Below are 115,343 nucleotides of genomic sequence, written 5' to 3'. Positions count from 1 at the left end.
TTCACCGAGCCCAGCGTGGCCTTGATGGTGCCTTGGGCGAAGACCGCCCTGGACCAGACGGGGAAGTTCATCTCCTTCAGGTCGCGCACGTCGCGCACGCCTGCGTCGATCACCAGCCCCCGGCAGCCCCGCGCCTGGGCCGAGGTGGCCAGAAGGTCGCCGAAATAGCCGTCCTCGCAGGGCGAGGTCGGGGCCAGCACCAGGATATCGCCGGCCCGCAGCTGCTCGATGGCGACGTGCAGCATCCAGTTGTCGCCGGGCGGCGAGGAGATGGTCACCGCCGATCCCGCGATCCGCGCCCCGGCATAGATGGGACGCATGTGGGGAGCCAGCAGCCCGATCCGCCCTTGCGCCTCGTGCACCGTGGCAACGCCCAGGGCGGCGAGGCCGTCGATGACGCCGGCCTCTGCCCGTTCGATATTGCGAACCACCCGACCGGCCATGCGCGTCTCCTTCTGTCAATTTGCGGTGATGGAGAGGGGGTGGGGAGGGGGCAATTCGCATTTGCCCCCGCGCGATAAGTTTTTACGATAGATGGGAATGGCCCTGTCCCCCTTCGATCTCAATCTGCGTCACCTGCGGGCGCTCGGCGTGGTCATCGCGCGCGGCGGAATGAGCGCGGCCGCCGATACAGTCGGCCTGTCCCAGCCCGCCCTGACCCAGGGGCTGGCCAAGCTGGAAAGTCGGCTGGGCGCGCGGCTGCTGATGCGCCAGCCGGACGGGGTGCGCGCCACCGAGGCGGGTCGGATCCTGGCCGAGCGGACGGATCGCGCCTTCGTCCAGCTGGCCGAGGCGGCGCGGCAGGCGGGCCGCAGCGGTTTCGCGCGGCCGGAACAGCTGGTCACGGCGACCCAGCTCCGGGCCTTCCTCGCCCTCGCGGACGCCGGCAGCTTCGTGGCAGCGTCCAGGGCGACCGGCCTTTCGCAGCCGGGACTGCACGCGTCGGTCCGCGATCTGGAGCAGATTTGCGCGGTGCCGATCGTGGAGCGGCAGGGGCGGGGGGTGGTCCTGACCCGGGCAGGCCGTCGTCTGGCGCGAGGCGCGCGGCTGGCGCGGGCCGAATTGGCCGCGGCGCTTGTCGAGATCCTGCCCGGCGGGGGCGGGGACGCCAACCGCATCAGCGTCGGGGCCATGCCGCTGTCGCGGGCGGTGCTGCTGCCGGCCGCCGTGGCCGGGATGGTCGCGTCCGAGCCGGAATTCCAGATCGACGTCGTCGACGGGGCCTGGCGCGAGCTGGTCGATCCGCTGCGCGACGGGGTCATCGACGTCATGGTCGGGGCGCTGCGGGACGAGCCGCCACCGGATCTGGAGCAGCGCCCCCTGTTGCACGATCGCCTGATGGTCGTGGGTCGGGCCGGGCATCCGCTGGCGTCCGATCCGGCCCCGGATCGGGATGCCCTGGCGGCCTATCCCTGGGTGATCGGCCGTCCGGGATCGCCGCTTCGTCTGCTCTGGCAGGCCATGTTCGCGGGGGGACCCGTCCCTGCGGCCCCGGTGGAGTGCGGTTCGGTCACGGCCATCCGGGGTATCCTGCGCCAGAGCGATCTGCTGACCCTGCTGTCGCACGACCAGGTGGCGCTGGAGATCGAGGTCGGCGTGCTGGCCCCCATCGGCCCGCCGAGACCCGAGACGGTGCGCACCATCGGCGTGACCACGCGGGCCGACTGGCGGCCGACCCCGTCGCAGGCGCGCTTCCTGTCCCTGCTGGAGCAGGCAGCGGGCACCGCATTTCAGGAAATTGAATAGGCAGCGACCTCTATTGAGTTGCCCGCGCCGGCGTCGGCACCGATAGCTGCCGCTCCATGACCTCCTCTGTCTCCACCATCGGGTTCGGCGAGGCCGCCTCGGCCTTCGCGGAAGGCTGGGTCGCCGCGGGACTGGCGGTCCACGCCTACGACCGCAAGACCGACAGCGCCCAAACCGTCTTTGCCAAGCGCGCCGATTTCGACCGCGTCGGCGTCCAGGGGTGCGAGAGCACCGCCGACTGTATCGCAACGTCCGGCCTGGTGCTGTGTCTGGTCACCGCCGATCAGGCGACGGCCGCCGCACGCGAGGCGGCGATGTCCCTGGCCCCCGGAACGCTCTGGCTGGACATGAACAGCGTCGCGCCGGACACGAAGCGAACCGCCGCCCGGGTGATCGAGGCCGTGGGCGGTCGTTACGTCGACGTCGCCGTCCTGTCGCCGGTCCTTCCGAAGCGTCTGAACGCTCCGCTCATGGTCAGCGGCCCTCATGCGGCCGAGGCTGCCCGGCGGCTGGCCGATATCGGGTTCACGGACATCACGATCGTCGAGGGCGGCGTCGGGGCGGCGGCGGCGGTCAAGATGATTCGCTCCGTCATGATCAAGGGCATCGAGGCCCTGTCGGCCGAATGCGCCATCGCCGCCGACCGGGCGGGCGTCATGGAGACCGTCATCGCGTCCCTCGACGCCAGCTGGCCCGGCGCCGACTGGGGCAACAGGCTCGACTACAATCTCGATCGCATGATGGTCCACGGCCTGCGCCGCGCCGCCGAGATGGAAGAGTCGGTCGCGACCCTTGATTCCCTGGGCGTCGGTTCGACCATGACACGGGGCACGGTCGCCCTGCAGCACAGTCTCGGCGCTCTCGGCATCGACCCGCCAGACGGACTGGCAGCCAAGCTCGCGGCGCTCGCGCCCCGGGCAGAGGAGGCGGCGGAATGAGCCTGGTCATCGACTGCCACGGTCACTACACGACCGCCCCGCCCCAGCACGACGCCTGGCGCGACGCCCAGAAGGCCGCGTTCAAGGCCGGCGAGGCCGCGCCGCCCTATCCGCAGATCACCGACGACGAGATCCGCGAGACCATCGAGCAGAACCAGCTGAAGCTGCTGAAGGAGCGCGGGGCCGACCTGACCATCTTCAGCCCCCGCGCCTCGACCATGGCTCACCATGTCGGGGACGAGGCGGTGTCGCTGGAATGGGCGCGGGTGTCGAACGACCTCATCGCCCGCGTCTGCGACCTGTATCCCGAGACTTTCGCCGGGGTCTGTATGCTGCCGCAGAGCCCCAAGGCGGACCTGACGGGCTCCATCGCCGAGCTGCGTCGGTGCGTGACCGAACTCGGCTTCATCGGCTGCAACCTGAACCCTGATCCCGGCGGCGGGCATTTCACTGCGCCGCCGCTGACCGACCGGTTCTGGTACCCGTTCTACGAGGCGATGGTCGAGCTGGACGTCCCGGCGATGATCCACGTGTCCGGGTCGTGCAATCCGGGCCTGCATGCGACGGGGGCCTTCTACATCGCCGCCGACACCATCGCCTTCATGCAGCTGATCCAGGGCGACCTGTTCAGGGACTTCCCGACCCTGCGGCTGATCATCCCCCACGGCGGCGGGGCCGTGCCCTATCACTGGGGGCGGTACCGGGGTCTGGCCGACATGCTGAAACAACCGTCGCTGGACACGCACCTGATGAACAACGTCTTCTTCGACACCTGCGTCTATCACCAGCCGGGCGTGGACCTGCTGGCCCAGGTGATCGAGACCAAGAACATCCTGTTCGGGTCCGAGATGGTCGGGGCCGTGCGCGGCATCGATCCGCAGACCGGCCAGTATTTCGACGACACCAAACGCTACATCGACGCTGCGCCGATCTCGGCCGAGCAGCGGCACGCCATCTTCGAGGGGAATGCGCGCCGCGTCTTCCCGCGCCTCGACGCCAAGCTGAAGGAGAGAGGGCTATGACCACCGCCCCGACCGACATCCACGCCTATCTGGCGGAAATGGACGACATCCCCGGCACCCGGGTCTTCACCGCGGCCCGCGCGCGCCAGGGCTACAATCTGAACCAGTTCGCCATGAGCCTGATGAAGGCCGACAACCGCGAGCGCTTCAAGGCGGACGAGCGGGCCTATCTGGACGAATGGCCGATGACCGAGGACCAGAAGCAGGCGGTGCTGGACCGCGACTTCAACCGCTGCCTGGAACTGGGCGGCAACATCTACTTCCTGGCCAAGCTGTTCTCGACCGACGGCAAGAGCTTCGCCCAGGCGGTCTCCACCATGACCGACATGAGTTTCGAGGATTACACGGCGATGATGATCGCCGGCGGCCGCTCGCCCGAGGGCCTGCGCTCGATCAAGGAGAAGTACTGATGGCCCGTATCACCGCAGGCGTGGCGTGCAGCCACATTCCGGCGCTCGGCGTCGCGGTCGATTTCGACAAGACCGAGGAAGCCTACTGGAAGCCCGCCTTCGCCGGCTTCGACTGGACCCGCGCGTGGGAAAAGGAAGAGAAGCCGGACGTCATCATCCTGGTCTTCAACGACCATGCGACCGCCTTCGACATGAAGTTCATCCCGACCTTCGCGATCGGGTGCGCCGAGAGCTTCACCCCCGCCGACGAGGGCTGGGGACCGCGTCAGGTCCCGGTCGTCCAGGGCCATCCGGACCTCGCTTGGCACATCGCCCAGAGCTGCATCCTCGACGAGTTCGACATGACCATCATCAACGAGATGGAGGTCGACCACGGCCTGACCGTCCCGCTGTCGATGATGTTCGGCAAGGTCGACGCCTGGCCGGTGCGGGTCATTCCCCTGGCCGTCAACGTCGTCACCTATCCGCCCCCCTCGGGCAACCGCTGCTGGGCCCTGGGCGAGGCCATCGCCAAGGCCGTCGCCAGCTTCCCCGAGGACCTCAACGTCCAGGTCTGGGGCACCGGCGGCATGAGCCACCAGCTGCAGGGGCCGCGCGCCGGCCTGATCAACAAGGAATGGGACAACCGCTTCCTCGATCAGCTGGTCGGCTCGACCGACGCCCTGCGCCATATCCCGCACATCGAATACCTGCGTGAGACCGGCTCGGAAGGCATCGAGATGGTCATGTGGCTGATCATGCGCGGGGCCATGGGCAAGACGACCGAGATGCTGCATCGCCACTACCACGTGCCGGCCTCGAACACGGCCGTCGGCCATATCGTGCTGCGTCCGGTCGCCGAGAGTGACGCGGTTCCGGCCAACGACGCACAGGGTGTCGCCGCATGAAGATCGCACTGGCAGGAGCCGGGGCCTTTGGCGAAAAGCATCTGGATGCCCTGAAGCTGATCGACGGCGTCGAGGTCGTCAGCGTCGTGGGCCGCACGCTGGAGGCCACGCAGAAGGTCGCCTACAAATACGGCATCGGTCACGCGACGACCGAACTGGATCAGGCCCTGGCGATCCCCGGGCTGGACGCCGTCATCCTGGCCACGCCGACGCAGCTGCATGCGGCCCAGGCCCTGGCCTGCCTGAACGCCGGCAAGCACGTGCAGGTCGAGATTCCGCTGGCCGACAGTCTGGCCGATGCCGAGGCCGTCGCCGCCCGGGCCGCCGAGACCGGTCTGGTCGCCATGGTCGGCCATACCCGGCGCTTCAATCCCAGCCACCAGTGGGTCCACAACCGGATCCGGGCGGGCGAGCTGAACATCCAGCAGATGGACGTCCAGACCTATTTCTTCCGGCGCAGGAACATCAACGCCAAGGGCGAACCGCGGTCGTGGACCGACCACCTGCTGTGGCACCATGCGGCGCACACGGTCGATCTGTTCGCCTATCAGGCCGGGCCGATCGTGGAGGCCCACGCGATGCAGGGGCCGATCCATCCCGAGCTGGGCATCGCCATGGACATGTCGATCCAGTTGAAGGCCGAGAGCGGGGCGATCTGCACCCTGTCGCTCAGCTTCAACAACGACGGGCCGCTGGGGACCTTCTTCCGCTACATCGGCGACACCGGCACCTGGCTGGCCCGCTACGACGACCTGTTCAACGGCAAGGACGAGCCCGTCGACCTGACCGGCGTGGCGGTGTCGTCGAACGGCATCGAGCTGCAGGATCGCGAGTTCATCGCCGCCATCCGCGAGGGTCGCGAGCCCAACGCCAGCGTCGCCCAGGTGCTGCCCTGCTACCGCGTTCTGGGTGCCCTCGAACGCCAGCTGGCGGGGCGATGAGCGAACAGCTCGTCCAGCTCGATCTGACCGATCGGGCCGCGGTCAGGACGATCAGGCTGAGTTCGATCAGCGTCCGCGACATCGTCGTGGATGCCGACATCGGCGTCCATGCTCATGAGATCGGCCAGCCCCAACCCCTGGTCATCTCCGTGACGCTGGAGATCGACGCCCCGCGCGCCGACCGAATCGACGAGACGATCGACTATAACGGCATCGTAGCTCTGGCCGAGGCGCTCGGGATGGAACGCATCGGCCTGATCGAGACCTTCGCCCAGCGACTGGCCTCCGAATGTCTTGATGTCGTCGGTGTTCATTCCGCCGATGTGACCGTCGACAAGCCCCAGGCGCTGGGCAACGGCGTGGCCTCGACGCGGCTCGTCATGACCGCCGGTTCGAGCCCCTTCCGCGCCTGATGGCGGCGGGCACCGACGGCTCGCCACGACTGGGCCGGGGCCTGCTCCTCCTGATGTCGGTCGCGATCTGCGCGACAGCCTCGAACCTCTACTACAACCAGCCGCTGCTGCCGCTGATCCGCCAGGCGTTCGATCTGCACGAGGGGGTCGTGGGACTGGTGCCGGCCGCGTCGCAGTTCGGCTACGCGCTGGCCATCCTGTTGATCTCGCCGCTGGGCGACACCATCCCCCGGCGCACCCTGATCGGCGTCTTGTCCGTGGTCCTGTCGCTGGCGCTGGTCGCCATCGTTCTGGCCCCGAGCTTCCCCGTTCTGATCCTGGCCTGTTTCGTGGTCGGACTGGGCGGCAACATCACCCAGCAACTGATCCCGTTCGGAGCCTCGCTGGCCACGCCGGAGACGCGCGGACAGGTGATCGCCACCCTGATGACGGGCCTGTCGATCGGCCTGCTTCTGTCGCGCACCATCAGCGGCACGGTCGCCGAATACTTTGGCTGGCGTGGCGTCTTCCTGGGGGCGGCGATCGTGGCGATCGTGTTCGGGGTCCTGTTCCAGATCGTCCTGCCGCGCAACGTCCCGAGCGTGACGCTCGGCTATCGGGCGCTCCTCGGCTCGATGGTCCAGCTGGTCCGGCGTCACCGGCTGCTGCGCCAGACGGCCCTGACCGGGGCCCTGTGGTTCGCGGCCTTCAACGCGCTGTGGGCGACGCTGGCCATCCATCTGAATACCGGACCCTTCTTCTACAGCGCCCAGCAGGCCGGGCTGTTCGGTCTGGTCGGACTGGCCGGCATTCTGGGGGCAAGGGTATCGGGCCGCCTCGTCGGCGTCGTCGGGGCCCGCGCCCTGATCACGGGGGCGCTGGTGCTGATCATCGCCGCCTTCGGCGTGATGGCCATCTGGGGCGACACCCTGGGCGGCATGATCCTCGGCGTCGTCCTGCTCGACCTCGGCGTCTTCGGGGCCCAGATCCCCAATCAGGTCCGCGTCTTCTCGATCGATCCGGACGCCCAGAGCCGGATCTATGCGGTCTATATGCTCTGCTACTATTCGGCGGCGGCGCTGGGTTCGGCGGCCGGCGTGAAGATCATGAGCCTGGCCGGATGGCACGGCCTGACGACCTTCGGGATCGGCCTCGGCGTCGCCGCCGGCCTGTACCACCTCTCGACCCGACGAACGGAAGACCCTGCGTGACGAGAGAGCGGCCGGCCGCGCCGTCCGGCCGTCAGGCCCGGGGGCTCCGTACCGTCTGATCGATGGCCCCGAACAGGGTGCGCCCGTCCGGCAGGGTGCACTCCATCCGCACCCGGTCACCGAACTGCATGTAGGCGGTCCGGGCCGATCCCTCGTCCAGCATCTCGATGCCCCGCCGCTCGGCGATGCAGGTCGAGCCGACGTCGCGATAGTCGGGATTGGACACGGTGCCCGAGCCGATGATGGTCCCCGCGCACAGGTCGCGCGTCGACGCGGCATGGGCGATCAGGTCGTGAAAGCCGAACTCCATCACACCGCCCTGCGGCGCGCCGAACCGCTGCCCGTTCCAGTCGACGGTCAGGGGCAGGTGCACACGGCCGTCACGCCAGGCCTCCCCCAGCGAGTCGGGCGTCACGGCGAAGGGCGCGGCCGAACAGGCGGGCTTGGCCTGGACCCAGCCGAAGCCGGTCTTCATCTCGACCGGAGCCAGCACCCGCAGCGACCAGTCGTTGATCTGCACGATCAGCCGGATGTGTCCCAGCGCCTCTTCGGGCGCCACCCCCATGGGGACGGCATCGGTGATGACGCCGAACTCGCCCTCGAAGTCGATGCCGTCCTCGGTGCGCGGCAGGACGACGTCCTCGGTCGCGGACAGGAAGCGATGGGACAGGCCCTGATACATCAGCGGACGTCCGGGCGGCGGCGGGGGACTGCCGAACAGCTGCTCCATAAGCTGGCCGTGGCTGCGGAAGGCCGAGCCGTCGAGCCACTGCCACGCGCGGGGCAGGGGGGCGAGCAGGTCCCCCGTCGCCAGGGGCTCGCCTTCACCCGCGGCCAGTTGCCGGTCGAGCCCCGCCAGCCGGGGTGCGGCCCCGGTCCAGTCGTCCAGCGCGGCCTGCAGGGTGGGGAAACCGGGGACGTCCAGACAACGCAGGCCGTCGGCGGAGACCACGACCAGCCTTCCGTCGGGCGAGGCGGTCCTGAGGGTGGCCAGCCTCATGCCGCGTCATCCTCGAAGATGGCGACGGCCCGGGTCCATCCGGCCGAGCCGCCCCGCACCTTGTGGGGGAAGCAGGACACGGTGAACCCGGTCGGCGGCAGCGCATCGAGGTTCGCCAGCTTCTCCATGTGGCAATAGCCGATGTCGCGGCCCGCCTTGTGCCCCTCCCAGATCAGGGAGGTGTCGCCGGTTTCGCTGACGCGCCGCGCCGTATGGCTGAAGGGCGCGTCCCAGGACCAGGCGTCGGTCCCGGTGACCCTCACGCCGCGCTCCAGCAGATACATGGTGGCCTCATAGCCCATGCCGATCCCGCTTCCGAGAAAGGCCGGTGTGCCCAGGGCAGCCCCCGCGGCCGTGTTGACCAGTACGATTTCGAGCGGACTCAGGGTGTGGCCGATGCGGGCCAGTTCGGCCTCGACCTGGGCGGCGGTGACGACATGGCCGTCGGGCAGATGGCGGAAGTCCAGCTTCACGCCCGGCTGGAAGCACCACTCCAGCGGCACTTCATCGATGGTGATGGCGCGCTCGCCGCCGTTCATCGTGGGGTGATAGTGCCACGGCGCGTCCATATGGGTGCCGTTGTGGGTCGTGATCGTCATCGTCTCGGACGCCGCGAACCCCTGACCGCCCGGGAAGTCTTCGGCCGCCACGCCGGGGAAGAAGGTCTGGGCCTCCGCCACCGTCTCGGCATGCGTCTGGAAGGTGATCTTGGGCCGCATGAAGGGCGGGTCGGCGACGGTATCGTTGTCCAGGAAGATCGACAGATCGACGAAGCGACGGGGCATGGTCAGTCCTCAGGTCCGGACGAGGGGCGTGGACGGGGCCTGGGCTAGCGCGACCCGGATCGCCGGCGGAATGACGATCCACGGCACGATCAGGCCGGGCAGGGCCTTGAGCGCGAAGCCCGCCCAGAACGGCAGGCTCTGGACCCCGGTCGCGGCCGCCAGTCCGGCGGCGATCGCCACAAGCCCGACCATGGTGGCCAGGGCGACGACGACACCCCGTGCGAACACGTTCCGCGGCAGCCAGCCGCCCGGCATGTCCGTCGGGATGTGAAGGCCCGCGTTGACGCGCTTCCGGGTGATCAGCATGGCCGGGATGATGCTCATCAGACCGACCATGAAGCCCTGCGGCAGGCAGTCGACGATCAGCCCCTTGGCCCCCCAGACGGCCGGGTCGGTCTGGCCCCGGAACACGGCCAGATAGAAGGCCGATCCGATCGCGAGGTTGATGATCGAGCCGATGGTGGATTCGCGGGCGATGTAGCTCTTCAGATCGGTCATGGTCAGGCCTTTGTCCGTCCGCCGAGGGTGTCGGCGAACCAGTCGGCGATGAAGTCGCGTCCGAATGACATGTTGTCGGCCCCCACATGTTCGACGCCGCCTTCGCGCGCGGTGAAGATCCTCAGCTGGCGGTTCGGGCTGTTGGTCAGCTGGTCGAAGCTCTGATGGGCGTAGTCCAGACCGATCTGGCGGTCCTTCTCGCCGTGGGTCACCAGGAAGGGCACGGCGATCTTCTCCATCACCCCGTCCAGCGTCATGTCCTTCGTCTTCTCGTGGAAGTCGTCCATGTCGGAGGCCCCGAAGACCCACATGACGTGGCTCCAGTAGTGGGGGACGGGGTTTTCGCCCTCGCGACGCAGCCGCTTCTGCTGCACCTCGGCCCAGTTGTGATTGGCCCCCCAGACGGCGCCGGCGGCGAAGCGCGGCTCGAAGGCCACGGCGCGCGGCGCATAGTGGCCGCCCAGCGAGATACCCGTCATGCCGATACGCCTGGCATCGACGTCGGGCTGGCTCGACAGCCATTCCAGCGCCGGCGTCGCCCAGCGTTCCGAATGGGGCGTGGCCGCCAGGTTCTTCAGCCGCAGCGCCTCGCCGGTTCCGGGCTGATCGACCAGCAGGGTCGAGATGCCCCGCCGCGCCAGGGCGGTGTGCAGGTGCGACCAGTAGAGCAGCTCCTTGGAGCTATCCAGGCCGTTGCAATAGACGACGACGGGTTTGGGCCCATCCCCCGGCGCGCGGCAGAACAGGGCCGGGAAGGTCGTGCCCTCGTAGGCGATCTCGACCCGCTCGACGCCGGTGTCGCCCAGCGCCATCGCCCGCTTGAAGGCATCCTGCGCCTTGGCGAAGGTCTCGGCCCGGCCCGGATGGCCGTGGCCCTGCATGCGTTCGCCGACCAGCAGATACAGCGCCGCCCGCTCCAGCTTGGTCCCGGCCGAAAACTCGCGGCCCAGCGCCGCGTCCTCGGCCGCCAGCCCGATCAGGACGTCGGCTTTCTTCGTCCATTCCTCGGCGAACCGGAGCGTGCCCGCATCCTCGCCCTTGGCGGCGGCGTCCAGCAGCGGCTGGCACATGTCGACGATCTCGCCGATCTGGCCACCGCTCTCCAGCGCGATGGCGACCGACAGATTCCAGACGTAGTTCGGGAAGTATTCAAACAGCGCCACGCGTCAGACCCCGACCGGCTGGAACAGACCGGCGTCCGGTTCCGGATGCGGCATGGTCTGCGGACCGCCGATGCCGATGCCCCACTGATCCATCGTCGTGGGGGTGGGGACGTGGACCTGGGCGACCCAGGTGTCGTCGTCGACCTTCTCCAGTTCGGACGTGTATTCCACCGCGAATCCGCCCGGCGTCACGAAATAGCTGAAGGTGTTATTGCCCGCCGTATGGCGACCGGGACCCCATTTGATGTCGATGTCGTGCTGCTTCAGGCGCGCGATGCCCCGCATCATGTCGTCCACGCTGGCGACGTCATAGGCGACGTGGTTCAGGCAGGGCGGGCCGGGCAGGACGGCCAGCCGATGGTGCCACTCGTTGCACCGCAGAAAGCCCATGAAGTCGCCGAGCCAGTCCGAGACCCGGAAGCCCAGCACGTCGGTGAAGAAGTCGGCGGCCTCCTTGTGCTTGGGCGAATGCAGGACGATGTGGCTGATCTTCTGCGGAATGCCTTCCCAGCGGGCCAGGGTCCGCTGCTCGCCCGTGGCGACGTCGCTGGAGATCTCGAACGGCAGCCCGTCGGGGCTGAAGAAGCGGAACCCGTAGCCCCCGCCCAGGGTGTCGAGATCGCGCGGGGCGAACACGACCTTGCAGCCCGCCTCGACCACATTGCGATGCAGTTGATCCACGTCCTCGCGGGTGTCGGCGGCGAAGGCGATGATGTCGACCTGCTTGCGATCCGCAGCCCTCAAGCGGACGACATAGAGCTCGTCGTCGCCCTGGGCCGCGAAATGGATCAGGCCGTCCTTTTCCCCGACCTCGCGCAGGCCCCAGGTGTCGGCATAGAACCGCCGCTCCGCCTCCAGGTCGGTGACGCCGTAGCCGACGTATCGAATATCGCTGACTCTCGCCATCGGGTTGGTTTCCTTGAACTCGGGTAATCAGATGGGCTGGGCCACGACGCGGAACATCTCCTGCGTGGCCCTGGCGTTCTCGACGATCGGACCGGTACCGATCTGGCCCTCGCAGATCGCGCGCGAGGCCTCGACGATGTATTTGCAGCGGTCGTACCGGCGCGTGCGATAGGCGGTGAAGGCGTCTTCCAGGCTGTCCGCGCGCGCCAGTTCCTGGGCCAGGACGATCGAGTCCTCGATCGCCATCCCGGCCCCCTGTCCGAGGTGAGGCGTGGTGGCGTGGACCGCGTCGCCCAGCAGGACGACCCGGCCCCTGTGCCAGTCACCTTCGAGGAAGATCCATTCCAGCGGCTTGTAGACGACGTCGTCGTCGACCGTGATCTGCTCCTTCAGCGCCAGGATCTCGGGCGAGATCGCGCGATCCAGCTTGGAGCGGAAGGTGCTGGCGAGAGCGTCGTGCGGATAGCGCGGATTGTCCGGCTCCGGCGAGGTGACGAAGATGTACATCAGGCTGTCGGACAGAGGCACCAGACCGATGCCGATCGGGCCTTCGTAGGCGCACAGGTCGGTCACGCCGGGCGTGCGCTCCAGATTGTAGCGCCACACGCCCTGACCCGTGAACTTCGGCCCGGGGGCGTCGGGCAGGATCTGGGCCCGTGTGGTCGAGTACAGCCCGTCGGCGCCGATCACGACGTCATAGCGGCCGGACGTCCCGTCGCTGAAGACGACGTCCACGCCCGCGCCGTCATCGGTCAGGTCGGCGATCGTGACGCCCAGCCGGATGTCCGCGCCGGATGCCTTGGCCCGGTCGCCCAGCACCTTGTGCAGCGCCTTGCGACCGATGCCGACGTTGGAGGGATAGCCCTCGACCAGCTTGGGCGTCGGGATATGCGCCACACGCTGTCCGGTCGGGATGTGGACATCGACGTGATCGAAGCCGAAGCCGGCCCCGATATAGTCATCGAGGATGCCCAGATCCTTCATCGCGCGGATGACGTTGCCCTGCTGGATGATGCCGACGCCGTAGACCGACCAGGTCGGGTCCCGTTCGATGACATCGACGGCGAAGCCTTCGCGCCGCAGGGCGATGGCCGATGTCAGGCCGCCGATGCCGCCGCCGACCACCAGGATTTTCAGAGCTTTCACAGACCGTCCCTCGCGTCGCTCTTCTGGCGAGAGCGTGTGTGGGGTGACGATAGGTGCGAGGCGTCATCTGTAAATGTGATTGTTTGGATAGAAATCCATCCACCAAACCGATCCGACCGGTCTCGACGCTCAGGCGGAGATCTCGCGCAGCTGGCTTCGCAGCCAGGCCAGCCCGACATCGGTGCGGCGGGTGGTGTGGAACTGCATCATCTGGCGCATCGCCGGCACCTCGAAGGGCAGGGGAGCATAGGCGATGGGGAAATAGGCGCTCATGGCCCGGGCCAGCCGCTCGTGCATGACGGCGAGCCGCATCGTGTCCTTGAGCAGCCACGGGACCGTGGTGAAGGACGCCGTCGTGACCTGCACCCGGCGGTCCTTGCCCAGCAGGGCGAAATGCTTGTCACTGAACACCGACAGGCGCGCGTTGCCCATGGCGACAGCGACATGTCCGGCCCCCAGAAGGTCGTCCTCGGTCAGGGGACGCTGGAACAGGGGGTTCTCGCTCCATCCCGCCACCACGTGGGTCTCCTCGAACAGCAGTTCGCTGGCCAGCTCGGGCGAGGCGAAGTCCTCCGGCGTGATGAGCAGGTCGGCCTTGCCCTGCAGCACCTGTTCGACGCTCAGCTCATTGGGCAGGACCATCTCCAGGCGGATGTCGGGCGCGATGTCGACCAGCCGGGCCACCAGGGGCACGATGGCGGCCACGATGACGAAGTCCGAGGCGACGAGCCGGAACACCCGATGACTGGTCGCCGGATCGAAGACGGTTGACGAGGAGATCATCAGTTCGACCCCGCGCAGACACTCCCGGACCTGGGGCATAAGCGCTTCGGCATAGGGCGTCGGGTACATCCGCTTGCCGTGGGTGGTCAGGATGTCGTCGCCGAAGAAAACCCGCAGGCGACCCAGGGCCGCGCTGACGGCCGGCTGGCTGAGGTTCAGGATGTCCGCTGCCCGGGAAACGCTCCGGCACTCCAGCAGCACATCCAGCGCCGCGAGCAGGTTCAGGTCGAGGCCCTTGAAACGCATCTAACCATCCATCGAATTGGTTCATTCCAATCGAAACAAATGATTTCACAAATAGATGAGGCCTGTCCACGGTAAGGTTCGATCTGCCGCAGAGCAGCGATACATAAATCCGGGGAGGATGCCGTGAAGAAATTCCTGCTGACGGGGGCAGCGATCCTGTGCGCCTGCGTGCCGTTTTCTGTCCAGGCCCAGACTGCCGGCTCGGCCGCCGATCCGATCGATGATCAGGAGTATACCGGCCTCGACGACATCGTCGTCACCGCCCAGCGCCGCGAGGAAAACCTGCAGCGCGCGGCCATCGCCGTCAGCGCCGTCGACGGCGAGACGCTGACCGAACAGAGCATCACCCAGGCGACCGACCTGACCCGCCTGGTGCCTGCGCTTCAGATCGCGCCGGCCTCCTCGTTCACCCAGATCTATCTGCGCGGCGTCGGCACCTTCGGGGCCAACGCCTTCGCCGAACAGGGCGTCGCGTTCAACCTCGACGGCATCTATCTGTCCCGGCCCGCCGCGCCCGCCGGGCTGTTCTATGACCTCGAGCGCCTGGAAGTCCTCAAGGGTCCGCAAGGAACGCTCTACGGCCGCAACGCCACGGGCGGCGCGGTCAACGTCATCACCGCCAAGCCGCGTCTGAACGAGACCAGCGGCAATCTGACGACGGAGTACGGCAACTATGATGCCTTCAAGACGTCCGGGGCCGTGAACCTGCCGCTGGGCGACCGGTTCGCGCTTCGTCTGGCCGGGCAGATGGCCCAGCACGACGGCTACTTCAGCGACGGCTACGACGACGAGGACACCTGGGCGGTCCGCGGTCAGTTGCGCGGCGAGTTCAGCGACCGGCTCAGCGCCATCCTGTCGATCGATTATGCCGATGTCGGCGGCATGGGCTCGGGCGGGACGATCCTTCCGCTGGTCGATGGCGACAACCGTCTGGGACCCAGCGATCCGCGCGTCATCGCCGCCTATGTGGGTCGGCCCCCGACCGCGCCCGTGCCCCAGATCATCGCCAGGAATGACGGCTATCAGGACAACACCTTCTTCGGCATTTCCACGACCATCAATGCCGACCTCGGCTTCGCCCAGCTGACCGTCATCCCGGCCTACCGCAAGACCGATCTCGACTTCCGCGGCTACGCCTCCAGCTTCCTGATCGACATCGAGGAGCAGTCGGAACAGAGCTCCCTCGAGGCGCGGCTGTCCGGCACGGTGGGTCAGCTGACCTGGGTCGCGGGGGCCTATGTTTTCTCCGAGACCGTCGATGCCAATCAGCGCTTCGATCAGGGCAGCAACGGCACGCGCATCCTGTCCGATCTGGGCACCGACAGCACGGCCGTCTTCGGTCAGGCGACCTGGAGCCTGACAGATCGCTTCAGGGTCACCGGCGGCCTGCGCTACACCAAGGACGAGAAGAGCCAGGTGACCGAGGCCCACACCCTGCCGTTCGTCGGCTTCGTTCCGGGTGTCTTCCCGCTCGTGCCGATCATCCTCGACCTCCGCTCGGACGTCGCGGCCGACATCGACTTCGACAAGGTGACCTACAAGGCGGGCGTGGAATACGATGCCGGCGACGCGTCGCTGCTCTATGCGACCATCGCCACCGGCTTCAAATCGGGCGTCCTGTTCCCGGCCCAGGTCAACGGCTTCTCGGCCCCCGAAAGCATGGTCGCCTATACGCTGGGCTCCAAGAACCGCTTCTTCGACAACACGCTTCAGCTGAACGGCGAGGCCTTCCTCTGGGACTACACCGACCAGCAGGTCTCGCACCTGGGTCCCGTCCAGGTCGCCTCGACGCCCGGCGGGCCGATCTTCGGCCCCATCTATCTGACCGAGAACGCCGGGGCGGCGACGATCGCCGGCCTGGAACTTGAGCTGGTCTATCAGCCCACCGCCTCGGACCAGTTCTCGGCCAACCTCCAGTATCTGGACGCCACCTACGACGAGCTGAAGTACCAGGCCTATTCGACCACAGGTGCCGCGCCCGCCATCGGTTGTCCGATCACGCCGACCACCCTCACCGGGGCCAGCGCCACGGCGCGGATCTATGACGTCGACTGTTCGGGCCAGCCCCTGGTCAACGCCCCGGACTGGTCGCTGCAGCTGGGCTATGTGAAGACGCTGGAGCTCGAGGATCGCGGCCGCCTGATCCTCGCGGCCGATACCCGGCTGGAATCCTCGCGCTATCTGTCGCTCGACTACCTCGAGCAGGGGCGTCAGGACGGCTACATGATGTCGAACGCCCGGGTGACGTGGGAAACCCCGTCCGGCAACCTCGCGATCACGGGCTTCATCAACAACATCGAGGACGAACTGGTCTTCGCCAACTCGTCCCAGAGCCCGGCCAAGCCCGGCGTGATCTACAACCAGATCCGCCCGCCCCGGACCTACGGCCTGCGTCTGTCGCTTCGGATGTAGGCCCGGACCTCGGTCCACGCCTGATCTATCCCTGCCTTTGGGCGGTGGGCCGGCTCCTCGGCCTGCCGCCCTTTTCTTTCAGGTCGGCGGATCCCGGGGCGGGACCTCTCCGGGCAGGCGCGGCGGGAGCGGGGCCGGCTCGTCGATCAGGATGCGTGCGGCGGCACCCTGGACGTCGTCGTACTGGCCCGCGCGCAGCGTCCAGACGAACGCACCCACAGCCAGAAGGCCCAGCAGGACGGAGAACGGCGCGAGCAGAAGCAGGATGTTCATCGCGCGCCCCGGAGCCTGAGCGCGTTCAGGGTGACGACCAGCGAAGACCCCGACATGGCGAGCGCCGCGATGAAGGGGTTCACCAGGCCGAGCATGGCGGCCGGGGCGGCGACCAGATTGTAGAGCGCCGCGAAGCCGAAATTCTCCAGCGCCCTGCGGCGGGCGGACCGGGCCACGGTGATGGCTTCCACGACGGCCATGAGACTGTCCTGGGTGAGGACCAGGTCCGCGGCGTTCTGGCTGGCCTCGATCGCGGATCCCGGCGCGATCGCCGCGTGGGCGCGCGCCAGGGCCGCGGCGTCGTTCAGTCCGTCTCCGACCATCAGGACCTTCCGTCCGCCCGCGGCGAGACGATCGATCGCCTCCGCCTTGTCGTCGGGCAGCAGGCCGGATCGCCAGGCCGATATGCCCACGCTGTGCGCCACGGTTTCGACGACGCTCGCCTGGTCGCCGGACAGGATCTCGACGCTGAGTCCCAGGGCTCGCAGGGCGGCGACCGTCTTCGCGGCGTCGGGTCTGGGTGAATCGGAGAAGCGCAAACGGACCTTCGGCCCGTCCTCGAAGCCGAACCAGAGTTCCGTCTCCGCCGCCCGCAGGGTCGAAACGCCGACGAAGGCTGCGCGGCCCAGGCGCGCCCGCTGGCCGTCGATCAGCCCCTCGACGCCGAGCCCTGCGTGCTCGACGACGTCCGTCGCCACGGGTCCGTCGCCCGCGGCGCGGGCCACGGCCCGGGCCATCGGGTGGTTCGTGGCCCGGGCCAGCGGCGCGGCCATGCTGACGACGACGGGGGAGGTCTCGATGAGCACCGGCCGCCCCTCGGTCAGCACCCCGGTCTTGTCGAAGACGACGTGATCGACCTCGGCCAGGCGCTCCAGCGCGGCCCCCGACTTGACCAGAACCCCCCGTCGGAACAGGCGGGCGGACGCCACGATCTGAACCGCCGGCACGGCCAGTCCGAGGGCGCAGGGACAGGTGACGATCAGGACGGCGACGGCGCGGATCAGGGCCTCGCGCGGGTCCAGCCCCAGCGCCCAGCCGCCCCCGAAGGTCAGCAGGGCCGCGGCATGCACCACGGGCACATAGAGCGCCGCCGCGCGGTCCGCGAGGCGCACGTAGCGCGACCGGGACTGGGCCCCGGCGTCGATCAGGCGGGCGATTTCGGCCAGGGTGGAGTCCTCGGATCCCGCCTCGGCCCTGAGGGTGAGCAGGCCCGACAGGTTCACCGCCCCGGCCCGGCACAGCTGGCCCCGGGCGATGCGCTCCGGCGCGCTTTCCCCGGTCAGGAGGCTGTTGTCGAGCACGGCGATCCCGTCCTCGAGGATGGCGTCGACAGGGATCCGGTCGCCGGGCCGGACCCGGATCCGGTCGCCCGATGCGACGTCACCGAGCGGCACCGACCGGGCACGGCCGGCGCTGTCGATGACGCAGACGGTGGGCGCCTGGAGGGCCAGAAGGTCGCCTGCGGCGCTTCGCGCGCTCGCCTTCAGCCGATGGTCGAGCCAGCGACCGATAAGCAGCAGAAACAGCAGGGAGACCGCCGCATCGAAATAGGCGTCGCGGCCGTTCAGGATCGTCTCCGAGAAGCTGATGGCCAGGGTCAGGATCACGCCGACCGAGATGGGCACGTCCATGTTGGCGCGTCCGGCGCGCAGAGATCGCCAGGCCGACTCGAAGAACGTCATCCCGGCGAAGATGGCGCAGGGCGCGCCCACGGCCGCCGACATCCACATCATCATCGTCCGGGTCGCCGGCCCGAGTTCCTGGTCGAACAACCCGGCCCAGAGGGGGACCGAGAACATCATGGCGTTCATCGCCCCGAAACCGGCGACGGCGAGGGCGAGGATCAGCTTTCGCCCCTCGCGGTCGCGCTGTTGCAGGGCCGCGCCCGGATCGTAGGCCGTCGCCGGGTAGCCGAGCCCCGCCAGGGTCCGGATCACGGTGTCGGGGTCGATGGCCCGGTCGGACACCTCGATCGCGAGACGGCCGGTCGAGAGATTGAGGCGGGCCGAGCCGACGCCGGGCAGGGCCGACACCGCGCGTTCGATCTTCGACATACAGCCCGCGCACCGCGCCCCCGTGACCAGAAGGTCGAGGCTGGCGCGACCGTCGTCCCGCCGCCGGACGAAGGCCGACATGTCGCGCCCGATCGCTGAATCGAGGGTCATCGCCACGTCAGCCTCCTTTCGGCGATGAACGGATGTCCGGTGCCGTCCCTCGCCTCGATGCGCACGTCCCAGGTGCCCTTGAGCGTCAGGGGGGCCTCGTACTGGCCCGGCGCGACTTCGGTCAGCCGGACCTCGGCGCGGCCCTGTTCGGTGGCCGGCCGCTGGAGCAGGGCCGAGACGCCGAGGCCCTCCAGGGCAGCGCCGGCCCTGTCCTCCAGCACGACCTCGAGCCCGACCGGCGTGGCGCGGGCCCCCGCCCGCCAGCCCAGGGCGTCCTGCGCCCGCATCCGTTCCAGTTCGGCGTTGTAGATCAGGCCGGTCTCATAGGGCTTGGCCTCCACCTGGCCGGGATGCGTCCGGTAGGCGATCACCAGGAACGAGATGTCGACGCCGATCACGATGGCGAAGAAGCCCACCACCCCGGCAGCGACATGCCAGCCCTTGACCGTGAACGGGGGGCGGCCCGGTGCAGCAGGGGCGGTCATCGGTCGGAACTCCCGTAGTCGAAGGCGGTATCGACCACCCTGGTGCGGTCGCCGGAGACGATCTCGAAGCGGGCGTCCTGCCGGGCCAGGTCGTCGTCTCCTCCGGTCTCATCGTCATCCTCGGCGGCGGCGTCCGCATAGGCGGTCGGAACGGTCACGAACAGGCGCATCGAGGTCACGACATTGGGGGCCAGATCCACGATCAGGGGCCCCGCGCCCGGATGCCCGGGGTCGGTCAGGACCGCGCCAGGCACACCGGCATAGCGGATCTCCACGGCGGCGGTCTCGAAGCCGTGGTTGGCCAGCTTGAGCGTGTAGCCGTTACGGACGGAGCCATCCTGCAGCTGGACATAGGCGGGGTTGCGGTCGCGCAGGGCATGGACGCCGATGGCCTCGCGGGTGCGGAAGCCCTGGATCATCAGCCCGCTGACCACCACCAGAGCCCCGGCGTAGTACAGGGTCCGGGGGCGGATCAGGTTGTGCTTCGGCTTCTGACCGCCGCAGCGGGCCGCCACGGCCGCGTCGGTGTCATAGGCGATCAGCCCGCGCGGCCGCTCGACCTTGTCCATGATCTCGTCGCAGGCGTCGATGCACAGGCCGCAGTTGATGCATTCCAGCTGGGCCCCGTTGCGGATGTCGATGCCCATGGGGCAGGCGACCACGCACTGGTTGCAGTCGATGCAGTCGCCGCGGCCGGTCCAGCTCTCGGTCTTCTTGTGCGGCCCGCGCGGCTCGCCGCGGTCGGCGCGATAGGTGACCTGGAACGACTGGTCGTCCAGCATCGCCCCCTGAATGCGGGGCCACGGGCACATATAGGTGCAGACCTGCTCGCGCATGTGGCCGGCGAAGACATAGGTGGTGAAGGTCAGGATGGCGCACGACACATAGGCCGTCATCGGGGCGGTCCCGACCCAGAAGTTGCGGATCAGCTGCGGCGCGTCGTGGAAATAGAAGATCCAGGCCCCGCCGGTGCCGAAGGCGATGCCGATCCAGACCGCGTGCTTGCCGACCTTGCGCCACAGCTTGTTGAACGAGGTGGGGGCGGCGTCCAGCCGCATGCGGGCGTTCCGGTCGCCCTCGAACAGCCGTTCGACGTGGATGTAGAGGTCGGTCCACACCGTCTGCGGACAGGCGTAGCCGCACCACAGCCGGCCGAACAACGCGGTCACCAGAAACAGCGCCAGCGCCGCCATCACCAGCAGACCGGTGATGAAATAGACCTCCTGCGGCCACAGCTGGATCATGAAGAAGTAGAACCGGCCGCCCTCGAAATCGACCAGCACCGCCTGGTCCGGGAGGGCCCCCGGCCGCTCCCAGCGGATCCACGGCGTGATATAGTAGATCGCCAGCATGACGATCAGCAGGACCCATTTCAGCCAGCGCCAGGGGCCGTGCACCAGCTTGGGGTAGATGGGCACCCGCGCCTGATACAGGCCCTTCGGCCTGGCCTTCTCGCGTTGACGCTCGGCGACCGAAACCGGACCCACGGACGCCGGCTTCTCGCGGGTCCGGTCGATGATGATGGTCATGGCGCGGGGGCTTCAACCCTGGTCACGGAGGGCTCGCCGCCGCCGGCGTTGACGTGGACATAGACCGCGAGCGCCTTGATAACCGCAGGCGAGAAGCGGCCCTCCCAGGTCGGCATGACGCCGTTCCGTCCGTTCTGGAGCTGGCCCGCGATCGCGGCCCGGTCCGAACCGTTCAGCCATTCGCGATCCGTCAGGTTCGGGGCCCCGAACTCGCGGGATCCCACGCCGGTCGGCATGTGACAGGCGGCGCAGTTGTCCGCGAACAGGGGCGTGGCGCGGGCGACGGCCGCGGCGTCGGCGGGTCGCCCCGAGAGCGCCACGACATACTCCGTCAGATCCGCGATCTGATCGCCCTTCAGCAGACCGTCCCGGCCGAAGGCCGGCATCTGGGAGAAGCGGGTGTCGGCGTGGCCGGAACGAATGCCGACCTTCAACGTGTGCTCGATCTCCTCAAGCGAGCCGCCCCAGAGCCAGACGTCGTCGCGCAGGTTCGGATAGCCTTTGGCCCCGCCGCCGCCCGCGCCGTGACAGCTGGCGCAGTTGTCGCCGAAGACCGAAGTTCCGACGGCGAGGGCATGGGCCTGCAGGGCGGGATCGGCTTCGATCTGCTGCAGGCTGGCCGACATCAGCATGGCCTCGTCCTGGCCGCGCCGGGTCTGAAGCGCGTTCAGTTCCTGGACCACGTCCGCTCGGTCTGACTGCTTCAGCAAACCCGGCGTATAGCCGCTGAGACCCGGCCAGGCCGGCATCAGGACCCAGTAGCCGATCGAGAAGGCGATGCAGCCGTAGAAGATCCACAGCCACCAGCGGGGCAACGGATTGTCCAGCTCCTTGATGCCGTCCCATTCGTGACCGGTCGTCTCGACGCCGGAGTGATCATCGTGCTCGCGTTCAGACATGGTCGTCCTCGTCCTTCTCGAGCGGGAGTTGGGCGAGGCGGCGGAAGGCCTCGCCATTGCGGGGCCAGAGCGCGTAGGCGATCCCGGCGAAGAAGATGGTGCCGAAGTAGATCAGCCCGCCCTGCTGGGCGAAGCGCGCCACGGTCTCGTAGTCCACGCCGCTCATCGCATGTTGTCCGGGTCTTCGGCCTGGAAGGTGCGGAAATCGACCATCGTGCCGAGTTGCTGAAGGTAGGCGATCAGGGCGTCCATCTTGGTCAGACGCGCGGGATCACCGTCGAAATCGCCCTGGACGATCCTGGGCCCGTAGCGACCGCGCAGGGCCGAGGTCTCGCTGGCATAGACGTCGACCTGGGCCCGGGCGTCGGCATCGGCGTTCTCGATCTGATCGTCGGTGTAGGGCACGCCGACCGTCCGCATGGCGACCAGCTTGGCGCGGATGGCATGCAGGTCCAGGTCCTGGTCGGCCAGGAAGCGGTACGGAGGCATGTTGGACTCCGGCACCACGGCCCGGGGATCGCCCAGGTGCTCCCGGTGCCATTCGTTCGAGTATTTGCCCCCGACCCGCGCCAGGTCCGGCCCGGTGCGTTTGGAGCCCCACTGGAAGGGGTGGTCGTACATGCTCTCCGCCGCCAGGCTGTAGTGGCCGTAGCGTTCGACCTCATCGCGCAGTGGGCGGATCATCTGCGAGTGGCAGCTGTAGCAGCCCTCCGAGATGTAGATGTCGCGCCCGGCCAGTTCGAGGGGCGTGTAGGGGCGAACCCCTTCGACCTCCTCGATCGTGCTCTCGACCCAGAACAGGGGGGCGATCTCGACGATCCCGCCGATCGAAACGACGATGACGATGCCGAGAACCAGCAGCAGGGAGTGCCGCTCGAGCGGTCCGTGTTTCTTCCACATGGTCTGATCCTCACTCGGCCGGCAGCAGGTGCGGCGCGATCGTCGTCGTCGGCACGTTCGCGGAGCTTTCCGCGGACGGCATGCGGACGGTGCGCCACAGATTGTAGGACATGATCAGGGTTCCGCTCAGGTACATCAGTCCTCCGACAGCACGGATGACGTTCTCGATGTGTTTGGCGGACACCGTCTCGATGAAGCTGTTCGCCAGGAAGCCGTCGGGCGTGTATTCGCGCCACATCAGACCTTCCATGATACCGGAGACCCACATCGCGGTGATGTAGAGAACGATCCCGGTCGTCGCGATCCAGAAATGCCACTCGACCAGGGCGTTCGAATACAGCCGGTCCTTCTTCCACAACCACGGAACGAGGCAGTAGATCGCCCCGAAGCTGATGAAACCGACCCAACCCAAAGCGCCGGAGTGGACGTGGCCGATGGTCCAGTCGGTGTAGTGAGACAGCGCGTTGACCGTCCGGATCGCCATCAGCGGTCCCTCGAAGGTCGACATGCCGTAGAAGGCGATGGCCACGACCATCATGCGGACCACGGGGTCGGTGCGCAGCTTGTCCCAGGCCCCGGACAGGGTCATCAGGCCGTTGATCATCCCGCCCCAGGACGGCATCCACAGCATGATCGAGAAGGTCATGCCGAGGGTCTGGGCCCACTGCGGCAGGGCCGTGTAGTGCAGGTGGTGCGGTCCGGCCCAGATGTAGATGAAGATCAGCGACCAGAAGTGCACGATCGACAGCCGGTAGGAGTAGATCGGCCGCTCGACCCGCTTGGGCACGAAATAGTACATCATGGCCAGGAAGCCGGCGGTCAGGAAGAAGCCGACCGCGTTGTGGCCGTACCACCACTGGACCAGCGCATCCTGGACCCCGGCGAAGGCCGAGTAGCTGCGGGCTTCCAGCAGGCCGACGGGCACGGCGGCGTTGTTGACCAGGTGCAGCAGGGCGACGGTGACGATGAAGGCCAGGTAGAACCAGTTGGCCACATAGATGTGCGGCTCCTTGCGCTTCCAGATCGTGCCCAGGAACACCAGCAGATAGGCGACCCAGACGATGGTCAGCCACAGGTCGACGTACCATTCCGGCTCGGCGTACTCGCGCGACTGGGTGATGCCCGCCAGGTAGCCGGTCGCCGCCAGGACGATGAACAGCTGGTAGCCCCAGAAGACGAACCACGGCCACATGCCCCCCGCCAGACGCGCCCGGCACGTCCGCTGAACGACCCAGAAGGACGTGCAGATCAGGGCGTTACCGCCGAAGGCGAAGATCACGCCGGAGGTGTGGAGGGGGCGAAGCCGGCCGAAGTTCAGCCAGCCGGCCTCGGGGAAATAGAAGATGTTCGGCCAGGACAGCTGGGACGCGATGAAGACGCCGACCAGCATGCCCACGACGCCCCAGAACATCGTCGCGATGACCCCGGCGCGGATGACGCCGTCCGAGTAGCGCAGAGGGTCGGCCCGGAACCGTCCGTTGTTGATGCCCAGGGTCATGGCTGCGAGCGACAGCACGCCGGCGATCAGCAGGATCGTCCCGTGAAAGCGGAAGGCCGGGTCGTCGGTAAAGGCCGTCGCCAGAAGGGCGACGATCGTCAGTAGCCCCAGCGTCACGAACAGCGTGATGGCGCCGAACGCGAGTTCGTCAGTCTGTGGTCGATTCGGCATGCACGCCCCCTTGTCTCCGGGGTCTTTGCCGCACCGCAGCAGAACCAGCTTTGATCTAGCGCAAAGCACGTCCGCTTCATTTGGGGTGTGATGGCGGACGGAGGGCCGAAATGCCGATCACTGACGACCAAGAGCGCAAGATCCTTGCCGGCGGCCTGCTGGTCCTGGCCTGTTCGCTGGGGCTTCTGGCCTCGGCCCTGGCCGTGGCGGCGCTGGATCATATGGCGATATCCGCCGGCCTGTGCGGGCCGATGAGCGGGCACTGCGCGGCCTGTTTCGGGGCGATCGCCTGTCTGGCGGCAGCGCTCGGAACGGCGGCCGCGGGCCTCTCGATGCTTCGCGCCCGTCCTGTGTGCGGTGCCGCAGCGTGACGTGCGGCGTCATCGGCCGGTTCGACTACACCTCAGCCTTCCAGTCCGCCGTCGACCAGGTCCGGGACGAGGGCCGCTACCGGGTCTTCGCCGATCTGAAGCGGGTGCGCGGACAGTTCCCCAAGGCCGTGCGCCGGCGCGAGGACGGGTCCGAGCAGGACTGCGTGATCTGGTGCTCCAACGACTATCTGGGCATGGGCCAGCATCCCGAGGTGCTGGAGGCCATGTCGGCCGAGCTGGACGCCGTGGGCGCCGGGGCCGGCGGTACGCGCAACATCTCGGGCACGACGCGCTCGGCGGTGGACCTGGAGGCCGAGCTGGCGTCCTGGCACCAGAAGGAAGCCGCGCTCCTGTTCACCTCGGGCTATGTGGCAAATGAGGCGACGCTGACGACGCTGCAGAGCATCCTGCCCGGTCTGATCATCTTCTCCGACAGCCTGAACCACGCCTCGATGATCGCGGGCATCCGCAACGGCGGCTGCGAGCGGCATGTGTTCCTGCACAACGACCTGGCGCATCTGGAGACCCTGCTGGCGGCGGCTCCGGCCGATGCGCCCAAGCTGGTGGCGTTCGAGAGCGTCTATTCGATGGACGGCGACATCGCCGACCTGGCCGGCACCATCGCCCTGGCGCGCAAATACGGCGCCCTGACCTATCTCGACGAGGTCCATGCGGTCGGCCTGTACGGGGCGACGGGCGCGGGCGTGGCCGAGCGGGACGGGGTTCTGGACGGCATCGACATCGTCGAATGCACCCTCGGCAAGGCCATCGGCGTCATGGGCGGCTATATCGCCGCCGACGCGGTGATCGTGGACGCGGTGCGCAGCTGGGCCTCGGGCTTCATCTTCACCACCAGCCTGCCGCCGGCCCTGACCGCCGGGGCCCTGGCCTCGGTCCGCCACCTCAAGACGCACCCCGAGCTGCGCGACGCGCATCAGGAGCGGGCCGAGACGCTGAAGCGCCGCTTCGCCGAGGCCGGCATTCCGGTCATGCCCAGCGAGAGCCACATCGTGCCCGTGTTCGTGGGCAATCCGGTCCACGCCAAGATGATCTCGGACATGCTGCTGGAAGACCACGGCATCTACGTCCAGCCGATCAACTATCCGACCGTGCCCAAGGGCACCGAGCGGCTGCGCTTCACCCCGTCGCCGAACCACGACGACGGCATGATGGACAGGCTGGTCACCGCCATGGACGCCCTGTGGACCCACTGCAACGTCGCCCGGATGCCGGTCGCGGCGTAGCGATCCGGGGGACGGCCGCCCTTCAGGGCACCCCCGGCCGGCCGTCCCTGGACAGGCTGTAGGTCTGAGCAGTGCTCCGGCCGGCCGTGACGCCGACGGGGGAGAGGATCTCCGGCCGGACGCGGACGACGGCGACCGAATCCGCGCCGGGACCAAAGACGTTCAGGTCCGCATAGCGTTCCGCGACCATCCGGTTGAGCCGCTCGACCATCAGCGTATCGATGACCTCCTCGGCGCGGCCGGCCAGCGAAACGCCGACGGCGTCCCCGTGCCGGGCCTCGCTGAACACCGTGACCGACACCCGGGGATCGGCCCGGATATTGGCCATCTTCTGGCTGTTGCGGGCCGTCACGAAATACAGGTTCAGGCCTTCGTTCACATAGCCGACCATCGTGACCTGCGGCCAGCCGTCCGGCCGGTTGACGGCGAGCGCCATCAACCGGCACGAATCCAGCAGCGCGACGACCGCCGCCACGGCACCGCCGGGCATCGGAGGCGTCTCCGGGACCGTCGTCGCGTTCACGGTCAGAACTTCCGGCCGATGCCGAGGGAGAGGACCCAGGGATCGAGGTTCACGTCGCTTTTCAGCGCGCCGGCGTTGATGCTGGCGTCTGTGTTGAACCAGACCTTCTTGACGTCGACATTGACGGTCCAGGGGCCCGACACCGCGATGTCCGCGCCCGCCTGAAGCGCATAGCCCAGGCCGTCGTCCAGCTTCACGTCATAGCCGTTCCGGTTCTCGCCGCTGAAGAACAGCATGTAGTTCAGTCCGGCCCCGACATAGGGACTGACGCGCGCTTCGGGGGCCAGGCGATACTGCAGCGTAACCACAGGCGGCAGCACCCAGGTCTCGTGCACCGCGACATCGGTCGTGCCGCCCTGGGCCCGGATCTCGTGCTGGGTGGCCCCCAGGATCGCCTCGACCGAGATGTGGTCGGTCACGAAGTAGGTGAATCCGAGCGTGGGCATGACGTCATAGCCGACATCGACGTGCAGGCCCGTCGTGGCACCCGCCGCCGTCGTGATCGCATCGTCGGCGCTCGAGGCGACATCGGTGATCCGGCCAGTGACGATCCAGTCGCCTTTCCGGGCGACCTGCCAGTCCTGGGCGGAGGCGGGGGCGGCGAGGGCAGCGAGGGCCAGGCCGGCTCCTAGAGCGGCGATCCGGAGAGAGGTGTGCGAGCGCATCTTGAGGTCCACGACGCGGTCCGGTCGCGGAATGCGGCCGGTTGGAGGCGTCGCGGACGGTGTGAGCCGAAGGTCCGCCAGACGCCTTGATCCATCGCAAACCTCAGATCATCCGGCCGTGTCTGCCGGCCGAAGGCGCGAGCGAGGTGTCGAAGGCGCCGCAGACGAGACGGACGAAAGGCCGGCCCAGATCCGTCACCGAGACCAGTCCGTCCGCGCAGACGACAAGGCCGTCCTCGACCAGCGGCGCGAGCCTGGCCAGGGCGGCTGCGAACCGGTCCGGTGCCGGACCATGCGCCTGTTCGATCTCCGGAAGACGAACGGAGAAGTCGCACATCAGCCGCTCGATGACCTCGGCGCGGCGGCGGTCGTCCGGCGTCAGGGCCAGCCCCCGCGCGACCGGCAGACGGCCCCCGGCCACGGCGGCGCGCCAGTCCCGCTCGACCGCATGGTTCTGCACATAGCCCTGAGGCGTTCGTCCCACCGAGGAGGCGCCCAGGCCGATGAGCGTCGCTGCGTCGTCCGTCGTGTACCCCTGAAAATTGCGGTGGAGGCAGCCCGTCCGCGCGGCGATCGCCAGACTGTCTTCGGGCAGGGCGAAGTGATCCAGACCGATGGCCTGATAGCCTGCGTCGGTCAGATAGGCGGCTGCGGCCTGACTCTGGGCGAACCGCTCGTCGGGCCCCGGCAGGTCGGCTTCGTTGATGAGCCTCTGGTGTGGCTTCAGCCAGGGCACGTGGGCGTAGCCGAACAGGGCGATGCGCGCCGGTCTCAGGGTCGTGACCTGGTCCAGGGTGGTCAGCAGGTCGTCACGCGTCTGCAGGGGCAGCCCGTACATCAGATCCAGATTGAGCGATCCGACGCCGGCGTCCCACAGCCAGTCGGCCGCCCGCGCGACCGTCGCGAACGGCTCGAAGCGATTGATGGCGTGCTGGACGCGCGGAGACAGATCCTGCACGCCCAGACTGGCCCGGTTCAGGCCGTTGCGGGCGGCGGCCCGGACCCAGGTTCGGGTCAGACTCGAAGGGTCGAGTTCGGCCGCGATCTCGGCCTCCGGGCCGAACGCGAAGGCCTGCCTCAGGCCTGCAAAGAGGCGGTCCAGATCGTCCACGGCCACCATATTGGGCGTGCCGCCGCCCAGATGCAGCCGGGACACGCGCTGGCGTCGGCCCAGCGCCGCCTGCGCCAGCCGGGCCTCGTCGATCAGAAGATCGACATAGCTCTTGATCGTCTCCGCACGGTTCACCGCTCGCGTGTTGCAGGCGCAGTACCAGCACAGCGTCCTGCAGAAGGGGATGTGAACATACAGCGAGGCCGCCTCGGCGGCCGGGACCATGGCCAGCCAGGCCGCCCAGTCTTCCGACCCCACATCAGGCGTGAACTGCGCCGCCGTCGGATAGCTGGTGTAGCGCGGCAGGTTGGCGTCATAGCGCCCGATCAGCGAGGCGACCCGCAGGCTACGTTGGGTCTGCGCGCAGACGGCATGGGCCAGGCTCATGATCGGGCTCCGGATCGCCGGTCCCCGCGACCGACACCGAACCCCGCCTAGAGCCGCCGGCGCGGGCGGTCTTTGACTTCGGTCAAACCGTCGGGTTCAGGCCTCGCCGTCGGCCACGGCGCGCAGCGCTTCCGGCCGCTCGATGCGGATTTCCGTCAGCGACACCAGCCGGATCAGGCCCTGGGTCTTCAACCGGGTGAGGACCCGGCTGACGGTCTCGATGGTCAGGCCCAGATAGTCGGCGATCTCGGCGCGCGTCATGGGCAGGTGAACCCGGCCCTGTGGGCCCGGCCGCGCCGGATCATGGGACGGCATCTCCAGCAGGAAGGTCGCGACGCGTTCGAGCGCCGTCTTGCGCCCCAGCAGCAGCATCTGGTTCTGCGCAGCCGCCAACTCGTGGGTCGCCCGCTCCAGAAGGGCGGTCTCCAGCGCTGGCGTCTCGCGGATCAGCGCCCGGTACTCGCTCTTGCGGAAGCGGCAAGCGGTGACGGGCTCGATCGCCTCGGCCGAGAACGCATAGGTCTCGCCGGTCGCCAGGCCGAGGAAGTCGCCCGCGAACAGAAAGCCCGTGATCTGGCGACGGCCATCCGACAGCAGCCGGTAGACCCGCACGGACCCCGATGTGATGTTGAAGACATGACGGGCCGGATCGTCCGCGCGTATCAGGGTGTCGCCGACGTTCAAGGTCAGGTGTTCGGCCAGCGCGTCGAGACGGGCGAGATCGGCATCGTCCATGCTGGCGCAGACGCTCAGGGGCCGCGCACCGCAGGCCGCGCACGCATTGTCCCGCCGACGATCCGCGCACCCCGCGGGAAGCGCCTTCAACTCCAGCACGCTCCGGTCCTCCTTGCCTTCAAGCCGATGCCGCAGGTCCTCGATCTCCGGTTTGAGCGAGATCAATGCGGCGCCGGGAGTCTGGGCCATAAATGGTCGAATGGCCATGGTCGTGTGCGCCGGCAACCGGCTGACTCCGGCCGTGGGCCCGGTCTCGCCCGCCGTTCCGATGGGATCTGCCATAGCGGTCCGACGTAACGGGGCGTCGGTCAGCGCGCCAAAGCGTTCGAATCACGGATGGGGCAGGGGGCGAACCGACCGATTGGGACGCGAACGGGCGCGCGTCCCGTCCCGGGCATCAATGGCTGTCCCGGGGCAGGCCGAAGCGATCCACAATGCGGTGATACTTTACGGCGGGCTCCAGCACGGCACCGGTTTCCAGCTGGCCGACCATGCCCCGCTGGATTTCCTGCCAGGGCGTCTGGGACGCGGGGTAGCGATAGCCGCCCGCGGCCTCGAGCGCGGCGCGCCGCCCGGCCAGGTCTTCGTCGGAGATCAGGATGTCGGCCCGGCCGGTATTGAGGTCGATCCGGACCCGGTCGCCGGTCCGGAGGAGGGCGATATTGCCGCCCGCCGCCGCCTCTGGAGACGCGTTGAGGATCGAGGCGGAGCCCGAGGTGCCCGACTGTCGACCGTCGCCGATACAGGCCAGGGCGGTCACGCCCTGGCGGATCAGATGGGCCGGCGGCTGCATGTTCACGACTTCGGCCGCGCCCGGATAGCCGATGGGCCCGGCTCCGCGCATGAACAGCAGGGTCCGCTCGGTGATGCCCAGGTCGGGATCGTCGATGCGGTGGTGATAGTCTTCCGGACCGTCGAACACGACCGCAGGACCTTCGAACGCATTGGGGTCGGCGGGGTCGGACAGATAGCGTTCGCGGAACTCGGGACTGATCACGCTCAGCTTCATGATCGCCGAGTTGAACAGATTGCCGGTGAAGACGACGAACCCGGCATCGGCCTTCATCGGCGCGTCGAAGGGCTTGATGACGTCGGGCAGGTCCGTTGCCTTGCCGCGGCAGTTCTCGCCGATGGTCCGGCCCGTGACGGTCAGGGCGTCCTCGTGGATCAGGCCCTTCTGCATCAGCTCGTGCACGACGGCGGGTACCCCACCGGCGTGGAAATAATCCTCGCCGAGGTACTGCCCGGCCGGCTGCAGATTGACGAGCAGGGGCACATGCAGGCCGTGCGTCTGCCAGTCCTGCAGCGGCACATCGACGTGGGCATGGCGCGCCAGGGCCGTCAGATGGATAGGGGCGTTGGTCGACCCCCCGATCGCGGAGTTCACGACAATCGCGTTGTGGAAGGCCTCGCGCGTCAGGATGTCGGACGGCTTCAGGTCCTCGTGCACCATCTCCACGATCCGGCGACCGGTCTCGTAGGCGACCTGCGCGCGTTCGCGATACGGGGCCGGGATCGCGGCCGAGCCGGGCAGGGACATGCCCAGGGCCTCGGCCAGCGAGTTCATCGTCGTCGCCGTACCCATGGTGTTACAGTAGCCGACGGACGGTGCCGACGACGCAACCAGTTCGACGAAGCCTTCGTAGTCGATCTCGCCGGCCGCCATCATCTGGCGTGCCTTCCAGATGATGGTCCCCGAACCGGTCCGCTCGCCCTTGTGCCAGCCGTTCAGCATGGGGCCCACGGACAGGGCGATGGCCGGCATGTCGACGGTCGCAGCGGCCATCAGGCAGGCGGGCGTGGTCTTGTCACAGCCGATGGTCAGAACCACGCCATCGAGGGGATAGCCGTAAAGGCTCTCGACCAGGCCCAGATAGGCGAGGTTTCGGTCAAGTCCCGCCGTCGGCCGCTTGCCGGTCTCCTGGATCGGATGGACCGGGAACTCCATGGCGATGCCGCCGGCTTCGCGGATGCCTTCGCGGACCCGTTCGGCCAGGACGAGGTGATGCCGGTTGCACGGGCTCAGGTCCGAACCGGTCTGGGCGATCCCGATGATCGGCTTGTCCGACTGCAGCTCCCGGCGGGTCAGGCCGTAGTTCAGATACCGCTCCAGATAGAGGGCGGTCATGTCGGGATTGTCGGGATTGTTGAACCAGGCCCGGCTGCGCAGTGGTTTGTTCATGGTCGATTTCAGGTCCAGCCGCCGTCGACGACGTAGTGCTGGTTGGTGATGGCCGAGGCCTCGTCGGAGGTCAGGAAGACGGCGACGCGCGCGATGTCGTCAGGAAGCAGCCGCCGCTTCAGGCACTGGTTCTTGTAGATGTCCTTCTCGGTCTCCGGCGTGACCCAGTGTTCCAGCTGTCGCTCGGTCATGATCCAGCCGGGGGCGAGGGCGTTGACCCGCACGCCGTGCTCTCCGAAGTCGCGGGCCAGAGACCGTGTCAGTCCGAGCACCGCGGACTTGGAGGCCGTATAGGCGGCCATGCCGCCCTGACCGATCATCCACGATGTCGAGCCGAGGTTCAGGATCGAACCGCGCCCGCGCGCGATCATGTCCGGCAGCACGCTCTGGGCGGCAAAGAACTGGTGTTTCAGGTTCACCGCGATCCGCCCGTCCCAGTAGTCTTCGGTCACCTCGAGGGTCTGGTGGCGTTCATCGTGCGCAGCGTTGTTGATCAGGGCGTCGATCGGACCGAAGCGGTCGCGGACCTGTCCGATCGCCGCGCGCAGATCCTCGATTCGCGTCAGGTCGCAGGCCACGAACAGCGCTTCGCCGCGGCCCTTGCGGGCGATCCCGGCCTCCAGCGCGGGGCCCCGGACAGCATCGACATCCAGAAAGCCGACCCGGCACCCCTGGGCCGCGAAGGCCTCGACAACGGCCGCGCCGATCCCGCCTGCGCCGCCGGTGACGATGACGACCTGACCCTGCAGATCAGGATAGATGGCTCCCATGGCGTCCTCATGGTCGGCTGAGCGAGCGCCCGCGAACCTCGTTCGGGCTTTCATCAGTGAAAGCGATTGCTACTTGCGAAAGTAGCGACGGGCGGTCGGCGAAGTCAATGGAGGGATGGCGCGGCGCCGTCATTTCACCGTCCTAGACGACGGAGGCGACGCCCATTTCGCCCGAGATGGCCTGGGCCGCATCGCCCAGCAACGACACGGCCCGCTCGATCGGGCAGGTCGGCGGCATGCGCTCGATATAGGGGGTGATCAGGGTGGCGATGATGCCGTCGGCCCCGTGGATCGGCGCGACCAGATCGGTCACGCCCTTCACGAAATCGCTGGGTCGCTCGACGTGGCCGGCAGCCGCCGCGGTCGCGGCCGCCGCGGCGAAGGCCTTGACCTTCCTCGCCCCGTGGCGCGCCACCAGGACTTCCGCCAGCGCCGCCTGATCGCGCGCATTGGCGCGGCCGTACAGCATCAGGCCGGACGTGGCCTCCAGAATGCTGCGCCGATAGCCGATGCGGACCGAATACCCCAGGTCGCCCGGTCCCTCGACGCGGGCGATGACGACGATCTGGTCGCCCGATGGCACCACCAGATGGCAGGACTGCATGGTCTCGGCGGCCAGGTCCCGCATGACCGGCAGAGCCACGTCGACGAGGGATTTGATCGGGGCCCGGGACAGCCCCAGGGTGAACAGCCTGTTGGTCAGCTGATAGCCGTCCGACGACTGCTCGATATAGCCCCGGAACTCCAGCACCTGGATCATGCGGAACAGTTCGCTGACCGATCGCCCGAGCGTGGCCGACATCTGCGACGGGGTCAGGGGCTGGCCGTGGGCGGACAGCAGCTCCAGCACGTCCAGTCCCTTTTCCAGCGCGGGCGCGCGGTATTTGCGGTCGTCGGCGTCGTCGGCAGCCGTCATGGAAATCGTCCTTGAGCTCGCTGCCACGCTAGCGGGCGAATTGTCCGGGCGAAAGAGGCCCAACCACAACCATTGCCGCTAGTAAAAGCATAACGCAAATATGAAAAACGATTGCGGGCGGCTCCGGGCTCTTCTACCCTGACCGGAGAGCCCCTTGGAAGGGGACGCGCCCGGGAGGCCCGCCATGTCGCTCGCGACCATCGATCTCGTCATTCTGGGCGTGTACGCCGTCTTCATCTTCGGGCTGGCCCAGTGGGTCTCGCGCGACAAGGGCGGTGAGAAGAAGACCTCCACCGACTACTTCCTGGCGTCCAAGAACCTGCCCTGGTGGGCCATCGGGGCCTCGCTGATCGCGGCCAACATCTCGGCCGAGCAGATCATCGGCATGTCCGGTTCGGGCTATGTGATCGGCCTCGGCATCGCGTCCTACGAATGGATGGCGGCACTGACCCTGCTGATCGTGGGCAAGTTCTTTCTGCCGATCTTCCTGCGGAACGACATCGTCACCATGCCGCAGTTCCTGCAGCAGCGGTACGGCCCGACGATCCGCAATGTCATGGCCGTGTTCTGGCTGCTGCTCTACGTCTTCGTGAACGTGACCTCGATCCTCTGGCTGGGGTCCATCGCGGTGAACACCGTCACCGGTCTGGACCAGATGTACGCCATCGTGGCGATCGGCGTCTTCGCCCTGGCCTATCAGCTGTGGGGCGGGCTCAAGGCCGTGGCCCTGACCGACATCGTCCAGGTGGCGCTTCTGGTCGCCGGCGGACTGATCATCGGCTTCATCGCCCTCAGCGAGATCGGCGGCGCGTCGGGGGCCGTGGGCGGCTTCACGACCCTGCTGACCGACTTCCCCGAGAAGTTCGACATGATCCTGTCGCCCGACAATCCCAACTTCAAGGAGCTGCCCGGCATCGCCGTGCTGCTGGGAGGGCTGTGGATCATGAACATCAGCTACTGGGGCTTCAACCAGTACATCATCCAGCGCGCCCTGGCCGCCAAGTCGCTGGGCGAGGCGCAGAAGGGCATTGCCTTCGCCGCCTATCTGAAACTGCTGATGCCGGTCATCGTCGTCCTCCCCGGCATGGCCGCCCTGATCATCGCCCCGAACCTGTCCGCACCGGACCAGGCCTATCCCACGATGATGAACCTGCTGCCCGCAGGACTGAAGGGTCTGGTCTTCGCCGCCCTGATCGCCGCGATCATCGCCTCGCTGGCGTCCAAGGTGAACTCGATCTCGACCATCTTCACGCTGGATCTCTACGCCAAGGCCAACAAGGGAGCGTCGGAATCCCATCTGGTGCTGGTCGGCCGGATCGCCGCCGTGGCCGCCATGGCCATCGGCATCCTGGTGGCTCGCCCGCTGCTGGGCGGCTTCTCCCAGGCCTTCCAGTTCATCCAGGACTTCACCGGCTTCTTCACGCCCTCAATCGTCGTAATCTTCATCCTCGGCCTGTTCTGGAAGCGGGCGTCCGAGGCGGGAGCCCTGACGGCCGCCATCGGCGGCGTGGCGCTGTCAGGCTTCATGTGGTGGCTCGACCGCGAAGGGATCTTCACCCTGCCGTTCATGAACCGGGTCGGGGTTGTCTTCCTTGTCTCTCTTGTCGCCGCGATCGCTGTCTCGCTTTTCTCCCCTCCGAAAGAGGGCACGATGCAGATCAAGCTGGACGGCGTCAGCTACAAGACGTCGCTCGGGTTCAACATCGCCGGCGCGGGCGTCATCGCCTTCCTGATCGCCGTCTATGCCATCTGGTGGTGAGGTGGACGGGGCCGTCCTGATCGGCGTCGACTGGGGTACCAGCAATCTGCGAGTGCTGCGCATCGGCGAGGGCGGCGCGATCCTGGACGCCCGCTCCGACCCGCGCGGCGCGGGTGGCCTGGTGCCCGAAGCCTTCCCGGCCGTGCTGGCCGAGGTCGCCGACGGCTGGCTGGATAGCGCTCCGCCCATTCTGGTGTGCGGCATGGCGGGGGCCCGGGGCCGGTGGCGCGAGGTCGCCTATCTGCCCACGCCCGCGACGCTGGTCGATCTGGCCGACGCGCTGGCGTCGCCCGCCGACCGGCCCGAGCTGAAGATCGTGCCCGGCCTGAAAGCCATGGCGGGCGGGCGGATGATCGACGTCATGCGCGGCGAGGAAACCCAGGTGATGGGGCTGGACCTCGAGCCGGGCAACCATCGGATCGTCGCACCGGGAACCCATTCCAAATGGATCGCCGCCCGTCCGGGTCAGGTCGTCGGCTATCGCACCTTCATGACGGGCGAACTGTTCGCCGCCATCCGCAAGGGCACGATCCTGGGCACGGGCATGGGCGAGCCGGGCGTCGACGAAAGCGCCTTCGCCGACGGTGTCGATCGCGCCCTGACCGACCCGGCCCTCACCAGCGCCCTGTTCTCCGTGCGGGTCGAAACCCTCGCGGACCGGCTGCACCCGGACGGGGCGGCCGACTATCTCTCGGGCCTGCTGATCGGGGCCGAGATCGCCGCCCACAGCCACGACACGCACGGACCCGTCACCCTCGTCGGGGCGGACGCCCTGAACGCCCGCTATGCGACGGCGTTGAAGATCGCGGGCTTCTCCGACGTGCGCCTGGCGGACGGCGCGGCCGCCGTCGCCTGCGGCCTGTGGCGCATTCACCAAGCGAGCCTGCGATGATCCATATCCTCGACACCCTGCCTCTGATCGCCATCCTGCGCGGGCTGGAACCCGACGAAGCCGTCGCGGTCGGCGAGGCGATCGTCGCCGCCGGCTTCGTCTGTCTGGAGGTACCGTTGAACTCGCCCCGCCCGCTGGAGAGCATCCGGCGGCTGCGCGACGCTCTCGACGGCCGGGCCCTGGTCGGCGCGGGCACGGTGCTGAACGTCGAGGCGGCGCGCGGCGTGGCCGAGGCGGGCGGGCAGATGATCATCTCGCCGAACACCAACCCGGACGTGATCCGCGCCGCCAAGGCCATGGGCCTGATGTCGGTGCCGGGATTCTTCACCCCGTCGGAGGCGTTCGCGGCGCTCGACGCGGGAGCCGACGTGCTGAAGCTGTTCCCCGCCGAGGTGGCGGGACCGCAGGGGCTGAAGGCGGTGCGGGCGGTGCTCCCGGCGCATACGCGCGTCTATGCGGTGGGCGGCGTCGCGCCCGACAGCGTCGCGACCTGGCGCTCCGCCGGGGCGTCCGGCTTCGGCATCGGCTCGGCCGTGTTCAAACCGGGCAAGACGCCCGCCGAGGTGGGCGAGGCCGCGCGGGCCTTCGTCACGGCCTGGGGCGCATCGGCATAGGCCGAGCCCCCGGGCCGCAAACGCCTACTCCGCCATCGCGGTCGGCGCCGTCGCGCCGGCATCCCCCGGCCAACGGTACGACGCCGCCGGCCAGTGACCGGCCATGGTCAGGTCGTTTCCCTCGCGCCAGTCGAAAAAGGTCGCGTTTTCCCAGTTCGAGCCCCGGCCCCAGCGGGTGGAACAGCGCGTCGAGACCCAGGCCGGCTCCCAGTAGACCACCCCCGTGCCGCCGTTCGCGATCACCGTCTGGGTGATGTCGGTCATGTATTTCAGCTGACCCTCCTGCGTGGCCGGATACTGCGGCAGCAGGGTGTCAGGGCCGAGCAGGTTGGGCGACGTGTCCGCGCCCTCGTTGGTGAAGGGATAGGAGGTCTCGACCACCACCACGTCCTTGTCATAGGCGACGTTCAGCCGCTGGATCGTGGCCCCCAGCCCCGCCAGGTCGTTGGTGGACCATTTGCGGTAATAGCTGACGCCGATCAGGTCATAGTCGGTGACGCCGTGTTCCTGGGCCGCGGCGAACCAGGGCTCGGTGTTCTCGGGCTGGGCGATGTGCAGCATGATGCGGGGCTTGATGGCGCTGCCGGCGGCCGCCTCGCGCACCGCCCGGATGCCCGCGTTCAGCAGGGCCGCGTTGCGGGGCCAGTTGATGCCGTCGCGGGTCTCCTTCCAGTCCAGCTCGCCCATCATCTCGGGATTGGTCTCGTTGCCGACCTGGACCATCTCGGGCATCAGCCCCTCGGCATCGAGCGCCCGCAGGGTCTCGAGCGTATAGTCGTACAGGGCTTGCGACAGGGCCGGAACGTCGTCCCGGATCGGCCGCCAGGCCTTGGGCACGATCTGCTTGTCCCCGTCGGCCCAGTCGTCGGAATAGTGGAAGTCCAGCAGCACCTGCATCCCCTCCGCCTTCGCCCGGCGAATGGTCTCCCGGACGTCGTCCAGGTCGCTGTAGTCGGTCCATTCCGCGTCATTCCAGATGCGGACGCGGACCAGATTGTGACCGGTCTCGGCGAAGATCGCATAGGGATCATAGGCTTGCCCGCCGACGCGATAGACCGCACCGCAGTCCTCCATCTCGTTCACATAGGACAGGTCGGCCCCGAAATAGAACCGGGGCACGGTCTGGGCCTCGATCGGGGTGGCGGCCAGGAGTGCGGCGCCGGACACGGCGGCGAGGGATCGGATCAGCATTACTCTACTCCATCGGCCGGCCGACGCGCTCGCGCCGGCCGGTTCGGTTCAGGGTCTTCAGCCGCCGAAGCGGTAGGTGGCACCGAGGAAGAAGCGCCGTCCGAAGGTCTCGTAACGGCCCTGGCGGGCGGTATCGCCGTAGTAGGTCTCGAACGGCTCGTCGGTCAGGTTGTTGGCTTGAAACAGCAGTTCGACGCCCGACAGCGAGGAGTTGTCGGGGAAGGTGTAGGAGGTCTGGAAGTCGACCACCGTCTCCGCCTCGTTGAACAGGATGCGGTCGGTGTCGCCCAGTTCGGTGGCGAACTCGCTGCGATAGCGGCCGGCGATCCGGGCCTCGAAGCCGTTCTTGTAGTAGTAGAACGACAGGTTGCCGACGTGCTCGGACAGGCCGGGCAGGGGGATATTGCCGATCGCATTGTCGTTCTCGGCCACCGAGATGTCGCTGTCTGTATACGAGTAGTTCGCATACACCCCCAGCCCGTCGAACGGGGCGGGCAGGAAGGTGAAGGCCTGCTGGTACAGGACCTCGAAGCCCTGGATATAGCCGCCCGTGCCGTTGACCGGCTGGCGGAACGTTCCCGCAGTGGGCGTGCCGTTCACGTCGACGATGATCTCGGTGATCTGCGGGACGATGTAGGTCTCAAGATCCTTGTAGAAGCCCGAGATGGTGAAGGCGGTGTCCGGGCCGAAATAGCGCTCGTAGGTCAGGTCGAACTGGTTGGCGCGGAAGGGCTCCAGTTCGGGATTGCCGCCGAAGGCCTGGGGTGCGCCGAACACGAACACACCGAAGCCCGCGTTCAGGTCATCCAGCGGCGGTCGCGAGATGCCCTTGGAGGCGGCCAGTCGGATCTGCTGACCCTCGGCGATCTGCCAGTTCAGATTCAGGGTCGGCAGGGTGTCGGTGAACTCATTGGTGAAGCTGACGGGCGTCAGAACAACGGCCCCGCCGGTCTGGGCCCCCTGGTCGACGCGGGTGCTGGATGAGGTCGTCTCGGTCTTGATCACCCGGACGCCCAGATTGCCGGTCAGGGCGCGACCGAACAGGGCCGTGTCGAAATCGACGTTGGCGTAGCCGGCGGTGGTCTTCTCATCGACCACCCAGCTGGACCGCCGGTCGAAGTCCGAGGTCGTGGGATTGATGTCGCCGAAGAAGGCGTCGATCACGCCCAGGATGTCGAACGACAGGGTGCTGGGCACATTGGAGAAATCGCCCGGGAAGCGGACCGGGGCGTTCAACAGGTTGGTGGGGATCGCCCGGCGCGCGGCCGGATCGACGAAGCCGAACTGGGTCCGCTGGGTATAGTCCTTGGACCGGTCCGTGACCCGGGCCCCGACCTGGACTGCCGTGAAGAAGCCGTCCAACTCGTGCTCGAAATCGACGTTGCCGCTGACCAGTTCGTCGTTGATCAGGGGCGCGCCGCCACCGTTCTCCGGAATCTGGAACTCGCTGACCAGGTTGATCGCCGGATTGGTCAGATCGACGTTGAAGGCGTAGTCGGCCGCGCTGCCGGGCGTCGTGTTGAAGGTGCCCGTGACGCCGCTCTGGCGCTCGACCGGCACCCCGCCGACGATGTCGTGGACCTCGGTCCGCACGGTGATGAAGCGCTGGTCACGTTCCGTGGTGGAATAGGCGACGTCCCCTTTCAGGGTCCAGCGATCGCCCCGATATTCGCCGTTCACGCCGCCGGCCCACAGTTCGTCGGTGAATTCGAACAGCTCGTTGACGTTGCGCAGCTGCAGGCCGAAGTCCGCCGCCTTGGTGGCCGTCAGCCCGGTGACGCCGCCGTTCTGGACGGTCGCGTTGGAGAAGGTGTTGCCGAACGGCAGGTCCTCCAGCCGGAAGCCGCGCTGGGTCTCGTCATACGAGACCTTCGAATAGAAGAGGTCGGCATTGATCGAGATATTCTCGGTCGGCTCGTACTGGACGGTGGCCAGGCCGCCGTCGCGGATGTCGTCGCCGCCGCGCACGAGGGCTTCATAGCCGAACGGAATCTCGTCGTTGCCCGTGCCGTCGCCGTTCAGGTCGGCGAAGCTGTTGGTATAGCGGAACACATTGGTGCGCGCCGTGGCGACCGCCTGGCGACGGCCGGAATAGCCGATCGCCACCCCCAGCTTTCCGTCCATGAACTGGTCGATGTAGGAGAATGAGGCGATGTATCCATACGGATCGGCATCCTCGATGTCGGCCGCCAGATCGCTGTAAGTGCCGCGCACATTGGCGACGATGCGGCGATCAGAATAGTCGAGCGGGCGGATGGTCCGCAGATCGACCTGGCCCGCGATCGCGCCCTCGACCTGGCTCGCCGTCGGGGACTTGAACACATAGGCTCCGTTGATCAGCTCGGCCGGGAACTGCTCGTAGCGGATGTTGCGGCTGGCCTCGGCCGAGACCAGTTCGCGACCGTTCAGCAGGGTGTTGACCAGGTTTGGTCCCATGCCCCGGATCGAGATCTGGGTCCCGTTGCCGCGATCGCGGTTGGAGGTCAGCCCCGGCAGTCGGGCCAGACTTTCGGCAATGGAGATTTCCGGCAGGGCCCCGATGTCGTCGGCCGACAGGACCTCCACGACATTGTCGGCCGCCCGCTTGTCCGCCAGCGCATTGCGAAGGCTGGCGCGGATTCCGGTCACGACGACTTCGTCGACGGTGGTGGCGTCCTGATCCGGCTGGGGCGCAGTCTGCGCCAAAGCGGGCTGGCCCAGGGCGAGCGCGGCGGTAAAGGCCGAGGCACCGAGCAGGGCGGCTTTGAAACGTCTCATGGTAGTCTCCCCTGGATGCCGCCTGTTTCGGCGGCATTCCTGATTGAACGAGTGCCTGTACTCACGCGGCGCGAAGCTGGAGGGTGGAGGGTCGCAGGCCCGGCGCACGTGCCGTCACCGTGATCGACCCGCCGGTTCGGTCGGTCTGGAGGATTGCCTGGGCCAGACCGTTGAAGGTCAGGCGGGTCGTCGCCCGGTCGGCCTCGTGGCTGACCGGATTGCCGTTGCCGACGCCGATGATCCGGGCGGGCCCCGAAACATCGAAGGTCACGGGTTCCGCGGCCGCAGGGACCGGACGGCCCTGCGCGTCGAGGATCTCGACCTTCAGCATGGACACGTCCTGGCCGTCGGCACGAAGCCGGGTCCGGTCGCCTGTCAGAGCGATGCGCGACGCCACTCCGGCCGTTTCACGCCGTACCGGGGCCAGGGCGCGCCCATCCTTGAACCCGCGCGCCTCGATCACGCCCGGCGCATAGGGCACCGACCACTCCAGATGCCGGTTCGCAACCACGTCCTTGGACCCCAGGGAGCGGCCATTCAGGAACAGCTCCACCCGGTCGACGTTGGCGTGGACCCAGACGGGGATGGCTTCGCCCTCGCGCCCTGCCCAGTTCCAGTGTGGAAACAGATGAACCAGCGGCTCCGGCCGCCACCAGGCGCGGTAGTACCAGTAATTGTCCTTGGGGAATCCGCAGCTGTCCATCGCCCCGAAATAGGAGGCGACGCTGGGCCAGCGGTTGAACGGCGTCGGCTCGCCACGATAGTCGAACCCGGTCCAGATGAAGCCGCCGGCGATATAGGGGCGCTCGGCCGCGAGGGTCCACCACGCCTCCGCCGTCGACGCCCACCAGGGATGTTCGGTGTCGTAGGCCGGCACGATGTGTCGGGCGTCATCGCGGACGTATTCGCCGCGTGTCTGGACCGTCGAACCCGTCTCTGAGCCGAGGATCGGCTGGGTGGGGACGCGGGCGTGATAGCCCTCCATCAGCGGGGTCCGATAGTTGAAGCCTAGGATGTCGACCGCCGGCGAGACGCCCTCGCCGAAATCCTGGTCCAGCGCTGCCGTCGTGGGACGGGTCGGGTCCAGCTGGTTGATCAACCGGACCATGGTGGTGGCGATCCGGGCCCCTCGCTCCGTGCCCTGGATCGCCTGCTCCTCGTTGCCGATCGACCAGGCGATGACCGAGGGCCGGTTGCGATCGCGCCGGACGAGGGCTTCCAGCTCGGCCAGGGCCGCGTCGTCGGACGCCATCCGGCGGGTCTCGGTGATGACCAGGATGCCCATCGCATCGCAGGCATCCATGAGTTCGGGTGTTGGCGGGTTGTGCGACGCGCGATAGGCGTTGCAGCCCATCGCCTTCAGCTGTTCCAGTCGCCAGACCTGCAGGCGGTCCGGGATCGCGGCACCGACGCCTGCATGATCCTGGTGGCAGCAGGCCCCCAGAAGCTTCAGAGGCTGGCCGTTCAGGAAGAAGCCGCGCGCAGCGTCGAACACAGCGGTCCGCACCCCGAACGGCTGCTCGTAGCGGTCGACCAGCCGCCCATCGACACGGACCTCGGCGATCAGGCGATACAGGTGCGGCGTCCCGGTGGACCAGAGCCTGACGCGGTGCCAGGTCAGCGTCCTCTCGACCTGAGCCTCGTTCCAGCCCGCCAGGGTCGTCGTCGCCGTATCTTCGGCGACCTGGACGCCATCAGAATCGACCACGCGCATGTCGACCTGACACACGGCCTCGGGATCAGCCTCGTTTTTCAGGTCGATCACGACAGCGGCCCTGGCGTCCGTACCGACGGGCTCGGCGCGGACCATCACGCCCCACTGCGGCACGTGCACCGGGTCGGTGGCGACCAGCCAGACATGACGATACAGGCCCGCACCCTCGTAGAACCAGCCTTCACCGAGGCTGGCGTCCACGCGGACGGTCAGCACATTCAGCTCGCCCGGCGCCGCGATGTCGGTGATGTCCACACGGAACGGTGAGTAGCCGCCTTCGTGCTCGTGGACGATGAAACCGTTCAGCAGGACGACGACGTCGCGGAAGGCGCCGTCGAACTCGAGCGACAGCCTCTTGCCCGCCAGATCAGCGGGCAGGTCCAGTGTGTGTCGATACCAGCCCACGCTGGTCTCGGGGTGCTCGCGACCCAGGGGTTTGAAACCGTGCGCGGCCTTTGGATCGTCCTCGCCCACGGGCGGCGGGTTCGGGTTGGCCACGAAAGGCAGATCGATGGCCCAGTCGTGCGGGAGTCGTACGGATCGCCAGCCACTGTCGTCGAACCCGGCGGCTGCCGCCGATGCGACCTTCCGGCCTGCCTTGGCATAGGTCGCCTGATCGAGACCGAAGTCAAAATCGCGAGCCGGGTCCTGGGCATGGCCGAGCGCGAAACGCCAGTCGTGGTCCAGTCTTGTCCGGCGGGACGATGAAGCCTGGACGGCCTGCGCCGCTTCTGCCGGCGCGAACGCGCCGAGCGACAGGGCGGCGACCGCCCCGGCGGATCCCTGAAGGATGACGCGACGGCTCGGCCTCATGCGACAGCCATGGACGCCGTGGCGTCACCGCTGCGATCCGCAATGTCTTCGAACTCGATCATGGAGCCTTCGACGTTCCCGCACGCCAGTACCCGACGCTTGGGCGCCAAGAGGCTCCACCGGTGGCAGATCGTCAACCATTTTCATCACAACAGGTGAATATATTTTTATGGATGAACGTTCATAACTGGCGTCACGCGAGCGGTTGGGGGCTCCATGACGGGCCGGCCCTGAGGCCTCCCCGCCTCGTGATGCCACTGAAAGCCGCGCGTCGTCGGGAGGCGCTGCCCGCGCTGCCTGGGCCCGTGCTGATCCCTTGCACAGGCCGGTGATTTGCCGGACGCTGGCGGCACAATCCCGGCGGAGCGTCCATGATCGTTGAGGGGACCGATCTACACGAGGCCATTCGAGCCGCCCTGGGGTGCTCGCCGGATGTGGCGCGGGCCGTTGCCGTCCATGCGAACGCACGCCACTACACCGCACAGGCGCAGATCCTGCGTGCCGACGACCGCGCCGAGGCCGCCTGGCTCGTGATGGTGGGCCGCGCACAGGCGCTGGCCTACACCGTCGACGGTCAGATGGTTCTGATCCATGAGTATCGCGTCGGTGATCTCTTCGGGGCCGTCGGGCCCGCAGAGGTCTGGCCCGTCGAGGCCGCAGTGATCGCCGCCGAACCGACCAGCGCCGCCTGCGTGCCTGCCGCGGATTTCGTCCTGCTGGTGGATCGGCATGGATCGCTCGGCCTGCTTCTCGTCGGTTCGCTTCTCAGACAGCTGCGCGCGACCAGCATGCGAATGATTAACCGCACCACGCTGTCGGCGCCCGGCCGGGTGTATGCCGAACTTCTGCGACTCGCCCGGCTCGGGGACGGGAAGACGATCCGGCCAGCCCCGGTGCATGCCGCCCTTGCGGTCACCGTCCAGAGCACGAGGGAAACCGTGTCCCGGGCCGTCAACGCACTCGAACGGCGCGGCATCGTGCGCCGTGAGAACGATACGCTGCTCATCGTCGCGGCACAGCGGCTCGAAGAGATGGTGATCTAGGAGCCGGCCCTGGCCAGGGCGTACAGGGCGATCACCTGTTCTCCGTTCGAGAGCTCGCCGACGTAGGCGCATTCGCCGCTCGCGAGTTGAGTCCAGCCATGCAGGGCGGTGGCGAAGCTCTCCGTCACATGAACGGCCCCGGGAGGGGTCGAGGCCAGCAGGTCCGCCGCCCGACCGGCATTCGGTCCAAACAGGACGGGCGGACCTTCGAAGGGGTTCTCGGCCAGCTCCACCACGCCGTAATGGCCGGCAATACGGGGGCCGTCCGGCCAGAACGCGCGTTCGATCCGATCCGCGGCACCCGCCGCGCCCGCCGGGTCTTCGAAGGCGAGATGAAGCACGCCGCCGGCAAACATGGGCGTCGTCAACGGTCGAACGGCACCGGCCAGCGCCTCGACGGCGCGTCGCAGGGAATGGACGGGACGTCCGCTTCCGTCCGGATCCTCGAAAGCGACCGCAAGCATGGCCGCCAGGACCCCGTCGCCCGGCCCCTCGGGAAGCGGCCGGCCCCGCCGCGCCCCCCGGGACGGCGCGGGCGGGTCCAGCCGGGTCTGCCGGCGTCCGCTGCGGCGCCAGTGCGCGCCGATCATGTTCGTTGCGCTGGCCGCATTGTCCGGATCCGTCAGCAGCAGCTGGATGGCCTCGCTGGCCAGGGAGGCGGCCTTCATCACCGCCTGGCCCATGGCGATCTCGGCCGCCAGCCGGATGTGAAGCATGGTCGTGGCGGTCAGCGTGGGGTCAACCACCGAGACACTGGTGGCCCGTGCCAGAACCGTATCGAACCGCGCGGGCCAGTCGCCTCCCAGAGGGGCGGCCGACTCGGCCCTGAACACGGCTGCCGGCGCGGGCAGGACCAGATGAAGCTCGGCGTCGCGGGCCAGAACGGCCTCGGCCACGATCACGTCTGCCCCGCCCGCGAGGGCACCCCAGGCGAATCCAACGTTTTCCTGATCCAGCAAGGCGTCGATGCGGGCCCGCAGGGCGGCGTCGTCGTCGACGCCCAGATGGCCCGCGAAATGCAGGCTGCGGGGCGGGCGCAGCGCGGCCATCCATCCGGCATCCCCGCCCACGGCGTCCAGGATCAGGCCGAACTGCCGCAGGGTCGAGGCGTGGTCTTCCCAGGCCTCGGGAGCCAGTCGGCACGCCGCCACCAGCGCAGCCCGCGCCTCTTCCAGTTGTCCCAGAAGCAACAACGCCTCCGCGCGTGTCGCCCCGAGATAGTATGAGGTTTCGGGCCCGGTATCCCCGGCGTCCAGCTTGGCGAGCACCTGCCGTGCCCGCTCCTCGGCCTCTGCGCGCTCTCCGGCGAGCAGGGAGAGGGTGGCAGCGTTGATCAGGTGATAGGTCGTCCCGCTGAGGGCCGCAGCCCGGGCATAGGCGTCGCCCGCCGCCTGCCACAGACGGGCACGCTCGGCCGGACCCGCCCGCCGCGCCTCGTCCTTGAGCAGACGGCCGTGCACGCTGAGCGTGGCCGCGTCGTCGGTGACCGCCCCCAGGCCCGCCTCATCGAACAGCCGTTTCGCCCGATCCAGGGCTCCGGACCGGGCGAGGGCGATGATGGCGGGGAGGGAAGGGGGAGGGGTACGAGCCAATACGCGATCCTCACGCATCCTCGAGGGACGGATCGCGGTCCAGGGGAAACGGAAACCGCCCCCCGTCGTTCGGGATGTCCGGGTCGACCAGAAGATCCGTCAGCCCCACCCCGGACAGGTCGATGTTGCAGATGAACCTCTGGTGCTCGTTCGTGCGGCGCGCGTTCACCCCGAAATAGATCAGCCGACAGCCGTCGCGCGTCGGGCCCTTGCCATCGGCGATCGTCCCATCGGACATGACGTGCATCAGACCCCAGTTGGCAGCCTTGTGGTCGGTCGAGGTGGTGATCCCGGGCGCGCCGGGGGTGAACTGCCACTTCTCCGACGGGTCGAGTTCGATGACGAGCCAGCACTGCTCGCTCACAAAGATATTGATCGGGCGCTCCTGGGCGGGATCGTCGCCGGCTTGCCGATAAACTGCGTCGGCCGGAGGCAGCGGCCGACCCTTCACCCGTGCAGCGATGAACGCGTCGATGTCCGCACCGTGCATGACATGACTGCCCGGATTCGGGACCACGCGCTCCCCCTCGGGTCGGGTCCGGTCGTAGGTGTAGCAGGTGTAGACGATCTCTGAGGGAGTGAACTCGAAGGGCCTGTCCTTCGGCAGTTCGACGCCCGGCACGATCTTCGGGGCTTCCGGTTCGTTGCTCATTGCAGTCTCTCCCTCTCCATCCGTTCCAGTACGACGAGATTGTCGACTGTCTTGCCGCGTAGCGTCGCCCATTCCGCGTTGTCGGGGTCGTGGGCGACCATCGCGTCCGCTCTCGCCAGCGCCTGATGGAACCGCTGGCGCGCCAGGTCGGGGCGGCCGGCGGTGTACTCCAGCGAGGCGAGGGCCCGGTTCAGGGCGACCTCGTGCCATCGCGCCTTCATGTCTTTCGGGTCTCGGGCCAGCAGACGGCGAACGATGACTTCCTGGGCGAGCCGGAGCTCCCGCGCCTTCGCGTCGTCGCCGTTCTCGCGCCAGGCGTCGGCCAGCCAGGCGTGCCGGTTGGCGAGTTCCAGATCGTAGGCGTCGGGATCGCCGGCCGCCGCCGCGGCGGCTTCCATCCGGGCCAGAGCGATACGGCAATCCGCCAGCGCCGCCGCCGGCCGTATCGGCGCGGTCAGGGCGAGACTGCACAGGTTGCCCCGGGCGAAGCCGGCCTCCTGAAGGTATCGAGCGTTCCGGGGTTCGCGGACCACCAGCCGCTCGGCCAAATCGCTGTAGGCCTCAAGGGCGGTTCGCGCGTCGTCCTTGTCCGCCTGCAGCAATGCCAATTCGCCGACCGCCTGTTCGCTCTGGGCATGGCCCCACATCCGGTCGGGATTGGCAGGATCGGCGGCAAGCAGGGCGGCGGTGGTGCGCCGGGCCTGCACAAACCGCCGCATCGCCGCTTCGCGCTGGCCCAGCTCCTGAAGGTCCGCGCCGCTCATCAGCAGCACCCGTGCGCATCGTTCGAGGGACCCGGGCGGCAGGCGCCGCAGGTCCTGCGCCTCGCAGTATTCCAGCGCGCGGGTGTTGACCGCGTCCATCGCGTCGAGCCGGCCGACCCTCTCAAGCGTCTCTCGCAGATCGGTGAGCATGAACTCGACCATTCCCTCGGCTTCGGCGCGCTGGCGCTCGGCTTCGCGCCGGGCCCCGATGGCCGTGGCGGTTAGCAGGGCCATGACTAGCATTCCCGACAGCGCCATGGCCGTGACGGCCGTCACGGCTCGCAGCCGGCGCTGGGCGTCGCGCTGGACCAGTTCATCAAGACCGACCCCGACGACGCCGGCGACCAGTTTGAGGAAGCCGAGGCGGGGCCCGTCTCCCGCCGGCTGAAGGTCTGCCGCCAGGGGCTCGCGCACGCCATGGTCGCCGTCGCCCTGCAACAGAGAGGTGGGGAAGGACTCCGCCGGCGTTCCCGCGATCAGCGCGGCCAGCACGGGCCGGTCCGGGTGCAGCGACCGGAACAGCGCGACCTCGCGCGACACCCACAGTGACTGGCGGGCGGCCGGCGTGCAGACCACGATCAGACAGGCCGAGCCGGCCAGCGCCGCGCGCACCTCGTCGGTCAGACTGTCGGCGGCGGGCAGATCCTCTCGATCCCGAAAGATGGGGCCGAGCCGGCGGGGAACGACACCGCGTGGCGTCGTGCGGCCCACCAGCCGCTGCGGCACCTTATAGCGCTCCAGACGCCGGTGAAGCCGGCGGCCGACCGTCGCATCGCGATGGCTGTAGCTGATGAAGGCCCGATACCGCGCAGGCTCGCCACCCCCATCGTCCATCGTCGCCCTCCCGCACCGGCACGCTGCCAGAGACCGGCGTTACGCACAACCGGGCCGTGATGGCGGTCACGGACGAGGATGGCGGTGGGTGATCAGTTGCCGTGTCGGCGTTCCGCCGCTTCATTCCAAAGGAGACAACCATGCGTGACACCCTAAAGAGCGCGCCCGCGATCACCGCTGCCGTCGGCGATATCGTCATCAACGATCTTCTCGATCAGCTACCGTATCCGTTCACGGTGCAGCTTCCATCCAGCCGCGACGGTGCGCCGTCGGAGGGCGACTTCCCTTCCGAATATGCCTGGGCTCTCGACGATGGCCGTACTGACGCCGTAGAGGACGAAGCGGACATCGGCAGGGCCATCCTCGTCGCGGCCATTAAGGGTTATCTGGAGGCTGACCAAGTCGGAGCTCCGGACCCGTCGGACCGCGAACTCTACGACCTAATCGCCGCGCGGGTCGGACAGTCTCCAGGCCGAACCGAGAGTTCGGTTATGTCGGCGCTCGAGGCGGATAGCGCGGCTTTCGCCCGCGCTTTTGCCGACGCCTTGGCGAGGGTCGCCTCTGTCAGCATTCAGTGGGTGAAGGTGACGGTTGTGCGTCGGCCGTTGGCCACGCTGGGCAATCCGCTTCGTATCGGCAACCTGAATCTCAAGGTGCAGGCCAAGGTTCGAGCCTGCATCCGTATCTTCGGCCGCAGAATCTGTACGGATGTCACGTCGCCGAACGTAGAGTTTCAGGCGCAAGAGGTCCGCATCGACCTCCAAACGCGTGGGCTCCAGATCTGGGCGGTGCCCTCGATCAAGAACATCGATCTGGTGATCCGCGTCCGGATTCTGGGCGTATCCTTCACCTTCACGATAGGCGTGACAGGCGTGGTCAACGGTCTGCTCAAGGACAGAAGCGTGATGGTCTTCGACGCCACGACGCTGCGCTTCCCCTTGCCGACACTGAACCGCGCCTTCGCCGTAACGGCTGTGGAAGTCCCCGCAACGACCGGGGCCACCACCGTCAACCTTTCCGGCACCTATACGCCGCTATGACGGCGGCCCAGACGTAACGGCCGTAACGGCCACTGCCCGCCGAGAGTAAGGAACTGGCGGCAACGCATTTCTTGCTTCCGGACGGGGAGGGACGCCTGCGGGGAGGCCTGAGATTTCGCTGGAGATCGGCCGACTATGATCCGGCGATGATCGCTTCACCGTAGGCGCCTTCGTCGGCGTGCCATTCTCCCTGTATGCCCCGGCGGGAAAGCTTTAGCCCGCGTCAGTAGCAACGCTTTACCGAGCGGCGGCGAGGACGGTTGTCGATGCGAAATCGGTCCGTGGCGATGCCAGTAATCCGTAACTTTCCTAGACGCCATCATCGCCACGATCGAGTGCCGGTTGGCGGCGGCGGCGGCGGCGGCCCACAAGTCGCTGCAGATAGAGACGGTTTCCGGGCGAATGTGCGGTGCTTTCAGTCAGATGCGAACTCGTCTGCAACTGACGTGCAATGATCCTCCGAACCGGCACCAGCGGACCCGCTTTGGCTGCCGGCCGGCATCGAACGCGCGCGGCAGTCTGGAAGCTTCTTTGCCGGTAGAACAAAACCGTCGCGGCACAACGACTTCAGCGATCTCAAAATCTCCCTCAACGTCAACTGCTGTCGCTTCGATCGAGGGGGCATGCCTGGCCCCTCATGTCGAGCGGCGCCGGTTCTGGTTCTTACCGGCCGGCATGAGAGCCCGCTTCGGGGCGAGAGCGTCCAAGCCCTCCCACTTGCGCGGCGTAGGGAAGCCCCCCGACGTCTCGTCGGGGGGCGCACCCGATCGGGTGAACCATTCGGCCAACCAGGGGTTCGGTCTGGAGCGCCGCGGGCGGAACTAGGAGAAATCGATGCGTTTCACACCGGCCTCAGGCGCGGGTCCCAATCCTTTGCACGCGATCTTGCTCGCCTTCCCGGTGGCACTTTTCCCAGCTGCCCTGCTCACAGACATCACCTATCTCAGGACCGAGGAGATGCAGTGGACGAACTTCTCAGCCTGGCTGATCGCCGGCGCTCTGGTGTTCAACGGTCTGGTGCTGGCCTGGGCCCTGGTCTCCTTGGTGCTCAGGTTTCGCACGGGTGAGAAACTGCGCAGCGCGATCTACGCCGGGCTGCTGGCGGTGCTGTTCCTGGTCGGTCTGATCAATGCGTTTCAACACAGCCGTGACGCCTGGAGCTCGGTCGGTGGTCTTGGGCTGACGCTCTCGATCTTCAGCACGCTCCTCGTCCTGGCCGCCGCCATCGTCGCCCATACCCACGTCTTCAGCCGGGAGGTTGCCCGATGACCCGTCTCATGGTCAGCGCCACCGCCCTCCTGATGGCCCTGTCGGCCTGCAGCCGGAGCGATCCGGACCTGCAGGAAACGGGGGCCCGTCCGGATATCCCGCCCCTGCGCGAGACCCTCGTTCCGGCCATGAAGATCTCCCAGCCGACCGGCTGGGGCGACCAGGTCCCGACCGTGCCCGATGGCTTCGTCATCACGGCGATGGCCACCGACCTGCAGATCCCCCGGCAGATGATCGTACTGCCGAACGGCGACATTCTCGTCGCCGAAGGACGTGGCGGCAACGCGCCGCCGCTGCGGCCCAAGGACGTGATCGCTGGCGTCATCAAGAAGACGGGCAATACCACGGTCGAGAGCGGCAATCGCATCTCGCTGCTGCGCGACGCAGACGGCGACGGTCGCGCCGAACTGAAGACCGTCTTCATCGACAATCTGAACGCGCCCTACGGCCTCGCCTTCGTGAACGGGACCCTCTACGTCGCCAACCAGGACGCGCTGGTCAGCTTTACGTACCAGGAGGGACAGACCCGCATCACCGCCGCGCCGCAAGAGCTGACCAAGCTCCCGTCGGCCATCAATCACCACTGGACCAAGTCCCTTACGGCCAGTGCCGACGGCCAAACGCTCTATGTCGGCATCGGCTCGAACAGCAATGCCGGCGAGCGCGGCATGGCGGTCGAGGAGGAACGCGCCGTCGTTTGGGCCATCGATCGCCAGACCGGGGCCCACCGGACCGTCGCGCGCGGCATCCGCAATCCCACCGATCTGGCCATCGAACCCGCCACCGGTGCCCTGTGGGCGGTGGTCAACGAGCGCGACGAAATCGGACCACAGGCGGTGCCGGACTATCTGACCTCCGTGCGGGAAGGGGGCTTCTACGGCTGGCCCTACAGCTATTGGGGCCAGAACATCGACCCGCGTCCGCGGCCGCTCAAGCCCGAGCTCGTCGCACAGGCGATCGCCCCGGACTATGCGCTGGGCGCCCATGTCGCCGCCCTCGGCCTGTCCTTCGTGACCAACGGCGGCTTCGGCGGCGCGTACAGTCAGGGAGCCTTCATAGGCGAACACGGCAGCTGGAACCGGCCCGATCCGTCGGGGTACAAGGTCAGCTGGGTGGCGTTCGTGAACGGCCGGCCCACGGGTCAGCCCATCGACTTTGCCACCGGGTTTCTGGGCGCTGACGGCAAGGCGCGCGGACGGCCCGTCGGCGTGACCTTCGATCCGGCGCGGCGCGTGCTGTTCATCGCCGACGACCTGTCCAACACGGTCTGGCGGGTCGCACCTCGGGGAACGCCGTGAGGTCAAGGGCGTTGGTCGACAAACTCGGACGATAGCGGCGGGCGATGAACGTGACCTATTGCGGACCCCCGCCCTTGCCGGGTGGGCTCGCGTCCAGCTTCAACCTGGATCCGGTCCTGCTGGTGGCGCTTCTGGCCACGGCCGTCGCGCTCCGGCACCAGAAGGCGGGTCTGGTCGCCGTCGGGGTGCTCGCCATCGCTCTGGTGTCGCCCCTGTGTGCCCTGTCGTCGGCCCTGTTCTCCGCGCGCGTGGTTCATCACATCCTGCTCGTCGCCGTTGCGGCTCCGCTTCTCGCGGTTGCGATACCGGCGCGGAGAACGCCCGGGATCGCGCTTCCTTTCGGGGTCTCCACCGCCGTGTTGTGGGCATGGCACCTGCCCATGGCCTATGACGCCGCCCTGGCGAACGTTGCCCTGTACTGGGTCATGCAGCTGTCTCTGCTGGGCAGCGCGGTGCTGTTCTGGCGCGCGGTGCTGGCCGAGGGTCGCTCGCCCGTGGACCGGCTGGCCTTGGTGGTCGCCGCCTTCGCCCAGATGGGGCTGCTCGGCGCCCTGCTGACCTTCGCGCCCGCGCCGCTTTACGCGGCCCACGCTTTCGCGCCCCTGGCCTGGGGGCTGACCCCGCTGCAGGATCAGGCCCTCGGCGGAGTCATCATGTGGGTCCCGGCCGGCATTCCCTATGCGGTGGCAGCCATCTGGATCGCGCGGCGGAGCTGGGTTCAGCTCAGGGCGGCCAGTGCATGAACGACTGGCTGGTGCCCGCCGTCCCCCTGTTCAAGGCGGCCCACATCATCGGTCTGGTGATCTGGTGCGGCGGCCTGCTGACGCTGCCATTGATGCTGACGCGCCACGACCCGGCGATCTCGGTTCAGGACTACCGGACCATCCGCACCGCCTCGCATCTGACCTACACGATGATCGTGACCCCGGCCGCCGTGATCGCGGTCATCGCCGGGACCTGGCTGATCTTCATGCGCGAGGTCTATGTGCCGTGGATGTTCGCCAAACTGGCCTTCGTGGCCGCCCTGGTCATGGCTCACGGCTGGATCGGCCACATCGTGGCGAAGATCGGCGAGGAGCCCAGCGAGCATACGCCGCCCCCGGCCTGGCGGCCCATCGCCCTGGTGCTGGTGCCCATGTTTGTCATCCTGACGCTGGTGCTGGCCAAGCCGGTTCTGGACTGGGTCGCCTTCCCGGACTGGCTGTCCGAGCCCAGGGGCGGTCAGCTCTTGTTCGACACGCCCAGACGATAATCGAAGACCAGTTTGCCGCCATGCCAGCCCGTCACCGCCACCACGCCGACACACAAGGCCGACAGCAGAATGCCGTACGGCAGCACCGCGGCCTCATAGCCGTAAAGGCGGTGACCCCAGTTGGCCCCGAGCAGGGCCAGCAGGGTCACGGCGATGATGAAATGCGTCCAGGCCGGGGCGCGGGCCCGGATGCCCGACACCATCAGCAGCTCGGCCGTGCCGGAGAAGCCGGCCAGCATGCCGAACAGAAAGCCGGTCCCCGCGGACCACAGGGCGGCGCGGGCCCAGAAGGCGTCGCCGGTCCACCAGTAGAGGGCGTCCGCCCCGAAGGTGCAGAAGGTCAGGGCCACCGGAAAGGCGACGCTCATCGCATGGATCGGGTGCCCGAAGACGGCGACGCGCGACTCGGTGGCCGAAAATCCCGCGGTGGCGGCGATCGGATCGATCAGGGCGTCGGATTCTTTTTCGATGTTGTCGGTCACGGGTCGTCCCTACGGCCTTCGATACTCGTCCTGACAACGGCACTGATGCTGGCGGGTTGCGAGGGGGCCCTGTCCACGGTCGACCCTGCCGGGCCGGCGGCGCGCACCATCGCCCGGATCTGGTGGGTCATGTTGGCCGGGGGCGTGGCTATTTTTGTCCTCGTCATGGCGCTGGTCGCCCTGGCCTTCGTGCGCAGGAGCCGGCCCGTCGACGAGGCCCGGCATGAGCGATTGTGGGTGATCAAGCTGGGCATCGCCTTTCCGGCGGTCGTGCTGCTGGCGCTGCTGGCCTACGGGCTGATCGCGGGGGAGTCCCTGCTGCCACGCCAGGGCCCGGACGTTGTCAGCGTCAGCGCCGAGGCGCGACGGTCGCAGTGGACCTTCGGCTATGCCGATGCGGCGGGACGCAGGACCGAGCACGTCCTGCACATTCCCGCCGGCCGGCCTGTCGATGTCGCAATCACCTCGACCGACGTGATCCACAGCTTCTGGGTGCCGCGTCTCGCCGGCAAGATCGACGCCATCCCGGGTCATTTGAACGTCCTGCGCATCGAGGCGGATGCGCCGGGCACCTATGCCGGTCGCAGCGCCGAGTTCAGCGGCGTCGGCTACGACCAGTTCGCCTTTACGGTGGTCGCCCATGACCCCGCTGCCTGGGAGCGCTTCACCGGAGGCGGCACGCCATGAACACGCTTCAGCGTCACCGCAAACTGTCCGAGATCTGGGCGTCCGAGCCCGGCCCGCGCGGCCTGATCTCGACCGTCAACCATACGGACCTGGGCCGGATGTTCCTGGCCGTGTCCTTCTTCTTCTTCCTGGTCGGCGGCGTGCTGGCCATGCTGATCCGGGCCCAGCTGGCGACACCCCAGTCGGCCTTCGCCGGGCCCGAAATCTACAACCAGATCTTCACCATGCACGGGACCATCATGATGTTCCTGTTCGCCATCCCGACCTTTGAGGGGCTGGCGATGTACCTGCTGCCCAAGCTGCTGGGCACCCGCGATCTCGCCTTCCCGCGGCTCTCGGCCTACGGCTTCTGGTGCTATGTCTTCGGCGGCACGATGATGCTGGTGTCGATGGTGCTGGGCATCGCGCCGGACGGCGGCTGGTTCATGTATCCGCCCCTGACCAGCGCCATCTATTCGCCCGGCATCAACACCGATTTCTGGCTGATCGGGATCACCTTCGTGGAGATCTCGGCCATCGCGGCGGCGGTTGAGCTCACCGTCTCGATCCTGAAATACCGGGCCCCCGGCATGTCGCTGGACAAGATGCCGATCTTCGCCTGGTACGCCCTGGTCACGGCCCTGATGATCCTGACCGGGTTCCCACCGCTGATCCTGGGATCGATCCTGCTGGAACTGGAGCGGGCCTTCGGACTGCCCTTCTTTCAGGCGGAGTTCGGCGGCGACAGCCTGTTGTGGCAGCACCTGTTCTGGCTGTTCGGCCACCCCGAGGTCTACATCATCTTCCTGCCGGCGGCGGGGGTGATCTCGACCATCCTGCCCGTCATGTGTCGAACGACCCTGCTGGGCTACGGCTGGATCGTGGCCTCGGCGACGGGGCTGGCCTTCCTGTCGTTCGGCATCTGGGTCCACCACATGTTCACGACCGGAATCCCGCACATGGGGCTGGCCTTCTTCTCGGCCGCCTCGACCCTGGTGGCGGTGCCAACCGGGGTCCAGCTGTTCGCCTGGATCGGGACCATGTGGAAGGGCAGGCCCAGCCTGCGCATGCCGATGCTGCACCTGCTCGGCTTCTTCTTCACCTTCGTCATCGGCGGACTGACCGGGGTGATGGTCGCGGTCGTGCCGTTCGACTGGCAGGCGCACGACACCGCCTTCGTCACGGCCCACCTGCACTACGTCCTGTTCGGCGGCTTCGTCTTTCCGATCATGGCCGGGCTCTATTACTGGATGCCGCACGTCAGCGGCCGCAAGCGGTTCTTCCGGCTCGGCGAGCTGGCCTTCGCCCTGGTCTTCATCGGCTTCCACGTGACCTTCCTGGCCATGCACTGGGTCGGGCTGCTGGGTCAGCGGCGACGCATCTCGACCTATTTGCCGGAGGACGGCTGGACGACGGTCAACCTGATCTCCTCGATCGGCAGTTTCGTGCTGGCCATCGGCATCGCCATGGTAATCGTCGACCTGGTCCTGCACGCCTTCACCGCGCGCCGCAGCCGCCGCGATCCGTGGAAGGCCGGGACGCTGGAATGGGCGATGATGACGCCGCCCCCGGCCTATAATTTCGCCAGTCTGCCGCACGTGAACAGTCGCCAGCCGCTGGCCGACGATCCCGACCTGCCGATCCGTCTGGCGCGCGGGGAGGGCTATCTGTCCGAACCCGAACGGGGCTGGCGCGAAAGCCTGACGGTCGAGATCGCGAGCGGCAAGCCGGACTTCCACATCATCTATCCGACGAATACCCGCCTGCCGATCGTGATGGCGGCGGTCACCGGAGTGTTCTTCGTCTCCCTGCTGCTCAAGTTCTACTGGACGGTTCCGCTGGCGGTCGTGGGGGTGACGATCCTCGCCTGGCGCTGGGCCTGGTCGCTGGGGCGAAAGACCGATCTGCCGCTGCGCGCCATCGGCCAGGGTCTGGACCTGCCCAACGCCACCCAGGTCGGACGCTCGCCCAGCTGGTGGGGCTCGGTCTTCCTGCTGACGGCCAATGCGACCTTCTTCGGCTCCCTGCTGTTCGGGTTCGCCTTCCTCTGGACCGTGGCCCCGGCGTGGCCGCCGCCCGCCTGGTTCGGCACCTCGCTGCTGGAGTGGGCGCTCGGTATCCTCGGCGCGGGCCTGGCTGGGGTGTCGATCCGCCGGGCTGCGCGGGCCAATGCCCGGGGCGATGACGTCCGGGTGTGGCTGGGTGTCGCCTTCCTCGGCGCGCTGTTCGTGGCCGCGGCGGCGCTCGGGATCGTGGTCCGCGCGCCCACCCCCGCCGACCATGCCTATGGGGCGACGCTGCTGGTGCTGGGCGGCTATGCGCTGTTCCACGCCGCGCTCGTCGCCCTGATGGTGGCCTTCCTGGCCGCGCGGGTGGTCCGGGGCTTCACCTCGCCAAGTCGTCATGCCGAGTTCCCGGTCGTGACCCTGTGGGTCGACTACCTCGCCGCCACGGCCCTCCTGATCCTTGCGGTCGCCCATGCGCCGGGGCTGCTGGCGTGAAGGACATCCTTCGGATCCTGATCGCGCCGCTGGTCTGGCTGGCCAGTTTCAGCGCGGTCTATGGCCTGCACGGGCTGATCTGCGGGCACGGGATCGACGGCACGGTATTCGGCGTGATCCCCGTGCCACGCCTTCTGCTGGTGGGGGCCTACGGCCTCGCCATCGTGGTCCAGCTGGGCCTGGTCTGGGCCCTGCATAGTTCGCGCTTCGGCTCGCCGTCGCCCTTTGTGCGCTTCGTCAGCCGTGCCACGGCCTGGGTTGGCCTCGTCTCCGCCGTCTGGGCCCTGCTGCCGACGGTCACGACGACCTACTGCCTCTGAGGCGAGAAAGAGCGCCCGGGTAACCTCTGATACGCTGGCGCATTGAGCAACCTCTCAGCACGCCCCCACACCGGAACGCCATGCCCGATCCCTATATCCTCATCCTGTTCGTCGTCGGATCGCTGATCGCGCTGGTGGCCTGGCTGCCCCTCGTGTTCCGGCGCGCGCCCCTGTCTCTGCCGATCGTCTGCGTCGCCCTGGGGGCGGGCATCTTCAGCCTGCCGCAGGTGGGGTTCGATCCCATGCCCCAGGCCTATCCGGACATCACGGAGCGTCTGACCGAGTTCGTGGTCATCATCGCCCTGATGGGAGCCGGCCTGAAGATCGACCGCGTCTTCAATCTGAAACGCTGGGGTGTCACCTGGCGCCTCCTCGGCATCACCATGATGGTCTCGATCGCCGCCATCGCGGGGCTGGGTTACGGGCTGCTGGGCCTGGGACTGGCCGGGGCCATCCTGCTGGCCGGCAGCCTGGCCCCGACCGACCCGGTGCTCGCCTCCGACATCCAGGTCGGGGCGCCGCAGGAGGGCAAGGAGGACGAGGTCCGCTTCGGCCTGACCTCTGAGGCCGGGCTCAACGACGGCCTCGCTTTCCCGTTCGTGCATCTCGCCATCGCCCTGGCCCTGGTCGCGGCCGGCCAGAAGACGGACTGGTTCGTCGAATGGTTCACTGTCAATGTGCTGTGGGAGACCGGCGCGGGGCTGGTGATCGGCTGGGCCGTGGGCTGGCTGTTCGGCTGGCTGACCTTCATGATCCCGATCAGCACGCGGCTGGCGGCGACGCGGGACGGGTTCATCGTCCTTGCCGCGACCTTCATCTCGTATTCCGTGACCGAGATGCTGCACTGCTACGGCTTCCTGGCCGTCTTCATTACGGCCCTGGCTTTCCGGCATGCGGACCGGGACCACGACTTTCACGTCCAGATGCACGACTTCATCGAACAGATCGAACGCATGGCCATGATGGTCGTCCTGGTGCTGTTCGGCGGGGCCCTGGTCTCCGGTCTGCTGGCCCCGCTGCGGCCGATCGACATGCTGGCGGCGGTTCTGATCGTGCTGGTCGTGCGGCCGGCCGCCGGCATGCTCGGCTTCATCGGCTGGGATGCGCCGATGCGCGAGAAGCTGATCCTGGCCTTCTTCGGTATCCGCGGCGTCGGGTCCTTCTACTACCTCGCCTATGGGCTGAACGCCGCGCCGTTCGCGGGCGGTGACCGCCTGTGGGCTCTGGTCGGCCTGATCTGCCTGATGTCGATCCTGCTGCACGGCATCACCGTCACGCCGGTGATGCGGTGGTTCGACCGCAGCCAGGGCCGTGATCCGGACGCAGACGAGGATGCGGACCAGGCCACGACCTCGGGTCGAGGGGCCTCGGCCTGAGGCGGGCTCAGGATTGGGTCTTGTCGACCGGCGCGCTAGAGACGGAGTCGAACCGTGCGTCCGCGCCGACGAAGGTCGCCCAGTCCGAATCGCCGGGCGGGGACGGCAGGCCGTCCATGATGTGGTCACTCGGATTGGGGTCGATGCCGCGGCCCTGGCGATGGATATGGGCCTTGGCGATCATGTTGGCCGAGACGGGCGCAGTCAGGAACAGGAACAGGGCGATCAGCAATTCGTGGGCCGAAAAGTCGCCTCCCCGGGCGGGGAAATAGATCATGGAGGCGATCAGGCAGGCCCCGACCCCCAGGGTGGTGGCCTTGGTCGGTCCATGCAGCCGGGTCATGACCGAGGGCAGCTTGGCCAGGCCCCAGGACCCGACCAGGGTGAACGCCCCGCCGACCACCAGCAGCAGCGAGATTGCGATTTCGGCGAACAGGCTCATTCGACGATGTCCCCGCGCAGCAGGAATTTACAGTAGGCGACCGTGCCCACGAAACCGACCATGGCCAGCAGCAGCGCCGCCTCGAAATAGGCCGAGGTCGTATAGGCGATGCCGAACAGCACGATCAGGGCGATGGCGTTGATGGTCAGGGTGTCGACCGCCAGGATCCGGTCCGCCGACAGCGGCCCCCGCCACAGCCGGAACAGGTTCAGCAGGATCGACAGGCTGACGCACACGAAGGCGAAGCCCAGCGCCACGGGCAGGAGGGTTCCGGTCATATGAACACCTTCAACAGACGACCCTCGTAGCGGCGTTTCATGCGGATGACCTCCGCCTCCGGGTCGGACACGTCCAGGGCATGAACCAGCAGAAATCGGCCGCAGCCGGAGATGTCGCTGGAGACGGTGCCGGGGGTCAGGCTGATGGTCGCCGCCAGGGTCGTGATCGCCTCGGGGGAGCGGAGCTCCAGCGGGATCACCAGCCATCGGGCGCGCAGGTCGCGATTGCGTCGCGTCAGGATGACCGAGGCGACGTGGAAATTGGCGATGACGATGTCGAACAGGACGATGCCGACATAACCGATCAGGGCGCGGCCGAAGCGGATCCGGGGCTGATCGGGCCAGAAGCGATTGATGTACAGCGGCACCAGCACCCCGAACACCAGGGCCAGGAACAGGGCACCGAAGGTGAAGGCGTTGACCAGCAGCATCCAGACCGCGACCAGCATCGCGCTCAGAGCCGGATGGGGGAAGAGGCGGCGGATCATCGGCGACCTCCGGACTGCGGACCCAGGACGGCTGCGATATACTGTTCCGGGGCGAACAGCTGCGTCGCCGCCGCTGCCGTATAGCGGGTCACAGGCCCCGCCAGCACCGTCAGACCGGCGAGCGTCAACAACAGGGCGGCGGCCGCCCCCACCCCCCCGCGCGTGCCGCGCAGGGCGCGCAGCTCGATCTCGCCCTCGACCGCCGCGCTCTTCCAGAAGATCATGCTGCCGGCCCGGGCGAGGGCCAGCACGCCGAGGACGGTGGTGGTCAGGATCACGCCCCAGATCCAGACGGCGTGTGGCGCAGCCCGCACCCCATCCAGCACCAGCAGCTTGCCGACGAAACCCGACAGGGGCGGCAGGCCGACGGCAGCGATGGCGGCGAGGAAGAACAGGGCCGACAGGATCTCGCTCTGGCGGAAGCGGGGGGCCAGGGTGAGGGAGTCGCCATGCTGGGCGCGTCGCTGTGCGATCAGGTCGACGATCAGGAACAGAGCGGCCCCGGCCAGGGTCGAATGCAGGATGTAATACAGCGCCGGCCCCATGGCCTGGACGGTGAAGACCGAGACGGCGCACAGCACCGTCCCCATCGAGCCGACCACGGCCCAGGCGGCGAGATCGCGCAGGCCGCGGGCCGCGAACATCCCGATAAAGCCGATGACGATGGTCACCAGCGCGGCGGGCAGCAGCCAGGGGCCGACCAGGAACGCCAGTCCGCCCGCGTCCTCGCCGAAGATCAGCGTGCTGGTGCGGATGATGGAATAGGCTCCGACCTTGGTCATGATGGCGAACAGGGCCGCCACCGCCCCTGTCGTGGCCGCATAGGTGCCGGGCAGCCAGAAATGCAGCGGCACCAGCGCGGCCTTCAGCGCGAAGACCGTGGTCAGCAGCAGGCCGGCGGCGGCGAGCAGTGCCTGATCCCCCGCCGGTGCCGCGGCCACGCGCACCGCCAGATCGGCCATGTTGAGCGTGCCCGTGACCCCGTAGAGCAGGCCGACGGCGACGAGGAACAGGGTCGATCCGACCAGGTTGATGATCACATACTGCACCCCCGCCTTCAGCCTCTGACCGCCCTGGCCGTGCAGCATCAGACCGTAGGAGGCGATCAGCAGGACCTCGAAGAAGACGAAAAGGTTGAACAGGTCGCCGGTCAGGAAGGCTCCGTTCAGGCCGAGAAGCTGGAACTGGAACAGGGGGTGGAAATGCCATCCCTTGCGGTCCGTCCCGGTGCTGATGGCATAGACCATGACGATCAGGCCGAGGATCGCGGTCAGCAGCAGCATCATGGCCGACAGGCGGTCCAGCACCAGGACGATGCCGAAGGGCGCGCGCCAGTTGCCCAGGGCATAGCTCTGGATTGTGCCGCCACCCGCCTCGTTCACCAGCACGGCGGCGACCAGGATCAGGATCAGGCAGGATCCGATGGAGGCCAGTCGCGACAGGGTCAGGCGATGGCGCAGCAGCAGAACCATCGCGGCGCCCATGACGGCGGGCAGGAGGAGGCTGGTGACCACCCACCAGGAAACGATCAGGTTCATTGGTCGGCCTCCGGATCCGGGCGGCCATCGACGCGGTCGACGCCCGTCTCCAGGAAGCTGCGCAGGGCCAGAACGACGACGAAGGCGGTCATGCCGAAGGCGATGACGATGGCGGTCAGGACCAGGGCCTGGGGCAGGGGATCGGTGTAGCTGTCCGCCGCCTTGTCGTAGAGCGGCGGTCGGTCGATCACCAGCCGCCCCATGGCGAACAGGAAGACGTTGATCGCATAGGACAGGAAGGCCAGGCCCAGCACGACGGGGAAGGTCCGTCGTCGCAGGACCAGATAGACGCCGGCCGCCGTCAGGACGGCGATGGCCGAGGCGATCAGGAACTCCAGGCTGATCATCGGTCCGCCTCCGTCGAGGCAGGGCGCGGGGGCGCGCGGGACGGGTCGATGTCCATCGCCGCATCGGCCGGCAGGGGCTCCTGCTTCTCCGCGCTCTGCGCGACCTGGGACAGCTGGGCCAGGGCCAGGATCACCGCGCCGATGACCGTCAGCGCCACGCCGACGTCGAACAGCATGGCGGTGGCGAGCTCGAACGCGCCGATCACGGGCAGGCTGAAATAGTCGAAGGCCGTGGTCATGAACGGGGCACCGAACAGCAGCGAGCCCAGGCCGGTGGCGGCCGCGATCAGCACGCCCAGACCGATCAGGGTGTGGTGGTCCGCGCGCAGTCGCTGGGCCGCGAACTGATAGCCGGAGGCCATGTACTGCATCAGGATGGCGATGGAGATGACCAGACCCGCGATGAAGCCGCCGCCGGGCTGGTTGTGGCCGCGCAGGAAGATGTACAGGCCCACCATCACGGCCAGCGGCAGCAGCAGGCGGGTGGCGACCACCAGCATCATCGGGTGGTGCTCGGGCGAGCGCGGGGTATCCGGTGCCCAGGCCAGGATCCGGCGTCCGCTGGCCCCCGTTCCGACGGTTTCCAGCAGGGCGACGATGGCCAGGGCGGCGATGCCCAGAACGATGATCTCGCCGAAGGTGTCGAAGCCCCGGAAATCGACCAGGATGACGTTGACGACATTGGTGCCGCCCCCGCCCGAGTACGCGTTCTCCCAGAAATAGGCGGAGATGCTGTCCAGCGGCCGGGTCATGACGGCCCAGGCCGCGCCGCCGACCCCCAGACCCGACAGCACGGCCAGCCCGCCGTCGCGCAGGCGGCGGGGCAGGCCGCTCTCGCGTGGGCTGGTCTTGGGCAGCAGGTTGAGCGCCAGCAGCATCAGCAGGATGGTGACCACCTCGACCGAGATCTGCGTCAGGGCCAGGTCCGGCGCGGACAGGTGGATGAAGCCCAGCGAGATCACCAGCCCGACGATGCCGATATAGATCAGCGACAGGTAGCGCGCGCGGTGATGGAGCAGCACCAGAACCGTCGCCGTGATCAGCGCGGCCCAGGCCACGATCGCCATCGGCGAGGCCGGGGTCGTCGGCCGGTCGCCGGCGACGAATCCGAAGCCGAAGAAGCCGGCGAAACCGACCACCACGGCGGTGCCGATGAACATGGCGATGTAGCGCTCTAGCGAGCCGTTCTGGGTTCGGTCGGTGAAGGCCACCGTCGCCCGGGTCGCCGCCTCGAGCCCCCGATCGAACAGGGTCTTGGCATCGGGCAGCACCAGACGGTGCCAGACGGCGGCGATGGGCCGATGCGCGCCCAGGATCACCGCCCCGATGCCGATGGCGGCGAGGCTCATGAACAGGGCGGGGGTCACCCCATGCCACAGCGACAGGGAATAATAGGGGGTCTCGCCCCCGATCACGGCCCGCGACACCGCTTCGACCAGGGGCCCCGCGACGACGGCGGGGAACAGGCCGATGGCGACGACCAGGCCGACCAGCACCGCCGGTGGGCCCCACAGGCCGATGCCCGGATCATGCGGCGTCTTCGGATAGTCGGTGCGTGTCGTCCCGAAATAGACATGGACGATGTAGCGGAACGAATAGGCCACCGAGAAGGTCGCGCCGAGCGTGGCCAGGGCCGGCACCAGCCAGGGCTGGCTCCACCAGACGGTATGGGACGCCTCCTCCAGCATCATTTCCTTGGAGATGAAGCCGTTCAGCGGCGGGATGCCCGCCATCGACAGGCCGGCGACGACCGCCAGGGTCGCGGCGATCGGCATTAGGGTCGCCAGGCCGCCCAGCCGCTTGATGTCGCGCGTCCCCGCCTCGTGATCGACGATGCCCGCGTTCATGAACAGGGCGGCCTTGAAGGTCGCGTGGTTGAGGATGTGGAAGACTCCGACCACCGCCGCCATCGGGGTGCCGAACCCGAACAGCATGGTCAGGAAGCCCAGATGGCTGATGGTCGAATAGGCCAGCAGCCCCTTCAGGTCATCCTTGAACAGGGCCACGACGGCGGCGAAGACCATGGTCACCAGGCCGGTCGTGGCCACGAGGTAGAACCATTCGCCCGTGCCCGACAGGACGGGCCACAGCCGCGCCAGCATGAAGATGCCGGCCTTCACCATGGTGGCGGAATGCAGATAGGCGCTGACCGGCGTCGGAGCGGCCATGGCGTGGGGCAGCCAGAAATGGAACGGGAACTGGGCCGACTTGGTGAAACAGCCGCCCAGGATCAGCAGCAGGGCCGGCAGATACAGCGGTGACGCCTGGATCGCCTCGCGGTTCTGCAGGATCACGGTCAGATCGTAGGAGCCGGCGATATTGCCCAGGATCAGCAGCCCGCCGATCAACGACAGCCCGCCCGCGCCCGTGACCGCCAGCGCCATCCGCGCGCCCTGCCGGCCCTCGGGCAGGTGCCGCCAAAAGCCGATCAGCAGGAAGGACGACAGGCTGGTCAGCTCCCAGAAGATCAGCAGCAGCAGGACGTTGTCCGACAGCACGATGCCCGTCATCGCCCCCTGGAACAGCAGCAGATAGACGAAGAACCGCCCCATCGGATCCGCCTTGGCCAGGTAGAACCGGGCATAGACGATGACCAGCAGGCCGATGCCCAGGATCATGCCCGCGAACATCAGGCCGAGCGCGTCGAGAAACAGATTGAGGTTCAGCCCCAGCAGCGGGATCCAGTCGATCCGGGCCTGCACGACCTCGCCCGCCAGCACGGCGGGGGCGAACGATCCGAGGATCACCAGCGCCGCCAGCGTCACAGCACCGGCCGCCAGTGCACTGGCATTGCGCCCCCTGCGAATAGCCAGGGCCGGCGCGAGAGCACCGATCAGGGGCAACAGGGCAAGGACAAGCAGCAACGACTGACTTTCTCGTTCGAGATATTCGGGATCGGGCACGCGCTCGATCGAGACGCGTCGTCCGGACCCTAGCCGAGGCGGCCCCGAGGTGGCGACCCCGGGATCTTTCATCCGGTCGTTTTGAAGCAGGTCGAGCGTGATCGCCCGGGAGCCGGGATTGTCGACAACCGCTGCGGTTCTGCAGCCGCTGAGAGCGATCCGTCTGACCGGGCGCACCAGCGAAGCCGTGGACGATGGCTCAGAAGGGGAAGAAAATCGGAATGGCGATGACCCCGGCGATCCAGGTGACGAGGTTCAGGGGAACGCCGACCCGCACGAAATCCATGTACTTGTATTTGCCGACCTCGAACACGAGCACATTGGTCTGGTAGCCGAACGGCGTCGCGAACGCCGCCGAGGCCGCCATCATCACCGCGACGAGGAAGGGGCGGGGATCGACGCCGAGGCTGTCGGCCAGAGCCACCGCCACCGGGGTGATCAGGACCGCGACGGCAGCGTTCGACAGAAACTCGGTGGCGAAAAGGGTGACCCCGTACAGGATCGCCAGGGCGACGAGGGGGCCGAAAGGGCGAATGACGTCGATGAGCAGACCCGTGCCGGACGCGGCCAGTCCTGTGACTTCGATCGACAGGCCAACCACGACCATGCCGGCGATCAGAAGAAGGACTTCGGGGCGCAGGCCGGCATAGGCCTCGTCCGGGCTGATGACGCGCAGCAGGATCAGGATGACGGCACCGGCAAAGGCAGAAGCGGCGATCGGCGCGATGCCGAGGGCCGCGGCGATGATGACGCCCGCGAACACGACGAGAGAGATCGACGCCCGCCGGAGATCAAACGGGCGATCGACGGCGAACAGTTCCGCGTCTCCCAGAAGGCCATCGCCTGTCTGCTCGTGCGGGCCGTAGAGCGTCGCCTCCGCGTCGGCGCGACCGGCGAGCAGCCGTCCGCCGACGAGAAAAAGATAGAGACCGCCGACCGCGGCGATGATCAGGCCGACGGGCGTGATCTCGAACAGGCTGAAGACGGGCTGGCCGGCGTTTCGCGCCATGTCGTTGACCAGAAGATTGGTCGAGGTCCCGATCAGGGTGCAGGCGCCGCCCATGATGGTGATGTAGCTGAGCGGGATCAGGAACCGCTTGGGCGAGAGATTGAGCGAGGTCGCGACGTCTCGCACCACGGGCGCGGCGAGGACCACGATCGGCGTGTTGTTGAGGAAGGCGGACGCGCCGCCGCACAGGACAATGACCAGCCAGAGGCCGGCCGCTCCGAGGCGCGCGCAGAGCGCCGTGGCCTGGCGGATCAGCAGACCAAGCAAGCCGGAAAGCTCGATCGCGTAGGCGATGACGAACAGGCAGGCGAGGGCGATGACGGCGGGGCTGGCGAAGGCTCCCTGGACCTCGACAGGCCGTATGACCCCCATCAGCAGCAGAGCGGCGGCGGCCGTCAAGGCCGCTACGTCGGATCGCACCTTGCCATGGATCAGGACGCCCACGACCACGACCAGGACGACCAGAGCCGCGATCTGATTGAATTCCATCTTCCTTGCTGACGCCCCGAAGGGGGCCGGGTCAAGCCTTGCCGCCTGCGGTCGCGCTCAGGAACGTTCCCGTGCTAGGGTCGCGGGATGTCACGCTACGTTTCGATGTCGCGTCGCCGATCGATCCTGGCGGCGGCGCTCGTGTCCGCGGCCAGTCTTGCGCTCGTCCAGTGCGACCGCGCGGCCGATGCGCCGACCACGCCTGACACCGCCGACGCGCCCGTGGCGATACCGGAGAAGGCGACCCCTCTCGCACCGCAACCCCAGACCGCGCTTGGCCGCGGCGACCTGATCAGCGCCGCCGCACAGGCGGCCTCGGCCTATGCGGAGGGTCGGACCCCGACAACGGCTGATCCTCTGATCGGGCGCAGCTTCACGGTGCGGATGCCGTTCGGATGTTCAGGCCCTGCGATACCCGGTGCAGCCGAGGGAGAGCCAGGCGTCGCCCGCTGGTCCCCGGCCGACGACAACCGGGCCATCCAGCTCAGCTTGACGCCGGGCGACTGGACGGACTCCGCGCTCATCGCGGCTCCTCTCGGCGCGCGCGAGGCGGAGACGTGGGAGGCGGTCGAGGGCTTCTGGGTCCCGCGCCCCTGGATGGCGGCCGAAACCTGTCCTTCCGCTCCGACCGATCCGTTGCTGACCGTGGAGCCGGCGGTCTCGCCGCAGACCCTGGGCATTGCGGCGGTGTTTGAAGCGGGGGGCTCGCGTGTCGGACGGCGAAATGGTCGAGCCTACGCCTTCTCGGTCCGGCCCGCGGCAGGTCAGACGCTGTCCCCCCCGGTCGGCGGCTATCGCCTGGTGTTGCAGGGACGGATCGTCGGCTTCCCGGGAGGCCGCGCGATCCGCTGCAAGGCCTCAGGTCCCGATCAGCGTCCGGTCTGTGTCGCGGCCGCGCGCATGGATCGCGTCGCCTTCGAAGACGCCGCGGGCGCTGTGCTCACGGAGTGGCGGGCGGGCTGACAGGCCCCGACCGCATCCGGTCAACACCTTCGCTCCAGTGTCGTTGCGCTGGCACCGAGCAGACTGTGCGGGACGTCATCTTCAGCGGCCGGGGCGGGGTTCTGCGCGCTCGGAGCGGCGCCACGGCCAGCACCCCTCGATCTCTGTCTCCAGCGAGGTGCCTGTTCAAAGCGATAACCGCAAAACTCCAATACATCCGGTCCAGGCAGAGACCGGGCGAGCCAGGCCGGTCATGACCTGCTCTCATCCGCGTGGAAGGGTTGCCTGTACCGGAGTCTGGCGGCCGAAGGGCCCGACGTTGCGGGGCCTTGCACGACCGGCGTCAGATCAGAGCACGGTGCCGGGGGTGTGTGGCGGTGCTGTCAGTCCAACGCGAACTCGTCTCCATCGGATCGCGCAATACGGTCACGGACCCGGCGAGGCACCGTTTGCAGAGACGAAGCCCCAAACCGTGTGAGCGGTCAAACACGCAAGTTCGATTGCCGTCCCAGTCAAGTCTGACCAGCCACAAGCGCTAAGCCGGTGCCTGGAAGAATTCGAGGGCGGTATGATCTGCGATGAGACCAGGCTTCTGACGTTGACGAACGTCGGCCTTGTCCGCTTCGGCGAAGGGGTCGCGACGATGTGCGCGACGGATCTGGCGGATCAGGGCGTCCGGCGGGTTTTCGTCGTCACGACGCCGCCCACGCTGACGCACTGTGAAGGAATGGTCGCGGCGCTGCGCGCCCGGGGCTGTGCCGTGACGATCTGGTCCGACCTTGCAGGCGAGCCGACGCTCGGCGAGTTCGGTCTGGCACTCAAGGCAGCGAAGGATTTCGGGGCCGACGCGGTCGTGGGGCTCGGCGGCGGCAGCGCCATGGACGTCGCCAAGCTCGTGGCCGCCCTGCTGGACGGGAAGCAGGACCTCACCGACGTCATCGGGGTTGATCGTCTGAGGGGGCGAGCCCTGCCGCTCGCCTGCATTCCCACCACCGCCGGAACCGGCAGCGAGGTCACCCCGATCGCCATTCTGTCGGACGAGGACGAGGAGCTGAAGAAGGGCGTCGTGAGCCGCCATCTGGTGCCCGACGCTGCCTATCTCGATCCGGGCCTGACGGTTTCGATGCCACCCGCCGTGACCGCCGCCACCGGCCTCGATGCACTGACCCATTGCATCGAGGCCTACGCCAATCGCTTCGCGCACCCGCTGGTCGATGTGCAGGCACTCGCCGGCATCGCCTTGATCGCGGCGAACCTGGAATGTGCGGTCTACGACGGATCGGATATCGCGGCCAGGGCGGCGATGTTGCGGGCCAGCTATTACGGCGGGCTGTGCCTCGGGCCGGTGAACACGGCCGCGGTCCATGCCCTGGCCTATCCGCTCGGCGGGGAGTTCCACATTGCCCACGGCGTCGCCAACGCCCTGCTGCTCCCGCATGTCCTGCGCTTCAACTTGGACGCCGCGCCCGAACGCTACGCCGCCGTCGCCCACGCTCTGGGCGTGGCACCTTCTGCAGATGCGCGGACCGATGCGCTTGCCGGCATCGAGCGTATCGTCGATCTGTCGCGTCGCTGCGGTGTGGAAATGTCGATGGCGCGCTTCGGCATCACCAGGGACGCCATTCCCCGCATGGCGACGGCGGCGATGACCGTGACCCGACTGCTTGAGCGGAACCCGCGCGTCGTGACGCTCGACGATTGCTCTCGCATCTACGAGGCGGCGCTGTGACGATCGCATCAGCCCGCTGCCTTACGTTCCAGTGCGATGTTACGACATGCCCGGTGGATCAGGCTGGAGCATGCTAGTGGGCAAGGGCGTCTTTCTCGTCGTCGGCGGAAGTCGCGGCATCGGCGAAGCGGTGGCCGTCCGTGCCGCGGCTGCGGGTCACCCGGTGGTGCTGACGTACGCCGATCGCCCGGACCGCGCCGAAGGGGTTGTGGCGAGGATCGTCGCGGCGGGTGGCCATGCCGTCGCGGTGGGGGCGGACGTTGCCGTCGAGGGCGACGTCGACGCAATTTTCGATGCTGTCGCCGACATTGGACCTCTGACGGCGATGGCGTTCTGCGCCGGGGTTACCGGCCCTGCCTCCCCGCTGGCAGACGCCGCCGTGGACACGCTCTCCCGGGTCATTGCGGTGAACCTGTTGGGGGCGATCCTGTGTGCCCGTCGCGCAATCCAGGTCATGGCGACCCGGCGTGGGGGGCAGGGAGGTTCGATCGTCATCCTGTCCTCCCGCGCGTCCGACTATGGCTCGGCCGGGGAGTTCGTCTGGTACGCCGCCAGCAAGGGCGGGCTGAACTCGCTCGCCATTGGCCTTGCCAGGGAAGTGGCTGCCGACGGCGTGCGGGTGAACGTCGTGTCGCCGGGCCCGATCGATACCGAAATGCACCGCCCGGGCCGGCTGGACGAGGGGGCCCGACGTGCGCCGATGCAGCGCGCCGGAACGCCGGACGAGGTTGCCGCCAGCGTCATGTTCCTGAGCTCGGAAGACGCCGCCTTCGTCACGGGTGCCACCATCAACGTCTCGGGGGGACTCTAGAGTGCCAGCGCCCGACACCGGACCTGCGATCCCCGGAATGGGCCGCGTCGCCGCGCAGGTGGAGCGTGTCGAAAGCGTGCGTGCCATCAAGCGGCTTCAACACGCCTGGGCACACTATGCCCAGATCGGCCTTTGGGACGATATCGCCGCGCTGTTCGCAGCAGACGGCGTGTTCGTCCGCGGTGAGTTACGGATAACCGGGCCATCGGCCATTCGGGACCACCTGCGCCAGACAGTCGGGGAGGTGGCGCAGGGGCGCTTGCTGGTCGACCTTGTCATGTCGCCCGTCGTGACCCTGTCGGCGGATGGTCGCTCCGGGAAGGGGCGCTGGCACGAACTCACCATCGACGCGGTTGCCGGAGAGCGCGCGGACTGGGCCGGTGGCATCCAGGAAAACGACTACGTGCTCGAGGAGGGGGCCTGGAAGATCGCGAGCCTTCACGCCTTTCCCCAGTTCGCCGGGCCGTATCTGGACGGCTGGCGCAACGTCGTCGACCCGCCACAGGCGGTCGAATACCACTTCTCGCCGGCCTCGGCAGGCCGACCGGCGACCGATCTGCCCGATAACTGGCCGGTGCCGGACACGGCGGACGTCGCGCAGGACGTGTCGGTCAGGATCGTGCGGCTGGAAGATGAGGCCGCGATCGTCCGCCTGCAGAACAGCTGGGGCTACTACGTCGATCGCCGGCAATGGGACGATGTCGCTGACCTGTTCGCCGAGGACGGTCGTCTGGTTCTGGCCGGTGGCGACGTCGTGGGTCCAGACGCAATCCGTCAGCGCCTGGAGGCCGTTCATCCTGCGGGTCTTCGACACGGTGAGTTGAACGATCACCTTCTGTTTGCACCGGTCGTCACGGTCGATCACGGCGGTCAGACCGCATCGGCGCGCGGCATCGTGTTGGGGATGCTGGGCCTCAATCACGTCGAGGCGCACTGGACGGTGGCGACCTGCGAAAACAGCTACGTCAAGCAGGACGGCGTCTGGCGTCTTGCCGCAGCACGCCTGTATCCGCGGGCAGCCGCGGACTATGTCCTCGGCTGGGCCGGCAGCCAGGTCACCGACCATCCCACATGGGCGCTGGCTGCGGCATCGGGGGACGTGTGCCACCCGGTGGCCGCCTTCCCGGAAATTCAGTTCGAGCATCCAGTTCGAGGGGGCAGGCCCTCGTTTCCTCCAGCAACCACGGTGCTGGCGGTGTCGTCGGTCGATGCCCGCAGTGTCCGGGAAGCGCCCGATCCGACCCCGACCACGGACGGTCTGGAACGCCGCCTGGCCGCCACGGCGGCCGTCGATGCGGTGGAGAACATCGCCACGGCCTATGGCTACTACATCGACGAATTTCGGTGGGCCGAGGTGCGGGATCTGTTCTCGACGCACGGCTGGAAGGAACTGTCCTACATCGGCACCTATGTCGGCCGGGACCGCGTCTACCAGTCCCTGATCCATCGCTACGGCGACAAGGGGCGTGTTTCGTCCTTTCTGGCCATTCACCAAAAGATTCAGCCGGTTATCACGGTCGCCGCAGATGCCGGTTCTGCGCGCATGCACCTGCGGCTGTTCCAGGTGGGATCCCTGCCCACCGGGCCGGGGCCCTTCATCGGCGGCGTCTACGAGGACGAGGCCGTCCTGGAAGACGGCGTCTGGAAGCTGTCCGGCATGGATCTCGATTACATCTGGTTCTCCGGATACCGGGACGGGTGGGGAAGGGTCGATCCGGCCGCCGCCCGCCAGTTCGCCCCGGGTCCGGACGTTCTTGCGGACTATCCGCCCGACCGTCCGCTGCGCGGACCCGTGTTCTCGCCGTTCCCCGATGCGGAACCGCTGCCTTTCCATTTCCGCAATCCCGTGAGCGGCCGAGAGCCGCCGCTGCTGCTCGAGTAGGAGTCCTGACGATGTCCAGCGCCAGTCTGATGTATGCCAGCAGCGATCCGCGTGCCGGGCTGAGCACTGCAAAGGTCGGGGGCAGCGCGCCGGCGGACCGGGGGTTCGGGGCGTCGTCCTATGCTCTGTTCGGCGAACTCGCCCCCCAGATCGACGACGAGAGCGGACGCACCTGGCTGACCCGCGGCCAGAACTTCGTCGTTGCCTACACGGAAGCGAAGCCGGGCGCGCGGTTCGAACGACGGGACCAGGTAGATGAGTATGTCGCCCTGATCGAAGGCGCGGCGACTGTTCGCGCCGGCGCAGAAACCGTCCAGGTCAACGGCGGACACATCGTCATGATACCGCCGGGGGACAGCGATCTCGAGCTTCCGCACGGGGGCACGCTCGTGCGTCTGTTCACGACCCGGTCCCTGGATCTGGCCGCGCTGGCCGCCAACGCAGACGTCTATGCGGACCCTGCGCCCTTCATTCCGCCGCTGGAGCCCTGGCCCGACCCGGCGGGCGGCTTTCGCATCCGCGCCTATGACCTGACCGTGCCGCCACAGGAGGGCAGGTTCGGACGGATCTGGCGGTGCACGACCTTCATGGTCAACGTGTTCGAGCCCGCAGGCCCGCGGGATGTCACCAGGCTGTCGCCGCATCACCACGATGATTTCGAGCAGGGCTCGCTCGCGCTCGGAGGGTCGTTCATTCACCATCTCCGCTGGCCGTGGACGGAGAACTCGCTCGACTGGCGTGACGATGAGCACATGCTCTGCCCCGCGCCTTCCGTGGCGATCATTCCGCCGCGATCGATCCACACCTCGGCCTCCGTGGCCGCGGAGGACAATCGCCTCGTCGACATCTTCAGCCCGCCGCGGGCCGACTTCTCGGCCATGGCGGGCTGGGTACTGAACGCCGACGATTATCCGATGCCGGGTTGAAGGGAGGAAGAGCCTTGAACACCTCAGCATCCCTGACCGACGCCCCGATCGTCGACTGCCATGCCCACATCTTCGACGACAATCTGCCGCTCAGCGCGACGGCCTGGACCAAGCCGGCCTACGCTTTCAGCGCACAGGAGTACCTGAACCTGCTCGACGCGCACGGCGTGCATTTCGGCGTCGTGGCGGGGCTGAGCGTCTCGGGCTTCTACAACGACTACATGATCTCGGAACTTCGCCACCAAGGCAGGCTGCGCGGCACGGCGATCCTTCCGCCGACTGTGGATCGCTACGTCCTGGACGCCATGAAGGCCGACGGCATCGTCGGCGTCCGACTGCAGTTGGCGCGGTTGGCGGACCTGCCGGATCTCAGCGACGAGAGCTATCGTCTGTTCTTCCGCCGCGTCGCGGACCTCGACTGGCACGTTCATGTCGCCGTCGAGGGCGTCCGCCTCGAAGGTGTCCTGTCCCAGTTGGAGGAGACCGGCGTGAAGATCGTGCTGGATCACTTCGCGCATCCCGATCCGGGCATGGCGGAAGACTGCCCGGGCATAGCCGCGGCCCTGCGCGCGGTGGGCAGAGGCAGGACATGGGTGAAGCTGTCGGGCGACTATCGCCTGCACGACCTGGACTACGACGGCGATGCGCTGGAGCCCAGCGGCGAAGCCCTGGCGGATCGTATGGCCAGGATCATGCTGGCGGAAATCGGTCCGGACCGGCTGCTCTGGGGAAGCGATTGCCCCTTCGTCGGTCACGAAGGCCACGTGGCCTTCGACAGCGCGCTGCGCGCCTTCGAACGCTGGGTTCCGGATCGCGACCAGCGCCAGCAGATATCGCGCACCGCACTCAAGCTCTACTTTTCCTAGGGAAGGGACATGCCTGTGCCTTCAGTCGCGTGCTTCCGGGACCGCCTGAGCGGCGGCGAGCGAATGCTGGGGACGTTCCTCAAGTCGCCAGGCCCCCACGCCACCGAGATCCTCGGCGATGTCGGCTTCGACTTCGTCGTGGTTGACGCCGAACACGCCCCCTTCGATCGGGGTGACATCGACCTCATCGCGCTCGCGGGCAGGGCGGCCCAGATCGATGTCCTGGTCCGGGTGCAGTCGGCCGACCCGGTCGAAATCCTGTCAGCGCTCGATTGCGGGGCAACGGGCGTCCTTGTCCCCCACATCGCCGACGCCGGGACGGCCCAGGCGATCGTCGCGGCGGCGCGCTACGGCGGGGGCACGCGAGGGTTCTCCAATTCTCCCCGCGCGGGGGGATACGGGCGGCGTGGATTTCGCGATCACATCGAGCAGGCGGATGCATCGGTGGCCGTCCTGGCGATGATCGAGGACATCGCGGCGCTCGATCACCTCGACGCCATCTTCGCGGTGGGGGGCCTGACGGGGGCCTTCATCGGGCGCGGCGATCTGAGCGCGCAGCTTGGAGTGGGTGCTCCCGATGCGCCAGAGATCCGGCACATCGTCGAGCGGATCGTGGCCGCCTCGAAACGGCACGGTCTTCCGCTGCTCGCCCATGTCGGGGCCGTCGATGCCCCGGATGCGCTATGGTTGCACAGTCTGGGCGTCTCGAGCTTCATCGTTTCCTCCGACCAGGGACTGATGCGGCAAGCGGCCCTTGCCTCAGTCAGTAGATTCGTGAAGGCTCGCTAGAACGATCAGACTTCGGCGAAAGCCGGAAAACTGGCGACGCGAGATAGCGGAGGAAGCAATGGAAAGTTTCAGTACGGCGGGCTTGCCCGCCGCCAGGCGATCCGAAGCCTGGAACAAACTGTACTCGTCACATCTCAACCACGTCGATTTCATTCCGGCCGATCGCAGCCATTTCAACGCCGAACTGTCGATGAGCAGGCTCGGTCCTATTGGACTGGCTCGTATGGCTGCGGACTCCAGCAGTATCGAGCGAACACGACATCACATCACGGTCGGATCACCGCGCCTCTACACCTTCGTTTTGCAGACCAGGGGGGAAGGCGAGTTGAGCCACTGCGGGCATGAGGCCAGGTTGGAGGCGGGCGATTTCACGCTCTGCGACAGCTCGGCGCCGCATTTCTTTCGCGTGAACGACAACTCCGAAGTCCTGATGCTACGCGTGCCGGCGGAAACGCTCAGGGTCTATGTCCCTTCGCCGGAGGTGTTCTGCGGTCAGCTGCTGAAAGGCAATGTCGGACTGACCGGCACTGCGGCAGCGATGATCCGCAGTCTGGCAAGCCAGGCCGAGCTCGGGATCCCGTCCCCGTATGACCAGCGCGTCGCCAGGAACCTTCTGGAGGTCATGGCCACGTCCTATGCTCTGGCCTTCGATGACCAGATCCAGGGCTCGTCGGTGGTGCGGGGTCGCCAGGCCTGCATCGTCAGGCATATCGAGGCCAACCTCAGGGACCCCGGGCTTTCACCCGCCTCCATCGCCGCGGCGCTGCGCATCTCGCCGCGCTATCTGAGGCTGGTGTTCGCCACGGGAAACGAGACCGTGTCTGGCTATATCCTCCGGCGCAGGCTCGAGGAGTGCGCGCGCCAGATCCAGGAGCCCGGCTGGACCGGGCATACGCTGACGGAAGTCGCGTTTTCGTGGGGATTCAACAGCTCGTCGCACTTCGCGCGCAGCTTCCGCGACCGTTTTGGCGTGCCGCCTCGCCAGTATCGCCGGAGCGGTCTGACCCATTAGCCGGACAGTCACCCGAGTACCGTCTGGCGCAACTGTGCCTGCCTTCGTGGGCAAGCCAACGTGTCTCGCAGCCTCTAGGTCGTAACCGCCCGTCCAAGTTCGGGGGTGGCGAGTGATCCAGAGGATGACATGATCGACGAGGACCGGCTCAGTCTGACGGCCGAACTGGCGTTGCAGCTGGCCGACTACTGGCACGACGTCGACACCAACCAGGGCCGGGGAACGGGAGCGTTCTACACCGAGGATGCGGTGTTCCACGGACAGTTCGCGTCCTACGAAGGTCGCGCGAAAATCGAACAGTTCTACGCCTGGCGGGCCGCACAGGGGCCCCGGGTGTCCGTCCACGCCTTCACCAATTTCCGCGCCGCTCGGAGCGGCGATGACCGTGCCGAGGCGACGAACTTTCTGACGCTCTACGCCGCCGACGGTGTGAAGGCGCTGCGCAGCCACGTCCCGGTGACGATCTCGCTGGCGACCGACCGGTATCGCCGCGTCGATGGGCGCTGGCTCTGCGAATACCGACGGTTCGAACACTGGTTCGAGAGCGACACCCCGATCACCAATCCCAAACTCGACGATCAGGCGTGAGCGGTATGCCCAGCCCGGGCCAGGCCCGTGGCCAGATGCTCAGGCCCGATCTGATCCGGCACCAGTGCTACATCGATGGCGCGTGGCGGGCGGCAGCCAGCGGCGAAACGATCGGGGTCAGCGATCCCTTCACCGGAACGGGCATCGGCGACGTGCCGTCGCTGGCAGCCGGCGAGATCGATGACGCCATTCTGGCGGCCAAGCGGGCCTTCGTGGAGTGGTCGGGACGCAATCCTCGCGAGCGCGGCGGGCTGCTGCGACGCTGGCACGACCTGGTGCTGTCGCATGCGGAGGATCTGGCCTGCCTGATTACCCTCGAAAACGGCAAGCCGCTGAAGGAGGCGCGCGGCGAGATCGCGTATGGCGCGGCCTTCATCGCGCTCTACGCCGAGGAAGCGGGACGGGCGCTGGGCGAGATCATTCCTGCGCCGACATCCGGTCGCCGCCTGCTGGTCGAGCGGGAGCCGGTCGGGGTGTGCGGGGTCATCACACCGTGGAACTTCCCGGTGGCCATGCTGACTCGAAAGCTGGCCCCCGCTCTGGCGGCGGGCTGCACGGTCGTCGCCAAGCCGGCCGCCGAGACGCCGTTCAGCGCCCTCGCGCTGGCGGTGCTCGCCGAGGAGGCCGGAATCCCCGCTGGCGTGATCAACATCGTGACCGGCCAGCCTGCCATGGTGGGCGAACGGCTGACCAGCTCGTCCATTGTCCGCAAGATCAGTTTCACCGGCTCCACCCGGGTCGGAGCCCAGCTGATGGCCGCCTCGGCCGGCACGATCAAGCGTCTGTCGCTCGAGCTCGGCGGGAACGCTCCGCTTCTGATCTTCGATGATGCGGACCTGTCCGTCGCGGTCGAAACCGCCATGGTCGCCAAGTTCCGCAACACCGGCCAAAGCTGCATCGCCGCTAACCGGATCTACGTTCAGCAGGGCCTGCACGACGCCTTCGTCGAGGCCTTTTCGGAGCGGGTCGCCGCCCTGACGAGCGGAGACGGATTTGATCCGGCCACCGATATCGGCCCGCTGATCAGCGAAGCGGCGGTGGCCAAGGTTGATCGACATATTCTGGACGCCACGAACGGCGGCGCCCGGATCCTGAACGGCGGGCTGTCCGGCGAGGGGCGGATGTGTCGGCCGACGCTGATGTGCGACGTCGCGACGGACGCCCTCGTCACGCAGGAAGAGACCTTTGGCCCGCTCGCGGCGGTCATACGGTTCGACACCATCGAGCGGGGGATCCAGCTGGCGAACGACACGCCTTTCGGGCTCGCCGCGTATCTCTGCTCGTCGAGCCCCGCCACGATCTCGCGCGTCGGTCGCGCGCTGGAAAGCGGAATGGTCGGCATCAACACCGGCCTGATCTCGACCGCCTTCGCGCCCTTCGGCGGGGTGAAGATGTCGGGCCTGGGCCGTGAAGGCTCCCATCACGGCCTGAACGAATACCTCAATCTGAAATACCTCTGTGAAGCTGAACTCTAGGATGGGCCCGTGCTGAGACGCGACAAGGTTATCATCACCTGCGCCCCGACGGGGTCCATCCACACGCCCTCGATGTCGCCCTATCTGCCCGTGACACCCGCACAGATCGCGAGCGCGGCGATCGAGGCCGCAGAGGCCGGCGCATCGATCCTGCATCTGCATGCGCGCGATCCGGTGGATGGCCGTCCCAGTCCCGCCGCCGAGCACTTCATGGCCTTCCTGCCGCAGATCCGGGCGGCGACGGACGCCGTGATCAACATCTCGACCGGCGGCAGCGCGGTGATGTCGCTGGATGATCGCCTGGACGGGGCACGCGCGACCCGGCCCGAGCTGTGCTCACTGAATATGGGCCCTCTCATCTTCGACTTCTCCGGTGCGGGGAGCCGGGTCGATCACTGGCAGCATGACTGGGAACGGGACTACGTGGCCGGCTCTCGCGGCCGCATCATGTACAACGACAATGCCTATATCGAACGCATCATGGTCGAGATCGGGCAGGGGTTCGGCACGCGGTTCGAATTCGAATGCTATGACATCGGCCATCTTTACACCCTGGCCCACTTCGCCGATCTCGGTCTGATCAAGCCGCCCTTCCTGATCCAGGGGGTCTTCGGGATTCTGGGAGGGATGGGGCCCGATCCCCGCAACCTCGTTCACATGGTGACGATCGCCGACAGCCTGTTCGGCGACGACTACGTGTTTTCGGCCTTCGCGGCCGGTCGGCATCAGATTCCGTTCTGCACCCAGAGCGCGCTGCTGGGCGGCAACGTTCGGGTGGGCCTGGAGGACAGTCTGTTCATCTCCCGCGGCGAGCTCGCGCAGAGCAGCGCCGACCAGGTGCGGCTCATCCGCGGCATCCTTGCCGGTCTGGGCAAGGAGATCGCGACGCCCGCCGAAGCGCGTGCGACGCTCGGTCTCAAGGGTGCCGATCTGGTCAACTTCTGATGCCGTTTGGGACCGGGGTGGCAGCCCTTGGGAACTTTGGCTGCCGTTTGAGACAAGTCGCATCCCCCCCGCTCCATACATTGGCGAGGTCCAATGAGCTAAGGGCGAAACAAAAAAGGGGAGCAAGATGATCAGGAAATTATCGTTGGTCGGCGTGTCGTTGATGGCGCTCGCTGCAGCGCACAACGCATCCGCTCAGTCCGCAGACACACGCGTCCCGCCCGCCGATCCGGCGGCCCCGACCGCGGCGGATCCACAGGAGGATCCCGAGCCAGGACGCCCCGACGCTTTGTCCGATATCGTCGTCACTGCCACCCGTCAGTCCACCAATCTCCAGTCGACCCCGATCACCATCACCGCCGTGACGTCCGAGGCCTTGCAGGCAAGGGGCCTGAGCAACGCGGCGGACCTTGGCGACATCATCCCCAACGCCGCCTTCGAACGCTCGCAGGGCGTCTATGGGCCAGGCGTCTCGGCGTTCATTCGCGGGATCGGCCAGCACGACACCAGCCTGGCTCAGGAGCCCGCCGTCGCCTTCTACGTCGACGACGTCTATTACCCGCTGCTCTTCGGTTCGATGTTCGACCTGCTCGAGCTCGACCATGTGGAAGTGCTGCGTGGCCCCCAGGGAACGCTGTTCGGACGCAATGCCCTGGCGGGGGCGATCAACCTCGTCAGCAAGAAGCCGAACCTCGACACCACGACCGCCCTTGTCGAAACCACCATCGGCAGCTTCGACCGCCGCGACTTCCGTGCCAGCCTGAACCTGCCGATCTCCGACACGTTCGGCATCTCCGTTTCGGCGGTTTCGAAAGAACGCACGGGGTACCAGCGCGTCCTCGACTTCCGCTGCGAGATGGTTCGCCGCGGCACGCCGGCTCTGGCCGGGCTGTTTCCCTTCTCAAACCCCGACCTCATCAACGGCTCGAACAGCGCCGCACCTGACGACTGCACCATCGGTCACCAGGGCGGTGAGGACAGTCGGGCGATGCGGGGGCAGCTTTACTGGGAGCCGCAGTCCAACCTGTCGCTGACCATCACCGCGGACTACCTGAACGACGAGTCCGATGCGCCGGCGGATTCGCTGGTGGCGATCAACTCAACCACGTCCAACAACAACGCCAACACACGCGCGCTTTTCAATCGCTGGACAGCACCGGGCGGTCCCACGTTCGCATTCGACGAGCGGTTCATCACCGGCAATCCCTATACGACCTACGCCACGTACGGCGATCCCGTACCGGCCGGCGTGGCCGTCCCCGGAAACACGATCTACAACGGGTCGATCTTCCGCGGCGGCGTTCAGAACCCGACCAACAGCCCGTTCCGGAGCTGGGGGGTTTCCAGCAAGCTGATTTACGGCCTGACCGACGAGATCGACCTGACCGTTATCGGGGGATACCGCGAGATCGAGGCGACCTATTCCTACGACGTCGACGCGACGCCGGTCGCCCTCGAAAACAACCGGAACGATGTGTCCCAGAGCAACTTCTCGGGCGAAATCCGCCTGACGGGCAGCCATTCCTGGGTCGATTGGGTCGCCGGCCTCTTCTACTATGAAGCCGACGGCGAGCAGCGGTTCGCCGGGACGTCCAGCTACAACAACACCATCCGCTATCAGAGCAACAAGTATACGCCTGTGAGCAAGGCGGCGTACGTGAACGCCACCTTCCGCCCGATGGAAAACCTCGGCGTGACCGTGGGCGGACGATACTCCGACGACACCAAGCCGGTCGACTTCTACAGCGTGCTCGACGGCACGACGGCGGCGTCGACCCAGTTCACGGTATCTCCGACCGGCAGCACGATCTTCCAGATCGACCTGGCCGAACAGCGCTTCGACTGGAAACTGGGCCTCGACTACCGACTGGCCGAACACACCATGCTCTTCGCATCCGCGGCGACCGGGTTCCGGCTTCCCGGGTTCAACGCGCGCCCCTTCCAGGCCAGTCAGGTCCAGCAGTTCCCGGGCGAGGAAATCCTGACCTACGAGCTTGGGGTCAAGTCGGACCTCTTCGATCGCAGGCTCAGGGTCAACGCCACGGCCTTCTACACGGACTACAAGACGCGGATCCAAAGCCTGTCGGGCTCCGAATATCTGCTCGACGGTTCGGGCAACAGGATTCCCGGCACCCAGGTCGAGGTGAGCCAGGGCCAGCCCGGCGTCACCGTCTGTCAGAATGCGCCCGCCGGCACTACGGGCTTCCAGTGCGTATCGCGGACGTTCTACATCAACATTCCGGGCAAGGTTCAGGGCGTCGAATTCGAGGTCGAGGCCAATCCGATCGACGGTCTTTCGATCAACGCATCGCTCGGATATTCGAACTTCAGCTCGGCGGATCTGGACGCGCGGCCGGATACGGCAAACAAGAAGCTGCTGCGTATTCCGGACTGGACGGCCAGCGCGGGCATTCAATACGAGATCCCGAACCTTATTCTCGGCGGTACCGTGACGCCCCGGATCGACTGGCTGTACATGGGCGACATCGTCAACAGCATCACGCGAAAAGAGACCAATCAGGACGGCTATTCACTGGTGAATGCGCGTATCGCGTATCATCACGAGGCCAGTGACGTCGACTTCGCCCTGGGTGTGACGAACCTTTTCGACAAGTTCTACTACCGCAACTACTTCGTCTATCAGGACATCGGCTTCCCGCACACGAATGCGCAACCTGCGCCGCCCCGGGAATGGTCCCTGACGATCAGCAGACGGTTCTGACTTCCTTCCCGGGGCCGCCGGCGCGGCCCCGGGCACCCAACCAGTCGTTTTGAATGAAGGATACCCGGATGGACGGTCCGACCGTGGAGACCAGGCCAGCACCCGTGCATCCGTATCCCAGTGCGCGGTCGGCCTATTACACAATGTTCGTGCTGGGCGTGGTGGTGATGTTCACGATCCTGGACCGCCAGGTCCTGGCCTTGATGATCGAACCCATCAAGGCCGACTACCACATCTCCGACACCCAGGCCGCCCTGCTCCTCGGGGCCGCCTTCTCCCTGACCTACGCCATCGCGGGCCTGCCGCTTGCCCGGATCGCCGATGTCTCGAACCGGCGCAACCTGATCGCTCTGTGCATCGCCTTCTGGAGCACCGCGACCATGGCGTGCGGGATCGCGCAGAATTACACCCATCTGTTCATCGCCCGGCTGGGCATCGGCATCGGCGAGGCTGGCTACGCGCCGGCCACCTGGTCGATGGTCACCGACAGCTTCCCGCGCGAAAAGGTGGCGTTTGCCACCGGGACAATCGCGATCGGGGGCCATATGGGTAACGGTCTGGCCCTGATCCTCGGCGGCAGCGCCCTGGCGCTCGTGGCCGCTTTTCCGATGATGGAACTGCCCTTCATCGGCCAACTTCGACCCTGGCAGTGGGCCTTCATCATCGTCGGTCTGCCCGGTCTGCTGTGGGCACTGGTGGTGATGACCCTCAAAGAGCCGATGCGCCGCGGGCTGGTGGTTGGAATCAAGCAGAAATCCATTCCCGCGATCGAGGTTGCGCGCTGGCTGGCGGCCGACTGGCGTACCTACTTCGCCATCATCGGCGGCATGTGCGTCAAGACCCTGATGTCCATGGGCACCAGCCAGTGGATGCCCAGTCTGTTCCGTCGCGAGTTCGACTGGAGCCTAACCCACATCGGTCTGGCCCAGGGCAGCGTCGTCCTGGCCGTCGGGCCCCTGGGTCTGATCCTCGGTGGCAAGCTGTCCGAGTATCTTCACCGGCGCGGGATGATCGATGCGGACATGAAGATCGTCTTCTATGCCCTGATGGCATCGATCGGCCTCTCGGCGACCTTTCCGCTGGTGGGCAATCCGTACCTCATGCTGGCGCTGTATGGCTGCAACATCTTCGTGGCGTCCCTCGGCATCGGACCCGGGACCGCGGCCTTCCAGGTGATCACGCCCAACCGGATGCGAGCGCAGGTCAGCGCCATCTACATGTTCGCCATGAACGTCGTCGGTTTCGCGCTCGGACCGCTGGTCGTGGCGCTGTTCACGGACTTTCTGTTCAACGACCCGAAGGACCTGAAGTATTCCCTGTCGCTCTGCGCCGTCCTGCTGGGACCCCTCGCGCTTCTGGTGATCGCGCAAGGCATGAAGGCCTACAAGCGCAGCTATGCCCGCGCGATTGCGGAGTTCGGCTGATGAAGGGCCTTCACCCCGTTTTCGGCAGACAGGAGAGTGGTCGCCATGGAAATCATTGACGCCCAAATTCACAATCCATCGCCCCAGAAGCCTTTCGACGAGGATGTCAGCGATGCCATGAAACTGGCCATCGGGGTCGAGCTGGCGCGCGAGGCGATCGACTCCGTCCGTGTCGACAAGGCCGTCGTGTTCGCCAGCGCCGAGTTCAACGAGGCTGCGGTGGCCCGTTATCCCGAGCTGTTCGGTGCCGTGCTGGTCATGGATCATGCTGCGGAAGATCTCGACGAGCGGATGGCCGCGTTCAAGGCGAGCCCCGGCATGCTCGGCCTGCGGACGCTGCCCACGAACTACGGGCCGGTCCGGGTCGATCCGACCAGGGCTCTGACGCTCAACGAGACCTTCCTGGGGGGCGGCTTCGATCGATACTGGGCGCTGGCGGAAAAGCACGATCTGCCGATGTTCTTCTCGGCGCACGATTTCGCATCCGCGGTGGCGCCGGTGGCCGAGCGCCATCCGGATCTGACCATCATCATCGACCACTTTGGCATCACCCAGTCGCTGCGGACCGACATCGAAGGCGACCGCTGGCGCGCCCTGCCGGGACTGCTGGAGATCGCCCGTTATCCGAACGTGTACGTTAAATGCTGCGGCACGCCGCTCGTCTCGCGCGAGCCCTATCCCTACGCCGACGTCTGGCCGCACTTTCACAAGATCCTGAAGGCCTTCGGCCCTGAGCGCTGCATGTGGGCGAGCGACTACACGCGCATGCGCTGGGGGCTGCCAGACCACCCGCAGAACCCGGGGCCGCGTCCGCGCAGCGACTGGAAGTCCTACGCCGACAGCCTCCATTACCTGCTCTACACCGACGAGATCTCGCAGAGCGACAAGGCGCAGCTGTTCAGCGGCACCGTCCGGCGCGCTCTGAAATGGACGATCGCCTGATGGACACGCTGGCTCCGATCGCCATTCACGGCAACAAGTTCACGTTCGAGATCGCCCCCGTCCTGCTGGCGGCCGACCGCTTCTATCCCGGCCGGGCCAGCGTGAAGCTGGGCGGTATTCCGAACCTGTTCGGGCTCGAGGCGATCCCGGGCTTCGGTGAACCAGGGGAGGCCGATGTCGCGACCCACGCCGAGACCCAGGCGCTGCGCTATTCGGTGGCCAATCCCGATCTTCGGATCATCCTGACGGTCGCAGAGGGGCTTTACCGGCTGGTCGGCAAACGCTCCGCCGGCATCGCCTCCATCGCGGATCTGAAGGGCAAGCGTGTCGGCACGATCGCCCCCACGTCTTCGGGCTATTTCGTGCACCGGCTGCTCGCTTCGGCGGGTCTGGGCAGCAACGATGTCGAACTGGTCAAGATCCTGCCGCTCAGCGACATGGGCCCCGCGCTCGCGGACGGCCGGGTCGATGCGGTGGCGATCTGGGAGCCGTACATGGAGAATGCCGCCGCCGCGATCGGCGACGACGCGATCGAGTTCGGCGGCGAGGGCATTTATCGCGAGATCTTCAACCTGAACACATCCGTGGCCAATCTGGCCGACCCGGAACGACGCCAGCGCATCGTCGGGTTCGTGCGCGCGATCATGCAGGCGTCTGCTGCGATGCGGGCGGATCCGTCGATCGCCTGGCCGCTGGTACACGCATCCGGCGGGCATCCCATGGACGTCATCGAACGTGCCTGGCGGCACCACAGATATCCGGCGGCGCTCGCGCCGGATCTGCTCGATGTCATGGTCGAGGAAGAACAGTGGCTCGGCATGATGGACAGTCGACCGGCCCGTTCGCGTGACGATCTGGCCAGCCTCATCGACCCCAGCGTCGCGATCGAGGCGCTGGATCAGCTGTCCAGATGACCCTGAAAGGCAAGGCCTACATCGTCGGCGCCTACGAGCACCCGACGCGGAAGGCCGTGGATCGCTCGGTGGCCCAACTCCTTGCGGACGTCGCACGCGGCGCGCTTGCCGACGCAGGCCTCAGCCTGTCCGACGTCGACGGGTTCTTCTGCGCCGGTGATATCCCGGGATGGTCGGCTCCGGGCACGGGCCCGTTTTCGATCGTCGAGTATCTCGGGCTGCAATTGCGCCATCTCGACACGACGGAGAGCTGGGGATCGGCCTACATCAACCATGTCGAACATGCCGTCGAGGCGATCGTCGCCGGCAAATGCCGTGTCGCGCTGATCACCATGGCCGGGCGACCCCGCGCGGAGGCCGCAAGGCCTGACCGGATGCACGGGCAGGTGATGGACACGCCCGAGTTCGCCTTCGAGGCCCCCTACAAGCCCGTCGTGACGAACGTCTACGGCATGGTCGCGAAGCGCCACATGTACGAGCACGGGACCACGTCAGACCAGCTGGCGTGGATCAAGGTCGCCGCCTCCCACCACGCCCAGCACAATGCCCACGCGATGCTGAGAAACGTGGTGACGGTGGATGAGGTGCTGAACTCGCCCATGGTCTCCGATCCCCTGCATCGTCTGGATTGCTGCGTGATTTCGGACGGCGGAGGGGCCCTGGTCGTGGTGCATCCCGAGGTGGTGCAGGGGCTGAAACGGCCACTTATCACGCCCACCGGTGCGGGCTACGCCATCAGACAGCTGAACGGCGGGTATTTCGACATCCTGAAGTCCGGCGGCGTGCAGTCCGGACGGCAGGCCTTCGAACAGGCCGGCGTGACCCCGCACGATATCCAGTACGCGTCGCTCTACGACAGCTTCACGATCACGGTTCTCGTCCAGCTCGAGAACCTCGGGTTCTGCGCCGAGGGGCAGGGGGGGCGCTTCGTGGCCGACGGTGGCCTGATTTCCGGGATCGGCAAGCTTCCGGTCAACACCGACGGCGGGGGGCTCTGTAACAATCATCCGGCCAACCGTGGCGGGATGACAAAGGTGATCGAGGCTGTTCGCCAGCTCCGGGGTGAGGCTCATCCCGATGTCCAGGTGCCCGACTGTCGCCTGGCCCTGGCGCATGGAACCGGCGGTCAGCTGGGTGGCCGTCATGGCAGCGCGACATTGATCCTGGAAAGGGAATAGGCGGTGCAGATCCCGAATGACGCTATTGAGTCGCGACCATTCCAGGAGGCGGCCGAGCGCGGCGTTCTCCTGCTCAAGCGTTGCGTGGATACGGGGCGCGTCTTTCACTATCCCCGCGAGCACAGCCCCTTTACGGCGGGCGCGACGGAGTGGGTCGAGGCGACGGGTCTTGGCGAGATCTACGCCTGCAGCGTCGCGCGGCTGGCGAAGCCGCCGTACTGCATCGCTTACATCAAGCTCGATGATGGGCCGATCGTCCTGAGCAACATCGATGCCGACGATCTTGATGCGGTCGCCATCGGCCAGCGAGTCGGGGTCGTGTTCCGTCCGGACGACAGCGGACAGATGATGCCCTTTTTCACGCCGCAGGCATCCGGGAGCCAGGGCGCGTGAACTCCGGACCCGGGTCGCACGAGGGTGGACCGACATCCACACGGGCTGTCGCCTGGATCCGGCCCGAGGTCCTGCTGGAGACGACCCCCGACGGGTTTCTGGTCAGGTCGGCAACGGACCTCGAAGCCTTCGACGTCCGGATCGGGGATTGGCTCGATCGGTGGGCCACGGAGGCTCCCGATCGCGCCTGGCTGGTTGAACAGACCGGGGACGGCGAGCGGGTCATGACCTACGGCGAGGGGCACCGCCGTGTTCTGGCCCTCGCCCAGGGCCTGCTCGGTCGCGGGCTCGATGCGGAGCGCCCCCTTGTGCTCTTCATGTCGAACAGCATCGCGCACGCGACCATCGCCATGGCGGCCCATTACGTCGGCATACCCGTTGCCCCGGTCGCGCCTGCCTATGCCGGACCGGGCCATGACCCGGCGAAACTGGCCCACGTGCTCGATCTGCTGACCCCCGGCCTGATCATTGTCGATGACGGCCCGCTCTATGCGGCTGCGCTGTCCGAAGCGCTCGACCCGGCCGTGCCCGTCGTCGCATATCGCAATCCGACCCCGGATATGATCCCGCTCGAGGCACTGGCGGGAGACGGCCTCGGCCTGGCCTCCGTCGTGGCCGCTGCCCGGGCCGTGGACGGCGACACGATCGCGAAATTTCTCTTCACCTCGGGCTCCACGGGACACCCGAAAGCGGTCGTCAACACGCATCGCATGCTCTGTGCGTCCGCGCAGGCCCAGCGGCAGGTCTCGGCGTTCCTGGCCGCCGAGCCACCCGTGATGGTGGACTGGCTCCCGTGGAACCATACGGCGGGCGGCAACAGCATCTTCACCATCATCCTTTGCAACGGCGGCACCCTCTACATCGACCCGGGCAAGCCGACGCCCGAACGGATCGGCCGAACCGTCGACCTGCTGAAACGGGTCTCGCCGACGCTGTATTTCAACGTCCCGCTGGGATTCGAGGCGCTGCTGCCGCATCTGGAGGCGGACGCGAATCTCTGCAGGACCTTCTTCGGAGCGCTGAGGTTTCTCTGGTACTCGGCCGCCGGCATACGCAAGACGACGTGGGCCGATCTGGAGCGGCTGGCCAGGAATTCGGTCGGCGAGCAGATCCTGATCGTCACCGGCCTGGGCATGACGGAAACCAGCCCCCTGGCGCTGTTCGGAAACCGTCGTGCGACGGGACCGGGCGTGGTCGGCGTGCCGGTTCCCGGACTGGTCCTGAAGCTGGTGCGGGAGGAGGGCGGTCTGTTCCATGCCCTGTACAAGGGGCCCAACGTCACCTCGGGATACTGGCGAAACCCGGCGGTCACCGACGATGTGTTCGACCGGGACGGCTATTTTCGGTCGGGCGACCTGCTGAGCTTCGTCGACCCTGCGGATGCTTCGGCCGGGTTCCGCTTCGAAGGGCGCGAAGGAGAGGATTTCAAGCTCTCTTCGGGAACCCGCGTGAGCGCATCGGCTCTTCGGCTCAAATCGCTGGAGATCTTTGGCGATCTCGCAGCGGACGTTGTGGTGATTGGTTCAGGCCACGCCGACGTGCGCCTGCTTCTGTTCCCCGCACAGGGAGTCGTCACGGATGAGCAACTCGCGCCCGATGTGCGTTCGGTCTTGGAAGAGCGTTTGAGGTGCCTTTTCGAACAGGGAACCGGGAGTGCCAATCGGGTGGTCGCCGCACTCGTCGTCGACGCGGCACCGTCGGCGGCCCTGGGCGAACTCACAGAAAAGGGGACCATCAACGGCCGCGCGCTCCTGCGAAACCGCCCTCGACTGATGGAAACGGCCTTCTCGAATGACGACCACCCCTTGATGGTCAGGATCTGAGCGGACGTTGCACGGTGCGCGAAAAGCCGTGGCGGTGCGGGCAGTCCTTTGATAATTTGTCTCCGCTACTCCGATCCTGGTGAGCCCGCCCCACCGGTTCCCGATGCAATCGGATACTGGGGAGCGTATCGCTCCTCCGGCGTCTTCCACTCTCGAAAGAACGCCAGCGGATCCTGGTCGCCCAAGAAGCTGCGCGCGAGCGCCAGCCGCTCGAGCAGCTCTCGCCTGTCAGTCTCGGGGAGATCCCTTGCCCGGTGCTCCACCCCGGCCAGGAAGCGCTCGACGCTCATGACATCGGACCACTGCTTGATGACCTGGCCGAGTTCGGATCGGCTGTCCGCAACCGACTGCTTAACCCGTCGACGGTCGTCCTCCTGCCGTCGGCGTTCCTCTTCGGCCAACCATTGCTGGTGACGAAGCTCGGCCTGGCGGTCAGCCTCTTCCAGTTTGGCCACGAGGTCGGGCGCTGCCGACTCGATCGCCTGGACGATCGTCCTGATCTGACTGGATAGCGCCGCGGATTTGGATTCCTGCCACTGCATTGACCAGTTCACCCGCCCGTAGGGAGAATAGGCGATGATGCGCATTCGGCCGGACGGGAGGTCGCGGGTCGTGGTCCAACTGTGGTCAACGGCATGGCGACCGCGGGGAGGGACATAGTCGGTCTCGCGGACATATTTGCCGGCAAGGTATCGCAGCGTGACGGTCTCCGAGGTCTCAACAATCGCAAGACCAATGGCTACGGTTCCGACATAGACCACTGTCGGTCGGTATGGGGACCAGGGGCCGTTATGTTGCCAGTAGTCGCGAGGTTGGGAGACAACCTCGCGCTCGTCGAATTGCGACCGCCTCAGCTTCGCGTCGGACGGCGCCAGTACCACACGATGTCCGACGGATTCTAGCCCGCCGAAAAGGTCGTTGGCGAGGTTGAGCGCCTTGTCGAGACAAGCTTTGGAAGCAGTCACGTCCACCAGCAACTTCTTATAGGGTTTGAGGTAGTCGCCGTCATCGACCGGCCGGCCGTTTTCGAAATGGGTCCTTGCACCGCGGATCAGGCCATGAATCCGACTACGATCGATCCGAACGGCCACGCGTCTGCGTCGGGGCGGAGCTTTGAGTTTCTGAGGTGCGACATGCTCCCGGTCTTTGCTCCAATGCAGGGGGTCGCCAGGTTGCGCTACGGGCAGGGGTGTTTGCGCCGGCGCTTTGCCGACCGCCAGTTTGGCCCAATATCCCCGCGCCGGGCGCGGGACATTAAGCAGGGTGCAGATCCGGGCCAGATAGCTACCGGAAACGTCGAACTGTTCGGCGATCTGGGTCATCGGCTTCGTCCAGACGAGCCGGTAGAGTTCATCGCGAGCGATCATTCATTCCACTCCCGGCAGACCGCAGACCGCTCTTGAGAAAAAGAGTCGGCCGCGAAATCGCGGACAGCCCTCGCGAAACGCAGGGCCGGGATCAAGGGCTAACATCTGTTAGGCGCGTGCGGTCGAGTCCCTTCGTGGAATGCCGATTATGCGCATTTCGCGAACGAAGCGGGAACGCTAAGCAGGGGAGGGCGGCGGCGAGCGCGCCTCGGTAAATCGAGCTACGCGGACCCAGAACCCATGCTCTAGCCCCATTCGGTTCGGACGAACTCAAGAAGCCGTTGCGCGCGCTGATGCACATCCTGCTCGGTCCATCCCCGCCGTTCTTGGACCAGCCTGCCGACCGCGACCGTCTCCTTGATCCCGCATTCGATGTAGCGATCCGACTTCTTGGCGGGCGGCTTGTCCTTGAGCGAGGAGTTCACTCCGGGCGGCAGCATCGTCAAGTTGCCGAGATGGTGGATGTACCGCTTGTCCGAACTCTGGGGGACAATGTGCTCGATCGACTTCGAGGCGTCCATTGACCAGATCTTGGTCCACTGGGCGGCGTTGATTTGCTCGCCGGCGTCCTTCGCGAGCCGCTCGTCGTAGCGGAACAGCAGGTAACGTAGTTCCTCGCTCCATCCGCCGTAGCATTCAGACCAGTCGCCGTCGTCAATGATCTCGTCGATCTCGAACCCTTCGCCGAGGTTGGCGAGCGCCTTGGCGATGTCCGTCGAGGTCATCTTGCGCGCCAAGATGTCGAAACCCAGCCGCACATAGTCTCCAACCATGTGGCGAGTGTCGCGGCCGGCGAGCCCGAAGATCCGGAAGGTGACCTTCTCCCAGGCTCCGAGCAGGCCCTCTTGGGTCGCGGGGTCGAACTTGCGCAGCTTGATGGCGATCGCCAGCATCCGGGCATGGGCGATCTTGGTGACGGCGGACAGCCGCACATCCCCGTTCAGCTCATTGACCTCTCGGACGACCTGACGGAGCCACTGGGCCGCCTCTATGATGGACGGCAATTTTTCGCCCGCGCGACGCACGAGCTCGCGCGAGGCGTCCTCATCCGAAACAATGCGGTTCGGCTGGTTGAGCGCCGACCAGGTGCCGGCCAACCTCAGGGACTCGGTGCCCAAGCCCTCCCGCAGGCCAAGGATGCGATAGATGTCCTGCCATATGGTCTGCATCTCCCGCAGCCCCTCGGCGCGAGACGCAGGGTCGTCCACGTATTCGCAGATCGACGCCATCAGCTGGCTCTTGGTCTTGTCGATCCAACGCACATCCAGGCCTCGGCTGTTGAGCACCTCGAACACCCGGTAGACCGTCGCTTCGTCCAAGAGCTCGTGGTAGATCAACGAGAGCTTGTTCCGGATCGTCCCAAGTAGCGCGACCAGCTCTCCGGCGGCCTGCCAGCGCGCCACGACTTCCTCGCTCTCCCGCATCGCGTTCAGGAGGTTTTGGTCGGAGCCCGTGGCGACCGATCCGGTCAGTTCTCCCTTTCGCAGATAGTTCAGGAAGACGTCGCTGCTGTCGTGGTTGGTCTGCAGAAGCACCAGCGAATGGTCGTCTCCCTTGACCAGAAGATCCTGAAGGTCGCGCTTGCTCTTGCGTTCCGCACCGTCCGTCTCGCCGAGTGCTTTCTCGATCGCCTTGATCAGGATTACGAGCGAGGTGACGCGTTGCTGGCCATCGACAAGTTCGACGACCTGCAGCTCGTCGGCGGCGATGACGCGCTTTTCACGCGCGAGGGCGACCACCGTAGCCATGAAGTGCTCCCGGCCCGAGCGGTGCGCCTCCTCGATGTCCTTGAACAGATCGGCGCGCTGACGGCTCTGCCAAGAATAGGCCCGCTGGTAGCCCGGTATCCGGAAGAGTCGACCATCGAGCAGTTTGGCGACGGATAGGTGGAGGGGGGAGAGCTGCATGAGGGAGGCGCCTGGGTCTTGACTGAACCAGTCGCGATGACTGGACGCTGAGCCCGCATGACGAGCCCTCACTCGCTTGGCGTGAATCGTGGTTCGCGACAAGCATCCGAGGCTACCGGATCATGGGACGGGTCGTCGCGTCGGACCAAGGATAAAAAAGATGGACGGGAGTGAGCCTCGCGGCCCAGCCTCCCGTCCAAGGATGTGATCAGAAAACGTCAATCAAACCGATCAGGTAGAGAGAGGGCGCTCCGCTCAGGCGGCGGAGAGATGATCCAGCAGGCCAGCCAGGTCCGACGCGGCGGCCGGCCGGAAGGCAAGCAACTCCTCGTTCTTGAAGGTCGGAATCGAGTTCAAGTTGCTGTTCCGCCCGGACGGAGCGCCGCCCACGATCCGCGCGCTTGAGGCCAGGGAGGGCAGATTTTCACCATCCCGACGCGCGACGTAGACGACAGGCGGTCCCTTGCGCGCCTCGACCGCTATGGCCTTGCCCGTTCGCACGCTTTGGAAACGAAAGAGCTTGCGGCTGTGGCCCAACGCGAGCGGCCTGAAGCGAAGATCGGCCTTGATCGCCTCGACGATCTCCGATGTTGGACCGTCGACATGTTCCTCGCCCGGCGTCGCGAGGGCAGCCAGCTGGGCTTCGATTTCGCCGCGGGGAACGCGGACCCAGCTATCCTCGCAGGCTAGGGGGCCGAGCGCGGCATGCGCCCGAGGGTGCCGGAAGCGAGGGGCGCGCATGTGACTCAACGCATCCAGCGCTTCCCAGTAGTCGCCGATCACCTTGGAGCTCGCGCCGACGACGTAGCCTTCTTCAAGGCGGGCGTCGGGGGTGAACAGCTTGGGTTCGACATGCAGGTGTGCGCTGGCTACCGGGACGAACACGAAAGCCTCTGTCTCGTCTTCGGCCTCGGCCGCCTGGATCGGCTCCGGGAGCGCCCACATCGAGGGGAAATAGTCCGGAGCCTGTTCGCGGAGCCAGCTAATCGCGGAGGCTGGGGAGATCGAGCGGTTGGGCAGAACCTCAAGGTCTTTGTTCGACGACTTGCCCAAGGCTTCCGCGACCAGATTCTGGACCGTCTTGCGAACCCGCTCATAGGCCGCGGTCGAAGTCGCTCCCTCGTTCCGGGCCAGCGCCGACAGCGCGGCGAGCTGGTCGCCCGTGATGGGCCGGCCATTGTCGAGCGCCCAACGCGCGTTGGCGCCCATGGCAATCAGACGGAAGAAGTCCAGCGAGTGCACCGATGCTGGGGTTGTCTCGGCGATCCTGTTGGCGCGCTCCAGCCAACCCTCGATCCATGTCGACATCGTTTCACGAGTGGTGTCGCGATAGCCCGGCTCGACCATCCCGCTCGATGCGTAGCAATAGAGGGCGTGGGCGAAGCCACCGAGCTCGAAGTACAGGTTATCAACCCGGTCGAGGCTGTCCTTGAAAAAGACGCTCGGGACCTGGTTCCGGGTTTCCGCGAGGCGCTCCTCACCGTTACCGAAAGAACGGGCCCAAGCCTCCGCATCCACTTTTCGAAGAACGTCTCGAACCTCCTCCGCAGCCTCATCCGGGAGCAATGCTCCCATGGCCTCGTAATGTCTGGCCAAGGCCTCCAGCAGCTCGTGCGTGTGATCGCTGACATTGTTCAGATCGATCCAGGCATCAAAAACGTTGTCGTCGCGCATATCCAAACTCCATAAACCGGGAACAAACCGTTCCGCCATGCGGAGATAACTAGGCGGCTATCCAGTAACGGTCAAGAGGGAAACATATATTCCCGAAATTGGATAAATCTTCCCCGCTCGGCGCGACTGCGCGGTTCTCGACCGCGCTAGCCGGTCTGGCGCCATCCGTTGGGCGTCCGGTTCGCGGCCCGTCCGACACGCTCTCGTCACCAACGACGGCAGTGAATGGCCCCTGTGGGCCGGGAAAAATGATGGGCCCGCGCCGTGTGCACGATTTGACGGGCAGCCCGATCGCGGCTCGTGAGCGGCTTGGCGCCGTGCGGCGCCAGGGGTGTCATGGTTGCCGAGGACCAACGAAAACGTGGGTTGAAAGTCCTCGAGGACTAATCATAAGCTGAGCGATAGCGGAGGTGACAATCGCCGGTAGGGTTGGTCTGACCAGTATGGGCGTAGACATCACGCTTTCTCGATGGAGCGACGCGCTCGTCGAGGAAATCTTTCGGGATCGGGAAGGTGAGGGCAGGCCTGTCTCGACCATAGACGCGGGCGGAGCGCTGCTCGCGCGGGCTCTCGCCCGTGCCGGTGTCGATGTCGCCGAGGATGCCGCTCTCGCGATGTTCACCTCCGCGTTTCCGGCTCGCCCGCAGATGGTGCGGTGGTTCAGTGGCGTCGACAGCCCAGGCGCGAGCCTGCCCGCGTTCCTCATCCTTTGCTGCATCGCGGCCAGCGAGGCGGCCGGTTCCGAGGCCAACGACTACCGGGAACGTCTGCGGGAAATGATGGGCTGGGACGCAATCATCATGGATTGCGCCGCCCTTCCGACGTTGTGGCGAAGACTTGAAAGTTCGTGCGCGGCCGCGCCGCCGGATCGTCGACTACGACCGCTAGTCCTCCCCGATCCTAGGCACCGAACGCAAATTGGTCACGCCATCGAGCTGACCTTCCCATCCCGACAGGATGGTCGGCGCCTGAAGCGGGACCTTGAGCAGGGCGGACTCGCGGATCCCAACCACCCGGTGGCGGTGATGCGATGGCTCGGCGGACGAGTGGACCGATACTCACCGACCTTTCGGGAGACCTTCACCGACTTTCAGATCGCTTGGCGGTCGGGCGCGCGAGCGCTGACCGACCACCGTTTCTGGAGCGGTTGGCGAATGGTGGTGGAGACTTGGCGTCCGACCGACGTCCCGGAAGCCTTTCGGGTCGTCAGCGACGAATGGGGAAAATACCAGCTGATCGCCATGGACGGGGAGCCGACGACGCTAAGTCGGGTTGAGGCGGCATCCCCGCCGGGTCTCCGCCACCTGTTGACCAACGGATCTCCCGTGCTTCTGCGGGAGATCGATTGGGGCCAATGGACGTGGGTAGGCCGGGGCCGGTCCGCCGGTCGTGAGGCCCAAGCCGCTCTCATCCGCGAGAAAACACACAGCGCGAGCCTGTTGGCTCAACTGGATCGGGCCGTGGTTAGCGAAGCACCGGGGTGGGCCTTCACCACGGCCGTCGATCTCGTTGCTGGAACCGCCGTCCGGGATGCGGTCAGTGACGACGATCTGATCGACGTTCGGTTCGCCGGCGTCCCGAGGATCGATGGCGGCCGGTTGTCACGCCCCTCATTCCCCATTCGACTGCTCACGACGGGGCCCGTCGAGAGCGTCACGCTGTCGGGCGCCGTCGCGGAACAATTGGAACTCCAGCGGAGCGGGCCGCGTGAATGGTTGATTACTCCAACCGTCCCGGTCGAAGGACACGCCCAAGTTAGCGTCAAGGCCACCTGCGGCGACATCGTGCGATCCCTTTCCCTACGCCGGTCGGCGCTCGCGCCGGTGCTGGGCAAAGAGCTTCCGGACCGATTTCTCATTGACGAGGAAGCGTCGGGGTTTGCGCCGACTCGCGCGGAAGCCGTTGCTACCCGCTTCGAGGACCATGAGAGCGCCGCGACAGCCTGCCCGCAGCAGGGGCTGCTCGACCTCGTGGAATACTTGGCTGCCCGCCCTTGGGTGATGCCGCTCTCTGGCCTGCTGGAACTGGTGGACACGCTTCCGAAGGCGGACGCCGCTGGCAAGTGGTCCATACTGCGCGCGCTTCTCGAAGCCGGCGTGATAGAGCCCCTGCGCGTGAGGGGTTGGCGCGGTGGTGCCGCGATAGCGCGGTCCGCCCGAGCCGTCCTCGTTCCCCAACAGGACGTTTGCCGGCTACGTCTTGACGGTGTGATCAACGAGGTTCTGGCTTCTCGCGTTCAGGGCATCGCCGACAGACTTGGCCTGGGCGTGTCCATTGGCCCGGGCGTCGGGGATTGGTCATTGCCTCTCCTGTCGGTCGAGGGAGACCGGGAGGCCCTCCTCGCGCTCGCGGCGGAGGTGGGGGTCACCTGCGAATACATCTCACCCGACCTGGCCGGACACGTTCGCCCGCGTGACGCCGTGCCGAACGCCGACGGCTCGACACACGGAGCGCGCCAACTCGTCCGCATGGCCGACACCCGCCTCGCCGACCGAGGGATTCAGCTGAGCCTTTGCCGCAGGGAGGCGGAGGACGCGCCGCCGGTCTGGCTTGTTCAGGCCAGTGAGGGCGAGCCTCGATACTGGACTCACCGCCACCTGGCCCTCCTGGACGCGTGTGGCCTCGCGGGCGTCGCGCCTTTCGATATCCGGGACGGACTTCTGACCGCGAACGTGCCCGGTGTATTCTTGCCATTACCCGTGGCGCGCTGGCTCAGGCTCGCCACGGGCGTGCCCCCTGGGCCGTTCGATGGCGGATACGCCTATAAAACAACGCCATGCGTCGAGGCCATGATACGCGAGTTCATGGGGATGGACCGACCTGATTCGAGCCGCTTCCAACGCCCGCGCCCCGCGGGCCGCGGGCGGGGACCTGGAATGGCGTTCGCGAGCGGGTCATCCGTGGAGGTCCTGCCAATCTGGCGCTGGGCGCGCGTCAACCGTGGAGCCTCTCGTTGAGCAAGTCGAAGTTGGAGTACACCAGGTTTCATTTCGTCGGCCAGGTCGACTACGCGCAGCACAATTTCGCGCGCCTGAAGCCGCTGCTTTATTCGGAGACGGGTCGTCGCTGGGACGGCGTGGTCGATCGGACATGGTTCCCGAACGAAGGTCTCGTGTTCACGGTCCAAGCGGACTTGCGATACGCGGCGAACGGCTCTCTGTGGATTTTCCGCGTCGCGCCAAACGCTCGCGGCGAGGCGGTCGACAAGGATGTCTACAGCGCCATCCAGTCGAAGCCCGCCGTCGAGCTGATCGTCGGGATGGAACCCTTGGAGATCGAGCAGCTGCGCCAGCTGGTGACGGAAGAGGGGTTCGTCGGCGCGACCGCTGGAAAGGCGGGCGCGGCGGTTCCCGAGCTCAACGACCGGTGGGTCGTGCTGAACGAATTGGAGCGTGACGAGGAGGGGCGCTTCAGGCCCGCGCCCTCATTGAACCTGAAGCACCTCAAGGTACTGATCGGAACGCCGGAAGAGCTTTGCGGCATCCCCGCGCCGGGCGGTCAATTTGTCCTTCCTCCCATCCACCCCGCCAGCGGCGAGACGCGCAACTGGCTCCCGCCGACGCTGTTCTTGGAAACATTGGCGGCCGACCTGAAGCGCTGGATCCCGCACGGTCCGCAGCGGCCGAAAGCCCAAGCGGCGGCCCAGGCCCTCCGGGCGCTCGCGCCCGAGATGCCGGGGGTGTCCGCGCTTCGCGCCGACGACGCCAAGGTCGCGATGGCGCGGGCCACGAACCTGGCTGAATCCGCCGAAACGATCACGGGCGCGGCGGCCACGATCCTCGAACTGATCGTCGAGCAGGAACCCTTCAGGACCGAGATCGACCGACGGCGAGCAGCGATTACCACGGAGCTCGAGAGCGAGGCCTTGGCGGCTGTCGAGCAATTGGAAGGCGCGGCCCGGGACCGGCTGCGGGTCGAACAGGCTTCGCTGCAGGAGGAGATTGAAGGGGCCAAGGCTCGACGCGAGGCACTCCGAGCCGAAATCGAGGAGCTGGGAGCTGAAGCGGATCTCCTCAGGTCCGCTCGAGCCGACAATGTCGGCGCGCTGGAGGCGCAAGTTGACGCCGTCATTCAAAGGGCCGCGTCGGAACCCGCGCGCCTCCTCGCCGACTGGATCGGGGTCTCGGGTTTCGTCGTGGGAGGAATGAGCAGGGAGTCCGAGGCGCCCATTGCGTCCAATGTGGACCAGCGTTCGCCGGAACCCACGATAGCGCTCCCCGCCGCTCGTCCGATCTCCGCCGCCGACCTTGGCCCGTTGCTGTTCGCGGCGGGGCCGGCCATCAACCCTGGCCACCCGCGGCTCCTGATAATCGACGCCGCCCTCAGGGCCCGGGAACTGCCAGTGCTCATCGGGCCGTTCGCCCGCGAGTTCGCCGAGGCCTGGCTCGCCGTCGCCGGAGGCGAAATGCCGTTGTCCGTCATGACCGATCCCACGCTGCTTTCGATCACCGATCTGACCCCGCGAGGGGCGCGGGGAGACAAGGCGCCGCTTCAGGAGGCGTTCGAGCGCGCGCGATCCCGACCAGATCCGGTCGTCGTGCTTCTCGATGACCTTGATCCCGCCTCCGCCGGATTCTGGCTGCCCGAACTGGCGCGATCCCAGCGACAGCCGCAGCGGTACGGCTTTCCGCCCAACCTATTGTTCATCGCCGTCGTCGAGGCGGACGCCAGCCAAATGAACCTCACCCAGCTGCGGGCGGGGGAGCTCTTCCCATTGGTCTTCGACGACTGCGAAGTGATCGACACGAGCCCGTCGCGTCCGCCCTCTCCACTCACACTGATACCTGAAATCATGAATGGGCCCGCCACGTCGACGAGCTGGACCGCGAGAGTCTCCGCGCTGGAGTCGTCCCTGAGCGTGACGTTCAAGGCCGACGACGCCAAGTCGATCGCCGGTGAACTCTCGGACTTCCTGCGATGCTGCAAGGGGCGAGGCGCGCTCGCGCCAACCGATGGATCGCTTGCCAACCTTCTTCTGAAATCCGCGAGCCGCTTGCGTCACGGCGGCGCTGGGGAAAGCTGATGTACGATCCGATCGGGGCGTTCGAGCGCATGCGCGACTTCTTTGTCGCCTACCTCGATACGGCATTTAAGATTCGCTCACCGGCTGTCGCTGACGCGCGCCGCGAGCTCCTTTCGACCGCCGGACGCATGTGCGCCGAGGCGATGATCGAGCCCGTGCTCCGGTATCGCTCGTCGCCGCAACGGCTGGAGGACCTGATCGAGGCCCCCGGCGCGCTAGACCCCTTGTCCCGCGAGGCACGCATCGCCTTCACGGAGCTGGCCGGATCCGGGCTTTTCGAGGGTGAGGATGTGAGCGGAAAGCCTTGGCGACGCCGGCCGGCCTTCGCTCCCTATGAACACCAGGCACGGATGCTCGAGCGTGGCCTTCGGCCCGGAACGCCAGGCATCGTTACCTCTGGCACCGGGTCGGGCAAGACCGAGAGCTTTCTCCTCCCCATCCTGGCGCAGATCTCAAGCGAGGCCGTTGGCTGGCCCGCGCCATCCGCTCCCCTTGGGGCCGAGGATTGGTGGGAGTCCGACAGCGCGGATTTCCGACCCGCGCGCCGCGCCGAGAGCCCGCATCGCCCCAAGGCGGTCCGCGCGCTCATTCTCTATCCGATGAACGCCTTGGTCGAGGACCAGCTTACCCGTCTGCGCAAGACACTGGATTCCAAGGAGGCGCGGCAAACCTGCCGGGACCGGTTCAATGGAAACCTCATCTATTTTGGCCGCTACAACAGCCAAACTCCGAGCACCGGCTTCAATCGCCATCCGTATCGGGCGGGTGACACCTCGGAGCAGCGTGCCCGGCAGCGGCGTCTAAAGAGAAACCGCGAACATCTTAGGGCGATCGCCGAGGGCCAGGCATTGGCCGAAACCTACGATCGCGAGCAGGCGGCGAAGTTGGGTCGCGATGTGGAGGAGGAAACGCGTTTTCTCTTCCCGGCGATCGATGGAGCGGAACTCAACACCCGCTGGGACATCCAAGCGACGCCCCCCGACGTCCTGGTGACCAACTCATCGATGCTGAACGCGATGATGGCACGGGAGGTCGAGGAACCCATCCTCGAGCAGACTAGGTCCTGGCTGCGGGCGAACGACGACGCCTACTTCTACCTTGTCATTGATGAACTGCATCTCGTTCGCGGCTCGTCGGGCTCGGAGGTCGCCGGACTTCTGAGAATGCTCATAAACAGGCTTGGGCTTGATGATCCCGCCCACCGCCACAAGCTGCGGATCCTCGCCTCCAGCGCCTCGCTTCCGATCGATGGCGTCGGCGGCGAGGCATCGCTCAAGTATCTCTGGGACTTCTTCGGCGAGAACGGCACATTCTCGGCCGCCGGCGTTGGCGCGGAAGGACCAGCCTTCTGGTCCAACTGCGTGGTGCCTGGCGAACCTGAGGCCGGTGTCGAGCGGTCGGCGATCCTCGATCCCGCGCCATTTTCGGGTTTGCTGGCGGACGCGTGCGGGGAGGCGGCGGCGGTTCTTCGAGCACCGAGCCTCGACGCGCTCGACAGCGGCATTACCCGGGCTCTCGCCGCCGTGGGCGGCGCCGCGCCTGAACTTGATCAGCGCGCACGCGATCTGGCGGAAGCGGCAGCCGCTGTCCTGTTATCCGCTTGCCGGAGGGAAGACGGTCTCAGGGCGCGCGCGGCCAGCGAACTCGCGGTTCGAATATTTGGCGGTCCCGATCTACGCCCGCTTCGCGGGCTGTTGATAGCTCGCGCGCTGGGCGATGTGCTCGCGTCCGAACCCGGCCGGAAGGCTAGGGTCTCGGCCACCACGCCTTCGTTCCGCGTGCATTTCTTTTTCCGGGCGCTGGAGGGTTTGTTCGCGACGATTTCCCGGGGCGAGGATGGCGAGGTCGCCTATTCATCCCTGTCGATCGAACGGGGGTCGGGTCTGGCTCGAACGGGCACGGACGGGCCGCCCCGGCGCCTGATCGAGACCCTGTACTGTGAGGCCTGCGGCGAGCTCTTCGTGGGGGGCATGCGTTCGGCCAACGGGGCGGGTGGAGCGATAGACTTGCTCCCGTCCTCGGCCAACCTTGAGGCGCTTCCGTTCGGCGCGTCCGGCACGGAGTTCGAGGATCTCAGCCACCAAGAGTACGCGATATTCTGGCCGACAAGCCGGGCGGGCGCGGAGACTCCAGAGACTATGAGCGGCCGGGACGCCAGCCGGCCCAGGTGGGACGAGGCCTATCTCGATCCGTTTGGCGCGCGAATATGGCGCGATCGCCTGAACGAGGACGTGGTCCGAGGGCTCGTCTTCAATCGGTCGACCCAAGCCTCGCACAAGGACGCGCGCGATCGCGCGTTTGGTGATCGAGGCTCGGCGACACCCGCCGCCTGCCCGGCGTGCGGTACCTCATACGTTCTCAGATCGCAGGGGCGATCCTCTCCGCTGCGCAATTTCCGCACGGGTTTCGCGAAGACATCCCAGCTGCTCGCCACCGAGCTTTTCGAGGTACTTCACGCGCCGAGACCGGCGGTTTCGCCAAAGGCGATCGTCTTCTCGGACAGCCGGCAAGACGCGGCGAGAGCCGCGGTGGAACTCGAGGCGGATCACTTCAGGGCCCTGATCCGGGATGTGATCGTGCGCTTGACGCGCGAGAGGATCGACGCGGACTATCGGGCGGAGGACCGGGCGACCGTCGAAGAGGCCATGCGTGCCGCCGCCGCCGAGATGGACTACACCGAGGCTGCGCGGCTGAAGGCGATTTTGACCCAGAAGGAGTCGCTGGCGATCGAGACCGAGCCGCTCACGGCCCTCGCGCAGGATCCGGATGATACCGCGTATCTCGCGACGACGCCGGCCGCCGACCCCCCCATGGCGCAGTTGATCTCCCGCCTCGTCCGTCTCGGCATCCATCCCAGCGATTCCAGCGTCGCCTCCGATGATGAGTGGTGGCGACTGTTCACCATGGATGGCGAAAATCTCAAATGGGCGAGGCCCTCGGGAGCGCTGGACGCCAACGCGATCCAGGGCAAACGCCGCGAGATCGCGGAAGAGCAGCGCGAGGCGCTGCATGACACGCTCTTCAACAAGACCTACTTTTCATTCGAGGAGGCGGGTCTCGGCTATCCCACCTTCTTCACGCGCGGGGAATACAGCGCGGAGCGTGACGAACTTGACGCGCTGCTTCGCGTCTTGGCGGACACCTACCGGGTGGATGGATCGCGCTTCGTGGACGTCAGCCAAATCAAGCAGTGGTCTTCAGCGGCCGACGTACCAGTGGGAAATCGGGTGCGTCGCTTCTGCGAGGCGGCCTCGCCTGGAAATGGTGATCAGTATCTCAACACCGCGCTTGACCGCTTGAGGCAAGCGGACCTGGGGCACAATGGTGGTGTGGTCCGGCTGTTCTCACTGGGCGTGAGGCTGGCGAGGGCGGACACGCCATTCTGGCGATGCACGCGCTGTGACCGGGCACATCTTCATCGTGGCGCTCAGGTCTGCACTCGATGCGGTGACCCACTTCCCGCCACGGCCGCAGGGGTGGCGAAGGATCTGTGGCGGCACAATTTCCTCGCTCACCGTGTCGATCGCGCGGGCACCGGCGCGGAGGAACCCTTCCGTCTTCGTAGTGAGGAACTGACCGGGCAGACGCGAAACGGCGCGGAGCGTCTTCGTCGTTTCCGCGGCATCCTGGTCGAGGAAGGGGCTGGACAGGCGGCGAGGCTGCCAAAACTCGGCAAGGAAATCGACCTCCTGAGCGTCACCACTACGATGGAGGTGGGGATCGACATTGGGCCGCTGCAGGCCGTCTACCAAGCGAACATGCCGCCACAGCGCTTCAACTACCAGCAACGAGTCGGGCGGGCGGGTCGGCGCGGACAGGCGTTCTCGATCGTCGTCACCGTTTGTCGTAGCCGTAGCCATGACCTGCACTATTTCCGGCATCCAGAGAGGATCACCGGAGACGCGCCACCCCCGCCCTTCTTGGCCGCCGGCTATGAGGACATCCCGCTCCGCGTTGTCCGCAAGGCCTGGCTTCAGGCGGCGTTCAAGTATCTCCGCCTGAAGCACCAAGGGCGCTATCGCGGCTATGACGTCCAACCACCAGACATTCACGGGGAGTTCGTCCTAGTCGCGGACTACAAGGATAACGCCTCGCCCTGGCGCGATGAGCTTCGCGATGCGCTTGGCGCAACGGTCGCGGCCCGAGACGCCGCCGTTGTCCTCGTCGCGGGCGACTTGCCCCCCGCGCTGATCGCGAAAATGGAGGATGCGCTCGAGGTCAATGTCCTGATGGCCGCGATATCCGACGTTATCGCGCGTGAAGGACGGTGGGATATCGGCGTGGCTCACGCGCTGGCCGAGGGCGGGCTGTTACCGATGTATGGCATGCCGACCCGCGTCCGCCCCCTGTATCTGGGGCTCCATTCGTCGGGGCCCGACGATCTCGACTGGGATACGACCGACCGCGATTCGGACCTCGCGATTTACGAGTTTTCGCCGGGTGCGTCGTTGGTTCGCGACAAGCGCGTTCATACCGCCGTTGGTCTCACTTCGTCCCTTCCCAAGCCCCAAAAGCGCGGTGCGTGGGTGATGCCTGGCCAAGACCAGAGGTCGGCGCATGACGATGAATGGTGGATGGCCAGATGCGATGGCTGTGGCGGGTGGACTCGCGCCGATCAACCCGATGACATGACCTGCGTGGCGTGTGGCGCCGCGATCGTTCGCGACGCGTTCAAGCACTGCATATCTCCGGCCGCGTATAGGACCGATTTCAAGCCCAAACGCACCGGTGAGGAAGAACTGAGAATCGTTCGGTCGCGCATTGTCTGCGCGGAAGCGTCGGATGTCCGACCGGTCCGCGCGGAGGGTAGCAACCTCGCCGTCAGTCTTGAGAGAACGGCCAAGATCGTTCGTCTCAACCCGGGCTATGACCCGAATCCCCTGCAATCGGCGGGTTTCTCCTTCGAGCAGGGGCGGCAGCGCGCGGCTCCCAAGCCAAGCGCGTGGATGACCTTCTCGAACCAGGCGTTGGAAACCGAATATGCCTCAACGCTGCGCAGTCCCGACTGGACCCCGGATGCGGAACCCGTCTCCGGCTGGCTTGCGTCCAGGAAAACCACGGACAGCTTGTTCCTGACGCCCGCCGTGATGCATCCGCTGCTTGATATCTCGCGGGTCGCTGGCGCGGACGAGCGCGTCGCCGTCAGGGCGGCGGCCCTGACATCGTGCTTCTTGCTGGTCGATCGGGCCGCCCTGGAGCTGGACGTCGATCCGGGCGAATTCGATATTCTTCCGCCTCGGCTTTACCAGCCCGACGGCGTCAAGCGGCCCATGCTTCAGATCGCCGACACGCTGGTGAATGGCTCCGGTTTGTCGCGACGTCTTGCCCAAACACCGGAAAGGCCGTGGGCGATCGACCTACTCTCAAGCATTGTCGGAGATGGCGCGTCTTGGCCGCTGGGCGAGTTCATGACCACGGCGCATCGACAGTCTTGCGATCAGGCTTGCTATGAGTGCCTCCAGAGATATGGCAACCGAAGCTATCACGGCCTTCTAGACTGGCGCCTGGGCCTCTCCTTCGCCCGGGCCTTGGTCGATCCCGGTTACACAGCCGGGGCCGAAGGGGATTTCAGCGCGCCCGAACTCGTTGATTGGCGCAGCATGGCGGATGATGCCCTGGAACGCGTGGCGAGGGGAACGAGCGACCTAGAGGTTATCAGCAGTGGTCCACTTCCCGCCCTGAGGTTGAGGCGCACGGGTGGCGACGCCGTGATCGCGATACACCACCCCCTCTGGCGCGTTGAAGGTGTCATCTCGCCGCTCATTGATCAGATGCACAGGCTTCACCCCGGTCCGGTTCGCTTGATCGACAGCTTCGAACTGGCGCGGCGACCATTCCAGAAAATCGCGGGCCTTTCATTCTGATGTGGGTCCCGCCATCCCCCCGAAAGGGAGGGGCGGGAAGCACAGCATCCCGGCGCGCGAGGGGCACGGCGGGCGTCCGGGACTCGCGGCCTTCACTCGCGCCATCGGATGGCTGCACGGCCTGGACTTCCCAATCCAAACTCGGCTCATGGCTTGGACACGATGGACACCTTGAGCCCCCAACAGCGCTCCACCCGCATGTCCCGCATCCGCGGGCGGGACACAAAGCCGGAACTGGCCGTCCGCCGGCTCGTGCATGGCCTCGGCTACCGGTACCGGCTCCACCGCAAGGACCTGCCGGGTAGGCCTGACCTGGTGTTCGTCCGGCGCCGCGCCGTGATTTTCGTTCACGGCTGCTTTTGGCACCGACACCCTGACCCTGCCTGCAAGCTCGTCCGGCTGCCGAAATCACGCCTGGAGTTCTGGGAGCCCAAGCTCGCTTCCAACCGGGAGCGCGACCTCGCGGTCGAACAAAGGTTGAACGAATCAGGCTGGCGGGTTCTGACGGTGTGGGAATGTGAATTGCGCGACCCCGAGGCGGTCGCGACCAAGGTAAGGGACTTGCTTCGATGAGATCCGTGGAGTTGTTCGCGGGCGCGGGGGGCCTTGGGATCGGCGTGGCCCGAGCGGGGTTCGAACCCGCCGCCGTCGTCGAATGGGACCGGTGGGCCTGCGAAACCTTGCTTGAGAACAAGCCTTGGCCCGTCCATCGCGGGGATGTCCGCGAGTTCAGCTACGACCACCTCGCCAACATCGAGCTGGTCTCCGGCGGGCCGCCTTGCCAACCCTTCTCGATGGGCGGCAAGCACAACGCCTTCCTCGACCGCCGCGACATGTTCCCCGAGGCGATCCGCGCCGTCCGTGAGCTGCAACCCAAGGCCTTCATATTCGAGAACGTGAAGGGCCTGACCCGTCAGGCGTTCGCCAACTATCTCGAGTACATCCGGCTCCAGCTTCGCCACCCCGAAATGGAGGCGAGGGCCGGGGAGCCTTGGCTGGACCATCTCGCCCGTCTCGAGCGCCACGAAACCAGCGGGTCGCACGCGGGGCTGCACTACAACGTCGTGCTGCGCTTGCTGAACGCCGCCAATCATGGCGTTCCGCAGAAGCGGGAGCGAGTGTTCATCGTCGGCTTCCGCTCCGACCTGAGCACGGAGTGGAATTTTCCCGCCGAAACCCATTCGGCCCGAGCGCTCGCTTGGGCGCAGGGGCCCGAGGGCGACTACTGGGACCAACACAAAGTCGCGAGGAACAACCGACCACTGCTCGTGGTGCCGCCCAAGGAGAGGCCCGAAAGCCAGCCATGGTTGACGGTCCGCGACGCGCTGGTCGGCCTACCTGATCCCCAGACTCGCCCCGAGGCCGCGAAGGCCTTTCCGGATCACCGTTTCATTCCCGGTGCCCGGAGTTATCCAGGTCATACCGGAAGCCCCCTGGATCAACCGTCCAAGACCCTGAAGGCTGGGGTCCACGGCGTGCCTGGTGGCGAGAACATGCTGCGTCGGCCGGATGGGTCGGTACGCTATTTCTCGGTGCGCGAGAGCGCGAGGCTCCAGACCTTCCCGGACGATTTCCTGTTCCACGGTGCGTGGGGTGAAACCATGCGCCAGCTCGGAAACGCCGTGCCTGTTCGACTGGCGGAAATCGTTGCCCAGTCCGTGCGCGCGCAACTCGACGGTGTCGAGGCTAGAGGAAGCGTCTGATCCGCTCGAGCATCCACCGAGTTCTCGGATCGGTTGGTTCCTCGCCAAGCTGCCGCACGCTGTCGGTGATACGGTCCGCCGCCTCCGCTTGACGCCCGTCGCCGGCTGGGCGACCACCCCGGCCGGGGTGCAAGGAGTCCCACAGGGACACCGTGCCCGTTGTGCGGTTCTTTCCCACCACCTTGCTGCCAAAGCCCATGCCATTCCAAGCAGGGCGGAAGAGAGTGATCAGCACAGATTCTGCCAAGCCTATGTAAGCGTCGTTCAGAACGAGGTAGCGGCAGCGGAAGTCTGCGATGTCGAGACTCGATGTCGCCCGGATGGAGGCGGCGTGCTCGCTCAGCCTCCCATGAATGGCTTTCTCGGTCGTGGGTTTGGGATTGAACCCCTGCTTCGCGTTTCGACGCAGTGCCTTGCCGATGTAGACCGGGTACTGCCACCGAGCCTGATCCAAGTCCCGCAGGCCCGCATAGGCGACCTCGGGGCCGCTGTAATAGAGGACATACACGCCCGCCCCCTCGAACGGCTCCGGCGGAAGCCGGTGCAGCGGCTGTTGCACCAGTTCGATCCCAAGGATCACGCCGATGTTCTCGACGGCGAGCGGATCGAACGTTTGCGTGTCGTCGCCGGGGCGATGGACTCGGTTCATGGAACCATGAGTATCGGGCGAAGCAGCGAGCGGCAATCCAGGAGTTGATCTCGGCTAGGATGCCGAGCCGCGATCTATGCGCCATTTGCTCCGAGGCGTGTCGTCGTCATAGTTGTGCGCGGAACGTAGGGGGGCAGAGTGGCTTACCAGATCATCAGCGACGGCGTGGTCTTGGACGCGCATGTCGAGATCCAAGGCAGCGACATTCGGCTATACAGCCGGAGCGGCAGGATGGGCTCTGCGAACGCGAGGAACGTCGATTACGCGCCGGGCCTGCGAGCATTGCTCGAACAGTTGAACGCGGCGAGCGTAAAGGTAATCGAGGCGTATGTTGATAGCGGCCGAGTACAGACGATGCCGCTCGACGACCGCCGCATCCTCTCGGTAGAGGACGTGGGGATTGAACCGACCGAGCAACTCATACGGCTGAGCCAGCGGATGCGAAGGGTCGGTCGGACAAGCGACCAATCTGGAGGCAATAACAACAAGCTCATCAGACTTTGCACCGACGCGGGCGCTCAAGCCCTAAAGTCCGCTCTCCATCTCGCGCCGGCGTCGATCAACGTTCGAAGTCTCAATCGCATTCCGGAGGCAGATTTCGACCTCATCAAACCTCACCACGTCTGGATGGCCGTGGAAGCCTTAAGGACCCGGACCGACTGGTCCCCCTACAGTCCGTCAATCGACTAAGACGTACTTCTGGAGGACGGAGTCCGGCTCCCGCCCAAGGCCGTCTTTGGCGGCGCAGCCTCGGAGGCGCTGGGATTTCCCGTGCTCCCGCGGCACTTCTCCGGAGGACTGCGCACAATCTGTTTCGTCGCGATCGAGGAGGCCGGTTTTGCGATTGTCTCGAAATCCGGGCAGCAGCCGGTTGCGACTGTGCCCGCATCCGAGGAGGACGGCTGGCTGGAAGGCACCCCAAAACTTCGAAACCACCTTCGGCGTGAACGTGCGCGCGGCCTGTCCAGGGCAAAGAAGAGCGTGTTCATGGAGGCGAATGACGGCCGGCTATTCTGCGAGATCTGCCAGTGCGAGCCGATCCAGGACCACGGCGATCCGTTAGCTGACGCGTGCATAGAGATCCACCATCGCGAGACGGCCATCGGCGCCATGGGACAAGGTCACAAGACCAAGCTCGATGACCTTCAGTGCTTATGTGCAAACTGCCACCGGCTCATCCACGCGAGGCTTAGGCATGCTGAAAATGCGGCTTCGGCCGCCATGGTCGCCGTCTAGCGAAGTATGCTGCTGACGAAGGGAAACAGTTCGCCCCAGAACTAAAGCGAATTTGGGTGGCGGTCCGCGAAGGGCTGCTTCTGACTCGTCAAAGACGTTCGGAACGTCCGCTTTCGGGACGCCACTCTAAGACCGGCTCGACGATGGGACCCCGCGGTTGGCTGCGGTGTCGAGCCTTGAAAGCTTGTCGATGTGTGCGTCAGGACTGCATCGGGCTCATCAGCAATCAAGCCCGCATGCCGGAAACCATCATGTTGGCGTAGGTCTCGCCGATTTCGCGCGCGCTTTGGGGCGAGGTCTCGGGGCGGAACCAGCGATGGGTCCAGCCGACCACGCCCAGCATGCCATAGGAGACCACGCGCGAGGGCCCGACGTCGCGCAATGTGCCGTCGGCATAGCCTTCCTCGATGATCGAGATGAAGGCGTTCTCGATGATGCGATTTACCTGCCGCATGTCCGATGACCATTTTGAACGGGTGCCGGACACGCGACCGAGGTTCTCGCGGATGTAGATGAAGAGCAGCGGGTAGTGTTCCCCGTACGATTCCATGATCGAGACGATCAGGTTCCACAGCTTGTCGGGCGCGGGCAGGGCGCTGGCGGCGATGTCAATGGCGATCTGCGAGTTGCGTTCGGCCACGGCGCGCAGCACCTCGTCGAACAGCTCTTCCTTGGACGAGATGTAGTAGTAGACCGAGGCGCGATCGATGCCGAGCTCGGCCGCCACCGCGCTGATGCTGGCACCCTGCAGGCCCAGACGGTCGAACACACGGACGGCGGCTTCGGCGATCTCGCGCCGACGCCGTTTGTAGGCGTCGGAACTCTCTTCCTTCGCCGCCTTGCGGCGTTTGCCGATGCCGCTGGTCTTGTCGCTGGTCGGGCTCATTCTGCGACCTGATTAGCGAGCGAGTGGCGAAAGACCAAGCGGGCCCATTCAGCCGCGCGGTCCACCCGCCACGAACAGGACCTGACCCGACACAAAGCCCGACCGCGGATCGGCGAAGAAGGCGACGGCGTTGGCGATGTCCTCGGGCTGGCCCGGTCGGCCTGCGGGCATATCGCGCACGACGTCCGCGATCATCGCCTCGAAGGTCACGCCGAGCCGTTCGGCCACGGCGGCCGTCATCGGGGTCACGACGAAGCCCGGTGCGACGACGTTTGCGGTGATGCCGGATTTGCCCATCTCCAGGGCCAGGGTCTTGGTCAGGCCGATCAGCCCCGCCTTGGCCGCGGCATAGTTGGCCTGCCCATAGGCCCCGAGCGCGGCGATGCTGGCCAGGTTGATGATCCGGCCATGTCCGAGGCGGCGCATCGCCGGCTGAACGGCCCGGCACATCAGGAAGGCGCCGCGCAGGTTCACGTCCTGGACGACCTGCCAGTCGTCGAGCGTCATCTTGGCCAGGGTCTTCTCGCGCAGCACGCCGGCGTTGTTGACCAGAACGGCCGGCGGCCCCAGCGCGGCCTCGGCCGCCTCGACCGCGAACTGGACCGAAGCCTCGTTGGCGACATCGACGGCCACGGCGATGGCCCGACGCCCCAGCGCCTCGATCCGCGCGACGGTGTCTGCGCACGCCGCCGGGTCCAGATCCATCACCGCGATGTCGCAACCGTCCGCGGCCAGGCGTTCGGCGATGGCGGCACCGATGCCGCGCGCGCCTCCGGTCACGAGCGCGACGCGCGAGGGTTGGGTCATGACAGGTCCAGACGTTCGATGGCCATGCGCGACAGCAGGAATTTGCGGGGTCTGCCCGACGGCGTGAGCGGCACGTCCTCGGCCCCGATCGGCAGGATGTGACGCGGCACCTTGAAGCGCGCCAGCCGCCCAGCGCACCAGTCGATCAGCGCCTGTGGATCCAGCGCCTGTCCGGCACGGACGACGACGAAGGCCACACCGACCTCGCCCATTCGGTCATCCGGCACCGGCGCGACGTGGGCCTGAAGCACTGACGGATGGACCATGAGCACGTCCTCGATTTCAGAGGGCGTGACCTGCTCACCGCCGCAGCGATAGCTTTCCTTCACGCGCCCGACCAGGCTCAGATAGCCGTCGGCATCGATCCGGCCCAGATCGCCGGTGTGCAGCCAGCCCTCGGCATCGAACGCCTCGGCCGTGGCTTCGGGCTTGTCGTAATAGCCAGCGGTCACGCCGGGTCCCCTGGCCATCAGTTCCCCGACCTCGCCGGGTGGAAGAACCGCGCCGGACTGCGGGTCGACGACACGGTAATCGACGATGCGGTGTCCGATGGCCGGATCGCCCGCCGGCCCGACGTCGCGCAGCCGGCCGTTGGTTGTCTGCAGCCGGTCGGTCGGGTCGTCCGGCCGGGTCACGGTGGTAGAGGCCGTGCATTCGCTCATGCCGTAGCCGGTCGTGATCTCGATGCCGTTGAAGGTGGCGAGAATGCGATCCCACAGTCCGGGTGGCGTGCGGCCCCCGGACGACAGCATGCCCTTCAGTGATGTCGTATCGACCGGCGTGTCGACGAGGGCATCGAGCACCGCCAGCGTCATCGTCGGGATCAGCAGGAGGTCGGTGACCCTGTGCCGCTCCACCGCCCGCAGCGTCGCACGCGGATCGAACTTGAGATGCGGGACGATCGCGCCGCCCACGAACAGCGCCGCCAGAAGCCCTTCCACATAGCCGTAAACATGGTTCATCGGCAGGCTGAAGTGGATGCGCCGGCCGTCTTCGAAGGCCCGGGCGTAGGCGCTGCCGAAGGCTGCGCGCAGCAGCATGTCGTGGGTCAGGACGACGCCCTTGGGCGAGCCGGTCGTGCCCGAGGTGTAGATGATGTCCGCGGCGGCCGCAGGGTCGCCATCCGGCAGCTCGCCCGCGAAGCCGTGGAGGTCTTCAAACGAGGTCGCCCCGGCCCGCCCGTCGCCCTCGGCGGGGAAGACCGCGACCGTGCGCAGGTCGGGCAGGGCCGTGCGGCCTCCATTGCGCTCCCACTCCGGAGCGATCTCGTCCAGCATCTCCAGGTAATCGAGGTCCCGGAACCGGTCCATCGTGACCAGCATGACGGCCCTCGACTGGCGCAACACATAGGCCAGTTCGTCCCTGCGGTTCAGGATGTTGACCGGAACGGCGACGGCGCCGATCGCGGCGACGGCAAATTTGAGCGCGGCGAAGGCGGGATAGTTGGCCATGACCAAGGCCACGTGTTCGCGCGGCAGGACCCCGGCCTTGACGAGGCCTCCAGCGATCGAAGCGGCCCAATCTGCCATCTGGCGATAGGTCCAGGTCCGGTCATCGGTGATCAGATATGGTCGATCCGGGTACCGCTCTGCTGTGTCGACGAGCATCTCATAGAGGGTGAGCGGCCTCCACGGATCGAAGCTCCGAGCCGTGGCGGCCTGACGCTCGGCGACGGAGGGGAGGGACGCGCTGTCAGGCATGATCGGGTCGTGGACGCTCTCGAAAGCCATGGTTCAGGGGTTCAGGATCTCATGATGCTTGCGATAATCCGGTCGTCCCCAGCCAAATGCCAGTGCCGCCAGAAGCGTGGAGAGCGTCAGGGTGATGCCGAGTGAAAGCCCGAGCGCTGTTTCGGACCGGAAGACGTAGTCGTTGAGGAGTCCGGGCAGCAGGGGCCCCATCGTCAACCCGCCGAGGTTGGCGACGAACAGGATCAGGGCCAGGGCCTGTCCCCGGACCTGGTTGGGCAACACCATCTGCGAGGCCGCGTAGCAACTGCCCGCCGGCATCGCCAGAAGGACCACCCCGATCGCGAAGACCGCGACCGTAGCCGGAGCCGAAACACCCTGGGCCCAGATCAGCGCACCGAAGGCGAGGGTGCCGAGGATGGAGCTGAAGGTCGCGATGCGCAGCGCGGCGTCCCGACGACCGGCCACGAGGCCGCTGTCGCTGAGACGCCCGCCCATGAGCATCCCGAAGCTGCCGCCGATCAGCACGACCAGACCCATGACCAGCCCGGTCTGTTGCGGTGTCCAGTCGAAGGAGCGCTGCAGGACGCCCGGCGACCACAGCATGAAGGCGTAGAGGGCCACCGCCTGGAACATCAGGCCGAGCGCGATCGAGGCCACGGCGACCCGTCGCTTGGCGATCTCCGCGACGGTCTCGCGAACCGTCAGACGGGCGACCGCCCCGTCAGCGGCCACGATGGTCTTGCGACGGGCCGGCTCTCGCAGGGTCAGGACCCAGAGGGCGACCAGGAGGCCGGGAATGCCGGTGACGAGGAAGGTCGCGCGCCAAGAGGCCACTTCGCCGAAGAAGGGCAGCGTCAGGGTCGCGGTCTGGGTGACCAGCTGGACCACCAGCCCGCCGACCAGCAGCGCCAGGCCGGAGCCCAGATAGATGCCGACGCCATACAGGCTCATGGCGGCCCCCAGCTTCTCGTTGGGGAAGGTGTCGGAGATCATGGAGACGGCGGCGGGAGCGAGGGTCGCTTCGCCGACGCCCACGCCCATGCGGGCGAGAAACAGACCGGGATACCCCATGGCGACCGCACAGGCGGCTGTCATCAGGCTCCAGAAGAAGACGCCGGCCGCGATGATGTTTCGACGATTGAACCGGTCGACCAGACGTCCCGCCGGCAGGCTGACGATGGTATAGAACAGCGAGAAAGCCAGGCCGCCCAGCAAGCCGACCTGGGTGTCCGACACCGCGAACTCGGCCTTGATCGGGCCGACGAGCAGACTGAGGATCTGCCGGTCGATGAAGGACAGGGTGTAGCAGACCGTCAGGACGGCGACCGTGTACCAAGCGTAGCCGGTCGCGGGCGGTGCTCTCAACGAAGAAACCGCCGGATCTTTCGATCCGGCGGCCTGGGGGCTGTCCATCATCAGAACTTTGCCGAGAACTGCAGGGCCACTTCACGGCCCCGCGCGATCACGCCGCGCTGCTCCCCGATCGCGCCGGGCACACTGGCCCCGCCCGTCCGGTCGGCCGCATAGAGGATGTAGTTCTCGTCCGACAGGTTGCGACCGATCAACTGGGCCGAGTAGCGGCCATCCGGCGATGTAACGGTGACGCCGGCATTGTATCGCCAGAAGGCCTCCTGCAGCGTCGCCGGGGCCATGGTTTCCGAGGCATAGTAGCTGTCGCTGTAGAAGCCGTCGCCGGTCAGGGCCACGCCGAACCCTGCGATCTGGGTCTCATAGGTGAAGCCGGCGCTGCCCGACCACTGGGGTGCGCGAGCGGGCGCGCGCCCCTCGAAGTCTTGCTGCAGCGTCAGCGCCGTCGCATTGACGAACGAACAGTTGGCCGGCGCCACGGCTGTTGCCCGCACCGTCCCGGTCGGGAAGGCGTAGGAATAGCACTGGCCCACGAAGTCCTTGAACTGCGCATCGACGTAGGCGATCGCACCCCGCAGTTGCAGGGCGTCCGTCGCCTGCCATGTCCCGTCGGCCTCGACCCCGCGCTGCTGGACCTCGCCGGCATTGTTGATCGTGTAGGCGATGCGCGACGGATCGTAGGTGTTCACCTGCAGATCCTCGAACCGGTAGGCGAAGGCTGCGACGTTGGCCCGGATCCGACCATCGGCGAAGATTCCCTTGGCTCCGGCCTCGAAGCCGCTGGCCGACTCCGGACTGAAGTCGATGTCACCGATCACGGTCGTCGTCTGGAACGGGCTGGTCAGTCCAAACCCTCCGGACTTGTAGCCCGTCTTGTAGGCCAGGAAGACGGTGTGGTTGCTGTCCGGACGCCAGGTGATCGTCGCTTCGGGAGAGATGTTTTCATCCTCGAAGCGGCCCTGGATCTCGCCGACGTTCGACGAGCCGGCATACGTCGTGTTCTGGGTGGCGAAGGTGCCGATGCCGTAGAGGTTGCGCTTGGCGAAGTCCTTCTGTTCACGCGTCCACCGCACACCGCCCGCGATCTCGATCGTGTCGGTCAGGTCATAGACCAGCTGGCCGAAGACCGACTGGGTCTCGCCGCTCTGCTTGGCGTAGTCCTCATAGGTAGAGAACCTGCCGGACGCGGCCTGGTAGTTGCTGTCCCGCAGCTTGGTGTCGTTCGTCGTGAACAGATCGGTGACCTGATAGAAGGCCCCCAGCATGAAGTTCAAAGGTCCGGCGTAATCGCTGGTCAGCCGGAATTCCTGGCTGATCTCCTGGTTGGTCTGCCGATTGTAGAAGGCCAGCTGCGAATAGGTCGTCTGATCCAGGCCCGACAGGAACTCGTACTGCGTCGAGTTGTAGCCGGTGGTGGACGACAGGTTCAGCGCGTCGGTCAGGGCCCAGTCGAAGTCGAGCACGCCTGTGAAGACGTCCAGCTCGCCATACGCTCTGTTGTTGCCGCGATACCCGCGCATCGTGCGCGCGATCGCGTCGGGCAGGTCGCCGCTTGTCGTGCGGTTGTCGGCGACGCAATCCGCAAAGGGGTCGGCGATGCCATAGACCCTCGGATTGGAGCCGCCGGAGCAGGATCCGATGTTCTGGGTGGCGACACCGGGGCCCGCGTCCTCGTTGTGGCCCATGAACAGTTTCAGTCGCCCGGTGATGGTCGGGGCGATCTCGGCCGTGAGGGTAAGGCGGCCGAGGATTTCCTCGTCGCCGGGGCGGCTGTCGGAGACGCCCGGTAGCGTCGCGGCACCGATCGGGGCCCCGGACGCCACCGTATAGAACGGGTTGGCGATGGGCTGGGCGGTATTGGTGAGCCAGCCGTCCAGGTTGCGATAGCGCAGGGCCAGACGGGCATTCAGGCCCTCCGCCAGGGGACCGGAGACGTAGCCGTCGATCGTGGCCTCGTCGCCCTCGAACTCGTAACCGGCGCGGAAGCCCGCCTCGAACTCGTCGGTGGGATCTGCGGACTTGATCGAAATGACGCCCGCGGGGCTGTTCTTGCCAAAGAACAGCGCCTGCGGGCCTTTCAGGACCTCGACCTGTTGCAGGTCGAAGAAGCCCATCTGGGTGATCCGGCCGTCGCTGGTCTGGACGCCATCGATAGCGACCGACACCGCCTGTTCAAAGCCGGTCTGATTGGCCGGGGAACTGATGCCACGAATGGCGATCGATCCCCCGCCGTTCGACTTGTACGCCCCGACGACGACCGTCGGGGTGAGCTCTCCGATGCGTGACAGGTCGTCGGCCCGGTTCCGCTCCAGGGTCTCGGCCGTCACCACATTCACGACGACGGGAACGCTGATCAGCGTCTCCGATCGCCGCCGGGCGGTGACCACGATGTCGTCGACCGACGAGGCATCTTGCGGGGGTGTCGCGCTCTGGCTGTCGGCCGACTGCGCGAACGCAGGTCCCGAAGCGACCAGCAGCAAGGCTGCGGCGCTACCCGCCATCAGCAGCGATTTCGTAGATACAGCCATGGCTCTCCCCTGACTTTCCAATCCCTGTCGCCATCCGCTCGTCTTGTGCGAGTCCTTGCGACCAGCTCAGGAAGACCGGTGCCGTACGATCTGTCAATACCGGTGTTGACAGAAATCAACGAGCGCGTTGATAGTGTGCTGGAGGGGCTCCAGACGGTCGTGCATCGCGATCATCGCCCCGGCAGCGGCCGTCAGAGTCGCGCAGATGGGAGTAGGAGTGGGCCATGGATGGCACTGGGGCATCGCTACCGCTGGACCTGGCGATCACGCCGGCGACACCGGTCGGCTACCGACTGCAGAGTCTGCGCAAGAAGGCCGCGATCCAGTTGATGGGTTCGCGTCTGTGGGGCCGGTTCAATCCGAACCACTGGGATCCGGTTTATGCCGCTGAGACCGGTCTCAAGGCTCCGATCCAGACCGGCGAGATGTCATCGGCCTACATCGCCGAGATGTGCGTCAATCATTTCGGGGCCGCCTTCTTCAAGGGCTCACGCGTGGTTCTCAAATACGTCGCGTCGACCTTCGCCGACGAGATCATCTCGACCCAGGGCGTGGTGCGCGAGAAGCAGCCGAAGGGCAGCGGTCATCGCTTCATCGTCGATGTCTGGGCCGAGAACGAGGCCGGCGAGAAGAAGACGGCCGGCTGGGTCGAAGTCGATGTCGGCGTCTGATCGCGCGCCCTGCAAGGAACTGATGCCATGACACCGCAGACCCAATCCCACCGCCCGGCTACCGACGCGCTCAAGCCCATGAGCCCCCTTCAGGCCCGACAGACGCGCACCTTCATCGACGGTCTCGCCTCGGAAGCGCGACCCTACTGGGACATGGTCGAGATCGGAGACGAGCTGTCGCGCGACCTCCACCTCTCCGCGGAGCTGGTGATCCTGTATTCGGACGGGGTCGAGGACTTCAATCCCTGGTACGAAGGCTGGCGGATGAACAGCTGGCACATCGAGGGTGAGTCACCGTTCGGCGGGGCGATCGTGCCGCCCTTGCTGGTCTCGCATTTCGTCCTGTCGGTGCAGTTCGACGCCACGCGACCGTTCTCGATCGGCTCGATCCATACCTATCATGACTCCGAGATCGTGGAGCCAATCCCCGTCGGGGCGACCGTGCGGATCACGACCCGGGCGACCGAGAAGTTCGAGAAGCGCGGCCGGCGATACGTGCGCCATGCGGTCGAGGTCACCGACGTGAACAGCGGTCTCCTCTACTTCCGCGAAACCCGCGACATCCTCTCGCTCTGAGGGGCTGCGCATGACCGACCAAGCCATCACAGCCGTCGTTGGCGAGTCGCTCGCACTGGACGAGGCGGCGCCGGCCTTGCTGGGCACCCGCTGCGGGGATTGCGGGTCGCTCTACTATCCCCGGGTCGTCAGCTGCCGGAATCCGGAGTGCCAGGACAAGCGTGTGGTACCCGCGCGTATCGCCGGACGCGGGAGGCTCTACAGTTTCACGATCCAGCGTTACCGACCGCCGGCCCTGTTCGCGCTCGAGCCATGGCAGCCCTATGCCCTGGGGCTCGTGGACGTCGAGGACGGTCTGCGGGTGATGGGCATCGTGGATGCGCCGCCGGACGATCTCCGGATCGGCATGCCGCTCCGCCTTTCCACGCTGGTTGTGAACGACGATGCCGGGACAGCCGT

98 protein-coding genes (2 of these 98 cut by a window edge) are annotated in these 115,343 nt (G+C 66.8%); 52 read left to right on the top strand and 46 right to left on the bottom strand.

Annotated elements, in window-relative coordinates; all coding sequences use genetic code 11:
- On the bottom strand, positions 1 to 443 hold the 5' portion of the coding sequence (ligK, locus tag BRESU_RS10515; protein WP_013269530.1) for a 4-carboxy-4-hydroxy-2-oxoadipate aldolase/oxaloacetate decarboxylase. The gene continues 232 nt to the left of window position 1, outside the view; the window shows 443 of its 675 coding nt (coding positions 1-443); its start codon is at positions 441 to 443; its stop codon lies off the left edge, out of view.
- Positions 444 to 540: 97 nt separating this feature from the next.
- Here ligK and BRESU_RS10510 point away from each other — a divergent pair, with 97 nt between their 5' ends.
- From BRESU_RS10510 to BRESU_RS10475, 8 genes are read left to right on the top strand one after another with little or no spacing between them, the layout of a single operon-like run.
- Entirely contained in the window at positions 541 to 1,746 is a 1,206-nt protein-coding gene (locus tag BRESU_RS10510; RefSeq protein ID WP_013269529.1) for a LysR family transcriptional regulator, read from the top strand.
- 56 nt (positions 1,747 to 1,802) lie between these two features.
- A complete protein-coding gene (locus tag BRESU_RS10505; RefSeq protein WP_013269528.1) occupies positions 1,803 to 2,684 on the top strand; it encodes an NAD(P)-dependent oxidoreductase in 882 nt (293 codons plus the stop codon).
- Positions 2,681 to 3,706 carry an amidohydrolase family protein gene (locus tag BRESU_RS10500; protein WP_013269527.1) on the top strand — a complete coding sequence of 342 codons (1,026 nt, stop codon included), beginning with the start codon at positions 2,681 to 2,683 and terminating at the stop codon, positions 3,704 to 3,706. The genes BRESU_RS10505 and BRESU_RS10500 overlap by 4 nt, the downstream gene beginning before the upstream one ends.
- The gene (ligA, locus tag BRESU_RS10495) at positions 3,703 to 4,116 is read left to right on the top strand and encodes a protocatechuate 4,5-dioxygenase subunit alpha (RefSeq protein ID WP_013269526.1); all 414 of its coding nucleotides are present in this window, start codon (positions 3,703 to 3,705) and stop codon (positions 4,114 to 4,116) included. The genes BRESU_RS10500 and ligA overlap by 4 nt, the downstream gene beginning before the upstream one ends.
- On the top strand, positions 4,116 to 5,003 hold the full coding sequence (locus BRESU_RS10490; RefSeq protein ID WP_013269525.1) for a class III extradiol dioxygenase subunit beta: 888 nt from the start codon (positions 4,116 to 4,118) through the stop codon (positions 5,001 to 5,003). Before ligA ends, BRESU_RS10490 begins: the two co-directional genes overlap by 1 nt.
- Entirely contained in the window at positions 5,000 to 5,944 is a 945-nt protein-coding gene (locus tag BRESU_RS10485; protein WP_013269524.1) for a Gfo/Idh/MocA family oxidoreductase, read from the top strand. The genes BRESU_RS10490 and BRESU_RS10485 overlap by 4 nt, the downstream gene beginning before the upstream one ends.
- Positions 5,941 to 6,357 (top strand): dihydroneopterin aldolase, encoded by a 417-nt coding sequence (locus BRESU_RS10480; protein ID WP_013269523.1) that lies wholly within the window; start codon positions 5,941 to 5,943, stop codon positions 6,355 to 6,357. Before BRESU_RS10485 ends, BRESU_RS10480 begins: the two co-directional genes overlap by 4 nt.
- Complete coding sequence (locus BRESU_RS10475; protein WP_013269522.1) at positions 6,357 to 7,547, top strand: MFS transporter; 1,191 nt, start codon at positions 6,357 to 6,359, stop codon at positions 7,545 to 7,547. The genes BRESU_RS10480 and BRESU_RS10475 overlap by 1 nt, the downstream gene beginning before the upstream one ends.
- A gap of 31 nt (positions 7,548 to 7,578) precedes the next feature.
- Here the strand turns inward: BRESU_RS10475 and BRESU_RS10470 are convergent, their stop codons facing one another.
- The 7 genes from BRESU_RS10470 to BRESU_RS10440 form a co-directional block, all read right to left on the bottom strand.
- Entirely contained in the window at positions 7,579 to 8,547 is a 969-nt protein-coding gene (locus BRESU_RS10470) for a fumarylacetoacetate hydrolase family protein (RefSeq protein WP_013269521.1), read from the bottom strand.
- Positions 8,544 to 9,332 (bottom strand): cyclase family protein, encoded by a 789-nt coding sequence (locus tag BRESU_RS10465; RefSeq protein WP_013269520.1) that lies wholly within the window; start codon positions 9,330 to 9,332, stop codon positions 8,544 to 8,546. The genes BRESU_RS10470 and BRESU_RS10465 overlap by 4 nt, the downstream gene beginning before the upstream one ends.
- Before the next feature lie 9 nt (positions 9,333 to 9,341).
- Positions 9,342 to 9,830, bottom strand: a complete 489-nt coding sequence (locus tag BRESU_RS16935; protein ID WP_013269519.1) for a hypothetical protein — start codon at positions 9,828 to 9,830, stop codon at positions 9,342 to 9,344.
- 2 nt (positions 9,831 to 9,832) lie between these two features.
- On the bottom strand, positions 9,833 to 10,993 hold the full coding sequence (locus tag BRESU_RS10455) for an alpha/beta hydrolase family protein (protein ID WP_013269518.1): 1,161 nt from the start codon (positions 10,991 to 10,993) through the stop codon (positions 9,833 to 9,835).
- A gap of 3 nt (positions 10,994 to 10,996) precedes the next feature.
- Complete coding sequence (locus BRESU_RS10450; RefSeq protein WP_013269517.1) at positions 10,997 to 11,899, bottom strand: VOC family protein; 903 nt, start codon at positions 11,897 to 11,899, stop codon at positions 10,997 to 10,999.
- A gap of 27 nt (positions 11,900 to 11,926) precedes the next feature.
- The gene (locus tag BRESU_RS10445; protein ID WP_013269516.1) at positions 11,927 to 13,045 is read right to left on the bottom strand and encodes an FAD-dependent oxidoreductase; all 1,119 of its coding nucleotides are present in this window, start codon (positions 13,043 to 13,045) and stop codon (positions 11,927 to 11,929) included.
- A gap of 129 nt (positions 13,046 to 13,174) precedes the next feature.
- Positions 13,175 to 14,074 (bottom strand): LysR family transcriptional regulator, encoded by a 900-nt coding sequence (locus tag BRESU_RS10440; protein WP_013269515.1) that lies wholly within the window; start codon positions 14,072 to 14,074, stop codon positions 13,175 to 13,177.
- A 123-nt stretch (positions 14,075 to 14,197) separates the two neighbouring features.
- On the opposite strand from BRESU_RS10440, the gene BRESU_RS10435 reads away from it, so the two are divergent.
- A complete protein-coding gene (locus BRESU_RS10435; protein WP_013269514.1) occupies positions 14,198 to 16,486 on the top strand; it encodes a TonB-dependent receptor in 2,289 nt (762 codons plus the stop codon).
- A gap of 78 nt (positions 16,487 to 16,564) precedes the next feature.
- On the opposite strand, the gene ccoS is transcribed toward BRESU_RS10435, so the two are convergent.
- Genes ccoS through ccoN form a run of 8 tightly spaced genes read right to left on the bottom strand, consistent with a single transcriptional unit; the run spans position 16,565 to position 24,235 of the window.
- Positions 16,565 to 16,759, bottom strand: coding sequence for a cbb3-type cytochrome oxidase assembly protein CcoS (ccoS, locus tag BRESU_RS10430; protein WP_013269513.1), 195 nt, complete (start codon positions 16,757 to 16,759; stop codon positions 16,565 to 16,567).
- A complete protein-coding gene (locus tag BRESU_RS10425; RefSeq protein ID WP_013269512.1) occupies positions 16,756 to 18,924 on the bottom strand; it encodes a heavy metal translocating P-type ATPase in 2,169 nt (722 codons plus the stop codon). Before BRESU_RS10425 ends, ccoS begins: the two co-directional genes overlap by 4 nt.
- Entirely contained in the window at positions 18,921 to 19,409 is a 489-nt protein-coding gene (locus BRESU_RS10420; protein ID WP_013269511.1) for a FixH family protein, read from the bottom strand. Before BRESU_RS10420 ends, BRESU_RS10425 begins: the two co-directional genes overlap by 4 nt.
- Positions 19,406 to 20,938 carry a cytochrome c oxidase accessory protein CcoG gene (gene ccoG, locus BRESU_RS10415; protein WP_013269510.1) on the bottom strand — a complete coding sequence of 511 codons (1,533 nt, stop codon included), beginning with the start codon at positions 20,936 to 20,938 and terminating at the stop codon, positions 19,406 to 19,408. The genes BRESU_RS10420 and ccoG overlap by 4 nt, the downstream gene beginning before the upstream one ends.
- Positions 20,935 to 21,837 carry a cytochrome-c oxidase, cbb3-type subunit III gene (gene ccoP / locus BRESU_RS10410; protein ID WP_013269509.1) on the bottom strand — a complete coding sequence of 301 codons (903 nt, stop codon included), beginning with the start codon at positions 21,835 to 21,837 and terminating at the stop codon, positions 20,935 to 20,937. The genes ccoG and ccoP overlap by 4 nt, the downstream gene beginning before the upstream one ends.
- Complete coding sequence (locus tag BRESU_RS10405; RefSeq protein ID WP_013269508.1) at positions 21,830 to 22,003, bottom strand: cbb3-type cytochrome c oxidase subunit 3; 174 nt, start codon at positions 22,001 to 22,003, stop codon at positions 21,830 to 21,832. The genes ccoP and BRESU_RS10405 overlap by 8 nt, the downstream gene beginning before the upstream one ends.
- Positions 22,000 to 22,737 (bottom strand): cytochrome-c oxidase, cbb3-type subunit II, encoded by a 738-nt coding sequence (gene ccoO, locus BRESU_RS10400; protein ID WP_013269507.1) that lies wholly within the window; start codon positions 22,735 to 22,737, stop codon positions 22,000 to 22,002. The genes BRESU_RS10405 and ccoO overlap by 4 nt, the downstream gene beginning before the upstream one ends.
- A gap of 10 nt (positions 22,738 to 22,747) precedes the next feature.
- Positions 22,748 to 24,235, bottom strand: a complete 1,488-nt coding sequence (gene ccoN / locus BRESU_RS10395; protein ID WP_245528635.1) for a cytochrome-c oxidase, cbb3-type subunit I — start codon at positions 24,233 to 24,235, stop codon at positions 22,748 to 22,750.
- A gap of 281 nt (positions 24,236 to 24,516) precedes the next feature.
- On the opposite strand from ccoN, the gene BRESU_RS10390 reads away from it, so the two are divergent.
- Positions 24,517 to 24,777 (top strand): hypothetical protein, encoded by a 261-nt coding sequence (locus BRESU_RS10390; RefSeq protein WP_013269505.1) that lies wholly within the window; start codon positions 24,517 to 24,519, stop codon positions 24,775 to 24,777.
- A complete protein-coding gene (gene hemA / locus BRESU_RS10385; protein ID WP_013269504.1) occupies positions 24,774 to 26,021 on the top strand; it encodes a 5-aminolevulinate synthase in 1,248 nt (415 codons plus the stop codon). Before BRESU_RS10390 ends, hemA begins: the two co-directional genes overlap by 4 nt.
- Before the next feature lie 22 nt (positions 26,022 to 26,043).
- On the opposite strand, the gene BRESU_RS10380 is transcribed toward hemA, so the two are convergent.
- The 7 genes from BRESU_RS10380 to BRESU_RS10350 form a co-directional block, all read right to left on the bottom strand.
- On the bottom strand, positions 26,044 to 26,544 hold the full coding sequence (locus BRESU_RS10380; RefSeq protein WP_156796150.1) for a pyridoxamine 5'-phosphate oxidase family protein: 501 nt from the start codon (positions 26,542 to 26,544) through the stop codon (positions 26,044 to 26,046).
- Positions 26,545 to 26,546: 2 nt separating this feature from the next.
- On the bottom strand, positions 26,547 to 27,209 hold the full coding sequence (locus BRESU_RS10375; RefSeq protein WP_013269502.1) for an OmpW/AlkL family protein: 663 nt from the start codon (positions 27,207 to 27,209) through the stop codon (positions 26,547 to 26,549).
- Positions 27,210 to 27,312: 103 nt separating this feature from the next.
- Positions 27,313 to 28,707: an oxygen-independent coproporphyrinogen III oxidase gene (gene hemN / locus BRESU_RS10370; RefSeq protein ID WP_013269501.1), complete on the bottom strand. Its 1,395-nt coding sequence runs from the start codon at positions 28,705 to 28,707 to the stop codon at positions 27,313 to 27,315.
- Positions 28,708 to 28,803: 96 nt separating this feature from the next.
- The gene (locus BRESU_RS10365; RefSeq protein WP_013269500.1) at positions 28,804 to 29,724 is read right to left on the bottom strand and encodes a helix-turn-helix domain-containing protein; all 921 of its coding nucleotides are present in this window, start codon (positions 29,722 to 29,724) and stop codon (positions 28,804 to 28,806) included.
- 115 nt (positions 29,725 to 29,839) lie between these two features.
- Positions 29,840 to 31,624: an IlvD/Edd family dehydratase gene (locus BRESU_RS10360; protein ID WP_013269499.1), complete on the bottom strand. Its 1,785-nt coding sequence runs from the start codon at positions 31,622 to 31,624 to the stop codon at positions 29,840 to 29,842.
- 8 nt (positions 31,625 to 31,632) lie between these two features.
- Positions 31,633 to 32,394, bottom strand: coding sequence for an SDR family NAD(P)-dependent oxidoreductase (locus BRESU_RS10355; RefSeq protein WP_013269498.1), 762 nt, complete (start codon positions 32,392 to 32,394; stop codon positions 31,633 to 31,635).
- A gap of 142 nt (positions 32,395 to 32,536) precedes the next feature.
- Positions 32,537 to 33,310 carry an IclR family transcriptional regulator gene (locus BRESU_RS10350; protein ID WP_013269497.1) on the bottom strand — a complete coding sequence of 258 codons (774 nt, stop codon included), beginning with the start codon at positions 33,308 to 33,310 and terminating at the stop codon, positions 32,537 to 32,539.
- 184 nt (positions 33,311 to 33,494) lie between these two features.
- Here BRESU_RS10350 and BRESU_RS10345 point away from each other — a divergent pair, with 184 nt between their 5' ends.
- From BRESU_RS10345 to BRESU_RS10335, 3 genes are read left to right on the top strand one after another with little or no spacing between them, the layout of a single operon-like run.
- Complete coding sequence (locus BRESU_RS10345) at positions 33,495 to 35,069, top strand: sodium/sugar symporter (protein WP_013269496.1); 1,575 nt, start codon at positions 33,495 to 33,497, stop codon at positions 35,067 to 35,069.
- Complete coding sequence (locus BRESU_RS10340; RefSeq protein ID WP_041761537.1) at positions 35,053 to 35,961, top strand: 2-dehydro-3-deoxygalactonokinase; 909 nt, start codon at positions 35,053 to 35,055, stop codon at positions 35,959 to 35,961. Before BRESU_RS10345 ends, BRESU_RS10340 begins: the two co-directional genes overlap by 17 nt.
- On the top strand, positions 35,958 to 36,575 hold the full coding sequence (locus tag BRESU_RS10335; RefSeq protein ID WP_013269494.1) for a 2-dehydro-3-deoxy-6-phosphogalactonate aldolase: 618 nt from the start codon (positions 35,958 to 35,960) through the stop codon (positions 36,573 to 36,575). Before BRESU_RS10340 ends, BRESU_RS10335 begins: the two co-directional genes overlap by 4 nt.
- 24 nt (positions 36,576 to 36,599) lie before the next feature.
- Here BRESU_RS10335 and BRESU_RS10330 read toward each other — a convergent pair whose 3' ends face one another.
- The 3 genes from BRESU_RS10330 to galA all read right to left on the bottom strand — a co-directional run bounded on the left by BRESU_RS10330 (position 36,600) and on the right by galA (position 43,050).
- Positions 36,600 to 37,766: a glycoside hydrolase family 53 protein gene (locus BRESU_RS10330; protein ID WP_013269493.1), complete on the bottom strand. Its 1,167-nt coding sequence runs from the start codon at positions 37,764 to 37,766 to the stop codon at positions 36,600 to 36,602.
- A gap of 57 nt (positions 37,767 to 37,823) precedes the next feature.
- Positions 37,824 to 40,523, bottom strand: a complete 2,700-nt coding sequence (locus BRESU_RS10325) for a TonB-dependent receptor (protein ID WP_013269492.1) — start codon at positions 40,521 to 40,523, stop codon at positions 37,824 to 37,826.
- Between the two features lie 61 nt (positions 40,524 to 40,584).
- On the bottom strand, positions 40,585 to 43,050 hold the full coding sequence (galA, locus tag BRESU_RS10320) for a beta-galactosidase GalA (protein ID WP_013269491.1): 2,466 nt from the start codon (positions 43,048 to 43,050) through the stop codon (positions 40,585 to 40,587).
- A gap of 371 nt (positions 43,051 to 43,421) precedes the next feature.
- On the opposite strand from galA, the gene BRESU_RS10315 reads away from it, so the two are divergent.
- Positions 43,422 to 44,093 carry a Crp/Fnr family transcriptional regulator gene (locus tag BRESU_RS10315; RefSeq protein WP_013269490.1) on the top strand — a complete coding sequence of 224 codons (672 nt, stop codon included), beginning with the start codon at positions 43,422 to 43,424 and terminating at the stop codon, positions 44,091 to 44,093.
- Here the strand turns inward: BRESU_RS10315 and BRESU_RS16930 are convergent.
- The 3 genes from BRESU_RS16930 to BRESU_RS10300 are packed head-to-tail and all read right to left on the bottom strand — an operon-like array spanning position 44,090 to position 47,935.
- Positions 44,090 to 45,685, bottom strand: coding sequence for a tetratricopeptide repeat-containing protein (locus BRESU_RS16930; RefSeq protein ID WP_013269489.1), 1,596 nt, complete (start codon positions 45,683 to 45,685; stop codon positions 44,090 to 44,092). The genes BRESU_RS10315 and BRESU_RS16930 overlap by 4 nt on opposite strands.
- Before the next feature lie 10 nt (positions 45,686 to 45,695).
- Positions 45,696 to 46,307, bottom strand: coding sequence for a nucleotide synthetase (locus BRESU_RS10305; RefSeq protein ID WP_156796148.1), 612 nt, complete (start codon positions 46,305 to 46,307; stop codon positions 45,696 to 45,698).
- A 26-nt stretch (positions 46,308 to 46,333) separates the two neighbouring features.
- Positions 46,334 to 47,935 carry a toll/interleukin-1 receptor domain-containing protein gene (locus BRESU_RS10300; protein WP_013269487.1) on the bottom strand — a complete coding sequence of 534 codons (1,602 nt, stop codon included), beginning with the start codon at positions 47,933 to 47,935 and terminating at the stop codon, positions 46,334 to 46,336.
- A gap of 140 nt (positions 47,936 to 48,075) precedes the next feature.
- On the opposite strand from BRESU_RS10300, the gene BRESU_RS10295 reads away from it, so the two are divergent.
- The 5 genes from BRESU_RS10295 to BRESU_RS10275 all read left to right on the top strand — a co-directional run bounded on the left by BRESU_RS10295 (position 48,076) and on the right by BRESU_RS10275 (position 52,794).
- Entirely contained in the window at positions 48,076 to 48,975 is a 900-nt protein-coding gene (locus BRESU_RS10295; protein WP_013269486.1) for a hypothetical protein, read from the top strand.
- Positions 48,976 to 49,809: 834 nt separating this feature from the next.
- The gene (locus BRESU_RS10290; RefSeq protein WP_013269485.1) at positions 49,810 to 50,244 is read left to right on the top strand and encodes a DUF2231 domain-containing protein; all 435 of its coding nucleotides are present in this window, start codon (positions 49,810 to 49,812) and stop codon (positions 50,242 to 50,244) included.
- Positions 50,241 to 51,542, top strand: coding sequence for a PQQ-dependent sugar dehydrogenase (locus tag BRESU_RS10285; RefSeq protein ID WP_013269484.1), 1,302 nt, complete (start codon positions 50,241 to 50,243; stop codon positions 51,540 to 51,542). The genes BRESU_RS10290 and BRESU_RS10285 overlap by 4 nt, the downstream gene beginning before the upstream one ends.
- Before the next feature lie 44 nt (positions 51,543 to 51,586).
- Complete coding sequence (locus BRESU_RS10280; RefSeq protein WP_013269483.1) at positions 51,587 to 52,285, top strand: cytochrome c oxidase assembly protein; 699 nt, start codon at positions 51,587 to 51,589, stop codon at positions 52,283 to 52,285.
- Positions 52,282 to 52,794 carry a CopD family protein gene (locus tag BRESU_RS10275; protein WP_013269482.1) on the top strand — a complete coding sequence of 171 codons (513 nt, stop codon included), beginning with the start codon at positions 52,282 to 52,284 and terminating at the stop codon, positions 52,792 to 52,794. The genes BRESU_RS10280 and BRESU_RS10275 overlap by 4 nt, the downstream gene beginning before the upstream one ends.
- On the opposite strand, the gene BRESU_RS10270 is transcribed toward BRESU_RS10275, so the two are convergent.
- Positions 52,764 to 53,276, bottom strand: coding sequence for a DUF2231 domain-containing protein (locus BRESU_RS10270; RefSeq protein ID WP_013269481.1), 513 nt, complete (start codon positions 53,274 to 53,276; stop codon positions 52,764 to 52,766). The two genes, BRESU_RS10275 and BRESU_RS10270, sit on opposite strands and share 31 nt — an antisense overlap.
- Positions 53,277 to 53,321: 45 nt before the next feature.
- On the opposite strand from BRESU_RS10270, the gene BRESU_RS10265 reads away from it, so the two are divergent.
- From BRESU_RS10265 to BRESU_RS10250, 4 genes are all read left to right on the top strand, one after another.
- Positions 53,322 to 53,963, top strand: coding sequence for a cytochrome c oxidase subunit II (locus BRESU_RS10265; protein WP_013269480.1), 642 nt, complete (start codon positions 53,322 to 53,324; stop codon positions 53,961 to 53,963).
- Positions 53,960 to 56,443 carry a cytochrome c oxidase subunit I gene (ctaD, locus tag BRESU_RS10260; RefSeq protein ID WP_013269479.1) on the top strand — a complete coding sequence of 828 codons (2,484 nt, stop codon included), beginning with the start codon at positions 53,960 to 53,962 and terminating at the stop codon, positions 56,441 to 56,443. The genes BRESU_RS10265 and ctaD overlap by 4 nt, the downstream gene beginning before the upstream one ends.
- Positions 56,440 to 56,763, top strand: coding sequence for a hypothetical protein (locus BRESU_RS10255; RefSeq protein ID WP_013269478.1), 324 nt, complete (start codon positions 56,440 to 56,442; stop codon positions 56,761 to 56,763). The genes ctaD and BRESU_RS10255 overlap by 4 nt, the downstream gene beginning before the upstream one ends.
- A gap of 80 nt (positions 56,764 to 56,843) precedes the next feature.
- On the top strand, positions 56,844 to 58,139 hold the full coding sequence (locus tag BRESU_RS10250; protein ID WP_013269477.1) for a cation:proton antiporter: 1,296 nt from the start codon (positions 56,844 to 56,846) through the stop codon (positions 58,137 to 58,139).
- 7 nt (positions 58,140 to 58,146) lie between these two features.
- Here the strand turns inward: BRESU_RS10250 and BRESU_RS10245 are convergent, their stop codons facing one another.
- The 7 genes from BRESU_RS10245 to BRESU_RS10215 form a co-directional block, all read right to left on the bottom strand.
- A complete protein-coding gene (locus BRESU_RS10245; RefSeq protein WP_013269476.1) occupies positions 58,147 to 58,581 on the bottom strand; it encodes a Na+/H+ antiporter subunit G in 435 nt (144 codons plus the stop codon).
- Positions 58,578 to 58,859, bottom strand: coding sequence for a K+/H+ antiporter subunit F (locus BRESU_RS10240; protein ID WP_013269475.1), 282 nt, complete (start codon positions 58,857 to 58,859; stop codon positions 58,578 to 58,580). Before BRESU_RS10240 ends, BRESU_RS10245 begins: the two co-directional genes overlap by 4 nt.
- The gene (locus BRESU_RS10235) at positions 58,856 to 59,347 is read right to left on the bottom strand and encodes a Na+/H+ antiporter subunit E (RefSeq protein WP_013269474.1); all 492 of its coding nucleotides are present in this window, start codon (positions 59,345 to 59,347) and stop codon (positions 58,856 to 58,858) included. The genes BRESU_RS10240 and BRESU_RS10235 overlap by 4 nt, the downstream gene beginning before the upstream one ends.
- Positions 59,344 to 60,885 carry a monovalent cation/H+ antiporter subunit D gene (locus BRESU_RS10230; RefSeq protein ID WP_013269473.1) on the bottom strand — a complete coding sequence of 514 codons (1,542 nt, stop codon included), beginning with the start codon at positions 60,883 to 60,885 and terminating at the stop codon, positions 59,344 to 59,346. Before BRESU_RS10230 ends, BRESU_RS10235 begins: the two co-directional genes overlap by 4 nt.
- The gene (locus BRESU_RS10225; RefSeq protein WP_013269472.1) at positions 60,882 to 61,232 is read right to left on the bottom strand and encodes a Na+/H+ antiporter subunit C; all 351 of its coding nucleotides are present in this window, start codon (positions 61,230 to 61,232) and stop codon (positions 60,882 to 60,884) included. The genes BRESU_RS10230 and BRESU_RS10225 overlap by 4 nt, the downstream gene beginning before the upstream one ends.
- Complete coding sequence (locus BRESU_RS10220) at positions 61,229 to 64,096, bottom strand: monovalent cation/H+ antiporter subunit A (protein ID WP_013269471.1); 2,868 nt, start codon at positions 64,094 to 64,096, stop codon at positions 61,229 to 61,231. The genes BRESU_RS10225 and BRESU_RS10220 overlap by 4 nt, the downstream gene beginning before the upstream one ends.
- A gap of 238 nt (positions 64,097 to 64,334) precedes the next feature.
- The gene (locus BRESU_RS10215; protein ID WP_013269470.1) at positions 64,335 to 65,633 is read right to left on the bottom strand and encodes an SLC13 family permease; all 1,299 of its coding nucleotides are present in this window, start codon (positions 65,631 to 65,633) and stop codon (positions 64,335 to 64,337) included.
- A gap of 87 nt (positions 65,634 to 65,720) precedes the next feature.
- Here BRESU_RS10215 and BRESU_RS10210 point away from each other — a divergent pair, with 87 nt between their 5' ends.
- The 18 genes from BRESU_RS10210 (at position 65,721) to BRESU_RS10125 (ending at position 86,994) form a co-directional block, all read left to right on the top strand.
- Positions 65,721 to 66,596, top strand: a complete 876-nt coding sequence (locus BRESU_RS10210) for a hypothetical protein (protein WP_013269469.1) — start codon at positions 65,721 to 65,723, stop codon at positions 66,594 to 66,596.
- 547 nt (positions 66,597 to 67,143) lie between these two features.
- Positions 67,144 to 68,304 carry an iron-containing alcohol dehydrogenase gene (locus BRESU_RS10205; protein WP_013269468.1) on the top strand — a complete coding sequence of 387 codons (1,161 nt, stop codon included), beginning with the start codon at positions 67,144 to 67,146 and terminating at the stop codon, positions 68,302 to 68,304.
- A 70-nt stretch (positions 68,305 to 68,374) separates the two neighbouring features.
- The gene (locus BRESU_RS10200) at positions 68,375 to 69,115 is read left to right on the top strand and encodes an SDR family oxidoreductase (RefSeq protein ID WP_013269467.1); all 741 of its coding nucleotides are present in this window, start codon (positions 68,375 to 68,377) and stop codon (positions 69,113 to 69,115) included.
- A gap of 37 nt (positions 69,116 to 69,152) precedes the next feature.
- Positions 69,153 to 70,997, top strand: coding sequence for a nuclear transport factor 2 family protein (locus tag BRESU_RS10195; protein ID WP_013269466.1), 1,845 nt, complete (start codon positions 69,153 to 69,155; stop codon positions 70,995 to 70,997).
- Positions 70,998 to 71,008: 11 nt separating this feature from the next.
- Positions 71,009 to 71,923 carry a cupin domain-containing protein gene (locus BRESU_RS10190; protein ID WP_013269465.1) on the top strand — a complete coding sequence of 305 codons (915 nt, stop codon included), beginning with the start codon at positions 71,009 to 71,011 and terminating at the stop codon, positions 71,921 to 71,923.
- Positions 71,924 to 71,937: 14 nt separating this feature from the next.
- A complete protein-coding gene (locus tag BRESU_RS10185) occupies positions 71,938 to 72,789 on the top strand; it encodes an amidohydrolase family protein (RefSeq protein WP_013269464.1) in 852 nt (283 codons plus the stop codon).
- Between the two features lie 9 nt (positions 72,790 to 72,798).
- Positions 72,799 to 73,578, top strand: a complete 780-nt coding sequence (locus BRESU_RS10180) for an HpcH/HpaI aldolase family protein (RefSeq protein ID WP_013269463.1) — start codon at positions 72,799 to 72,801, stop codon at positions 73,576 to 73,578.
- A 58-nt stretch (positions 73,579 to 73,636) separates the two neighbouring features.
- Positions 73,637 to 74,590, top strand: a complete 954-nt coding sequence (locus tag BRESU_RS16925; RefSeq protein ID WP_013269462.1) for an AraC-like ligand-binding domain-containing protein — start codon at positions 73,637 to 73,639, stop codon at positions 74,588 to 74,590.
- Positions 74,591 to 74,719: 129 nt separating this feature from the next.
- Positions 74,720 to 75,178: a nuclear transport factor 2 family protein gene (locus BRESU_RS10170; protein ID WP_013269461.1), complete on the top strand. Its 459-nt coding sequence runs from the start codon at positions 74,720 to 74,722 to the stop codon at positions 75,176 to 75,178.
- A gap of 5 nt (positions 75,179 to 75,183) precedes the next feature.
- A complete protein-coding gene (locus BRESU_RS10165; protein WP_013269460.1) occupies positions 75,184 to 76,653 on the top strand; it encodes an NAD-dependent succinate-semialdehyde dehydrogenase in 1,470 nt (489 codons plus the stop codon).
- A gap of 9 nt (positions 76,654 to 76,662) precedes the next feature.
- Positions 76,663 to 77,598 (top strand): 3,5-dioxohexanoate:acetyl-CoA acetone transferase, encoded by a 936-nt coding sequence (gene kce, locus BRESU_RS10160; RefSeq protein ID WP_013269459.1) that lies wholly within the window; start codon positions 76,663 to 76,665, stop codon positions 77,596 to 77,598.
- Positions 77,599 to 77,752: 154 nt separating this feature from the next.
- Entirely contained in the window at positions 77,753 to 80,320 is a 2,568-nt protein-coding gene (locus tag BRESU_RS10155) for a TonB-dependent receptor (protein WP_245528634.1), read from the top strand.
- 68 nt (positions 80,321 to 80,388) lie between these two features.
- The gene (locus BRESU_RS10150) at positions 80,389 to 81,744 is read left to right on the top strand and encodes a spinster family MFS transporter (protein ID WP_013269457.1); all 1,356 of its coding nucleotides are present in this window, start codon (positions 80,389 to 80,391) and stop codon (positions 81,742 to 81,744) included.
- A gap of 45 nt (positions 81,745 to 81,789) precedes the next feature.
- Positions 81,790 to 82,686: an amidohydrolase family protein gene (locus BRESU_RS10145; protein ID WP_013269456.1), complete on the top strand. Its 897-nt coding sequence runs from the start codon at positions 81,790 to 81,792 to the stop codon at positions 82,684 to 82,686.
- Entirely contained in the window at positions 82,671 to 83,600 is a 930-nt protein-coding gene (locus BRESU_RS10140; RefSeq protein ID WP_156796146.1) for an ABC transporter substrate-binding protein, read from the top strand. The genes BRESU_RS10145 and BRESU_RS10140 overlap by 16 nt, the downstream gene beginning before the upstream one ends.
- Positions 83,597 to 84,778, top strand: a complete 1,182-nt coding sequence (locus BRESU_RS10135; RefSeq protein WP_013269454.1) for a thiolase domain-containing protein — start codon at positions 83,597 to 83,599, stop codon at positions 84,776 to 84,778. Before BRESU_RS10140 ends, BRESU_RS10135 begins: the two co-directional genes overlap by 4 nt.
- Positions 84,779 to 84,781: 3 nt before the next feature.
- Positions 84,782 to 85,171, top strand: a complete 390-nt coding sequence (locus tag BRESU_RS10130; protein ID WP_013269453.1) for a Zn-ribbon domain-containing OB-fold protein — start codon at positions 84,782 to 84,784, stop codon at positions 85,169 to 85,171.
- Positions 85,168 to 86,994, top strand: a complete 1,827-nt coding sequence (locus BRESU_RS10125; protein WP_013269452.1) for an AMP-binding protein — start codon at positions 85,168 to 85,170, stop codon at positions 86,992 to 86,994. Before BRESU_RS10130 ends, BRESU_RS10125 begins: the two co-directional genes overlap by 4 nt.
- Before the next feature lie 65 nt (positions 86,995 to 87,059).
- On the opposite strand, the gene BRESU_RS10120 is transcribed toward BRESU_RS10125, so the two are convergent.
- The 3 genes from BRESU_RS10120 to BRESU_RS10110 all read right to left on the bottom strand — a co-directional run bounded on the left by BRESU_RS10120 (position 87,060) and on the right by BRESU_RS10110 (position 91,942).
- A complete protein-coding gene (locus BRESU_RS10120; protein ID WP_013269451.1) occupies positions 87,060 to 88,361 on the bottom strand; it encodes a hypothetical protein in 1,302 nt (433 codons plus the stop codon).
- 245 nt (positions 88,362 to 88,606) lie between these two features.
- Positions 88,607 to 90,268 (bottom strand): DUF262 domain-containing protein, encoded by a 1,662-nt coding sequence (locus tag BRESU_RS10115; protein ID WP_013269450.1) that lies wholly within the window; start codon positions 90,266 to 90,268, stop codon positions 88,607 to 88,609.
- 255 nt (positions 90,269 to 90,523) lie between these two features.
- The gene (locus BRESU_RS10110; protein ID WP_013269449.1) at positions 90,524 to 91,942 is read right to left on the bottom strand and encodes a hypothetical protein; all 1,419 of its coding nucleotides are present in this window, start codon (positions 91,940 to 91,942) and stop codon (positions 90,524 to 90,526) included.
- A gap of 443 nt (positions 91,943 to 92,385) precedes the next feature.
- On the opposite strand from BRESU_RS10110, the gene BRESU_RS10105 reads away from it, so the two are divergent.
- The 5 genes from BRESU_RS10105 to BRESU_RS10085 all read left to right on the top strand — a co-directional run bounded on the left by BRESU_RS10105 (position 92,386) and on the right by BRESU_RS10085 (position 104,532).
- Positions 92,386 to 94,899 carry a hypothetical protein gene (locus BRESU_RS10105; RefSeq protein WP_041761528.1) on the top strand — a complete coding sequence of 838 codons (2,514 nt, stop codon included), beginning with the start codon at positions 92,386 to 92,388 and terminating at the stop codon, positions 94,897 to 94,899.
- Complete coding sequence (locus tag BRESU_RS10100) at positions 94,896 to 96,965, top strand: hypothetical protein (RefSeq protein ID WP_013269447.1); 2,070 nt, start codon at positions 94,896 to 94,898, stop codon at positions 96,963 to 96,965. Before BRESU_RS10105 ends, BRESU_RS10100 begins: the two co-directional genes overlap by 4 nt.
- A complete protein-coding gene (locus BRESU_RS10095; protein WP_013269446.1) occupies positions 96,965 to 102,829 on the top strand; it encodes a DEAD/DEAH box helicase in 5,865 nt (1,954 codons plus the stop codon). Before BRESU_RS10100 ends, BRESU_RS10095 begins: the two co-directional genes overlap by 1 nt.
- 162 nt (positions 102,830 to 102,991) lie before the next feature.
- The gene (locus BRESU_RS10090) at positions 102,992 to 103,402 is read left to right on the top strand and encodes a very short patch repair endonuclease (RefSeq protein ID WP_013269445.1); all 411 of its coding nucleotides are present in this window, start codon (positions 102,992 to 102,994) and stop codon (positions 103,400 to 103,402) included.
- A complete protein-coding gene (locus BRESU_RS10085; protein WP_013269444.1) occupies positions 103,399 to 104,532 on the top strand; it encodes a DNA cytosine methyltransferase in 1,134 nt (377 codons plus the stop codon). Before BRESU_RS10090 ends, BRESU_RS10085 begins: the two co-directional genes overlap by 4 nt.
- Here BRESU_RS10085 and BRESU_RS10080 read toward each other — a convergent pair.
- On the bottom strand, positions 104,516 to 105,181 hold the full coding sequence (locus BRESU_RS10080) for an Eco29kI family restriction endonuclease (protein ID WP_013269443.1): 666 nt from the start codon (positions 105,179 to 105,181) through the stop codon (positions 104,516 to 104,518). The two genes, BRESU_RS10085 and BRESU_RS10080, sit on opposite strands and share 17 nt — an antisense overlap.
- Before the next feature lie 138 nt (positions 105,182 to 105,319).
- Between BRESU_RS10080 and BRESU_RS10075 the strand changes: the two genes are divergently transcribed.
- Together BRESU_RS10075 and BRESU_RS17415 are read left to right on the top strand one after the other, a co-directional pair.
- A complete protein-coding gene (locus BRESU_RS10075; protein ID WP_041761524.1) occupies positions 105,320 to 105,871 on the top strand; it encodes a hypothetical protein in 552 nt (183 codons plus the stop codon).
- Between the two features lie 81 nt (positions 105,872 to 105,952).
- Positions 105,953 to 106,417 (top strand): hypothetical protein, encoded by a 465-nt coding sequence (locus tag BRESU_RS17415; RefSeq protein WP_156796145.1) that lies wholly within the window; start codon positions 105,953 to 105,955, stop codon positions 106,415 to 106,417.
- Between the two features lie 226 nt (positions 106,418 to 106,643).
- On the opposite strand, the gene BRESU_RS10065 is transcribed toward BRESU_RS17415, so the two are convergent.
- The 5 genes from BRESU_RS10065 to BRESU_RS10045 are packed head-to-tail and all read right to left on the bottom strand — an operon-like array spanning position 106,644 to position 113,697.
- Entirely contained in the window at positions 106,644 to 107,303 is a 660-nt protein-coding gene (locus BRESU_RS10065; RefSeq protein WP_013269442.1) for a TetR/AcrR family transcriptional regulator, read from the bottom strand.
- A 48-nt stretch (positions 107,304 to 107,351) separates the two neighbouring features.
- Positions 107,352 to 108,110, bottom strand: a complete 759-nt coding sequence (fabG, locus tag BRESU_RS10060) for a 3-oxoacyl-ACP reductase FabG (RefSeq protein ID WP_013269441.1) — start codon at positions 108,108 to 108,110, stop codon at positions 107,352 to 107,354.
- Positions 108,107 to 109,810, bottom strand: coding sequence for a class I adenylate-forming enzyme family protein (locus tag BRESU_RS10055; RefSeq protein WP_041762407.1), 1,704 nt, complete (start codon positions 109,808 to 109,810; stop codon positions 108,107 to 108,109). Before BRESU_RS10055 ends, fabG begins: the two co-directional genes overlap by 4 nt.
- A 33-nt stretch (positions 109,811 to 109,843) precedes the next feature.
- Entirely contained in the window at positions 109,844 to 111,217 is a 1,374-nt protein-coding gene (locus BRESU_RS10050) for a spinster family MFS transporter (RefSeq protein ID WP_013269439.1), read from the bottom strand.
- Positions 111,217 to 113,697 carry a TonB-dependent receptor gene (locus BRESU_RS10045; RefSeq protein ID WP_013269438.1) on the bottom strand — a complete coding sequence of 827 codons (2,481 nt, stop codon included), beginning with the start codon at positions 113,695 to 113,697 and terminating at the stop codon, positions 111,217 to 111,219. Before BRESU_RS10045 ends, BRESU_RS10050 begins: the two co-directional genes overlap by 1 nt.
- A 224-nt stretch (positions 113,698 to 113,921) precedes the next feature.
- Here BRESU_RS10045 and BRESU_RS10040 point away from each other — a divergent pair, with 224 nt between their 5' ends.
- The 3 genes in view from BRESU_RS10040 to BRESU_RS10030 are tightly spaced (at most 27 nt apart) and all read left to right on the top strand, a layout consistent with a single transcriptional unit that may run on beyond the window.
- On the top strand, positions 113,922 to 114,368 hold the full coding sequence (locus tag BRESU_RS10040) for a MaoC family dehydratase (RefSeq protein WP_013269437.1): 447 nt from the start codon (positions 113,922 to 113,924) through the stop codon (positions 114,366 to 114,368).
- 27 nt (positions 114,369 to 114,395) lie between these two features.
- Positions 114,396 to 114,944 carry a MaoC family dehydratase gene (locus BRESU_RS10035; protein WP_013269436.1) on the top strand — a complete coding sequence of 183 codons (549 nt, stop codon included), beginning with the start codon at positions 114,396 to 114,398 and terminating at the stop codon, positions 114,942 to 114,944.
- A 10-nt stretch (positions 114,945 to 114,954) separates the two neighbouring features.
- Positions 114,955 to 115,343: the 5' portion of a Zn-ribbon domain-containing OB-fold protein gene (locus BRESU_RS10030; RefSeq protein ID WP_013269435.1), read on the top strand. 43 nt of this gene lie beyond the right edge of the window; the window shows 389 of its 432 coding nt (coding positions 1-389); it begins with the start codon at positions 114,955 to 114,957; its stop codon lies beyond the right edge, outside the window.

The sequence above is a fragment of the Brevundimonas subvibrioides ATCC 15264 genome (genome assembly GCF_000144605.1).
GTDB classification, from domain to species: domain Bacteria; phylum Pseudomonadota; class Alphaproteobacteria; order Caulobacterales; family Caulobacteraceae; genus Brevundimonas; species Brevundimonas subvibrioides.
The sequence above is the reverse complement of the archived record's forward strand: the minus strand, read 5'-3'. Positions and strand labels throughout refer to the sequence as shown.

Coding starts and splice junctions, on each gene's coding strand:
- BRESU_RS10510 (WP_013269529.1), top strand. CDS start 541: ATGGCCCTGTCCCCCTTCGATCTCAATCTGCGTCACCTGCGGGCGCTC.
- BRESU_RS10505 (WP_013269528.1), top strand. CDS start 1,803: ATGACCTCCTCTGTCTCCACCATCGGGTTCGGCGAGGCCGCCTCGGCC.
- BRESU_RS10500 (WP_013269527.1), top strand. CDS start 2,681: ATGAGCCTGGTCATCGACTGCCACGGTCACTACACGACCGCCCCGCCC.
- ligA (WP_013269526.1), top strand. CDS start 3,703: ATGACCACCGCCCCGACCGACATCCACGCCTATCTGGCGGAAATGGAC.
- BRESU_RS10490 (WP_013269525.1), top strand. CDS start 4,116: ATGGCCCGTATCACCGCAGGCGTGGCGTGCAGCCACATTCCGGCGCTC.
- BRESU_RS10485 (WP_013269524.1), top strand. CDS start 5,000: ATGAAGATCGCACTGGCAGGAGCCGGGGCCTTTGGCGAAAAGCATCTG.
- BRESU_RS10480 (WP_013269523.1), top strand. CDS start 5,941: ATGAGCGAACAGCTCGTCCAGCTCGATCTGACCGATCGGGCCGCGGTC.
- BRESU_RS10475 (WP_013269522.1), top strand. CDS start 6,357: ATGGCGGCGGGCACCGACGGCTCGCCACGACTGGGCCGGGGCCTGCTC.
- BRESU_RS10470 (WP_013269521.1), bottom strand. CDS start 8,547: ATGAGGCTGGCCACCCTCAGGACCGCCTCGCCCGACGGAAGGCTGGTC.
- BRESU_RS10465 (WP_013269520.1), bottom strand. CDS start 9,332: ATGCCCCGTCGCTTCGTCGATCTGTCGATCTTCCTGGACAACGATACC.
- BRESU_RS16935 (WP_013269519.1), bottom strand. CDS start 9,830: ATGACCGATCTGAAGAGCTACATCGCCCGCGAATCCACCATCGGCTCG.
- BRESU_RS10450 (WP_013269517.1), bottom strand. CDS start 11,899: ATGGCGAGAGTCAGCGATATTCGATACGTCGGCTACGGCGTCACCGAC.
- BRESU_RS10440 (WP_013269515.1), bottom strand. CDS start 14,074: ATGCGTTTCAAGGGCCTCGACCTGAACCTGCTCGCGGCGCTGGATGTG.
- ccoS (WP_013269513.1), bottom strand. CDS start 16,759: ATGAACATCCTGCTTCTGCTCGCGCCGTTCTCCGTCCTGCTGGGCCTT.
- BRESU_RS10425 (WP_013269512.1), bottom strand. CDS start 18,924: ATGACCCTCGATTCAGCGATCGGGCGCGACATGTCGGCCTTCGTCCGG.
- BRESU_RS10420 (WP_013269511.1), bottom strand. CDS start 19,409: ATGACCGCCCCTGCTGCACCGGGCCGCCCCCCGTTCACGGTCAAGGGC.
- ccoG (WP_013269510.1), bottom strand. CDS start 20,938: ATGACCATCATCATCGACCGGACCCGCGAGAAGCCGGCGTCCGTGGGT.
- ccoP (WP_013269509.1), bottom strand. CDS start 21,837: ATGTCTGAACGCGAGCACGATGATCACTCCGGCGTCGAGACGACCGGT.
- BRESU_RS10405 (WP_013269508.1), bottom strand. CDS start 22,003: ATGAGCGGCGTGGACTACGAGACCGTGGCGCGCTTCGCCCAGCAGGGC.
- ccoO (WP_013269507.1), bottom strand. CDS start 22,737: ATGTGGAAGAAACACGGACCGCTCGAGCGGCACTCCCTGCTGCTGGTT.
- ccoN (WP_245528635.1), bottom strand. CDS start 24,235: ATGACCCTGGGCATCAACAACGGACGGTTCCGGGCCGACCCTCTGCGC.
- BRESU_RS10390 (WP_013269505.1), top strand. CDS start 24,517: ATGCCGATCACTGACGACCAAGAGCGCAAGATCCTTGCCGGCGGCCTG.
- BRESU_RS10375 (WP_013269502.1), bottom strand. CDS start 27,209: ATGCGCTCGCACACCTCTCTCCGGATCGCCGCTCTAGGAGCCGGCCTG.
- hemN (WP_013269501.1), bottom strand. CDS start 28,707: ATGAGCCTGGCCCATGCCGTCTGCGCGCAGACCCAACGTAGCCTGCGG.
- BRESU_RS10365 (WP_013269500.1), bottom strand. CDS start 29,724: ATGGCAGATCCCATCGGAACGGCGGGCGAGACCGGGCCCACGGCCGGA.
- BRESU_RS10360 (WP_013269499.1), bottom strand. CDS start 31,624: ATGAACAAACCACTGCGCAGCCGGGCCTGGTTCAACAATCCCGACAAT.
- BRESU_RS10355 (WP_013269498.1), bottom strand. CDS start 32,394: ATGGGAGCCATCTATCCTGATCTGCAGGGTCAGGTCGTCATCGTCACC.
- BRESU_RS10350 (WP_013269497.1), bottom strand. CDS start 33,310: ATGACGGCTGCCGACGACGCCGACGACCGCAAATACCGCGCGCCCGCG.
- BRESU_RS10345 (WP_013269496.1), top strand. CDS start 33,495: ATGTCGCTCGCGACCATCGATCTCGTCATTCTGGGCGTGTACGCCGTC.
- BRESU_RS10340 (WP_041761537.1), top strand. CDS start 35,053: ATGCCATCTGGTGGTGAGGTGGACGGGGCCGTCCTGATCGGCGTCGAC.
- BRESU_RS10335 (WP_013269494.1), top strand. CDS start 35,958: ATGATCCATATCCTCGACACCCTGCCTCTGATCGCCATCCTGCGCGGG.
- BRESU_RS10330 (WP_013269493.1), bottom strand. CDS start 37,766: ATGCTGATCCGATCCCTCGCCGCCGTGTCCGGCGCCGCACTCCTGGCC.
- BRESU_RS10325 (WP_013269492.1), bottom strand. CDS start 40,523: ATGAGACGTTTCAAAGCCGCCCTGCTCGGTGCCTCGGCCTTTACCGCC.
- galA (WP_013269491.1), bottom strand. CDS start 43,050: ATGAGGCCGAGCCGTCGCGTCATCCTTCAGGGATCCGCCGGGGCGGTC.
- BRESU_RS10315 (WP_013269490.1), top strand. CDS start 43,422: ATGATCGTTGAGGGGACCGATCTACACGAGGCCATTCGAGCCGCCCTG.
- BRESU_RS10300 (WP_013269487.1), bottom strand. CDS start 47,935: ATGGACGATGGGGGTGGCGAGCCTGCGCGGTATCGGGCCTTCATCAGC.
- BRESU_RS10295 (WP_013269486.1), top strand. CDS start 48,076: ATGCGTGACACCCTAAAGAGCGCGCCCGCGATCACCGCTGCCGTCGGC.
- BRESU_RS10290 (WP_013269485.1), top strand. CDS start 49,810: ATGCGTTTCACACCGGCCTCAGGCGCGGGTCCCAATCCTTTGCACGCG.
- BRESU_RS10285 (WP_013269484.1), top strand. CDS start 50,241: ATGACCCGTCTCATGGTCAGCGCCACCGCCCTCCTGATGGCCCTGTCG.
- BRESU_RS10280 (WP_013269483.1), top strand. CDS start 51,587: ATGAACGTGACCTATTGCGGACCCCCGCCCTTGCCGGGTGGGCTCGCG.
- BRESU_RS10275 (WP_013269482.1), top strand. CDS start 52,282: ATGAACGACTGGCTGGTGCCCGCCGTCCCCCTGTTCAAGGCGGCCCAC.
- BRESU_RS10265 (WP_013269480.1), top strand. CDS start 53,322: ATGCTGGCGGGTTGCGAGGGGGCCCTGTCCACGGTCGACCCTGCCGGG.
- ctaD (WP_013269479.1), top strand. CDS start 53,960: ATGAACACGCTTCAGCGTCACCGCAAACTGTCCGAGATCTGGGCGTCC.
- BRESU_RS10250 (WP_013269477.1), top strand. CDS start 56,844: ATGCCCGATCCCTATATCCTCATCCTGTTCGTCGTCGGATCGCTGATC.
- BRESU_RS10245 (WP_013269476.1), bottom strand. CDS start 58,581: ATGAGCCTGTTCGCCGAAATCGCAATCTCGCTGCTGCTGGTGGTCGGC.
- BRESU_RS10240 (WP_013269475.1), bottom strand. CDS start 58,859: ATGACCGGAACCCTCCTGCCCGTGGCGCTGGGCTTCGCCTTCGTGTGC.
- BRESU_RS10235 (WP_013269474.1), bottom strand. CDS start 59,347: ATGATCCGCCGCCTCTTCCCCCATCCGGCTCTGAGCGCGATGCTGGTC.
- BRESU_RS10230 (WP_013269473.1), bottom strand. CDS start 60,885: ATGAACCTGATCGTTTCCTGGTGGGTGGTCACCAGCCTCCTCCTGCCC.
- BRESU_RS10225 (WP_013269472.1), bottom strand. CDS start 61,232: ATGATCAGCCTGGAGTTCCTGATCGCCTCGGCCATCGCCGTCCTGACG.
- BRESU_RS10215 (WP_013269470.1), bottom strand. CDS start 65,633: ATGGAATTCAATCAGATCGCGGCTCTGGTCGTCCTGGTCGTGGTCGTG.
- BRESU_RS10210 (WP_013269469.1), top strand. CDS start 65,721: ATGTCACGCTACGTTTCGATGTCGCGTCGCCGATCGATCCTGGCGGCG.
- BRESU_RS10205 (WP_013269468.1), top strand. CDS start 67,144: ATGATCTGCGATGAGACCAGGCTTCTGACGTTGACGAACGTCGGCCTT.
- BRESU_RS10200 (WP_013269467.1), top strand. CDS start 68,375: ATGCTAGTGGGCAAGGGCGTCTTTCTCGTCGTCGGCGGAAGTCGCGGC.
- BRESU_RS10195 (WP_013269466.1), top strand. CDS start 69,153: ATGGGCCGCGTCGCCGCGCAGGTGGAGCGTGTCGAAAGCGTGCGTGCC.
- BRESU_RS10190 (WP_013269465.1), top strand. CDS start 71,009: ATGTCCAGCGCCAGTCTGATGTATGCCAGCAGCGATCCGCGTGCCGGG.
- BRESU_RS10180 (WP_013269463.1), top strand. CDS start 72,799: ATGCCTGTGCCTTCAGTCGCGTGCTTCCGGGACCGCCTGAGCGGCGGC.
- BRESU_RS16925 (WP_013269462.1), top strand. CDS start 73,637: ATGGAAAGTTTCAGTACGGCGGGCTTGCCCGCCGCCAGGCGATCCGAA.
- BRESU_RS10170 (WP_013269461.1), top strand. CDS start 74,720: ATGATCGACGAGGACCGGCTCAGTCTGACGGCCGAACTGGCGTTGCAG.
- BRESU_RS10165 (WP_013269460.1), top strand. CDS start 75,184: ATGCCCAGCCCGGGCCAGGCCCGTGGCCAGATGCTCAGGCCCGATCTG.
- BRESU_RS10150 (WP_013269457.1), top strand. CDS start 80,389: ATGGACGGTCCGACCGTGGAGACCAGGCCAGCACCCGTGCATCCGTAT.
- BRESU_RS10145 (WP_013269456.1), top strand. CDS start 81,790: ATGGAAATCATTGACGCCCAAATTCACAATCCATCGCCCCAGAAGCCT.
- BRESU_RS10140 (WP_156796146.1), top strand. CDS start 82,671: ATGGACGATCGCCTGATGGACACGCTGGCTCCGATCGCCATTCACGGC.
- BRESU_RS10135 (WP_013269454.1), top strand. CDS start 83,597: ATGACCCTGAAAGGCAAGGCCTACATCGTCGGCGCCTACGAGCACCCG.
- BRESU_RS10120 (WP_013269451.1), bottom strand. CDS start 88,361: ATGATCGCTCGCGATGAACTCTACCGGCTCGTCTGGACGAAGCCGATG.
- BRESU_RS10115 (WP_013269450.1), bottom strand. CDS start 90,268: ATGCAGCTCTCCCCCCTCCACCTATCCGTCGCCAAACTGCTCGATGGT.
- BRESU_RS10110 (WP_013269449.1), bottom strand. CDS start 91,942: ATGCGCGACGACAACGTTTTTGATGCCTGGATCGATCTGAACAATGTC.
- BRESU_RS10105 (WP_041761528.1), top strand. CDS start 92,386: ATGGGCGTAGACATCACGCTTTCTCGATGGAGCGACGCGCTCGTCGAG.
- BRESU_RS10095 (WP_013269446.1), top strand. CDS start 96,965: ATGTACGATCCGATCGGGGCGTTCGAGCGCATGCGCGACTTCTTTGTC.
- BRESU_RS10090 (WP_013269445.1), top strand. CDS start 102,992: ATGGACACCTTGAGCCCCCAACAGCGCTCCACCCGCATGTCCCGCATC.
- BRESU_RS10085 (WP_013269444.1), top strand. CDS start 103,399: ATGAGATCCGTGGAGTTGTTCGCGGGCGCGGGGGGCCTTGGGATCGGC.
- BRESU_RS10080 (WP_013269443.1), bottom strand. CDS start 105,181: ATGAACCGAGTCCATCGCCCCGGCGACGACACGCAAACGTTCGATCCG.
- BRESU_RS10065 (WP_013269442.1), bottom strand. CDS start 107,303: ATGAGCCCGACCAGCGACAAGACCAGCGGCATCGGCAAACGCCGCAAG.
- fabG (WP_013269441.1), bottom strand. CDS start 108,110: ATGACCCAACCCTCGCGCGTCGCGCTCGTGACCGGAGGCGCGCGCGGC.
- BRESU_RS10055 (WP_041762407.1), bottom strand. CDS start 109,810: ATGCCTGACAGCGCGTCCCTCCCCTCCGTCGCCGAGCGTCAGGCCGCC.
- BRESU_RS10050 (WP_013269439.1), bottom strand. CDS start 111,217: ATGATGGACAGCCCCCAGGCCGCCGGATCGAAAGATCCGGCGGTTTCT.
- BRESU_RS10045 (WP_013269438.1), bottom strand. CDS start 113,697: ATGGCTGTATCTACGAAATCGCTGCTGATGGCGGGTAGCGCCGCAGCC.
- BRESU_RS10040 (WP_013269437.1), top strand. CDS start 113,922: ATGGATGGCACTGGGGCATCGCTACCGCTGGACCTGGCGATCACGCCG.
- BRESU_RS10035 (WP_013269436.1), top strand. CDS start 114,396: ATGACACCGCAGACCCAATCCCACCGCCCGGCTACCGACGCGCTCAAG.